We start from the raw sequence: 114513 nt of genomic DNA on the forward strand, positions 1-114513 counted from the left end.
GTCGGGCTCGACGCGCTCTCGGTCGGCGTCGCCGCCTGGCGGCTCGGCGCCGGGCGGGCCCGGAAGGAGGACGCCGTCCAGGCCGGAGCCGGCGTGCGCCTGCACGCGAAGCCCGGCGCCACGGTCCGCGCCGGCGAACCGCTCATGACGCTCCTGACCGATACCCCCGAACGCTTCGGCCGCGCGCACGAGGCGCTCGAGGGCGCGGTCACGATCGCGCCGGAAGGCTCCCGCCCGGCCCGGCCGCTCATCCTCGACCGCATCGCGTAGCCCCCCGGAAGCCGGCCCCGCTCCCGGGTGAGCGCCTGCGCCCGGGGGAGGGGGCGGCGTCGTCCGCGGGGAGGAGCGCCGACGCGGCGATTTAGGGCCTTTGGGCGGATGGTCGCCCGGCGCTGCGCATGGGACACTGGAGGAGGCCCAGTTTCCCAGAGGAGCACCACCGCATGTCGTTGACCGTCATCGATCACGCGATCCTCCATGCTGCCGGCCAATGGTGGATCTACCCGATCCTCCTTGTCTTCTTCTTCGTCGACGGCTTCGCGATGATCGCGCCGAGCGAGACGCTCATCGTGGCCCTCGCCGCCTACTGGCGCCACTCGGGCGAGCCGAACCTGTGGATCCTCGGCGCCACCGCGCTCATCGGGGCGATGGCGGGGGACAACGTGGCCTACCTCCTCGGGCGCAAGATCGGCACCGACCGCTGGAAGTGGATGCGACGCCCGCGCGTGCAGAAGGTCTTCGGCTGGGCACGGCACGAACTCGACAAGCGCGGCGCCGTGCTGATCTTCACCGCCCGGTACATCCCGTGGGGCCGCGTGGCGGTCAACTACGTCTCCGGCAGCACCGGGTTCCGGCACCGCACCTTCTTCTGGCTCGATGCGTTCGCGTGCCTCACCTGGGTGGGCTATTCGCTGGGCGTGGGCCTGCTCGCGAGCTCCTTCCCGTGGCTGCACCACAACCCGCTCCTGAGCGTCGTGGTCGCCGTCGGCTTCGCGCTCGTCCTCGGCGTGGTCCTCGACCACAGCATCACGGTCTTCCACCGGTGGCGCGACACGGTGGACGCCCGCCGGGCCGCCGCCGCGGCGAGGGCGGAGCACGAGCGCGAGCAGGGCCTGCGGCCGCACCCGCCCGCCGACGACTACGCCCCGCGCGAGCGCGAGGCCACGCCCACCCCGCGGGAGTGATCTCCGCGGTGGCCTGACGCCCCCGGCTTCAATAGAGTTGTGCCGTGACTGAGCCGAACATCGACGCCGCCCCGGACCTCTCCTTCGACCTCCGGGCGCTGCCCAAGGTCTCCCTCCACGACCACCTCGACGGCGGCCTGCGCCCCGCGACCATCATCGAGCTCGCCGCCGAGATCGGCCACGAGCTCCCGTCCACGGATCCCGTGGCGCTCGGGCAGTGGTTCCGCGACGCCGCGGACTCCGGCTCCCTGCCGCGGTACCTCGAGACGTTCGACCACACGATCGCCGTGATGCAGACCGCCCCGGCGCTGCGCCGGATCGCGAGGGAGTTCGTCGAGGACCTCGCGGACGACGGCGTGGTGTACGGCGAGGTGCGCTGGGCCCCCGAGCAGCACCTCACCGACGGGCTCACGCTCGACGAGGCCGTCGAGGCGGTCCAGGCCGGCCTCGAGGACGGCATGGCGGCCGTCGAGGAGTCCGGGCGGGTCATCGCCGTCGGCCAGCTCATCACGGCCATGCGCCACGCCGACAACTCCCAGGCGGTCGCCGAGCTCGCGGTGCGCCACCGGGACCGCGGCGCGGTCGGGTTCGACATCGCCGGGGCCGAGGACGGCTTCCCGCCCTCGCGCTTCGCCGAGGCCTTCACCTACCTCGCCCAGAACAACTTCCCGGCCACCGTCCACGCCGGAGAGGCCGCGGGCCTCGCGAGCATCCAGTCGGCCCTCGTCGACGGACGCGCCCTCCGCCTGGGGCACGGCGTGCGCATCGCCGAGGACATCACGGTCGAATCGACCGACGAGGTCGACGAGGACGGCGTGCCGATCCTGGACGTGACGCTCGGGGAGCTGGCGGCGTGGGTCCGCGACCGCGGCATCCCACTCGAGCTGTGCCCGTCGTCGAACCTCCAGACCGGCGCGATCGCCGCGTGGGGCGAGGACATCCTCGACCACCCGTTCGACATGCTCTACGAGCTCGGGTTCAACGTCACGGTGAACACCGACAACCGGCTCATGAGCGGCGTGACGCTCACGGACGAGTTCGAGCTCCTCGTCGAGGCGTTCGACTACGACCTCGACGACCTGCTCGAGATCACGCTCAACGCCGCCGAGGCCGCGTTCCTGCCCCTCGAGGACCGCGAGGACCTCGTCGAGTACATCAACGAGGCGTACGCGAACCTTGCCGAGTAGGCAGGGCAGCCGTCATGCCGCCGGTGCGGCGGGAGGCCTGAGGTGAGCGCCGCCGTCGACCGTCTCGTGGGGGTGGTGCGGCTCCTGCGGGAGCACTGCCTCTGGACGGCCGCGCTCACGCACTCCTCCCTCGTGACGTACCTGATCGAGGAGTCCTACGAGCTCGTCGAGGCGATCGAGGACGGCCAGCCGGAGGAGGAGCTGAGGGGCGAGCTCGCCGATGTGCTCCTGCAGGTGGTCCTGCACGCCGAGATAGCCCGGGAGCGCGGCGCGTTCGACCTCGACGGCGTCGCGGAGGCGCTCACGGCGAAGCTGGTCCGGCGCAACCGCCACGTCTTCACGCCCGACGGCGGGCTGCAGCCGAGCTTCCCGGCGACCGTCGCGGAGATCATCGCCTCGTGGGACGAGGCCAAGCGGCAGGAGAAGGCGTCCGCACAGGCCGCCGGCCAGGACCTGGCGCCCGAGCGCGACGGGTCACCGAGGCTCGTGGGCCCCGACGCGCTCGAGGGACTCCCGCGGCACCTGCCCGCACTCGCGCTCGCGCAGAAGGCGCTCGGGCGCGCCGAGCGGAGGCGGGCCCTGGATGCGGCCGGTCTGCCGGACGGGCCGACCGACGGGGTGACCTCGGCGTCCCCCGGGGTGACCTCGGCGGGGTTCGCGACGGAGGAGGAGCTGGGGGACTTCCTGCTCGACACGGTGCGCGCCGCCCGTGCCCGCGGCCTCGACGCCGAGCGCGCGCTCCGCGCCGCCGTCGGGCGCCTCTGAGCCCTTGCCCGAGATGGGCGTCACAGGTCGCGCCGCCGAGCGCGGGGCGGATAGTCTGGGGGCGACACCGCGCCTGCCCCGCGGACAGGCGCGGGCAGTGCCACCCACGTCAGAGCCGTTCCAGCCACCAAGGAGCACATCCATGGCCCTTATCGATGCCATCCACGCCCGCGAGATCCTCGACTCCCGGGGCAACCCGACGGTCGAGGTCGAGGTCCTGCTCAGCGACGGCTCGCTCGGCCGCGCCGCGGTCCCCTCGGGCGCCTCGACGGGCGAGTTCGAGGCCGTGGAGCGCCGTGACGGCGACAAGGGCCGCTACCAGGGCAAGGGCGTCCAGCAGGCCGTCGAGGCCGTCCTCGACCAGATCGCCCCGGCCCTGACCGGCTTCGACGCGACCGACCAGCGCGCGATCGACCAGGCCATGATCGACCTCGACGGCACCCCCAACAAGGGCAACCTCGGCGCGAACGCGATCCTCGGCGTCTCCCTCGCCGTGGCCAACGCCGCCGCCGACTCCGCGAACCTGCCGCTGTACAAGTACCTCGGCGGCCCCAACGCGCACGTCCTGCCCGTGCCGCTCATGAACATCCTCAACGGCGGCTCGCACGCCGACTCCGATGTGGACATCCAGGAGTTCATGATCGCCCCGATCGGCGCCGAGACGTTCTCGGAAGGCCTCCGCTGGGGCGTCGAGGTCTACCACAACCTCAAGAGCGTGCTCAAGGAGAAGGGCCTCTCCACGGGCCTCGGCGACGAGGGCGGCTTCGCCCCGAACCTGCCCTCCAACCGCGCCGCGCTCGAGCTCATCACCGAGGCCATCGGCAAGGCCGGCTACACCCCGGGCAAGGACATCGCGCTCGCGCTCGACGTCGCCTCGTCCGAGTTCTTCAAGGACGGCGCCTACCAGTTCGAGGGCAAGGCCCTCTCCGCGTCCGAGATGAGCGACTACTACGCCGGTCTCGTCAACGACTTCCCGCTCGTCTCGATCGAGGACCCGCTCGACGAGAACGACTGGGAGGGCTGGAAGATCCTCACCGAGCAGATCGGGGACAAGGTCCAGCTCGTGGGCGACGACCTCTTCGTGACCAACCCCGAGCGCCTCCAGCAGGGCATCGACGCCAAGACCGCCAACTCGCTGCTCGTGAAGGTCAACCAGATCGGCTCGCTCACCGAGACGCTCGACGCCGTCTCGCTCGCCCAGCGCAGCGGCTACACCACCATCACCTCCCACCGCTCCGGCGAGACCGAGGACACGACCATCGCGGACATCTGCGTCGCGACCAACGCCGGCCAGATCAAGACCGGTGCCCCGGCCCGCTCCGAGCGCGTCGCGAAGTACAACCAGCTCCTGCGCATCGAGGAGGAGCTCGACGACGCCGCGCGCTACGCCGGCCGCAGCGCCTTCCCGCGCTTCAAGGGCTGACACCCTCCTCGCCGCCCGCCGTGCCGCCCCTGGCACCGCGGGCGGCACCTGCGCGGAAACGCGCCCCGCGGCGGCTATCGTGGAATGACGATGGCCGCCGCGGCGCATCGGGCAGATGCCGATGCCAGCGGCCGGCCGCACACAGGAGACCAACGCAAGGAGCTTCCATGGCGACGCGTCGACCGGCCGTGCCCCGCACGCCGGCCACGAAGCGACCCTCGCCGGCCACGCCCGCCGCCCCGGCGGAGCCGGTCAGGGACGCCGCCCCGGCTCCCGCGGCGGCGAAGCATCCGAAGAAGTCCGCGGGCTCCGCGAAGCGCCGGACCCGGCCCAAGGTCCCGCTCAGGACGCCCATCTCCGAGGACAGCGGCCCCGTCCCCGCGCGGGCCTTCTCCGGCCGCATCATCGCCCTGGCCGTGGTGCTCGTCGCCATCACGATCATGCTCGCGCCGACCGTCCGCGTCTTCCTCGGCCAGCGGGCCGAGATCAGTTCCCTCCAGGCCGACATCGCCGCGAAGCACGCCGAGCAGGACTCGCTCAAGCAGTCCATCGCCCGGTGGGAGGACCCGAACTACGTCAAGCAGCAGGCGCGCGACCGCATTAACATGGTCATGCCCGGCGAGACCTCGTACTGGGTGTTCGGCGACGACGGCTCCCCGGCCGCCACGAGCAGCGGAACGCAGACCCAGGCGGGCGGCGACACCCCCTGGACCCAGGGCTTCTGGGACGCGTTCGTGCGGGCCGCGACGGACTGAGCCCGCCCCGGCGCCCCGGTGCCGCCCAGCGAGGAGGCGGCAGGGCGCCGTCGTGCGCCCACCGACCAGAGCAAGGACAGTGAGAGCCCCCGTGACCGAGACCCATCAGACGCCTGCCGACGCGCCGACGCCGGACGACCTCGAGACCCTGAGCCGCCAGCTCGGGCGCCCCGTGCGCGACGTGGTCGCCATCCCGGCACGGTGTGTGTGCGGGAACCCGCTCGTGGCGGCCACCGCGCCGCGCCTGGCCAACGGCACGCCGTTCCCGACGACGTTCTACCTCACCCACCCCGTGATCACCTCGGCGGTCTCCCGCCTCGAGGCGGCCGGGCTCATGGCCGAGATGAACGACAGGCTCGCCGCCGACCCCGCCCTGGCCGCCGCGTACCGCCGCGCCCACGAGGCCTACCTCGCGGCGCGCGAGGAGATCGGCCGGCGCGCGGGCACCGGGCCCGTCCCCGAGATCGACGGCGTCTCCGCCGGCGGAATGCCCACCCGGGTCAAGTGCCTCCACGTGCTCGTGGGGCAGTCGCTCGCGCTCGGCCCCGGGGTCAACCCTCTCGGCGACGAGGCGATCGAGGGGATCTCCGCGTGGTGGACGCCTGGAGCCTGCTACTGCGCGGGGGCGTGGGACACCGACGGGCAGGCCCCCGACCGGGACCTCTCCCGGCACGGCCCCCAGGGGCTGCCGGCGATGACGGGACGGCCGGCGCCCGTGCGGCGCTCGGAGGCCTCCGGGGACGCCGCCAGTGCCCCCGCCGTGGGGGAGGACGCGGCAGGGGAGAGCATGGCAGGGGAGGACCCGGCATGAGGGTCGCGGGCATCGACTGCGGCACGAACTCGATCCGCCTCCTGGTGGCGGACGCGGAGCCCGGCGACGACGGCGCACCGCGCCTGGCCGACGTCCACCGCGAAATGCGGGTCGTCCGCCTGGGCCAGGGCGTCGACGCCACCGGCATGCTCGCGCCCGAGGCACTCGGGCGCACCTTCGCCGCCGCCGACGACTACGCCGCCACGGTCAAGGACCTCGGCGCCGAGCGCGTCCGCTTCGTCGCCACCTCGGCCATGCGGGACGCGCGCAACCGCGACGAGTTCGTCGCCGGCATCCGGTCACGCTTCGGCGTCGTGCCCGAGATCGTGCCCGGCACCGAGGAGGCGGCACTGAGCTTCGCCGGCGCCGCGAGCGTCCTGCCGCTGGCCGCCGGCCGCCCTGTGCTCGTGGTGGACCTCGGCGGAGGCAGCACGGAGTTCGTCCTCGGCGACGCCGGCGGGGTCCGGGCCGCGCGCTCGATCGACATGGGCTGCGTCCGCCTCACCGAGCGGCACCTCCGCACGGACCCGCCCACCGCCGAGGAGATCGCCGCGGCGGAGCGCGACGTCGACGCGGGCATCGACGAGGCCCTTGCGGACGTGCCGCTCGGCGAGGCGACGGCCGTGATCGGGGTGGCCGGCTCGATCACCACCATCACCGCGCACGCCCTCGGCCTGCCCGCCTACCAGCCCGAGCGCATCCACGGCAGCGAGCTGCCCATCGCCCAGGTGGCCGCGGCCTGCACCTCGCTGCTGGGGCTGTCCCACGCGCAGCGGGCCGAGCTGCCCTACATGCACCCCGGGCGCGTCGACGTGATCGGCGCCGGGGCGCTCGTGTGGCGCCGCATCCTCGCACGGCTCTCCGGACTCACGGACGGCCGCGTCTCCACCGCCGTCACGAGCGAGCACGACATCCTCGACGGCATCGCCCTGAGCACCCTGACGAAGAAGACCACGTGATCCGACGCGCCACCGCACTGACCCTCTCCCTCGTCACCGCCCTCGCAGCGGCGATCCTCGGCCTCCTGCCGGCGGCGCCCGCCGCGCTGGCGGACAGCATCCGCGACCGCGAGTACTGGCTCGGCGAGTACGGAATCGAGAAGGCCTGGGAGGTGTCCAAGGGCGCCGGCGTCAAGGTCGCCGTGATCGACAGCGGGATCGACGGCACCCACCCGGACCTGCAGGGCGCGGTCATAGGGGGCCACGACTCCTCCGGCGCCGGCTCTCCGGACGGGCAGAAGCCGATCGGCGCGAAGCCGGAGCACGGCACGCTCGTGGCGACCATGCTCGCTGGCCGCGGCCATGGCAAGGATGGCAAGGACAGCAAGGACCCCGTGGGACCGGACGGGATCGTCGGGGTGGCGCCCGAGGCCCAGCTCCTCTCGGCCTCGACCTGGCTTGGCTCGCCCAACCCCGCGGGCATCTCCGACCAGGCCCAGATTCCGGATGCCGTGCGCTGGGCCGTGGACCAGGGTGCGAAGGTCATCAACATCTCCCTCGGCAGCTCCTCGCCCGTCTGGCCGGAGAGCTGGGACTCCGCGTTCCTCTACGCCGAGCAGCACGACGTGGTGATCGTCGCCGCCGCCGGCAACAGGGTGGGCGGCAACCTGCAGGTCGGAGCGCCCGCCACCATCCCCGGAGTCCTCACCGTCGCGGGCCTGGACCGGCAGCGGAAGGCGAGCGTCGACTCCTCGTCCCAGGGCATCAGCATCGGCGTGGCAGCCCCGGCAGAGGAGCTCGCCGGCGGCCTGCCGGGGGGCCAGTACGCGGAATGGGCCGGCACCTCGGGGGCCGCGCCGATCGTGTCGGGGGTCGCGGCGCTCATCCGCTCGAAGTGGCCCGACATGAGCGCGGCCCAGGTCATCAACCGGATCGTCTCGACGGCCAAGGACGCAGGCGCCCCCGGCGCGGACCCGCTCTACGGCCGCGGCATCCTCGACGCCGAGGCTGCGCTGAAGGCGGACGTGCCGGTCACCGCGGTCAACCCGCTCGGATCGATCGCCGACTGGATCCGGGTGCACCGCAAGGGAGGGGCCACCGTGCCCGCGGCACCGCAGGAGACGGCCGCCCCGACGGCCCCCGCCAAAGCCGTGCCCGAGCCGGCGGCGCCCACGCCGCGCCTCAATCCGGTGGAGAGCCCATGGCCTGCCCTGACCGTGATCCTGTCGGCCATCGCGGTGCTGGGCATCGCCGCCGGCGGCAGCCTCCACGTCTGGCGCCGCTCGGTCCGCATCCGCGCCGGCGGAGCGCTCCTCCCGCCCGGAGCTGCGCCCTCCGGGGAGCCCGAGGAGTCACACCCGGCGAGCTAGTGAATATTTTCACAAACTGCGCTACGCTTGTTCCATGCCTTCCTCCCTGCAGCTTGTCGATCGCCCCCGCGTCCTCGTCGTCGGCGGCGGCTACGTCGGCCTCTACGTGGCCCTGAACCTCCAGAAGAAGATCGCCTCGGCCGGCGGCATCGTCACGGTCGTGGACCCGAACCCGTACATGACGTACCAGCCGTTCCTGCCCGAGGTGGCCGGCGGCAACATCGAGGCGCGCCACGCCGTCGTCTCCCTCCGCGAGCACCTCAAGGACAGCGAGGTCATCCAGGGCTCGGTCACGAGCATCGACCACGCGGACCGCAAGGCTGTCGTGCAGCTCCCGGGCGACCAGGGCACGGTCGAGGTCCCCTACGTCGACGTGGTCCTCGGCGCGGGCGCCATCACGCGGACGTTCCCGATCCCCGGCCTCGCCGAGGCCGGCATCGGCAACAAGACCATCGAGGAGGCCATCGCCCTCCGCAACCAGGTGATCGAGCGCATCGAGTTCGCCTCGACCGCCACGGACCCGGCCGAGCGCCGGCGCGCCCTGACCTTCGTGGTCGTCGGCGGCGGCTTCGCCGGCATCGAGACGATCGCCGAGATGGAGGACCTCGCCCGCGAGGCCGTCCGCAACAACGGCCGCCTGAGCCAGGACGAGGTGCGCTTCGTGCTCGTCGAGGCGATGGGCCGCATCATGCCCGAGGTCACGGCCGAGCAGGCCGAGTGGGTCGTGGGCCACCTCAAGAGCCGCGGCATCGAGGTGCTCCTGAACACCTCCCTCGCCAGCGCCGAGGGCTCCCTCAAGCTCATCAACATGCCCGACAAGACCCCGGCGGACGAGTTCGAGGCGGACACCCTCGTGTGGACCGCCGGCGTGCAGGCCAACCCGATGGTCCGTGCCACCGGCTTCCCGCTCGAGCCGCGCGGCCGCGTCCGCGTCCTGCCGGACCTCCGCATCGCCGGCGACGAGGGCATCATCGAGAACGCGTGGGCCGCTGGCGACATCGCCGCCGTGCCCGACCTGACCGGCAAGGGCCTCCCGGACGGCACCTGCGTTCCGAACGCCCAGCACGCCCTGCGCCAGGCCAAGGTCCTCGCCAACAACCTGTGGGCCAACCGCTGGGACAAGCCGCTGACGGACTACAAGCACAAGAACCTCGGCGCCGTGGCCGGCTTCGGCCCGTGGAAGGGCGTCGCGAACATCAACCTGTTCGGGCGGATCGGCCTCAAGGGCCCGCTCGCCTGGCTCGCACACCGCGGCTACCACGGCCTCGCGATCCCCACGGCCGAGCGCAAGTTCCGCGTGCTCCTCGACTGGTTCTCCTCGCTCTTCGCCGGCCGCGACACGACCCCGCTGCAGGGCCTCGAGAACCCGCGGGCCGCGTTCGAGAACGCCGCCCGTCCCGCCCCGAAGCCCGCGGCTGCCCCGGCGCCGAAGGCCCAGGACGCCGGCGAGAAGGTTCCGGCCGGGGCCAAGTAGCCCCAGCGCCCCGGCCCGCGCCGGGTAGACCACGACGACGGCGGCCGCCTCCCGCGAAGGAGGCGGCCGCCGTCGTGCTTCCGGCAGGCGCCCGCGTCCGGGCGCCCAGGCGAGCCAGTAGGCTGGTGAGCACGCCCCAGTAGCCCAATCGGCAGAGGCAGCGGACTTAAAATCCGCTCAGTCAGGGTTCGAGTCCCTGCTGGGGCACCACCAGTGCGGATGCAGCTTTCGAGGCGTTACAAGGCTGTGACCACAATCACTGTAACGAGCGTTAACCGTTGAATTAGCCTGTCTTCTAATCAGGAACACCTGATTGTTCGCATCAGGGGCTCTCCGCGCCCTTCGATGGAGGAGATTACGCATGATTCAACGTCACCAGGCTGCGCCTCGGGCGGCGAAGCTTGCTGCACTCGGCATCGGCGTCGCCATCCTGGCGACCGCGTGCAGCGGTTCCTCGGGCACACCGTCGAGCTCGGGCTCCGCTTCGGGCAGCGCTGCAGCATCCGGCACGATTTCCTGCCCCGCGCCGAGCTCGTCCGCGGGTGCAGGCAGCGCCTCGGCCGGGGCCACGGTCGCCCCCGGGGACGTGCCCAAGTCCACGACCACGTCCCCGACCCCGCTCAAGCTCGGCTCGCTCCTCCCGCAGACGGGCGCGCTCGCGTTCCTCGGCCCGCCCGAGATCGCCGGCGTGAACCTCGCCGTCAAGCAGATCAACGAGGCCGGCGGCGTCCTCGGCCAGAAGGTGGAGGTCACCCACCGCGACTCCGGCGACACCACCACGGACATCGCGACCCAGTCGGTGACCAACCTCCTCGGGCAGGGCGTGTCCGCGATCATCGGCGCGGCATCCTCCGGGGTGTCCAAGACCGTGATCAACCAGATCACGGGCGCCGGGACGGTCATGTTCTCGCCGGCCAACACCTCGCCGGACTTCAGCACGTGGAACGCCAAGGGCCTCTACTGGCGCACCGCGCCGTCGGACGTGCTCCAGGGCCGCGTGCTCGGCAACTACATGGCCTCCTGCGGCGCCCAGACCCTCGGCATGATCGTCCTGAACGACGCCTACGGCACCGGCCTGCGCGACAACGTCCAGAAGGCCTTCGAGGCCGCCGGCGGCAAGGTCGTGGACCAGGAGCTGTTCAACGAGGGCGACTCGCAGTTCAGCTCGCAGGTGGACAAGGTCGTGGCGGCCAAGCCGGACGCGATCGCGGTGATCTCCTTCGACCAGGCCAAGCAGATCATCCCGCTGCTGACGGCCAAGGGGGTCAAGCCGACGCAGATGTTCTTCGTCGACGGCAACACCTCGGACTACAGCAAGGACCTCAAGCCGGGCACGCTCAAGGGCGCCCAGGGCACGACCCCGGGAACGTTCGCGAAGGACGACTTCAAGAAGCAGCTCGCCACGGTGGACTCCGGCCTGAAGGACTACAACTACGCCGGTGAGTCCTGGGACGCCGTGAACCTGATCGCGCTCGCGGCCGAGGAGGCCAAGAGCACCAAGGGCACGGACATCGCCGCTCACCTCCAGGACGTCTCGGAGGGCGGCGAGAAGTGCAGCGACTTCGCCAGCTGCGTGACGCTCCTGCGCCAGGGCAAGGACATCGACTACGACGGCAAGTCGGGCCCGGTCTCCTTCGCCAAGAACGGTGACCCCCAGGAGGCCTACATCGGCATCTACCAGTTCGACGACAACAACAAGCCGCAGCCGGTCCGCGAGGAGTTCGGCAAGCTGAGCTGACCGAGGCCACTCGGAAGGCCGGCCCAGGGCCCCGGCCCCCGCGAGGGGGCCGGGGCCCTGGCATGTCAGCGATTCCTTCTGGGCGGCTCCGGAGAGGCTGCCACCACAGATGACGGCGGTGCTGCCGCCGCGCACGACGGCGCCGCCCCACCCGCGGAGGGTGGGGCGGCGCCGTCGTGCGCCAGGGGCTAGTGGGTCTGGTCCGCGGCCTTCCCCTGGTCCTCCGCCGCCTTCCCTTCGCCCTCGACCGTGTCGGCGAGGGTGCCGAGGTAGAGCTGGATGACCTTCGGATCCTTGAGCAGCTCCCGGCCGGTCCCCGTGTAGGCGTCGCGGCCCTGGTCCAGGACGTAGCCCCGGTCGCAGATCTGCAGGCAGCGCCGGGCGTTCTGCTCGACCATGATGACGGACACGCCGGCGCGGTTGATCTCGTGCACGCGCAGGAACGTCTCGTCCTGCTTGACGGGGGAGAGGCCGGCCGAGGGCTCGTCGAGGAGGAGCACTGCGGGGTCCATCATGAGGGCCCGGCCCATGGCCACCATCTGCCGCTCGCCGCCCGAGAGCGAACCGGCCCGCTGCGCCCGGCGCCTGCCGAGCTCGGGGAACAGCTCCGTGACGAAGTCCCAGCGCTCCTTGAAGGCCTTGGGCCGCTGGAACATGCCCATCTGCATGTTCTCCTCGATCGTGAGCGTCGTGAAGACGTTGTTGTTCTGCGGCACGAATCCCAGGCCGCGGCTCACGAGCTTGTTCGCCTTGAGCCCGGTCAGGTCCTGCCCGCGCACCACGACCGAGCCCGAATGGACCTTTACGAGGCCGAACATGGCCTTCAGCAGCGTGGACTTCCCGGCCCCGTTGGGGCCGATGATGCCGATCAGCTCGCCCTTGCGGGCCTCGATGCTGCAGCCGTTGAGGATGTTGACCCCGGGCAGGTAGCCGGCCACGAGCTTCGTGACGGTGACGACGGCCTCGCCGTCCGGCGCGGGGGCCGCCGCGGTTGCGCTGTGCTCGCTCACTTCTGCTCCTCCTTGCCGGTGTCCAGGTCCGCCTCGGTCGCGCCGTGCGGCGCCTCGTCGGCGGCCTCGTCCGGTGCCTCGCCGGGCGCGGCCAGATGCTTGGCGGGGCGGCTGACGGTGATCGTCTCGGCCTCGGAGAGTACCGTCTCCTCGGAAATGATCCCGGCGTCCGCGGTCCCCACCACCGACTCCTCATCGGCGGCCAGCTCCTCCTCGAGCTCCCGGAGGCCGCCGGCCGCCCCGAGGTCCACGTCGTGGTGGGCGCCCAGATAGGCGTCGATCACGGCCTGGTCCTTCATGACGTCGGCGGGCGGGCCCTCGGCCACGACCTTCCCCTCGGCCATGACCACGACCCAGTCGGCGATGTGGCGGACCATGTGCATGTCGTGCTCGACGAACAGCACGGTCATGCCCTCCGCCTTGAGGTTCTTGATGTGGTCGAGGAGGCTCTGGGTCAGGGCGGGGTTGACGCCGGCCATCGGCTCGTCGAGCATGACGAGCTTCGGATTGACCATGAGCGCCCGGGCCATCTCGAGGAGCTTGCGCTGGCCGCCGGAGAGGGATGCGGCGTAGTCGTCGCGCTTCGTGTCGAGCTTGAACTTGGCCAGCAGCTCCTCGGCCTTGGCGGTGATGTCCTTCTCGCGGCCGCCCCAGATGCCGCGGAACAGGGCGTTGCGGAGCTTCTCGCCCGGCTGCTCCGAGGCGCCGAGGCGCATGTTCTCGATGACCGTCAGCTTGCCCATCACCTTGGTGAGCTGGAAGGTGCGCACCATCCCGAGCCGGGCCACCTTGTAGGATGCCATGCCCGCAAGGTCGCGCCCCTCGAACTGCCAGGTGCCCGACTGGGGGGTGTCGAAGCCCGTGAGGAGGTTGAAGAGGGTCGTCTTGCCCGCGCCGTTGGGCCCGATCAGGGCGGTGATCTTGTGCCGGGGGATTTCGAGGTGCTCGACGTCCACGGCGTTGATGCCGCCGAAGCGCCTGCTCACGTTGTCGGCGACGACGATCGGGTCGCGTTTGCGGCACCCGGGGGCCGCTGGCCCCTCGCTGATGGGGCGGGTGTCCGTCATGTGGTCGACGGCGCCGCCGGACGTGGTGTGTGCCTCGCTCATGAGAATGCGAGCTCCTTCTTGTTGCCGAACACGCCCTGCGGCCGGAAGATCATCAACAGCATGAGGGCGACGCCCACGAGGATGTAGCGCAGCTGGCCTGCCTGGGTGGGGCTGAGGAACGGCAGGACGCCGATCTGGATCAGCCCGAAGAGCACGTTCTGGGTCAGGGAGAGCACGACCCAGAAGATCATGGCCCCCACGATCGGCCCGAGGACCGTCGACATGCCGCCGAGGAGGAGGCACGTCCACAGGAAGAACGTGAACTCGGTGCCGTAGTTCGCGGGCTGGACCACGTCGCGGGGGAGGGTGAACACGAGCCCGGCGAGCGCGCCGAGGATGCCGCCGATCACGAGCGCCTGCATCTTGTACGAGTAGACGTTCTTGCCCAGCGAGCGCACGGCCATCTCGTCCTCGCGGATGCCCTTGAGGACGCGGCCCCAGGGGCTGCGCATGAGCAGCCAGACCCCGATGCCGAAGATGATGACGAGGCCCCAGCCGAAGACCCGGTAAAAGAAGTCAGGGCTGCTGTACCCGAGGTAGGTGCCCGGGGGGAAGGGGTTGAGCCTCAGGAAGTCCTGCCGGAAGCCGGCCAGGCCGTTCGCGGAGCCGGTGACGTCCGTGAGGGTGTTGGTCGTGACGATGTAGCGGATGATCTCCGCGGCGGCGATCGTCACGATGGCGAGGTAGTCAGCCCGCAGCCGCAGGGTCGGGATGCCCAGGATGAGTGCGAACACGACTGAGGCCACGACCGCGACGATGAGGGAGAGCCAGAACGGGAACTGCAGGTGGATGGTGGTCATGGCGAACGCGTACGCGCCGACGGCGATGAAGCCCGCCTGTCCGAAGTTGAGCAGCCCCGCGTAGCCGAAGTGCACGGCGAGGCCGAGTGCGGCCAGCGCGTAGGCCGCCGTCGTGGGGCTGACGAGCTCGCCGAGAGCCTCGAGAAGAATCTGTCCGAAATCCATGGTGGCCTCCTCAGCCCACTCGCTCACGCCGGCCCAGGATGCCCTGGGGCCGGAACAGGAGGACGAGGATCATGACGACCAGCGCCCCGACGTACTTCAGGTCCGAGGTGAGGCCGAAGACAGTGGTGAGCTCCACGAAGATGCCCACCACGATGGACCCCACGAGCGCGCCGAACACCGTCCCGAGCCCACCGAGGGTCACGCCCGCGAAGATCATGAGCAGGAGCTGCTGGCCCATGTTGAAGGAGACCCCGGGACGGTAGTACGCCCACAGGATCCCGCCGAGCGCCGCGAGGAAGCCGCCGGTCACCCAGACGAGCCGGATGACGCGGTCCACGTCGATCCCGCTCGCCGCCGCGAGGGCGGGGTTGTCGGCGACGGCGCGGGTTGCCTTGCCGAGGCGGGTCCGCAGCAGGGCGAAGGCGATCAGGAGGATCACGACGACGGAGATCAGCAGGGACCACAGGTTGTTGGGCGAGATCGAGACCACGCCCAGGTCGATGTCCGTGGACTGGGAGTACGGGAGCTGCTGGGTCGCGCCCCCGAAGAAGAAGAGGATCACGTAGCGGGAGGCCAGGGCGAGGCCGATGCTGACGATCATCATGGGGACGAGGCCGGTGCCGCGCCGCCGCAGGGGCTTCCACAGGAACGCGTCCTGGGCGTAGCCGAAGGCGATCCCGGCGGCGAGCCCGGCGAGGATCGCAAGCCAGAACGGCGCGCCCACAGCGCTCGTCGAGAAGACGACCACGGCGCCGAGCGTGACCATCTCTCCGTGGGCGAAGTTCGTCAGGCCCGTCGTGCCGAAGATGAGCGAGAGGCCCACGGCCGAGAGCGCGAGGAGCAGGCCGAAGCTCAGGCCCGCGACGAGCCGGTTCGCCAGATTCGTGAAGAAGCTCTCCTGGTGTACCTGGATGCCCGCGCCGAACGCGAAGATCGTGCTCGCGTTGGAGGTCTGGCTGAACGTCACCGTCCGCGGGTTCTCCTGCCCCTCAGCGAGCTTGATGCCCTGGGGCAGTGTCGACTCGTCGAGGGTGACCTTGTAGCTGCCCTGGGTCGGTACCGAGATGCTCCACGCCCCGGAGGCCGAGGACGTGGTGCTGCCGGTGAAGCCGTTGCCCTCGGCCGTGATCTTGACGCCTTGGAGCGGCTGGCCGGCGTTGCGCAGGAAGCCCGAGATGCTGTTCTGGAACTGGGACTGGCTGGGGCCCGGGCTGGGCGACGTCGTCGCCTCGGCGGCCGGGGCCACGGCCAGGAGCACTGCGAGGATGGTGCCGATCAGGGCGCCTGCCGCCGCCAGTACGCGCCGCGCGCGTCGCCGGGGGACGGCCGAGGCTGTGCGTCTCACGTAGGGCCTCCGTCTGTACGGGTGCGGCTGGGGCTGCCAGCCGGTGGTCGGTGCAGCGGGCACGGCCCATCGCGCCGAGCGCAAGGCCCGGAATGTGACGAACCTCACCCGCTGGACGTCATGTTACCCGCGGGACTGGCGGCGATCGGCTGCGCAAGGGGGCGCCACAGGTCGCGATCCGGTAACAACTATGAAGATTTGCCCCAGTTCTTCTTTAGGGCAGCTTTGGGGTCGTCGCGGGAGCGCTTTGCGGCGCCCGCAGGGGCCCGCTCAGAGGTACAGGCCGAGGTCCCGTGCGGGTTCATCGCTCTCGGCGACAGCATGGAGGTCGCGCTCGCGCAGCAGCACGTAGTCCTTGGCGCCGACCTCGACCTCGGACCGGTCCTCGGGGTCGAAGAGCACGTGGTCGCCGACGGCGACCTGCCGGACACTGGGGCCGGCGGCGACCACCTCGGCCCAGGCGAGCCGCTTGCCGAGCACCGCCGTCGCCGGGATCACGATGCCGGAGGCCGAGCGCCGCTCGCTCGCCTCCTTGTCCAGTTCGACCAGGATGCGGTCGTGGAGCATGCGCAGGGGGAGGCGGGGCTGCGGGGCAGAAGTCGCGTCATTCGGCACCGCAACAGTGTAGCCGCGGGAACTTCCGCGGCCTCCCGGGCGTGCTCTCCAGTAGCGCCCCTGCAGCACCCGCGGGGCCGCACCACGAGCATGGACAAGGAGCCGACATGGCATTTGGGGGCAACCCGGTCTTCCGGGGGAAGAACTACAGGGGCGCCATTGCCACCGCCGCGCCCGCCCCGACTCAGGGCCACAGCCCGTACGGCCACAGCCCGTACGGCCAGGACACCTACGGCCAGGCGGGGTACCCGCAGCAGCCGATGACCCCCGAGCAGCTCGACAAGCTGTACCGCGCGCCGTCCGCGGGGCCGGCGCAGACGGGGCGCATGACGTACGACGACGTCATCGTCCGCACGCTCGCCTGCCTGGGTTTCGTCGTGGTCGGGGCAGCGGTGACCCTGGCCGTCCCGGCGAACGCGGCGCTGGGCCTCATGGTCCTCGGCGCGATCGGCGGCTTCGTCCTCGCGCTCGTCAACTCCTTCAAGCGGGAGCCGGTGGCCGGGCTGATCCTGGCGTATGCCGGCCTCGAGGGGCTCTTCCTCGGCGGCATCACCCGCGTGATCGACGCCTTCGCGCCCGGCGTGGGGCTGCAGGCGGTCATCGGCACCATCGTCGTGGCCGGCGTGACCCTCGCCCTGTACAAGAGCGGCAAGGTGCGGGCCACCCCGCGTCTGGCGAAGTTCCTCCTGATCGCCCTCGTGAGCTACCTCGCGTTCAGCCTCGTCAACGTGGTCATCATGCTCGTCAACCCGGGCCTCGGCGCGTGGGGGCTCCGCAGCAGCGTGCACATCTTCGGCATCCCGCTGGGCGTGTTCGTGGGCCTGTTCGCGATCGTGCTCGCGGCGATCTCGCTCATCTTCGACTTCAACAGCATCGAGCAGGGGGTCCGTGCCGGCGCCCCGCGTCGGTTCGCCTGGACCGCCGCGTTCGGGCTGACCGTCACCCTCGTGTGGCTCTACACCGAGCTGCTCAGGCTCCTGGCGATCCTCAACAGCAACGACTGAGGCGCTGAGAAGCACGGAGCCCCCCGGACCGATGGTCCGGGGGGCTCCGTGCTGCCGGGGGCAGTGCCGGGGCCCGGAATCAGAGGACCCGCCGCGCGCCGCCGGCCGGGACCACCGTGAAGAGGTCCGGGGCGCCGAACCCCGCCCGGCCGAACGCGGCGGAGACCGCATCGCGGACGGCGGCCTCGGCCGCGCGCGGGATCAGGGCGATCGCAGAGCCGCCGAAGCCGCCGCCGGTCATGCGGGCCCCGAGGGCGCCGGCCGAGCGCGCGGCCTCCACGGCCAGGTCGAGCTCGGGGCAGGAGATCTCGAAGTCGTCCCGCATCGAGGCATGGCTCGCGTCCAGCAGGGGCCCGATCGCAGCCGGACCCTCGGAGCGCAGCACGTCGACGGTCGCCAGGACGCGCTCGTCCTCGGTCACCACGTGCCGCACGCGCCGGAAGGTCACCGGATCGAGGAGGGCGCGCGCTTCGGCGAGGTCGTCGGAGGAGACGTCCCGCAGCGCCGCGACGCCGAGGACCTCGGCCCCGAGCTCGCAGGCGGCCCGGCGCTCGGCGTAGCCGCCCCCGGCGTGCGAGTGCGCCACCTTGGTGTCGACGACGAGGACCGCCAGGCCCGCGGCGTCGGCGTCGAACGGGATGAGCTCGATCCTCTGGTCGCGGCAGTCGAGGAACACGGCGTGCCCCGCAGTCCCGCGCAGCGAGGCCGACTGGTCGAGGATGCCCGTGGGCGCGCCGACGAACGCGTTCTCCGCGCGCTGGGTGACGAGCACGAGGTCCTCGGGCCCCAAGTCCGCCGCGGCGAGCTCGGACAGCGCAGTGGCGACCGCGCACTCGATGGCGTGCGAGGAGGACAGGCCCGAGCCGACGGGGACGGTCGAGTCCAGTGCGAGGTCGAACCCGGGCAGGTCGGCCCCGCGCTCGGCGACGGCCCACGCGACCCCGGCCGGATACACGGCCCAGCCGGGGGCCCCGTCGGGGGAGAGCGAGTCCAGGTCGAGTTCGACCACCCCGCCGCCGTGGGTGGACAGGAGTCGGACGCACCGATCCGCGCGTGCCCGGACGGCCACGTGCGCGGCGAGGTCGATCGCGAACGGCAGCGCGAAGCCCTCGTTGTAGTCGGTGTGCTCCCCGATGAGGTTGACCCTCCCCGGCGCCCGCCACACGCCGTCGGGCGTTCCGCCGAAGGCCTCCGAGAAGGCACGCAGGGCGGCCGCGGCGGCGTCCCGCGGGGGAGGGGGAGCGCTCATGCGGGGGCCTCTCCGGTGGTTGCGCGGGCGGCGGCGCCGGAGACGGCGTCCCGCATCCGGGCAGCGACCTGCTCGGGGGTGGTGTCATTGATGAAGGCGCCCATCGCCGCCTCGGACCCGGCCAGGAACTTCAGCTTGTCCGCCGCACGGCGCGGGGAGGTGAGCTGGAGGTGGAACCGCGCCGCGGGGCGGAGCGCGGCCTCGAGCGGCGCCTGGTGCCAGGCGGCGATGTAGGGGGTCGGGGTCGGATACAGCGCGTCCATGCCGCGCAGGAGGGCGAGGTAGGCGTGGGCGAGCTCGTCCTTCTCCTCGCCGGCGAGGGCAGCGAAGTCGGCGACGTGGCGGTGCGGGACCAAGTGGACCTCGAGGGGCCAGCGCGCCGCGAACGGCACGTAGGCGGTGAAGTGCTCGCCTTCGAGGACCAGGCGCTCGCCGGCTGAGCGCTCGCGGTCCAGGAGGGTGCCCAGCAGGGTGGCCCGGCCGCCGGCGTCGTCGTAGAAGCGGCGCGCGGCGGCGCCGAGCTGCAGGGCCCGGGGGGTGACGTAGGGGTAGGCGTAGATCTGGCCGTGGGGGTGGTGCAGGGTCACACCGATTTCGGCCCCCCGGTTCTCGAACGGGAAGACCTGGCGGACGCCGGGGAGCGCGCTCAGGGCCGCGGTCCGGTGTGCCCAGGCCTCGACGACGGTGCGGGCCCTCTCGTAGGGCAGCTCGCCGAAGGACCCGGTGTGGCTCGAGGTGAAGGAGACGACCTCGCAGCGGCCGACGGCGGGCACGGTGCGGCCCCACGGCAGCGCCGGGGGAACCACGGCCGTGTCCGGTCCGAGCGACGGGAAGCGGTTCTCGAAGACCGCCACGTCGTAGTCCGGGTCGGGGATCTCGGAGGCGTTGGACGGGGTGCTGGGGCACAGCGGGCAGGCCTCGGCAGGCGGCAGGTGGGTCCGGGACTGGCGGTGCGCCGCGATGGCGACCCAGTCGCCGGAGAGCTCGTCGTAGCGCAGCTCACCCGGGGCGGCGCGCTGCGTGAGGCCGCGCGGATCGGCGGACGGCGCGCGCGGCGGAGTCCCCGGGTCGTCGAAATAGAGCAGCTCGCGGCCGTCGGACAGCCGCGTGGGGGTGATCCTCGGGGCATGGGGTGCAGTCACTGTGCCTCCTTCGTGGGCCGGGCGTCCTCGACGGCCGCGACGATGAGGTCGGGGACGTGCTGGCGGAGTTCGTCGAGCGCCGCCGCGGAGAGCCCGTCGTCCGTGATGAGGGTGTCGACCGCGCTCAGGGGCAGGATCCGCGCGAGCCCCACGAGGCCGTACTTGCTGTGGTCGGCGAGGACCACGAGCCGGGCGGCGGCCTCCGCGGCGGCGCGGTTCGCCTCCGCCTCGAGGATGTTCGGGGTGGTCAGGCCGGCGCGGGGATGCAGTCCGTGCACGCCCATGAAGCAGACCTCGACATGGAGCTGGCGCAGGGTCGAGGTCGTGAGGGGTCCCACGAGGGCCTCCGAGGGCGTCCGCTCCCCGCCGGTGAGAATGGTCCGGACCCCGCCGGCGGCGCCCAGGGCCTCGACGACCTTGATCGAGTTCGTCGCGACCGTGAGGTCCTCGATGCCCGCCAGGAGGCGCGCGAAGGCGAAGGTCGTGGTGCCCGCGGTGACGAAGATGGTTGCGCCCGGCCGGACGAGCTCGACGGCCCGCTGGGCGATGGCGCTCTTGGCGTCGGGGCGGTGCTCGCTCTTGACCTCGAAACCGAGTTCGGAGAAGCCCACCTCCGTGGGCCGGGCGGCACCGCCGTGGACGCGCCGGGCGAGCCCCTGCTGCTCGAGGTGCTCGATGTCCCGCCGGATCGTCATCTCGGAGACGCCCAGCGCCGCCGCAAGTTCGGTGACCCGGACGGCCTCGCGCCGCTCGAGTTCCGCAATGATGTACGCGTGGCGTTCCGCAGCCAGCATGGGTCCCCCCGCCTCGACGCCCGGGGAGGGGAGTCGACTAACAGAAACAACAGCTTTCTAACAAAAGATAACATTCTGACGGCCGGCTGGGAAGACCCTGCGGAGGCGGAACCGTCGCCGGTTCCCGGCGGGACTAGCGTGGTCCCATGACTCCTTCACCGACCGCCCGCCGTGCCGCCACCGGCCGGCAGCACGAACTGCGGCGCGGGGGCGCCGTCGCCGTCGTCACCGAGCTCGCCGCCGGCCTGCGGTCCTACGCGCGCCATGGAGTGGCCCTCACAGAGACCTATGGCGACGGGCAGATCCCGCCGGGGGCGACCGGCATCACCCTCGCCCCGTGGGCCAACCGGATCGAGGACGGCCGGTGGGCCCTCGACGGGAAGGTCCAGCAGCTCGACATCACCGAGCCCAAGTTCGGGCACGCGAGCCACGGGCTCCTCCGCAACACCGGCTACAGCCTCCTCGAGCAGACGGAGTCCGCGGTGGCGCTCGAGGCCGTCATCTTCCCGCAGCACGGGTACCCGTTCCTCCTGCGCCACCGGGTCGACTACGCGCTCGACGCCGACGGCGGACTCACCGTCACCCAGACCCTCGCGAACGACTCGGCCGCGCCCGCACCCTACGTGCTCGGCGCGCACCCCTACCTGCGGATCGGTGAGCTCCCCGCCGAGGACCTCACCCTCACCGTCTCAGGAGGGACGCGGCTCATCGCGGACCAGCGCCTCATTCCCCGTTCCTCCGAGCCCGTGTCCGGGCTCGCGGACCTCCGCGGCGGCCAGCCGGTCTCCTCCCTCGCGCTGGACGCCGGCTACACCGACCTCGCCTTCGAGGAGGCGACGGACGACGGCGCGGGCGCACCACGGGTGGCCCGCGCGACGCTCGCTGCAGCCGACGGGCGCAGAGTGTGGATGTGGCAGGAGGAGACCTGCCCCTACACCCACGTCTTCGTCACCGACACCTTCCCGGGACGGTCCAAGGCGGTGGCCCTCGAGCCCATGAGCGGGGCCGCGAACGCGTTCAACAGCGGAGCGGGACTGGGCTGGCTCGAGCCGGGTGCGTCCGCAGCCATCCGCTGGGGGATCGGCTCCGAGCTCTAGACGTACTCGGGGGCGCCGGGACGCCTCTGGGAGGCCGGGGCGCCTCTGGCAGGATGGGGCCATGGAGCCCACACCCCCAGGACCCCGCCCCGCGCCCGCCCGGCCAACCCGCCCCGTGAGCGATGCCGACCTCCCGTTCGCGCTGCGGGTCGCCGCCGCCTGGTCCTGGCGCACCGCGATCATCCTCGTGGTCGCCTGGGCCATCGCCTGGGCGCTCGCGCAGCTGAGCTTCCTCGTGATCCCCGTGCTCGTCGCGGCCCTCCTCGCGGGCCTGCTGAGCCCCGTCGTCGGCTGGCTCCGGCGCGCCCGCGTCCCCAAGGGCCTCGCCGTGGCGATCACCGAGGTGGGCTTCATCGCGGTGGTCGCGGGCCTGCTGACCCTCGTGGGCCGCCAGATCTCCATCGGGTTCGCGCAGCTGTGGGACGAGGCCCTCGCCGGACTGGCCGAGGTCCAGAAGTGGCTCTCGGACGGGCCGCTGCAGCTCACCTCCGCCCAGCTCGACGCCTACATCAACGATGCCCAGCACCTGCTCCAGTCGAACCAGGGCACCCTCGTCAGCGGCGTGCTGAGCGTGGGGTCCTCGGCCGGCCACTTCCTCGCGGGACTGCTGATCACCCTGTTCGTCCTCGTCTTCTTCCTGCTCGAGGGGGAGCGCATCTGGCGCTTCCTCGTGGGGCTCCTGCCGCGGCAGGCGCGCCCGGCCGCCGACGGTGCGGGCCGCCGGGGCTGGACCTCCCTCGTGAGCTACGTGCGCGTGCAGGTGCTCGTCGCCGCGGTCGATGCGGTGGGCATCGGAGCCGGCGCGGCGATCCTGGGCGTGCCCCTCGCGCTGCCCCTCGGGATCCTCGTCTTCGTCGCGTCGTTCATCCCGGTGGTCGGGGCGCTCGTGAGCGGCGTGGTGGCCGTGCTCCTTGCGCTCGTCGCGAACGGGCTGGTCAACGCCGTCATCATGCTCGTCATCGTCGTGGTGGTCCAGCAGATCGAGTCGCACGTGCTCCAGCCCCTCATCATGGGCCGCGCCGTGTCCCTCCATCCCGTCGCGGTGATCCTCGCCGTGGCGGCCGGCTCGTACATCGCCGGCATCCCCGGCGCGCTCTTCGCGGTGCCCACGCTCGCCGTCACGAATTCCGCCGTGCGCTACATCGCGGCCCGAGGGTGGGAGAACTCGTGGGAAACTGGAGATGCGCCGGTCCCCTCGGAAGACGCCGGACACGTTCCGCCATCCCGTGAAGCCCCCTAGGAGCACTGAGCATGAAGGCCCTCTCGACTCTCGCTGTGACGCTCGACGACGTTGTTGCCGCACAGGAGCTGCTCGAGGGCATCATTGCCAAAACCCCGATTGAGCAGTCCAGGGCGCTGGGGACGCAGATCGGCGGCGAGGTCTTCTTCAAGTGCGAGAACCTCCAGCGTGCGGGATCCTTCAAGGTCCGCGGGGCCTACGTGCGCATGGCCAGGCTCAGCGAGTCGGAGAAGCGCCGCGGCGTCGTCGCGGCCTCGGCCGGGAACCATGCCCAGGGCGTCGCCTCCGCAGCCAAGCGGCTCGGCATCCGCGCGCGCATCTACATGCCCCTCGGCGTCGCCCTGCCCAAGCTGCAGGCGACCCGCAGCCACGGCGCCGAGGTGGTCCTGCACGGCCACAACGTCGACGAGGCGCTCGCCGAGGCGAAGCGGTTCGCGGACGAGACGGGCGCCGTGTTCGTCCACCCCTTCGACAACGCAGACGTCGTCTCCGGCCAGGGCACGATCGGCCTCGAGATCCTCGAGCAGGTCCCGGACGTGGACACCGTCCTGATGGGCGTCGGCGGCGGAGGACTCCTGGCCGGCGTGACCGTGGCGCTGAAGGCCAAGGCCGCCGAACTCGGACGCGAGATCCGCGTGATCGGCGTCCAGGCCGAGAACGCGGCCGCCTACCCGCCCTCGCTCGCCGCGGACGCCGTCGTGCCGCTGCCGAAGGTCGCGACCATGGCGGACGGCATCGCCGTGGGCCTCCCGGGACAGATCCCGTTCAGCATCATCCGGGAGCTCGTCGACGACGTCGTGACGGTGAGCGAGGACTCGCTGGCCCGCGCCCTGATCTTCCTGCTCGAGCGGGCCAAGCTCGTCGTCGAGCCCGCCGGGGCCGTGGGCGTGGCCGCCCTCATGGACGGCAAGCTCGCCGAACTCGGCATCGACGCGAAGAAGACGGTCGTGATCCTCTCGGGCGGGAACATCGACCCGATGCTCATGCTCAAGGTCATCCAGCGCGGCCTCTCCGCCGCGGGGCGCTTCCTCACCGTCCGCATGATGCTCGACGACCGGCCGGGATCGCTCGCCACCATCTCGCGCATCATCGCCGAGAACGATGCGAACGTCACCGGCGTGGACCACACCCGAGTCGGCGGCTCGATCGCCATGGGGGACGTGGCCATCACCATCGACATGGAGACCAAGGGCCACGAGCACTCCGACCAGGTGCTGCGTGCGCTGCGCGCCGAAGGGTTCCAGCCGATCGTCATGCACGTCTGAGCCACGCGGACGTGGCGGGAGGGAGGACGGGGTGGACACACGCCTCGCGGTGAGGGCCCGGGCCGGACTCGCGACCATGACCGCCGTGACCGCCCTCCTCTACGCGATCCAGTGCGTCAACATGGCCACGCTGGGCCTGCTCACCCGCTGGTTCGGCATCCGGCCGCGGGACGTGAGCAGCCTGCCGGACATCGTCACCTCGCCCCTCGTGCACGACTCGGCGGGCTGGGGGCACCTGGCAGCCAACACCCTGCCGCTGTTCGTCTTCGGGTTCCTCGCCTTCCTCGCCGGGGCCAGGCAGTTCTTCACCGCGATCGGCCTGTCCTGGCTCGCCTCCGGAACCGGGGTGTGGGTGTTCGGGGGGAGCCTCTTCGGGTCCCCGTCCATCACCGTCGGGGCCTCCGGGGTGATCTTCGGCCTGTTCGGGTTCCTGCTCGTGCGCGGGTTCTTCAACCGCAGCTGGTGGCAGATCCTGCTCGCGCTCGTGCTGTTCACCGCCTACGGCAGCGTGCTCCTGGGCATCCTGCCGACCGTGCGCAGCGGCATCTCCTGGCAGGCACACCTGTTCGGCCTCGCCGGCGGCGTGGCCGCTGCCGTCGTCCTGCGGCCGCGCGGCCGCGTGGCCTTCTGAGCGCTGCGGTTCCCACATGCCGACGGCGCCGCCCCCTCGGAAGGGGAGCGGCGCCGTCGTGCGTCTGCCGGTGCTGCGGCGGGATCAGCCGTTGTACGGCGTGGCCGAGATGATCTCGACCGTGATCTCCTTGCCGTTCGGGGCGGTGTAGGAGAGCTTGTCGCCCTGCTTGTGGCCGACGATCGCGGCGCCGAGCGGGGACTTCTCGCTGAACACGTCCATGTCCGTGCCGCCGTCGGCGATCTCGCGCGAGCCGAGGAGGAAGCGCTCTTCTTCGCCGGCGATCTTCGCGACGACGAGCATGCCGGGCTCGACGACGCCGTCGTCCGCGGGCTTCTCGCCCACGTGGGCGTTGCGCAGCAGGTCGGTCAGCTGGCGGATGCGGGCCTCGATCTTGCCCTGCTCCTCCTTGGCCGCGTGGTAGCCGCCGTTCTCCTTGAGGTCGCCCTCCTGACGGGCGGCCTCGATCCTCTCGACGATCTCATGACGGCCGGGCCCCGAGAGGTGGTCCAGCTCGGCCTTGAGACGGTCGTACGCCTCCTGGGTGAGCCAGGCGCCGCCCTGATGGGTCGTGGTGGACATGTCGTCTCCTTGTAGCGTCTTGCCAAAGCAAATACCCCGCCGCGGCTCAACGAACCCTCTCAAGGAACGATGCCTCGGGAGCGCTGTCTCGACCACCGGCGGGGCAATGGGTATTAGACCAGTCTAGTGATACGGGGTCCCAATCCCAAGCTGGCCTGCGGGGCGTGTCCTGCTAGGCACCCTTGAGCCAGCAGGAATCGACGACGCCGGACACCGCCGCGGTCTCGGTCCGCAGCGGGACGCGCTGCAGGCTCGTGGTGGTCCCTGACCGGCCCGCGTCCGGGCCGATCTCGACCTCCTTGAAGCCCACCACCGCGTACGTGTCGGAGAGGGCCTGGACGGCGCAGACCGCCGTGGCTGAGGCGTCCTTGCTCACCTGGAAGTCGATCTCCGCGTGCCACGGGTCGGGGGTCGAGAAGCCGATGTCGTTCGAACTCACCCCGGCGCGCATGCTCGAGGTGTAGGTGAGCCACGCGGCCGCCGCGATGCCCACCACGAGGGCCACTGCGGTGACCCACCGGGCCCTCTGCTTCGTCAACCGGCGCCTGGTGGCGCCATAGCGGGCAGCGAGAGCGGGGGAGTCGGTCACCTGACTATTCTAGGAGACGTGTCAGAGACCGATAGCGCCCTGCGCCTCCTCGCCGTGCATGCCCACCCCGACGACGAGTCGAGCAAGGGCGCCCCGATGATGGCGAAGTACCTCGCCGAGGGACACGAGGTCATGGTCGTCTCCTGCACGGACGGCTCCCGGGGGGACATCCAGAACCCGCACATCCTCGACGCCCCGCACCCGCGGCGGGACATGGCCGGGGCGCGGCGCCTCGAGATGGCCGCCGCGCGCGAGATCCTCGGGGTCGACCACCGTTGGCTCGGGTTCATCGACTCGGGCCTGCCGGAGGGCGACCCGCTGCCGCCGCTGCCCTGGGGCTCCTTCGCGACGCTGCCGATCGAGCAGGCCTCCGCGCCCCTCGTGCGGCTCATGCGCGAATTCCGCCCGCACGTGGTCGTGGCCTACGACGAGAACGGCGGCTACCCCCACCCGGACCACATCATGGCCCACCGCGTGGCCGTGGAGGCGTTCCGCGCGGCGGGACAGGAGGGCGCCTACCCCGACGCCGGGGAACCCTGGGCCCCCTCGAAGCTCTACTACGACGTCTCCTTCAACCCGGACAAGGTCCGCCGCATCCATGACGCGCTCGTCGCCGCCGGGCTCACCTCGCCGTACGCCGACTGGATGGCCCGCGCCACCGAGAACGACGCCGAGGGGCACCGGCCCTGGACCTCCCGCCACCGCGTGACCACCCACGTCGAGTGCGCCGAGTACTTCGAGGTCCGCGACCGTGCGCTCCTCGCCCACGCAACGCAGATCGACCCCGACGGCTGGTTCTTCGCGGTCCCGCTCGAGCTGCGGCAGCACGAGTGGCCCTGGGAGGACTACGCCCTCATCGAGTCCGCAGTGGGCTTCCCCGACGAGGGGACGACCGAGGGGGACCTCTTCGCCGGGCTACGATAGATCGGTGCAGAATCTCCTCGTCGCCCTCACCCAGACACCGGCTCCGTCGCCTTCGGGCTCGCTGCGGCCGGGGCTGAGCGAGGACATGATCACCCCCGGGAACTGGGGTTTCGCGGCCACCGCCTTCGTGGTGCTCCTCACCATCTTCCTCATCATCGACATGGTCCGGCGCCTCCGCCGGATGCGCTACCGCGCCCAGGTGGAGGAGTCCCGCGGCGGCGCCGAGGAGACCGGAGCCGGCGAGCGCAGCGAGCCCTCACCGGAGGACTCCGACCCCCAGGCGCCGGGACGCGGCCGCGCCAACGGCCGCCCCTGACCGCGCGACACCAGTGGCAACGCGTGGCAACGTGTTGCCGGCGGACTCCCTGAGCCTTAGTCTCGCTGTGGCCTCGGCGCGAAGGTGACCGGGGCCACAGGCCACGGAGTCCGGCGCCCCCGGTGCGGGATTCCCGACAGGGGAGGCACCGATGGACCAGACGACAATCCGCAGGCTGTCCGATGAGGCGACGCAGCTGCTGATGAACAAGGCGGGCACGTCATCCAGCCGCCGGGGCGGCTGGATGATGATCGCGACCATCCTCATCGAGGCATGGGACCTCTACGCGCTCTCGTTCGTGCTCGTCTTCATCAAGACCGAGTACAGCCCCACGGCGTTCGAGCTCGGCTGGCTCACGGCCGGCGTGCAGGGTGGCGCGCTGATCGGCGCGGTGCTCGGCGGCGTCGTGGCCGACCGCCTGGGCCGCAAGCGGGTCTTCATCATCACGATGGTGCTCTTCATCGTGCTCGCGATCGCCCAGGGCTTCTCGCAGAACGTGTGGGACCTGATCATCCTGCGCATCCTCATCGGGATCCCGCTCGGCTCCGACATCTCCAACGGCTACGCGTACATCATGGAGTCGATGTCCAAGGGCGCCCGCGACCGCATGGGCAGCCGCTGGCAGGGGATGTTCGGCCTCGGCGAGGTGCTCTCCATCGTGGTCATCACCATCATGTACGTCACCGGGATCGACCACGCCATCCTGTGGCGGGTGGCCCTCGCGATCGGCGCGGTCCCCGCGTTCATCCTCCTGCTGGCCCGGCTCGACCTCCCCGAGACCCCCCTCTCGCTCATCCACCAGGGCAGGTTCACCAAGGCCAAGGAAGTCTCGCTGCGCCTCTTCGACGAGCCGCTCGACATGCTCCCGAACGAGGACGTGAAGCTCCTCAAGCCCAAGGTCGGCGACTTCCTGCAGGTCATCTGGGCCGACCGCACCAAGCGGCGCGCCACGATCTTCGCCTGGATCTCCAACGCCTGCCAGGGCGCGGAGTTCACCGCGTTCGGCTTCTACCTGCCCGTCATCCTCGTCACAGCCGGCGTCGGCGTCGCCTCCAACGCCAACATCACGGGCACCAACATCGTCACCGCGGCCATCTACGTCCTGGCCACTATCTCGGGCTTCCTCGCCCCGGTGATGATCGAGCGAACGGGCCACCGCGGGGTGGCGATGTGGGGCTTCGGCCTCGCATTCATCGGCCTCGTGGTGGGGGCCTTCGCGCTGGGCGCCAAGGTCGAATGGCTGATCGTCCTGGGCGCGGCGGTGCTCATGTGGGGGCATTACTGGGATGCCTCCAACGGCATGACGATCGCCTCCATGGTGGCTCCGGCCCGGTTCAAGGCCACCGCGTCCGGGTTCGGCTACGTCTTCGTGAAGGCGGCCTCGTTCTTCGGGGCGTTCGTGTTCCCCTTCATGACCAGCGCGTGGGGCCCGGTCGGGGCGACCCTGGCCGTCTCCGTCCTGTCCCTCATCGGGTTCCTGTCCGCGAAGTTCATCCTCCCGGAGGTCTACAACTACGTCGAGTCCGAGGAGGTCCGCATGGGGGTCACCGAGTGAGGGACCCCTCCGTCGCGGGCGGGACGTTCAGGCTCCCGTAGCGTTCCATGCGGTGCCACTTCAGGTGCAGGCCGGCGAGCGCCGTGAATACCGACTGGATGACCACGAGGTACATGAGCTGGCGGTACACGACCTGCTGCAGGGGCAGCGTCCACAGCGGGCCCAGCTTCTCTCGGTCCAGGCGGAACGCGTACGCGGCCATGGCCAGCTGGGCGCCCATGAAGGCCAGCCACAGCACTCCGATCCGCACGGGGTCAAGGAACACCAGGCCATACAGGGCGAACACGTCCACGATCGGCGCGAAGAGGGGCAGGAGGACCTGCAGCACGAGCAGGTATCCGAGTCCGCGGCGCCCCAGCTTGCCGGCCGCACCGCCCTGGAGCACTGCTCCGCGGTGCTTCCACATCGCCTGAAGGGTCCCGTAGCACCAGCGGTACCGCTGCTTCCAGAGCGCGCCGAGGGTCGCCGGCGCCTCCGTCCAGGCCCGAGCGTTGTCCTTGTACACGACCCGCCAGCCATCGCGGCACAGGGCCATGGTCAGGTCCGTGTCCTCGGCGAGCGTGTCGCTGCTGACGCCGCCGAGGCGCAGGAGCACGTCGCGCCGGAAGGCGCCGATCGCCCCTGGGACGGTCGGCATGCACTCCGCGAGGTCGAAAAGCCGCCGGTCCAGGTTGAAGCCCACGACGTACTCGATGTGCTGCCAGGCTCCGAGCACGCCGCCGCGGTTCGCCACCTTCGTGTTGCCCGAGACGGCACCGACCCGGGGGTCGGCCAGCGGCTGCACGAGGGCATGGACCGTGCCCGGTTCGAAGACGGTGTCGCCGTCCACCATCACGACGATCTCGTGGGAGGCCGCGCGCAGGCCCGTGTTGAGCGCCGAGGGCTTGCCGCCGTTCTCCTGGCGCAGCACGGTCACTCCGGGGAGCGCGAGTGCTTGGACGATGTCCGCGGTGCCGTCGGTCGAGCCGTCGTCCACGACGATGATCTCCACCGGGTGCTCGGACGCGGCGATTGACCTGACGGCGGCCTCGATGCCCGCCGCCTCGTTGTAGGCGGGCACGATCACCGTGACCGGCTCGGTGACCTCGGGTCGCAGCGGGGCGTCCCGTCGGCGCTTCCCGCGGCGCGCGAGCCGGTGGTGGCGGGACGCCACGGCGACGACGAGGACGGCCCGGACCAGTGTGACGACTCCGCTTGCGGCGAGCAGCCACGAGATCACGGCCACGACGGTGCCGCTGGCCTGGACCCCGCCCACGAAGGCGGCCCCGATGAGCTGCTCGGAAGGAGGGGCGGTCCGCAGGGTCGGGATGCCGAGGGCCTCGCCCACGCTCGTCACCCGGTCCCCCTGCGCGGCAGCCCGGTCGAGCACCTGCTCGAGGGCGGCCACGGTCTGGCTGCGGTCGCCGCCGCCGTCGTGCATGAGCAGGACCTGCCCCTGGCTGCCCGTCGGGACGGCGTTCTTGACGATCTGCGGCACACCGGGCCGCGACCAGTCCTCGCTGTCGAGCGTGCTGAGCACGGTGAGGTAGCCGTCAGAGGCGCTCGAGCGCATGGCAGACCACGTCTGCGTGGTGACGGCATCGTTCTCGGAGCTGTACGGGGGGCGCAGGAGCGTGGCTGTCCTGCCCGTGATCCCGGCGACGGCACGCTGGGCGCCCTGCACCTCGAGCTGGCGCCGCCACTCGGGGACCTTCCCCAGGTCCGCGTGGGTGAGGGTGTGGATCCCGACCTCGTGGCCCTCGGCGACCATGCGGCGGACGAGGTCGGGGTGGTCGATCGCCGCCGTGCCCACCACGAAGAAGGTCGCGTGGACGTGGTGGGCCTTCAGGACATCCAGGATCCGCGGGGTCCACGTCGGGTCGGGGCCGTCGTCGAAGGTGAGGGCCAGCGTGCGCTCCGGCGGGCGGGCGGTGCGGACCGTGGACGATCTCGCGTCGACCACCGGGCCGCCGTTGAGCACGGAGGCGGGCACGCCGTCGGAGCCGGTCGCGGCGGTCACGGAGTCGTCCCCGATCCCGGCCAGGTGCTGGGTGTACCCCTGGACGGCCAGGGCCAGCGCGAGTCCGATCAGGAGCGCCGCCAGCACGATCCAGTGGGTCCTGACCCGGCCCGGCTGCCGGCTGGCCGCCGCGCGGCCGCGCGGGGGCTTCCGGATCCCTCGCACGGGCGAGCGCATGCCGGTCACGGGTGCGCGGGCGGGGTAGCGCGGCGCGTCTGCCCGGGGGCGGCGGGGTTGCCGGGGCCCGGCTGCTGGGTCGCAACGGGTACCGGCGCCGGGGCCGGCGCCACCGGTGCGGCGGTCGGGGCCGGGGCCTGCTGGGCCGGCGCTGCGGGTGCGCCTGCGCCGCCCGGGGCGATCCTGGCCGCCGGAGCGGGCGCGACCTGTGCCGCCGGAACGGCCACGGGCGCAGCAGGGCGCGCACCGGCGGCCCCCGCGGCGCCCCCCGCGGCGCCCGCAGCGGCGCCCGGGGCCGGCCCGCCGGTCGCGGCGGGGGCACTGGGCGAAGCCGGCGCGGGAGCCGGGGGCGCCGCCGGAAGGGGCAGGAAGGGGGCTGCTGCGTTCGGGCTGCCGCCGAGGAGGGCGAGCCCGACGACGCCGAGATACGCCGCCACGAGCATCAGGGCCACGGCGCCCGCGGCCCGCATGAGCCGGAGCTTGCGGCCCGTCGAGTCCACGAAGATCGGACGGGCGGCCCGCTGTGCGGGCGCGCGGCTGCCGGGGATGCTGCTGGGGGGAGTGTCCATCGGTAGGACAGTGTAGGCGGTGGGCCGCCCGGATGGCACTCCGAGGACCATCCGTCGCCCCGGGTACCAGCGGCAGCCGGGGTCGGGCAGACTCGGACCATGACGAACCGCCTCGCCGGGCAGGCCTCGGCCTACCTGCGCCAGCACGCCGAGAATCCCGTCCACTGGCAGCCGTTCGGAGACGACGCCTTCGCGGAGGCCGCACGCCGGGACGTCCCGGTCTTCCTCTCGATCGGCTACGCCGCGTGCCACTGGTGCCACGTCATGGCCCATGAGTCCTTCGAGGACCCGGCCGCGGCCGAGCAGCTCAACGCCGGCTTCGTCTGCGTGAAGGTGGACCGCGAGGAGCGCCCCGACGTGGATTCGGTCTACATGGCCGCATGCCAGGCCATGACAGGCCAGGGCGGGTGGCCCCTGAGCGTCTTCACCCTCCCCGACGGGCGCGCCTTCTACGCAGGGACCTACTTCCCGCCGGCCCCCCGCCCGGGCCAGCCGAGCTTCCGGCAGGTCCTGGACGCGGTCTCGGAGGCCTGGCGGGACCGGCGCGAGGCCGTGGAGCGCCAGGCCGGCTCGCTCGCGGACGCCCTGGGCGGCCTGTTCTCCGACCAGCTGCTCGGCATCGGCGCGGACGCCCGGCACGACCGCGCGGCGCTGGCCTCCGCGCTGGGCGACGCCGTGGTGGCCCTGGCCCGGACGGAGGACCGCTCCCACGGCGGCTTCGGCACCGCGCCCAAGTTCCCGCCGTCCCCGGTGCTCGAATTCCTCCTCCGGCATGCCGCAGGCACTGCCCCCACCGCGGAGGATGCCCGGGGCCTTGCCGGGCGCACGCTGGCGGCGATGTGCCGCTCGGCGCTCTTCGACGTGCTCGGCGGCGGGTTCGCGCGCTACTCCGTGACCGCGGACTGGTCCCTGCCGCACTACGAGAAGATGCTCTACGACAACGCCCAGCTGCTGCGTCTCCTCGCGCACTGGGTGCGGCTCGGGGGCTCGGAGGAGTTTCCCGAGGAGGAGGCGCGGGAGGCTGCCTCGCTCACGGCGGACTGGATGGTCCGCGAGCTCGGGCTTCCCGGCGGCGGCTTCGCGTCCTCGCTCGATGCGGACTCCGAGCGGGATGGCCGCCGCGTCGAGGGCGGCTACTACGTCTGGACCCGGCGGGAGCTCGCCGACGCGGTGGCGGACGCGGACGACGCCGGGCGGCTGGCGAGCCTGTTCGGCCTGCCCCTCGGCGAGCACGCCTCCTCCGCGGCCCCGCTGCATGTGGGACGGGCCCTGACCGCGGAGGAGCACGGGCGCCTCGCACGCCACCGGGACGTCCTGCACGCGGCCCGGACGCTGCGGACGCCGCCGTCCCGGGACGAGAAGGCGGTGGCGGGCTGGAACGGCCTCGCGGTCGCGGCCCTCGCCGACGCGGCGTGGGCCCTGGACCGTCCCGGGCTCCTCGGCCCCGCGAGGGCAGCGGCGGCGCTCCTCAAGGACGTGCACTGGGACGGCGAGCGGCTCCTGCGCGTCTCGCACGGGGGCTCCGCGGCAGGCATCGAGGGGCTCCTCGCCGACTATGCCGGCTGCGCGGAGGGGGCCCTCGCGCTGTACGCCGCGACCGGGGACGAGCAGTGGTACGTCTGGGCCGAGGACCTCCTCGGGGTCGCGTCGCACCGGTTCATCGCCGAGGGCCTCCTCTCCGATGCCGCCGCCGACGGTCCAGCTGCGTCGCATGCCCGAGGCGTGCGGGCGGCCCTCGCTGGGGCCCGCAGCCTCGATCCCCACGACGCAGAGGCCCCCAGCGGTGCCTCGCTGCTGGCCGGGACGATGCTGGCCCACGCCGCGTACAGCGGATCGGCCGGCCACCGCGCGGCGGCAGAGTCGATCGTGGCCGGGCTGCCGCGCCTGCTCAGGGAGGGGCCCCGCTCGGCCGGGTGGCTCCTGGCCGTGGCCCAGGCCCTGCTCGCCGGCCCCGTCGAGGTGGCGATCGTCGGCGGCGCGGGGGAGGACCGCCGTCGTCTGCAGGCCGAGGCCCTCGCCTCGCCCGCGCCCGGCACCGTCGTCGCGGTGGGCGAGCCCGGCGCCCCCTCCCGGGTGCCTCTCCTCGCCGACCGCCCCGCGGCGCCCGACGGCGGCCCGCTCGCCTATGTCTGCGTGGACTTCGCGTGCCGGCTGCCGGTGGGCACGCCGCGCGAGCTCCGCCAGGAGCTGGCAGCGGTGCGCTGAGAGCCGAGGCCGGCCGCCGGCCGCGGCGCCCCGCGCTACGCGCCGGTGATGATCGGTGCGCCCAGCACGGCGAGCAGGATCGCCACGTAGTGGACCGCGAACGCGGCCACCGTGAACGCGTGGAAGAACTCGTGGAAGCCGAAGTGGTGATAGGAGAAGTTGGGGCGGCGGATCCCATAGAAGACCGCGCCGGCAATGTAGAGCGCGCCGCCGACGCAGATGAGGATCGCCGCGGGGACGCTCGCGGCGAAGAACTCGGGGAGGAACAGCAGGGCCGCGCAGCCGAGGGCCACGTAGATGGGCACGTACAGCCAGCGCGGGGCGCCCACCCACAGCGTGCGGAACGCGACGCCGGCGACGGCGCCCGCCCAGATGAGCGTCAGCAGCAGCACTGCCGTGGGGCGGGGGAGGAGGACCCACGAGAGCGGCGTGTAGGTGCCGGCGATGACGAGCATGATGTTCGTGTGGTCGAGCCGCTTGAGCAGGGCCTTGGTGCGCGGCGCCCAGTTGCCGAGGTGGTAGACGGCGCTCACCGCGAAGAGGAGGAGCCCGGTGACGGCGTAGACCGCCGAGGCGATCTTGCGGTCGGCGCCGGGGGCGAGCGACACCAGGACGATCCCCGCGGCGAGGGCCAGCGGGGCGGTCGCGGCATGGATCCAGCCGCGCCACGAGGGCTTGAGGGACAGGAGCTCTGCGCGGATCTCCGCAGGGTGCTGCATGGTCCGAGTCTAACTTACGGTCGGGTAGGTTACTGGTCGGTAGCTCCAGATGGTGCTGCGGTAGCCTAGAGGGGCAGCAGCGTGGGCGCCCGGAACCGGGCACGGATTCGACGGGCGGGAGGGCCATGGAACTGCCCGGCTTCCTCTACGGCTTCTACGAGCGCCGGCTCCAGCGCTCGCTGAGCCCCGACAGCGTTCCCGGGCACATCGGGGTCATGGTGGACGGCAACCGCCGCTGGGCCCGCCAGTTCAACGCCCCCACGAGCCAGGGCCACCGCGCCGGGGCTGACAAGATCCACGAGTTCCTCGGCTGGTGCCGCGAGCTCGGCGTGCGCGTCGTGACGCTCTACATGCTCTCGACCGACAACCTCGGCCGCTCGTCCGAGGAGCTCGCCGAGCTGGCGGACATCATCGCCGACACGCTGGACCGCCTCGACGAGGACCCGTCCGTGTCCGTGCACGCGATGGGCGCCCCCGAGATCCTGCCGGACCACCTCGCCGAGCGCCTCGCGCGCCTCACGGCCAAGCCGAGCCCCTCCGAGCCGCTGCACGTCAACGTCGCCGTCGGCTACGGCGGCCGGCGGGAGATCGTCGACGCCGTGCGCGACCTCCTGCGCGACGCCCTCGCCCGCGGGGAGGACATCGCCGCGCTCGCGGACCGCCTCGACGTCGACGACATCTCCCGCTTCCTGTACACCGCGGGCCAGCCGGATCCCGACCTCGTGATCCGCACCTCGGGCGAGCAGCGGCTCTCCGGCTTCCTCATGTGGCAGAGCGCGTACAGCGAGTTCTACTTCTGCGAGGCCCTCTGGCCGGCCTTCCGCAAGGTGGACTTCCTGCGGGCCCTGCGCGACTATGCGGGCCGCCAGCGCCGCTTCGGCGTGTAGCTAGGCAGCTAGGCCTCGGTCCGGGTGGTCCGCAGCCCCCGCGCGACGGCGAGCAACGAGGCGAGGCACACGCCCGCGACCCCGAGCAGGAGCATCGTGTAGGTCGCGACGCCGGCCAGGGCGGCGAGCAGGAGCGGCAGGAGGAACCCTGCATAGCTCACGCTGTAGTACACGCCGGTCAGCCCGGCGAGGTCGCGGGGCCCGGCGATGGCCTGGACCTCCTTGAGCCCCGAGACCAGGCACGTGCCGTAGGCCGCGCCGAGGACCGCGGCTGCCGCCGCGCCGAGCCACGGGGAGAGCGCCGCGGCGCTGGCGGCGGCAAGCAGGAGCCCCGCGAGCATCGCGCCCAGGCCGACGATCCCCGACCGCCCTCCGGTCGCCGCCTCCAGCCGCGGCACGAGCGGCTGCACGAGCGCGCCGATCCCGAGCGTGAGCACCGTCAGTCCCGTCGCATAGGCGAGGGCCCACGGGCCCATCGCCGGAGCCTCGAGGAGCGGGATGACGGCGTAGCCGATCCCGGCCGTGGCGAAGATCCAGGGCGCGGCAGGCAGCACGACGCGGACGAAGCGCGCGTGTCCCGCGAGCGGCACGCGCAGGTCCTCCCAGAGGCTGGCCGCCGCGCCCGCGGGCAGGGGCGGAGCCGTCTCCGGGACGCCGGCGAGCAGCCCGAGCGCCGCCGCCGAGACGACCAGGTGGACGGCGTAGGGCAGGAGCGAGGGAAGCGGGGCCCACTGCGCGAGCGAGCCTGCCACGCCTGCGCCGATCCCGAAGCCCAGGGTGAGCGCGAGCGCCGGGCGGCGGGCCCCCGCCGTCGTGCGCGCGGCGTCGCCGAGGAGGGGATCGAAGCGGGGCGAGGTGAGCTCCTTGACCCAGCTCGTGCCGACCGACATGGCGATGCCCACCGAGACGCCGGCGAGCAGGCGCCCGGCGCACATCACCGCGGGCACGGCCGCGCCGAGGGCGAGGACCACGCTCGCGAGCGCGCCGAAGACGACGCCCGCGCGGACAAGGGGGCGCCTGCCGCGGCGGTCGGACAGGGCGCCGCCGAGGAGGAGGCCGGGCACGAGCCCGGCCACGTAGGTGCCCAGGAACAGGTCCACCGTGACTGCCGCGTAGCCGAACCTGGCCTCGTACAGGTGCAGCAGGGGCGTGAAGTGGTTCCCTCCCCAGGCGATGGCGAACAGGGCGGTGGCGGCGCGGAGCCAGGGGCGGTGCATGGACAGCTTTCTTCTCAGGGGGATGCGGTGAGGGGAGCGGGGCGGATCAGGGGGGTGCGGACGGGGCGGCCGGGGCCCTCAGGAGCCGGAGGGGCGGGGGGCGTCGATGCCCACGTGGGTGCGCAGGAGGGTCGCATACCCGGCGGCGTCGCCTCGGTCGAGGAACGTGGTGAGCCGGCGGTGGTCGGACAGGAACCGGGCCAGGTTGGCCTCGCCCTGGCGGACGATCGCGTGGGTGAGCCGCTCGAGTCGGGGCCGGATCTGGCCGTAGAACGCGCCCGTGAGCGCGTTGCCGGAGGCGGCGGCGACGGCGGCGTGGAAGGCGTGGTCGGCACGGGCGAACGCGAGCGCGTCGCCGGCGTCGATCGCGCGCTGCTGGGCCTCGAGGAGGCGGGCGAGCGCCGGAGCGGTCGCCCCCTCGGTCCGCGGCCCGTGGGCGACGGCCCGCACGGACTCGGACTCGAGCATGACCCGGGCCTCGAGGAGCTGGCGGGTCGCGGCGTCATCCTCCGCGGTCACCACCGCGCCCTTCTTCGGGTACAGGCGCAGCAGCCCCTCGGAGGCGAGCCGCAGGAAGGCCTCCCGGACCGGCGTGCGGCTCATCCCGAGGACTGCGGACTGCTCGCCCTCCGTGATGAGCGCTCCCGGCGCGAGGGCTCCGGAGACGACGGCGTCCGCGAGCGCCGCATGCGCGCGCTCGGCGGCTGTCTGGGGCTGCTCGGTACCGGCCATGCCTCCAGCCTACTCTTGCATCTATTGATAGATGCATCAGATGGGGCGCTCCCAGGCGTGATTTGCCGGACACTCCCCGCGCGTTCATCCGCACGTCATGTGGCGCGGCGTACATTGTGGCCATCGGAGGTATCCGCCTCCGGTACGGGGAGGCCGAATGTGGGCGCTGCGCTGCAGCAGTCCAGGGAGGCCGGTTCCGGCCTCCGGGCCGAGCCGGACGGAACTGGAGAACGCCGGGGAGACCCGGGGGCTGGAGTCGACGTGACGACCACTGGAATGCTGCCCGAAGAGACCACCGCCGCAGGCGCCCCCGCCGGGGACCCGCGGAGGACCTACGTCCTGGACACGTCCGTGCTGCTGTCGGATCCGCGGGCGCTCCTGCGCTTCGCCGAGCACGAGGTGGTGATCCCCGTCGTCGTGATCACCGAGCTTGAGGGCAAGCGCCACGACCCCGAACTGGGCTACTTCGCCCGCAAGGCCCTGCGCCTGCTCGACGACCTGCGCATCCGGCACGGGAGCCTCAGCCGGCCCGTCCCGCTCGCGGCGGACGGCGCGGCCGAGGGCGGGACCCTCACGGTCGAGCTCAACCACATCTCCGCGGACGTGCTCCCTGCGGGCTTCCGCAGTGGCGAGAACGACTCCCGCATCCTCGCCGTCGCCAAGAACCTGGCCAACGAGGGGCGCTCGGTGACGCTCGTGTCCAAGGACCTCCCGATGCGGGTCAAGGCCTCCGCCATGGGCCTCGACGCGGACGAGTACCGCAACGAGCAGATCGTCGACTCCGGCTGGACCGGGGTGGCCGAGGTCGACGCGGACGAGGAGCAGATCGGCGCGCTCTACGGGCACGAGCCGGTCTTCATCCCCGAGGCGGCCGAGATGCCGGTCAACACCGGCCTCGTGGTGCTCTCGCACCGCGGCTCCGCCCTCGGGCGCGTGGGGGCCGACAAGCAGGTGCGGCTCGTGCGCGGCGACCGCGAGGTGTTCGGGCTCCACGGGCGCTCGGCCGAGCAGCGGCTCGCGATCGACCTGCTCATGGACCCCGGCGTGGGCATCGTCTCGCTCGGCGGCAAGGCCGGCACCGGCAAGTCCGCGCTCGCCCTGTGTGCGGGCCTCGAGGCCGTGATGGAGCGTGGCGAGCACAAGAAGGTCGTCGTGTTCCGCCCGCTCTTCGCCGTGGGCGGCCAGGAGCTCGGCTACCTGCCCGGCACCGAGGCCGAGAAGATGAACCCGTGGGGCCAGGCCGTCTTCGATACCCTGGGCGCGCTCGTGGGCAAGGACGTCCTCGACCACGTCATGGATGCCGGCCTGATCGAGGTCCTCCCGCTCACCCACATCCGCGGCCGGTCGCTGCACGACTCGTTCGTGATCGTGGACGAGGCCCAGTCACTCGAGAAGAACGTGCTCCTGACCGTCATGAGCCGCATCGGGCAGAATTCCAAGATCGTGCTCACGCACGACGTCGCCCAGCGGGACAACCTACGGGTCGGCCGGCACGACGGGATCGCCGCCGTGGTCGAGACCCTCAAGGGCCACCCCCTGTTCGGCCACGTGACGCTCACCCGCTCCGAGCGCTCGCCCATCGCCGCGCTCGTCACCGAGCTGCTCGAGGGGGCAGAGATCTAGTCCCCGCGCCCTGCCGGGCCGCCAGCGCCCGGCGACCGGCCGCCGTCGTCCTTCAGTCCCGCTCCGGGACGCCGAGGAAGGCGGCGGCCGGCGCGTGCCCGCTCACCTCGAGCTGCCACCGGGGGCGCCGGAACGCCTCCTTCGCGAGGCGGAAGCGGAGTTCGCGTTCGACGACGCCGGGGGCGCCCCCGCAGCGCGCCTCGCCGTTGGGCTCGTACCCGAGGGAGCGGCTGACGCCGATCGAGGGCGCGTTCCAGTCGTAGGCGCTGGTCTGGGCGACCTCGGCGTCGAGGTGGTCGAAGGCCCACAGCAGCACGGCCGCGCGCATCTCGGTGCCGAGCCCCAGACCGCGCGCCGAGCGGCGCAGCCACGAGCCGGTGCCCACCGTGCGCAGCGCGGCGAAGTCGGTGGCCCCGACGTCCTGGGCGCCGAGGAACTCGCCCTCCCGCGACCAGAGGCCGAACATGATGGTCCACGCCTCGGGGCTGGATCGGAGGCGCGACTCCCAGATCCACCGTGCGCTGTTGGCCGCGATGTTCTCGGACTCGTCCCATGCGTTGGCCAGGGCGGAGCGCCCGGGCGGGGCGAGGGCGCGGTCGGTGAGGCCGCCGCGGGCTGCCTCGACGTAGCGCGGGATGTCCTCGTCACGGAGGGGCCGGAGCTCGAGCCGAGGGGTGCGCAGGCAGAGGCCGAAGAGGGGCCAGGCGTCCTCGAGCGTCATCATCCCGCCACGCTAGCCCAGCTCCGGCCGAGGTGAGGCCCGTGGCGCTAGTGTCCACAGTGTGACCGACCGACTTCCCGAGCTGTGGCAGGCCAGCCCCGTCGCGTTCTGGCTCGTCGTCGCGTGCCTGGCCTACTACCTCTGGATGGCCGCGCGGCTCGCCGTGATCGACATCCGCAGCCATCTGCTCCCGAACCGGATCGTCCTGCCGAGCTACTGGGCGGCGGTCCCGCTCACCGTCGCCGCGGTGGTGGCGGCCGGGGGCTTCGATGCCGGGGCGGCCGTGCGGGTCCTCGGCGGCGGCGCCGTGCTGTGGCTCGTCTACTTCGTGCTGCGGGTGGTCTACCCGGCCGGGATGGGGTTCGGGGACGTCAAGCTCGCCGGCGTGCTCGGCCTGTACCTGGGCTTCCTGAGCTGGCAGCACCTGTTCTGGGGCACCGCGGTGGCGTTCCTGCTCGGAGGCCTGTACGGCCTGGGGCTCATCGTCACGCGCCGGGGCACCGCCAAGTCCGCCATCCCCTTCGGCCCGTTCATGCTCGCGGGGACCGCGATCGCGCTCGTGCTGCCCGCCTGAGCCGCCTCAGCCGACGAAGTGGGCGCGGCGCTCCGGGTCGAGGGCCCATTCGATGGCGCGGCCGTGCAGCGGCGGCACCTCGGGCAGGCCGTCGCGGGAGAACCAGCCGACCTCGAGGTTCTCGTCGTCGTTCACCCGTGCCTCGCCGCCCGTGTACGAGCAGGCCATCACGACGTCGAGGTACTGGGCGTGGTCGCCGTTGGGGTACACCACCGGGGCCGTGATGCCGACGCCGGCGAGGTGGGTGACCGCCACGTGGACACCGGTCTCCTCGAGCACCTCGCGCACCGCCGTCGCCGCGGGCTCCTCGCCCGGCTCGACGATGCCCGCGGGGACTGTCCAGCGCCCGTTGTCGGCGCGCCGGACGAGGAGGAGGCGGCCGGCGTCGTCCGTCACGACGGCCTTGACCCCCGGGAGCCAGAGCGGGTGGTCGCCGACCATGTCGCGCAGGGTGAGGATGAAGTCAGGCGTGGGCACGGCACTCAGACTACCCGGGGCAGCCGCGGCGTCCCGCAGCCGGCCCCGCTCCAGACGCCCTGAAGGCCACCCCCTGGACGTCGATGTCAGGACAAAGACTCCCAGGAGGTGACCTTCAGGAGGTGACTCTCGTCAGGGGCGGCGGACTACTTGTTGGTGCCCGTCATGGTGGTGACGTCGAGGGCCTTGTCGAGGTCGGCCTCGGAGACCTTGCCGTCGCCTTCGCCCACGTAGCCGAGCGCGACCGTCGCCTCGCGGATCGTCAGGCCCTCCTTGACGGCCTTCTTGGCGATCGCCGCGGCGTTCTCGTAGCCGATGAACTTGTTCAGCGGCGTGACGATCGAGGGCGAGGCCTCGGCGAGGAAGCGTGCGCGCTCGACGTTGGCCTGGATGCCGTCCACCATCTTGTCCGCCATGACACGGGCCGTGTTGGCGAGCAGACGGATGGACTCGAGCAGGTTCGCGGCCATGACCGGGATGCCGACGTTGAGCTCGAAGGCGCCGTTGGTCGAGGACAGGGCGATCGTCGTGTCGTTGCCGATCACCTGCGCGGCCACCATGATCGCGGCCTCGCAGATGACGGGGTTGACCTTGCCCGGCATGATCGAGGAGCCCGGCTGGAGGTCGGGGATCGCGATCTCGCCGAGGCCGGTGTTCGGGCCCGAGCCCATCCAGCGCAGGTCGTTGGCGATCTTCATGATCGAGTACGCGATGTTGCGCAGCTGGCCCGAGGCCTCGATGAGGCCGTCGCGGTTCGCCTGGGCCTCGAAGTGGTTGCGCGCCTCGGTGATGGGCAGCGCCGTGTCGGCCGCGAGGAGCTCGATGACGCGCTGCGGGAAGCCCGCGGGGGTGTTGATGCCCGTGCCGACAGCGGTGCCGCCGAGGGGCACCTCGGCGACGCGGGGGAGCGAGGACTCGATGCGCTCGATCCCGTAGCGCACCTGCGCCTCGTAGCCGCCGAACTCCTGGCCGAGGGTCACCGGCGTGGCGTCCATGAGGTGCGTGCGGCCGGACTTCACGATGTCCTTGAACTCCTCGGCCTTGCGGCTCAACGACGCCGCCAGGTGCGTGAGCGCGGGCACGAGGTCGTTCAGGAGGGCGTTGGTCGCGGCGACGTGCACCGAGGTGGGGAAGACGTCGTTGGAAGACTGGGAGGCGTTGACGTGGTCGTTCGGGTGGACGACCTTGTCGCTGCCCGCCTCCTTGAGCGCGCGCGTGGCGAGCTCGGCGAGGACCTCGTTCATGTTCATGTTGCTGGACGTGCCCGATCCGGTCTGGAACACGTCGATGGGGAAGTGCGCGTCGAATTCGCCGGCGGCAACGCGGTCGGCGGCAGCGGCGATCGCGTCGGCGAGCTCGGCGTCGATCACGCCGAGGTCCTCGTTGGCGCGCGCGGCGGCCTTCTTCACCCGCGCGAGCGCCTCGATGTGCTTGCGCTCGAGGGTCTTGCCCGAGATCGGGAAGTTCTCGACGGCGCGCTGCGTCTGGGCGCGGTAGAGGGCCGAGGCGGGCACGCGCACCTCGCCCATCGTGTCGTGCTCGATCCGGTATTCCGTGGCAGGGGCCTGCACTGCAGAGTCAGTCATGGCTCCCAGATTAGCCCCGGACGCAGGGCACTCCCGAACCGGGAGCGCCCTGCGGCGGACGCGGACCGGGGAGGGGGACTAGACGTCCCCGAAGCCGGAGACGAGCTCGGCCTTGCCCTCGGCCAGGTGGTAGCAGACGCCGAGGACGGCGGTGCGCCCCTCCTCGACGGCGGTCGCGATGGTCTGGGACGTGTCGAGGAGCCGCTTGCCGGTCTGGCGGACGTGCTCGACGACGGTGCTGTCGACGTCGGTGATCCCGTTGCGCTGGGCCGTGAGGACCGAGGGCATGATGCGCTCGACGAGGTCGCGGACGAACCCGCCCGGCATCGTGCCGGTCTCGTACGCCTGGACACTCGCCGTGACGGCGCCGCAGGAGTCGTGGCCGAGGACCACGATGAGCGGGACGTTGAGCGGCTCGACCGCGTACTCGAGCGAGCCGAGCACGGCCTCGTCGATGACGTGGCCTGCGGAGCGGACCACGAACGCGTCCCCGAGGCCGAGGTCGAAGATGATCTCCGCGGCGAGGCGCGAGTCCGAGCAGCCGAAGATCACGCACACGGGGTTCTGCGACGCCACGAGCTCGTGGCGGCGGGCCGAGTCCTGGTTCGGGTGGAGGCTCGCGCCATCCACGAAGCGCTGGTTTCCGTCGCGCAGCATCTGCCACGCCTGGGCGGGAGAAAGAGTCTGGGTCACGGGCCCTACTCTACGGGAGCTAGGAGCGTGCCGACGCGGCGGCGGCCGCCGCCACGGCGTCGAACTCGTCGAACCCCGCCGAGCCGCTCACGATCACCGTGGTGCCGGCGATGGTCGCGACATAGCTCTTCTCGGTGCCCGGCTTGTCGTAGAGGGTCCACTCGACCCCTCCGGCGTCCCGCGTCCCGGTGGTCGGGGCCTTGTGCACCTGGTCCGCGAGCCACGTCGGGTTCGCGGACGCGGTCTGCTCGACCGAGACGAACTGCTGGGTGGGGGTGAGGTAGCCGAGGTCCCAGTGCGAGACGCCGTCCGAGGTCCCCGAGACCCAGCGGGCGTAGTTGGGGGAGTAGCCGGCCGGCAGCTGGGGGACGACCGGGCTGAAGCCGGCCACCGGCTTGGCGTTCGCCGCGACCGCCGCGACATCGACGGCCGGCCGGTACGTGTCCGTCTTCTGCCCCGCGTTCAGCAGCACCACGGGGACGATCGCCAGCAAGCTCACCAGCAGCGCCATGATCATGCCGATCACCGAGGCGTTGGCCCGCTTGGCCGCGGCAGGGGTCAGGACGGGCTTGACGGCGGGCGCGTCGTCGGGGCCTGCGGTGGCCTGGGCGTCGTGCGTCTCGGGGGCGTGGTCGGTGCTGCTCACCCCTCCATGGTCCCGCATGCGGCGCGGTGTTCGCGAATGCGAATGCGTCGGGGGCAGCCGACATCCTTTCGGGGCGGCGGGGCCGGGACGACTAGGATGAAGGCACACGCCCGCTCGAAGAAGAGGTCCTCAGTGTCCACTGCGTCCCAAGACACCCAGTACTCGACCCTTTCCAGCTCGCTCCACGTGGGAGCCGACGAGCCGGACCGCAACCTCGCGCTAGAGCTCGTCCGGGTGACCGAGGCCGCCGCGATCGCCGGCGGCCACTGGGTCGGCTTCGGCGACAAGAACAAGGCCGACGGCGCGGCCGTCGACGCGATGCGCTCGTTCCTGCAGACCGTGCACTTCAACGGTGTCGTCGTGATCGGCGAGGGCGAGAAGGACGAGGCCCCGATGCTGTTCAACGGCGAGCGCGTCGGCGACGGCACAGGGCCGGAGGTGGACGTCGCCGTCGACCCCATCGATGGCACGCGCCTCACCGCCCTCGGCATCAACAACGCCCTCGCGGTCCTCGCCGTGGCCGAGCGCGGCACGATGTTCGACCCCTCCGCGGTCTTCTACATGGAGAAGCTCGTCACGGGCCCCGAGGCCGCGGACCTCGTGGACCTGCGCCTGCCGGTGAAGCAGAACCTGCACCTCATCGCCAAGGCCAAGGGCGTCAAGGTCAACCAGATCAACGTGTGCGTCCTGGACCGCGACCGCCACAAGCCCCTCGTCGAGGAGATCCGGGCTGCCGGGGCGCGGACCAAGTTCATCATGGACGGCGACGTGGCCGGCGCCATCGCCGCTGCCCGCGAGGGCACCGGGGTGGACGCCCTCATGGGCATCGGCGGCACGCCCGAGGGCATCGTCGCGGCCTGCGCCATCAAGGCCCTCGGCGGCGTGATCCAGGGCCGTCTCTGGCCCACGAGCGACGAGGAGAAGCAGAAGGCGCTCGACGCCGGGCACGACCTCGACCGCGTCCTCACCACGAACGACCTCGTCACGAGCGACAACTGCTACTTCGCCGCGACGGGCATCACGGACGGCGACCTGCTCCGCGGCGTGCGCTACCGCAAGGACCGGGTCAAGACGCAGTCGATCGTGATGCGCTCCAAGTCCGGGACCGTCCGCTTCGTGGACGCCGAGCACCACGCGAGCAAGTGGGAGAACTGGGCTCGCCGGGCCTGAGCCGCGGCTAGACTGGGGCGCGGCCGCGCCCCAGTCGGGCGTCGCCGGCACCCCGACGCCCGACCCAGGAGGATCATGAGCCCCGAGAGCCAGCAGGCCGCCCCCGAGCTGACCGTCAGTCCCTGCAGGGACCGCGCCGCGTGGGACACCCTGGTGAACGGCCACGGAGGGCACCCCCTGCAGCTGTGGGGCTGGGGCGAGGTCAAGGCGGCCCACCACTGGCGCACCGAGCGCCTCATCGTGACCGACGGCGGGACGGTGGTCGGCGGCGCCCAGGTGCTCTACCGGACCCTGCCGTGGCCCCTCAAGTCCTTGGCCTACCTCTCCCGCGGCCCCGTGTGCGCGCCCGAGGACGCCGAGCGCGTGCTGGCCGCCGTCGCGGCCGCGGTCCGCGCGGCGCACGGCCCGGTGGCGCTCGTCGCCGAACCGGACTGGGACGCCGGTTCGGCGGGGGAGCGCGGGCTCGAGGCGGCCGGCTTCCGCCGCACCGACAGCACGATCCTCATCCCGCGCACCCTCATCCTCGACCTCGGCCGCAGCGAGGACGAGCTCATGGCGGACATGTCCCGCACCACGCGCGCCAACGTCCGCAAGAACCTGCGCGGCGACCTGGAGTTCCGCAAGGTCGCGACCGAGGATGAGCTCGGGCAGGTGCTCGCCATCTACCGCGAGACCGCGGAGCGAGCCGGGTTCGGCATCCACGAGGACGCGTACTACCGGGACATCTGGCGCTTCCTCGGCGATGACTCGCCGATCGTCGCCGCGTTCGACGGCGACCGCGTGGTCGCCTTCGTCTGGATCGCGCGCAGCGCCGGGACCGCCTTCGAGCTCTACGGCGGGGTGAACGCCGCCGGGCAGAAGGCCCGCGCGAACTACGGCGTGAAGTGGGCCGCCTTCATGGCGATGAAGGCCGATGGCTGCACCCGCTACGACCTCAACGGGCTCCTGAACGACGGCATCTCCGACTTCAAGAAGCAGTTCGCCCAGCACGAGAACCTGCTCGCCGGGACGTGGGAGCTGCCGCTCTCTCCGCTCTACCCCGTCTACGCGACCGGCATGCCGCTCGCCCGCAGGACGCTCGCGCAGGGCCGCCGGGCGGCGAAGACGGCCGTCCGGCGGGTCAGGGGCGCCGCGGGCAGGGCGCGTCAGCTCGTCCGGCGCTGACTCGCGCTGACCGGCGCCGCCGCCGCCCGCCGTCGTGCGCCCTAGGCCAGGCCCGAGGCGGGGCCGAGCCCCGTCGTCACGGCGAAGGCGAGGACGCCGTCCGAGCCCGCGTGCGCGAGGGCCGGCGACTCCGAGTCCGGGATGAAGGCGCTGTCGCCGCGGGAGAGCACCAGATCGCCCTTCGGGGTGTCCAGGGTGAGCGAGCCCCGCACCACGAGCACGACAGCGGCGCCCGTCTGGGCCACCGGAACCGGCTCCGGCGCCGCCCCCGCGCCCGGCGCGCCAGGCACGTCGATGCGCTGGAGCTGGAACTCCTCGAACGGCGGCCGGTACAGCTCCTGTCCGAGCGCGGACTCCTGCGCGGCGAGCCGGGGGATGCCCGGTGCCTCGAACACCACGGTGCGCAGCAGCTCGGGGATGTCGACGTGCTTGGGGGTCAGGCCGCCGCGCAGCACGTTGTCCGAGGCCGCCATGACCTCGATGCCCAGGCCCCGCAGGTACGCGTGCACGTTGCCCGCCGGCAGGTAGAGCGCCTCGCCCGGCGCCAGGCTCACGCGGTTGAGCATGAGCGACAGGAGCACTCCGGGGTCCGAGGGGTAGGCGGCAGCGAGGTCCGCGACGGTGGCCAGGGCCGCGTCGTCGCGCGCCGCGCCCCCGGCGGCGGCGATCGCCGCGGCGGCCGCGTCGACGCACGAGCGCACGTCCGGGCCGCCGTTGATGAGCCGGGCGAAGGCGGCGCTGAGGGCCTCGGCCTCGTCCGGGGTGCGCAGGAGCTCGGCGACCTGCTCGGTCACCTCGGCGGCCTCTGACCCGGCGAGCAGCCCCGTGAGCCGCTCGAACAGCGCGGCGGACTCGGCCGGCGCACGGAATCCCGTGAGCGCGTCGAACGGGGTGAGGGCGAACACCATCTCGGGCTTGTGGTTGTCGTCCTTGTAGTTCCGGTGCGGGGCGGTGCGGGAGACGCCGGCCGCCTCCTCGGCGGCGAAGCCCGCCTTCGCCTGGTCCAGCCTCGGGTGGACCTGCAGGGACAGGGGGGACTCTGCCGCGAGGACCTTGAGCAGGAACGGCAGGCGGGGGCCGAAGGCCTCGATGCTCGCAGCCCCGAGGGCCCCGGCCGGGTCGGCGTCGATGAGCTCGGTCAGGCTCGAGCCGTCCGGGTCGTCGAGGGGCCGCGAGGGGGCGTCGGGGTGCGCCCCGATCCAGAGTTCGGCCTCGGGCCGCCCGCTGGGATCGCGGCCCAGCAGCTCGGCGATCGCCGTCGTCGAGCCCCAGGCGTAGTCGCGGACGGTGTTGCTCAGCAGGTGCATGGGGTCCTCACAGGGGCGGGCTGACGGGGGTGCGGGCGGGTCGATCAGGGGAGCGGCCGGTCACAGGGGACCTCAGACGGGATCGCCCGTCACTGCGGCGTGCACTCCCCGTTGCCGGACATGATGGCATCGAGCAGGTCGTTCCGGCCCGCGTTGAACAGGTCGTTGAGGTGCTGCGGGGTGACCTTGACCCCGTCCGGGCCCACGTCGTTGTACTGGTTGGCCGGGGCCTCCCCGGGCGCGTACCCGCCGGCCGGGATTGCCCCCGGGACGGCGAGGGCGGCACCGCCGCCGAGCGCCGGCGTCGTGCCTCCCAGCGCCTTCGGGGACGATGACGCGGATCCGCTCGCCTGCTTGAGGAAGTCCTGCACCTTCGCGTGGATCGCCGAGAAGTCCGGGTAGGTGGGGAACGAGGCGTCGAAGTCCGGCGGCCCGATGACGAGTCTGCTCGTGGGCTGGCTCTTGCCCTTGATGGCAAGGTCGACGAAGCTGCCGAGCTGCTCCGAGGAGATGTTCGATTCCACGACCTTGGTCCCGGCCCCTGCGATGTCCTGGAACTTGCTCAGGAGGGTCGCAGGATTGAGCTGGTTGATCATGGCCTGCTCGATGCACTGCTGCCGGGCGACCCGGTCGTAGTCGCTCGCGAACTCGCGGCTGCGCCCGTACCAGAGCGCGTGGAAGCCGTCGAGCTTCTGCTCCCCGGGGGCGATCCAGCCGACGGGCAGCGCGTGCGTCCCGCTGTTGTCGAGGGAGGCGCCGCTCATCGGCACCCAGCCGCCGGCCTTGATGCGGATCCCGCCCATCGCGTCGATGAGCTGCTGGAAGCCCGCCATGTCCACCACCACATAGGCCTGGACCTTGATGCCGAGCGTGCCGGAGGCCGCCTCGAGCGTGGCCTGCGCGCCTGGGTCGTCGACGCCGGGGTAGAGGTCCTTGTACTTCTGGTTGACCTCGGTGTTGATGGCGTTGATGAGGCAGTCGTTGCCGCAGTTGTAGCCATCCGGGTAGATCTTGTGCATCGGCGAATCGGCGGGGAACTGCGCGTTCTGCAGGTTGCGCGGGATCGAGATGAGGGCGGTGCGGCCGGTGTTGGCGTCCACGCTGATGATCGAGAGGCTGTCCGGGCGGCGGCCCACGCGGTCGGCGCCGGCGTCGCCGCCCATCACCATGAAGTTGTAGCGGCCGTCCACGGGGCTGATGGCCGGGCCGCCGAAGATCGTCCCGATCGCTCCCCGGCCCACCCCGATGAGGTAGGCCGCGTACGCGAGGCTGCCGCTCGAGAGGACCATCGCGACCACGAGCGCCAGGACCACGAGCGGGCGCATCCGCTGGGTGAGGAGCGGGACGCGGATGAGCCGCAGCGTGTTCAGGAACAGGCCGGCCCAGCAGACGGCCAGCACGAGCAGGACCACGATCAGCACGAGCGAGAGCACCGGGTGCGTGAACAGTGTGAGGACCGCACCGCGGTTGATGAGGCCGACGACGAGGAGGACCAGCGCGAGGGCCCACACCGTCGCCGTGACGGCCAGGGCGCGGCGGGCGAGGCGGCGGCTCCCCGCGATCAGCTGGGCGGTGCCCGGGACCAGGAGGGTCAGGACCAGGAGCGTGAAGGCCCGCCGCGTGCGCACGTGGGGCGAGGCGCCCTCGGGATGGCGGATCGGATCGGTCTGGTGGCTTCGCGCGGGGATGTGCAGGGCCATGGTCCTCCTGTCGGTGCGCGCGTCAGGCGCCGGGTCGGTCGGCGTCGTCCGCGAAGACCCGCGCGGCCTTCTCGCGCAGTGCCTCGCCCTTGCGGGCGGCGGCGGCGTTGAGCCCGACGGCGAACTCCGCGAGCCGTGCGGCGAGCTGTTCTCCGAGCTCGTCCTGGGCCGAGGCGAGCATCCGCACGGCGAGCAGGCCGGCGTTGCGGGCGCCGCCGATCGAGACGGTGGCGACGGGGACGCCTGCCGGCATCTGCACGATCGAGAGGAGCGAGTCCATCCCGTCGAGGGTCTTCAGCGGCACCGGCACGCCGATCACGGGCAGCGTCGTCACCGAGGCGAGCATCCCGGGAAGGTGGGCCGCGCCCCCGGCACCCGCGATGATGGCCCGCAGGCCGCGCTCGCGTGCCGACTTCCCGTAGGCGATCATCTCCTCCGGCATCCGGTGGGCCGAGACGACGTCCGCCTCGAAGGGGACGCCGAACTCGGCGAGGGCGTCGGCGGCGGCCTCCATGACGGGCCAGTCGGAGTCGGAGCCCATGACGAGGCCGACGAGGGGCTGCTGGTGCGATGCCGGGGTGCTCACGGGTTCTCCTGCCGGTCGGATGGCGTCTGGTCCGCCGGCGTGCCGGGGGCGCCGTCGCGGACGATCGCGGCGACGCGCGAGGCCCGCTCGCGCAGGGCGGCCGGATCCGATCCGGGGCCGCCGACGAGGTTGACGTGGCCGATCTTCCGACCGGGCCGGACGGACTTGCCGTAGGCGTGGACCTTGGCGGCGGGGTCCGCAGCGAGCGCGGCCGGGAAGGCGCTGTAGAGGTCCTGGTTGGCGCCGCCCAGGTAGTTCTTCATGATGGCCCAGTCGCCGAGCACCTCCGTGGCCCCCAGGGGAAGGTCGAGGACGGCACGCAGGTGCTGTTCGAACTGGCTCGTCACCGAGCCGTCCTGCGTCCAGTGCCCGGTGTTGTGCGGGCGCATCGCGAGCTCGTTGACGAGGAAGCCGGGGCCGCGGCCCGGCGTCTCGAACAGCTCCGCGGCCATCACGCCCGTCACCCCGAGGCTCTCGGCCACCGTCAGCGCCGCCTGCTGGGCGGCGAGGGCGACGGCGGGGTCCAGCTCGGGCGCCGGGGCGATGACCTCGTCGCACACCCCGTTGACCTGGATGGTGTGCACGACCGGCCAGGCGCGGGACTCTCCGCTGGGGGTGCGGGCCACCAGCGCGGACAGCTCTCGGGAGAAGCCGACCATCTCTTCGGCCAGGAGCGGCGACATGGTGCCGAACCAGTCGTCCGACTCCTCGGCGTCCGCGGCCGAGCGGAGCACCCGGACGCCCTTGCCGTCGTACCCGCCGCGCGGCGTCTTCAGCACCACGGGCCAGCCGATCTCGTCGCCGAACGCGACGAGCTCGCTGACGTGGTGCACGGCACGCCAGCGCGGGTTCGGCAGTCCGAGCTCGTCGATCGCCTCGCGCATGCGCAGCTTGTCCTGGGCGTGGACGAGGGCGTCGGGACCCGGCTGGACGTTGACGCCCTCCGCCATGAGGGCCAGGAGGTGCTCGGTGGGCACATGCTCGTGGTCGAACGTCAGGACGTCTACCTCGCGGGCGAACGCCCGCAGGTCCTCGAGGCTGCGGTAGTCGCCGACGGGCGCGAACGGGACGGCGGGGACGGCGGAGACGTCCTCCGCCTCCGCGAGGACGCGCAGTTCAAGGCCGAGGGCAGTCGCAGCAGGGGCCATCATGCGCGCCAGCTGGCCGCCTCCGACCACTCCGATCACAGGAAAACTCACTCCCACAGACTACAGAACGAGCGCCCGCGGGCGGCGGACGCAGGTCCGGGGGCGCCGCGCTCACAGGGGCCGCCCAGACTCCGCCTCGCGTGGCGGCGGTAGAATGTCCTGTGCGCTCTCCCCGTTCTGGGCCCTCGGCCCGAGGCGGGGCGCCGGATGCGGTGCGTCCCCAGGCGATGCGCCGCCCCAATGCCGTCCGTGGAGGATCATGATCTCGACAATCTCCGACCGCCTGCGTGGTCTCGTCTCGCTCTTCTGGCGCGAGGTCGCGAAGTTCGGCACGGTCGGCGGTGTGGCCTTCGTCATCGACAACGGCCTGACCTACCTGTTCATGCACACCGTCATGTCCGACTCGGAGGCCAAGGCGCGCTTCGTCGGAGCCACGGTGGCCACCATCTTCTCGTGGGTCGCCAACCGGTACTGGACCTTCCGGCACCGCAAGCAGGCCAACATCGCCCGCGAGTTCGTCATGTTCGCCGTCATCAACGGCCTCGGCATCGGCATCTCGACCGGGTTCACCGCCATCGCCAAGTACTGGATGGACATCCAGGACAAGAACCTGCTCTTCCTCGCCGGCGTCGTCGGTATCGTCGTCGCCACGGTGGTGCGGTTCTTCGCCTACCGCTTCTGGGTCTTCAACCAGGAGCTCGACACCGAGCCCGGGTACGAGGGCGACCACGAGATCTTCGAGCACGAGCACGAACACGGGCACGGGCACCAGGAGCACGCCTCCGCGGCCGGGCCCGGGGAACCTGGCCGGACGGCCGCGGGCCCCGGTGACCTGGGTGCTGCCGGGGACCGCTGAGGGAAGGCCCGCTCAGGGCCCGGTGACCTTCTCGGCCTCCCGGATGCGCTCGAGCACGCGCCCGTCCTCCGCCTCCTCGGGCTGCGGGTGGACGAGCACTGCCGACCCGTCCGTGGCCCAGGCCCCGAGGAGCCGCCCGAGCGAGGCGTGCAGGCCCTCTCTGGCCGGGACGAGGACGCGCGCGCCGGCGGCCGTCGGGGCAGCGAACCCGGCGATCAGCTCTGACTGCGAGAAGGACTCGCCCCCCGACTCGTACGCCGCGTCGTCCTCGGCCGGCGGGTCGAAGGGCTCGTAGGAGTCGGCGAACTGGCGCACGATGGCCGCGTAGTCGTACGCGCCGGCAGGCAGCTGGCCCGGGTAGCCCATCTCGAGCGCCCCGAGCGCGACGGCGACGAGGGCGCCGCTGGAGGGCGCGGCGTCGTCCGCTGCGGTGTCCGGCCCCACGAAGGTGATGTCGGCCGGAGCGCCTGGGCCGTCGACGACCACAGCGCCCACCTGCCACGCCGCGAGCGCGATCACAGCGGACTTCCAGTGGGCCGGCAGGGCGATCCGCACCCGCGTGCCGACCTCGGCGTCGAGCTCCTCCGAGAGGAAGTTGGACGTCTTCGCGACCCAGTTCTCCAGGACGCGGCCCGAGAGCTCGATGCGCTCCCCGCCGGGGCCGTACCAGGTCAGGCGGGGGGAGGAGGCGTGCTGGCCGGCGCGCAGCCGCTGCAGCAGGTGGGCGATCGTCGATGGCATGCGCCCATTGGACCACAGGGCCCCGTGGCGCGCCCGCGGGTTGGGGCCGGCGCCGCCCACCGCGCGTGTCGCACAGACAGCCCGCGGAATCCTCTGGCTAGAATCTGCCGCCACCGCTTGACTCCGACCGTCTTACACGCATGTAATTAGGACTGGACAGTAACTGCGCCGGCGGCACCGATGAACCGATCATCGCATGGCCGAGGGGGACCGGCACCGGGATTCTTCCTGGCGCTGGTCTGAAGCGGCTCGCCGCGCAGAACACGACCCGAGGAGGAGCACCGTGGGACAGGCGGAGCGTATCCAGTACGAGTCGGCCGTAGCTGCACAGGCATCGGCCAGGTACCGGTCGCGGGGGATTCCCGCGGACTGGTACGTCGACCCAGCAGATCCGGAGGCACAGGAGCGGTACGAGGCCCGCTCCGTGGAGACCCTCGAGGATGCCGCCACGGCATTCCTCGCGGCCCACGAGGTGGAGGACCCCGACGACGACGTCGAGGACGAGCCGGCGGACGAGGCCATCGAGCGGGCGCTCGCCCTGCTCGCCAACCCCCGGGAGCACTCGCCCAAGGCCGTGCTCATCGACCTCGTCCAGCCGGGCGAGCCCGAGGAGGGCGAGCTCGCGTGGCAGGCCGAGGCGCTGTGCGCGCAGACCGACCCCGAGGCATTCTTCCCCGAGAAGGGCGGCTCGACCCGGGACGCCAAGAAGGTCTGCGGATCCTGCACGGTGCGTGCCCAGTGCCTCGAGTACGCCCTCGCCAACGATGAGCGCTTCGGCATCTGGGGCGGCCTCTCCGAGCGCGAGCGTCGCCGGCTCCGGAAGCGGGCGGTCTGACCCTGGAGGCTCTACGCGTCACCGCTGTCGTCGTTGCGCACGACGGCGGTCCCTACCTTCCTGCGACCCTCGCCGGCCTCGCGTCCCAGACGCGACCCGTCGACGCCGCCATCGGCGTTGACACCGGCTCCCGCGATCACTCCGCCGAGCTGCTGTGCGACGCCCTCGGGGCCGAGAATGTCACCGCTGTGCGGACGCCCGGCGGCTTCGGCGGCGCCGTGGCCCGTGGGCTCGGTGGCCTGGCTGCGGGGTCGCAGCCTGTCCCCGCGGGCGCCGTGGAGTGGCTCTGGCTGCTGCACGACGATGCCGCCCCCGCGCCAGACGCGCTCGCTGCGCTGCTCGCCGCGGTGGAGGCTGCCCCGAGCGTCGCCGTGGCCGGCTGCAAGCAGCTCGACGCGGACGCGCCCGGCTGCCTCGTGGACGTCGGCCTGTCGGTGAGCCGCTGGGGCGAGCGGCTGACCCTCATCGACGTCGACGAGCAGGACCAGGGGCAGTACGACGCGCGCAGCGACGTCTTCGCCGTGAACTCGGCCGGGATGCTCGTGCGCCGGGACGTCTGGGAGGCCCTGCACGGCTTCGACGCGGCGCTGCCGGCCACCGGCGACGACGTCGACTTCTGCTGGCGTGCGCGCCTCGCCGGCCACCGCGTTGTCGTGGTCCCCCAGGCCCGCATGATGCACTCCGCCCGGCCCGGCGCAGCGGGAACGCCCTTCGCGGGCCGCCGGTCCGAGGTCTACTCCCGGCTCAAGCACGCGCCCCTGTGGCAGCTTCCCCTCCACGCTGCGGGCGCTCTCCTCGGCGGACTCTGGCAGTTCCTGGTCGCGATCATCCTCAAGGAGCCCGCGCTCGGCGCCGCCCGGCTCGGCGCCACCCTCGCGGCCCTGGGCATGCCGGTCCGGCTGGCCCGCGGCCGCCGGACGGCGCGCCGGAGCCGCACCGTCTCGCGCTCGGTGCTCCGCCCGCTCGTCACACCGCGCCGGGACATCTGGGCCCACCGCCGCGCACTGCTCGAATCCGCGGCCGCCGAGCCCGAGAGCGTGGTGGGTGACGGCTCCGGGATCGCGGAGGGCTCCAGCGAGCCGACGGGCGACTCCGAGGACGACTTCGCCGCCCTCGCGGTCGCCTCCCGCGGATGGGCCGGGACCGGCGCCGTCGTGGTCGCCGCGGCGGCCCTTGTCGCAGCGCTCGCGGCGTTCGCCCCGCTGCTGGGCGCCGAGGCCGCGGTCGGCGGCGCGCTCGTGCCCGTCTCCACGACCCTCTCGGCGGTCTTCGCCCACGCCACGAGCTGGTGGGCCGGGACCGGCCCGGGCCAGGCCGGGCACGGCGATCCGTTCGACCTCGTGCTCTGGCTCCTCGGGCTCCTCGCTGCCGGCGACCCGAACCGTGGCGTGACCGCCGCCCTCGTCGCTGCCGCGCCCCTGGCCGGTCTCGGGGCCTGGGCCCTCGCCGCCAACCTCACGGTCCACCGGGCCCCCCGCTGGCTCGCCGCCCTCGTCTGGGCCGCGGCGCCCTCCCTCCTGACCGCGCTTGCGCAGGGCCGCCTCGGCGCCGTCGTCGCCCATGCGGCGCTGCCCTGGGCCGTGCTCGGCATGGTCCGCGCGGTCGGCGGCGCCCGGGTCCGCGGCACGGTGGGCCCCCGCCACGAGCCGCGCAATGGGACCGGCGGCGTTCCGTCGTGGACCGCGGCCGCCGCCGGCGGCCTCGCGCTCGCTCTGGCGACGGCCGGCGCGCCCTCGCTCGTCCCGCTCGCCGCCGCGGTGGTCCTGCTCGCCTCGCTCGCCCTGCGTGGGCGCGCGAGGAGCCTGTGGATCGTGCTCGTGCCGACGGCCGCGCTCTTCGCGCCGCTCTGGGTGTCCGCGCCGTCGGACCTGCGCGCGTGGATCGCGGACCCCGGCGTGCCGCTCGCGGGCGCCCCCGCGCCGCCGTGGCAGCTGGTCCTCGGCCAGCCCGTGGCGTTCGACGCAGGCGCCGCGCTCACCGGAGTCCCGGCGCTTCCCGCAGGCGTGCCGTGGTCCCTCCTCGGGGCGCTGCTCCTCGGCGCCCCCGTCCTGGCCGCCGCCGTGGCCGGAGCCGTCCTGCTCACGGGCCGGCGCGGGGTCGCGGCGCGCCTGCTGTTCGCGGTGGGCGTCCTGGGCCTTGCCTATGCGTGGGCCGTGTCCCGCACCCCCACCGCCGTGGCCGGGGACTCGCTCGCGGCTCCCTTCGCCGGGCCGAGCCTCGGCGCCGCCTCGATCGCCTTCATCACGGTCGGCGTCCTCGCCCTCGACCGGCTCCTCGAGCACCGCAGGAACATCGCCCACCGCCCCCAGCCCGAGGGCTCCACGGCGTCCAGGGCGCCGCGACGCGCCGCCGCCGCGGCGATCGCGCTCGCCTACGTCATCGTCGCCGCCGGGCCCGCCGGAGCCCTGGCCCAGTGGGCCGCCACCGGACTTGGCCACGCCCCGTCCTCCGGCGGCCTCGGCGCCGAGGCGCTCGTCGGCCCGGGCCTGTCCCGGGTCCTTCCCGCGACCGCTGCGGACCTGGGCCAGGGGCCCCAGCAGACCCGCACCCTCGTCCTGCACGGCACCGATGCCGGAGGCTTCACCGCGAGCCTCATGCGCGGAGCCGGCACCACACTGGACTCGCTGTCCGCGGTCGCCGCGTCGAGCCGGGTGACCGGCGCCTGGGGCTCGGAGCGGATCGCCGACGACGACGCCGCGCTCACCGCGCTCCGGCACGCAGTCGCCACGGTGGGCGGCGGCGCGGCCGTGGACCCGCGCAGCGACCTCGAGCAGCTCGGCGTGGGCTTCGTGGTGCTCACCGACGACGGCGCGACGGACGAGGTGACCGCGGGCCGCATCGACGCCGTGCCCTCCCTCGTGGCCGTGGGCCGCACGGACGCCGGCTGGCTGTGGCGCGTCACTCCGCGCACGGCTGGCAAGGACGGCGCCTTCGCCATCGACCAGCGCGTGCGCATCGTTGCCGCGTCCGGCGCCACCCTCGCGGCGGTCCCCTCCGGCCCCGAGACCGTCTCCGCGGACATCCCGGCCGGTCCCCAGGGGCGCCGGCTCGTGCTGGCCGAGCGCAGCGACCCGCAGTGGTCGGCCTCGCTCGACGGCAGGCCGCTCACGCGGTCGGCCCAGGGCTGGGCCCAGGCCTTCGAGCTCCCGGCCCAGGGAGGCCGCCTGGACATCGCCTACCGCAACCCGGCGGCGTGGCCGCTCGGGTCCGCCGCCGTCGCCGCGTTCGCGTTGACCCTCCTGCTGGCCATCCCGGCCCGGGTCCGCCGCACCGGCCGCCGAGGCGCGGGATCCGCCCTGCTCGTCCCCGAGTCCCTGGGCCGCCAGCCCCACCGCCCCGCGGCGCGCACCGCCCCCCGACGCCGCCGGGACGACGAGGCCGCCGCACCGGCCCCCGTCCAGCCAAGCGGGGGCACGCCGCTCGACGACGGGCCGGACGACTGGCCGATCGACGAACCCGACGTGCAGCCCACAGAGGCGGCCCGCCCCGAGGAGGACCGGTCGCCGGCCGACCGGCCCGAGGGGCCGCGGCCGGCGCGCCGGCGCGCCGACGAGAGGGCTGGCAAGGCCGAGGACCGCGCCCCTGCGAGCAGTGAGGAAGCAGTGCATGACGACGCCCGCCTCTGACCGGACCCATAAGAGCCGCCCCGGCCGCCGGATGCGGGCCGTGGGCGCCGCCCTCGCAGGGACGGTCCTGGCCGGCCTGGCCGGCGGGCTCACGGTGTCCGCGTCCGCCGTGCCCGCTCCCGCGTCCCTCGGCGCGGGCAGCGCGCCCTCCGTGGATGTGCCCACGGCAGACGCCGTGCGCGCCTGCCCCGGCCCCGCCCGCCTGCTGTCCGGCACCCCGGTGCAGGGCGACCCCCAGTTCAGCCCGGCAAGCCGTACCGCGCGCACCCAGGTGAGCGGGATCGTCCTCTCCGACACCCAGGGCACCCTTCCGGACACCGCGCTCGCGCCGCAGGGGGCGAAGCCGCTGAAGTCCCTCTCCGGCCAGAAGGTGCCCGCGGGCACCGTGGCCCAGCCGCGCGCTGCGGCAATCGCAGCTCAAGGCGTGGATGCGCTGACCCTGCTGACGGCCAAGCCCCTCGCCGGCGCCCCTGCCTCGACGGGGGCGCTCACCCGGTTCGATGCCGGCGACGGCGACCTGCGCGGCCTCGCGACCGCGACCTGCACGGCACCCACGAACGACCAGTGGCTCCTCGGGGCGGAGACGACCGTGGGGCGGACGTCCATCCTCACCCTCACGAACCCGGGCTCCAGTCCGGCGACCGTGGACCTCGAGTTCTTCGGGGACAAGCCGCTGACCCAGGCGCCCCCGTCGAGCCGGGGGCTCCAGGTCAAGCCCGGCAGCTCCGCCTCCTATGTGCTCAGCGGCTACATGCCGGGACAGGCCAACGTCTCCGTGCACGTGCGCAGCACCGGTGCCCCCGTGGCCGCGGCCATCCAGCAGTCCACACTGCGCGGCCTGACCCCCGGCGGCGTCGAGCTCATCACCCCCGCGGCCGCTCCGTCGCCGCGGCAGACGGTGACGGGCATCGAGCTGCAGGACCCGGGCCGGTCCAAGGACCTCACGGCCAGGAGCGGGTACGAGGACGCCGGCGCCGCTGTGCAGATCACCGTCCCCGGCGCCGCGGACGCCGTCGTGCAGCTTCGCGTCTACGGCCGCAACGGCGCCGTGCAGCTGCCCGGCGGCGGGGTCGTGACAGCCAAGGCGGGAACAGTCACGGAGGTTCCCCTCGCAGGGCTCCCCGCCGGAACGTACAGCGTGTCTGCGACGGCCGACGTCTCCTTCACGGCCTCGGCCCGTGTGCCGCGCGGACTCTCGGCCGACGAGCCGCTCGACACGGCCGTCGCCACGGCGTCCCAGCGCATCGGCGACAGCCACGTGGTCACCGTGGGGCAGGGCGGCGGGTCCCGGCAGATCGTGTTCGGCGTCCCGGACGGGCGCGCACAGATCCGCGCGGTCCCGGTCACCGACGACGGCGCGTTCCACAGCCCAGTCTCGCTCGATGTCGCCGGCGGGACGACCGCGGTCCTCGACGCCCCCGAGAAGGTGGACGGCTCGGCGCTCACCGGGTACGTGCTCTCGGCCTCCGGAGACCCGGCCTACGGCTCGCTCCTGTTCAAGGGCGACGGGAACGCGATCTCGGCGGCCACCATCGTCACCTCCGCCGCGGGAGCACGCTCCCTGCCCGTGACGGTCGGCTACTAGGGCCGGCGCCCGGCGCTGGGCCTAGTAGCCGCGGTAGTACGGATCGAGGGTCTCGGGCGCGACGCCGAGCATGAGGGCCGTGTACTCCACCACGATGTCGTGCACGAGGTCCTGCAGCTCGGCGGGGGAGGAGGCGCCGGTCTCGACGACGCGGCGGTAGATGGTGATGCGGGGAGCGCGGCCGGCCGCCCCGGGCGTGTACTGCCCCTGCGGCGGGCGGCCCCCGTCCCGGAGCATCTGCTCGAGTCCGGGCGGGATCTCCTCGACCGCGTACTCGACCCCGTCCAGTTTCGGAGAGTTGAGCTCCTGGAGGCGGTCCGCGGCGTCGAAGACCCAGTCCTCGAAGCGCTCCGCGCGGGTCCGGCTCGCGGGGAGCACAGACGGCAGGATCTCCCCGCGCAGGCCGCGCCCATGGCGGTTCCTCCGGCGCTGGCGGAAGCCGCGCCGTCGTTCCGCCGCCAGCTCTCCCTCCGGCGGCACCGCCCGGATGCTGAGGGTAGGCCCGCCCGGGTCCGACGGGCCCCCGGAGAAGGAACGATCCTGCATACATCGACTCTAGTCGCCCCGTTCGTGCCGTGGCGAGTCGCCGCCGAGGCGCGCGGCGCGGGCCCCTGGAGACGAGGTCAATGCCCAGGTTCGAGCGGTCCCGGGAGTAGGGTTCTGTGCCGTGGGTCCACTACGCCATTGTTCTCGATCTGCCTGCCGCCAGGCGGCGGTGGCAACGCTCACGTATGTGTATGCCGATTCCACCGCGGTGCTCGGCCCGCTCGCCACGTTCGCCGAGCCGCACAGCTATGACCTCTGCGCGACCCACGCCGAACGGCTCACCGTGCCCCGCGGATGGGACGTGCTGCGCCTGGCCCTGCCGGCGGCCCCGCCCCGCAGCCCCGACGACATCCTCGCCCTCGCCGACGCGGTCCGCGAGGGGGAATCCCCCGGCGAGGACGGCAGCGATGCCGCGTCCTCGGGCCGGTCCGGCGCGCACCGGGCCGACCCCGACCAGGCAGCTGACCGGGCCCCCGGCGACCGGCCGGCCCGCGCACCCCTTGATGTCCCGCCGGGTGCGGACATCCCCCGACGGCATCTGAGGCTCCTGCGCGAGCCGTACTGACGCGGGCCGCCGGGACACGGCAGCGCGCCCCGAGGGCTCTGCCGGACTCGGTAGGCTAGAGGGCATGCCGAATCTCAGCCCCTCGCTGCTGGACATCCTCCGGTGCCCCGTGACGGGATCCGCACTCGTCCAGGACGGCGACAGCCTCGTGGCGACCGTGCCGGGCCCCGACGGGACGACGCCGCGCTACGCGATCGAGGACGGCATCCCCGTCCTCCTCGCGCCCACTACCACCTCCGCGAACCAGGAGCACGCATGACCCCCGACTTCAAGGTGAAGGACCTGTCCCTCCACGAGGCAGGGCGGCACCAGATCCGCCTCGCCGAGCACGAGATGCCCGGCCTCATGGCGCTGCGGGAGGAGTACGGCGAGTCGCAGCCGCTGAAGGGGGCACGGATCGCCGGGTCGCTGCACATGACGGTCCAGACCGCCGTGCTCATCGAGACGCTCGTGGCGCTCGGCGCCGAGGTCCGCTGGGCCTCCTGCAACATCTTCTCGACGCAGGACGAGGCCGCTGCCGCCGTCGTCGTCGGCCCCGGCACTCCGGAGGACCCGCAGGGCGTCTCGGTGTTCGCCTGGAAGGGCGAGTCGCTCGAGGAGTACTGGTGGACCGCCGAGCAGATCCTGACGTGGCCCGGCGCCGACACGAACCCCGAACTCGGACCCAACCTGATCCTCGACGACGGCGGGGACGCGACCCTCCTCGTCCACAAGGGCGTCGAGTTCGAGGCCGCCGGGGCCGTGCCCGAGGCGACGGACGAGGACCCAGAGGAGTACCGGATCATCCTCGACGTCCTGCGCGCCGGCCAGGCCAGCGACCCCCAGAAGTGGACCCGCATCGCGGCCGGCATCAAGGGCGTGAGCGAGGAGACCACCACCGGCGTCCACCGCCTCTACCAGCTCGCCGAGCAGGGCGCCCTGCTCTTCCCGGCGATCAACGTCAACGACGCGGTCACGAAGAGCAAGTTCGACAACCGCTACGGCATCCGGCACTCCCTCCCGGACGGCCTCAACCGGGCAACCGACGTGCTCATCGGCGGGAAGGTCGCCGTGGTCTGCGGGTACGGCGACGTGGGCAAGGGCGCCGCCGAGGCCCTCCGCGGCCAGGGCGCCCGCGTGATCGTGACCGAGATCGACCCGATCTGCGCCCTGCAGGCGGCGATGGACGGCTACCAGGTGGCCCGGCTCGAGTCGGTCGTGGACCAGGGCGACATCTTCATCACCACCACCGGCGGCAAGGACATCATCCTCGCCGAGCACATGGAGGCCATGAAGGACAAGGCCATCGTGGGCAACGTGGGCCACTTCGACAACGAGATCGACATGGCCGGCCTCGCGAGGATTCCGGGGATCCGCAAGGTCGAGATCAAGCCGCAGGTGCACGAGTGGGTCTTCCCCGCCTCGAGCGGCCTGAACGGCGCCACGGCCGAGCACTCGGTGATCGTGCTCTCGGAGGGCCGGCTGCTCAACCTCGGCAACGCCACTGGGCACCCGTCCTTCGTGATGAGCAACTCGTTCGCCAACCAGACCATCGCCCAGATCGAGCTCTGGACGAAGCGCCCTCAGGGCGATGACCAGGGCGACCAGCGCGAGTACGAGAACCGGGTCTACGTCCTGCCCAAGGTGCTCGACGAGAAGGTCGCGCGCCTGCACCTCGCGGCACTCGGCGTCGAGCTCACCGAGCTGACCAAGGAGCAGGCCGAGTACCTCGGCCTCGATGTCGCCGGGCCCTACAAGGCGGACCACTACCGCTACTGACGCCTCTGCGCGCCCTGCCCGTCTCGGGCTCTGCCGGCCGCCCCGATCGTGTCCCGACCGTAGCCGGGGTGTGACAGGGGCGGCCGTGCGCTGCCGGTAGGCTTGCTCGAGGGGATGTGCGGCAGAAAGTGGGGACCCCGATCATGTCTGAGCGGAAGCGGCTCGCCAGGGGCCCGAAGATCGCCATTCTGGCCGGCATTCTCGTGCTGGCGGGGATCGGGGGTGTGTTCGCGGCCGTCGGCCCGCTCCAGGCCGCCCCCATCACCTCCGAGCAGTCCTCGCCGATCCGCAGCCAGCCGGGCTCCGCCTTCCCCGTCGTGAAGCAGGCGACCGCCGCGACAGTGCCCGCCCGCGGCGCCAAGGAGGTCAACCCGGCGGCGCCCGTGACGGTGACCGTGACCAACGGCACCCTGGACAACGTCAGCCTCCGCTCCGACTCCGGCCAGGACGTCGACGGCGCGCTGAGCTCCTCGCGTGCGGGCTGGACCTCGAAGGGCCAGCTTGCCTTCGACGCGACCTACACGCTCAGCTACACCACGATCGACGCCGCGGGCCGGACCGAGTCGGCGACGACGACGTTCGCCACCGTCGCCACCAAGAACGAGGCCGATGCGGCGATGTACCCCCTCGACGGGATGAGTGTCGGAGTGGCCCAGCCGATCCAGCTGACCTTCAGCGAGCCGGTGAAGAACAAGAAGGCCGTCGAGAAGGCCATCACGATCACGTCGACCTCGGGCCAGCCCGGCGCCTTCCACTGGTACAGCGACACGATGGTCCGCTATCGGCCGGAGACCTTCTGGGCGGCGCACAGCACCATCACGGTCAAGATGGACCTCTTCGGCGTGGACCTAGGCAACGGCCAGATCGGCAACTTCTCCAAGACGAACACGGTGCACATCGGCGACAAGCGCACCGCCGTCGCGGACGCGACCGCCCACACCTTCACGGCGTACATCAATGACAAGCCCGTGCACACCTGGCCGGCCACCCTGGGCGACACCCGGTTCCCGTCGGCCCGCGGCTACCTCGTGCTCATGGAGAAGCAGCGCAAGGCACACTTCGTCGCCGCCTCGATCGGGCTCAAGCCCGGCGACCCCGCCAACTACGGCGAACTCGACGTCGAGTACGCGACGCGGCTCACCCCGAGCGGCGAATTCATCCACCAGGCGACCGACACCGCCCTGCCGTACCTCGGGCAGACCAACGTCTCCCATGGGTGTATCGGCCTGGGCCCCGACGGCGCGTCGTGGGTCTTCGACAACATGACGACGGGCGATGTCGTCCAGATCATCAACACCCAGGGCGACTACGCGAACTTCGACGACGGATTCGGAGACTGGAACATCCCCTGGGCCCAGTACGCGAACAGCTGAGGCGCCGGCCGCGATAACGCTTCGGCCACACGTGGGTGCCGCTACGCGGGAGCGGGCGCCAGCACCGGTACGGTGGAATGAGAACCATGCAGACTCCAGGCCCGCGGGCCTCTACTGGACGGTGACATGTTGACCGACAAGAGTTCCGGATCCGAGCCGGGGGCGGACTTCGACGAGTCCGGGGACAGCGACGAGCCGGCCTTCGGCTGGATGAGGCCCGCCGGTGCGGGCCGCCGCGTGTCCGAGCCCACTGCGGGGCAGCACGCCGCCACCACCACCGAGGCCACGGCCGCCGGAGCACCAGGACCTGAGGCAGCGCCAGCGGCCCCGCGGGCCACCCCGGCGGAGACCGCCGCCGTCCCCGCGCAGACCCGAGCAGAAGCCAAGCGCTCCCGCGAGCGCGCCGCCGGCGAGCAGGACGCAGCCGTCCCGGGGGCCGGGGCCCAGGACACCCCGGACCACTCCGCCCCTGTGCACCGCGAGCCGTCCCCGACGAGCGCCATCAACGTCCGCCCGCCCGAGGACGAGGTCCAGCGGCGGCGGAACGAGCGCGACGCCGTCGCGCGGTCCCGGCCCGTCGGCCGGCGCATCGTCCAGGTGCTGATGGCGTTCTTCCTTCCCTTCCTGCTGCTCATCGCCGCGGTGCGCGTCGTGGCCACGCCGCTGTTCCTGTGGATCGAGTACTACCGGCCCGGGTTCCCGGGCGACGGCTACGGCTTCACGACCGACGACCGCCTCACCTACGGCTCGTACGCGGTCGACTACCTCGCGAACCTCGCCGGGCCCCGGTACCTCGGCGACTTGGTCCTGCCCTCGGGCGACCATCTGTTCACCGCCGGCGAGGTCAGCCACATGGCGGACGTCAAGACGGTGGTCCTCTCCTCGTACGGGGCGGGGATCGTCCTGCTGCTGTTCTTCATCTTCGCGGCCATCGGGCTGCGGAAGACGAAGGGCGCGTTCGGGCGCGGACTCTTCGCGGGCTCCTTCGTGACCATCGCGATCATCGCAGCCCTCGCCGTCCTCGCGGCGCTGGGGTGGGAACAGTTCTTCACTGACTTCCACCGGATCTTCTTCGCGAACGGCACGTGGACCTTCAGGCTCGAGGACTCCCTCATCCGGCTCTTCCCCGGCCAGTTCTGGGTGGATTCCGCGCTCGTGGTGGGCGTGCTCGTGCTGCTCGCGGCGAGCCTGATGGTGATCTTCTGCTGGCCGACGCCCAAGCGCCGCGCAGCCCGCGGGGCCGCGGGGGAGCCGGAGGCCGCGCAGGCCTCCCGGGCCGAGGCCGAAGAGGCCGAGGCTCAGGCGGAGTAGAGGTCCTCAAGCTCCTGCGGGAAGGACTCGACGAGGCGCTGCCGGCGCAGCTTGAGGGACGGGGTCAGGTCGCCGTCCTCGAGCGTGAGCTCCCTCGGCAGGACCACGAACCGGCGGATCGACTCCGCGCGGGACACGGCCGCGTTCGCGGCATCGACCGCCTGCTGGAGCTCCGCCAGGACCTCCGGGTCAGCGGCCGCCTCGGCGATGCCCAGCGTCCGCCCGCGGCGGCGTGCCCACGCGCCCAGCTGGTCGCCGTCGAGCGCGATGAGGGCGCCCACGAACGGCCGGCCCTCTCCCACGACGACGGCATGCGCGACGAGTTCGGATTCGCGCAGCGCCTCCTCGAGCGGACCGGGCGCCACATTCTTGCCGCCCGCCGTCACGAGCACGTCCTTGAGCCGACCGGTGATGGTGAGGAAGCCGTCGGAGTCGAGCGAGCCGAGGTCGCCGGTGGCGAAGAACCCGTCCTCCCGGAAGGCCGACGCCGGCCCCTCGCCGCCGGGGGCAGCGGCACCGCCGCCGCGGTACCCGCGGATGACGCCGATGCCCTTCACGAGCACCTCGCCGGTGGGGTCGATGCGCACGGTCGTGCCCGGGACCGGACGCCCCACCGTGCCGATCCGGGTCGCCTGCGGCGTGTTCACGGTGCACGGCGCCGTGGTCTCGGTCAGGCCGTAGCCCTCGAGGACCGTCAGGCCCGCGCCGCGGAAGAAGTGCGCGAGGGACGGGCTCAGGGCGCTGCCGCCCGAGACGATCGTGGAGACCCTGCCCCCGAACGCTGCGCGCAGCCGGCCGTAGACGAGCCGGTCGAACACGGCGTGCCGCAGCCGCAGACGCCGCCCCGGGCCCTCGCCGCGCCCGGCGGCCTCCTCGTCGAGCGCGCGGGAGAACTCGCGCGCCGTCGCCGCGGCGCGCTCGAAGAGCGAGCCCCGCACCCCCTCGGCGGCCCGCTCCTCGGCGGCGGCATAGACCTTCTCGAACACGCGCGGGACAGCGAGGAGGAACGTGGGCCGGAAGGTCGCCAGGTCATCGAGCAGGGTCGACTGGCGCGAGTGCCCCACCACGACGCCCGCCGCGACGCAGGTGATCTGGACGGCGCGGGCAAGGACGTGGGCCAGCGGCAGGAACATGAGCGTCCGCGCCCCCGGGCCGACCACGTCGGGCAGGTGGGCCTGGAGGTTGACCGCGAGCAGGGCGAGGTTGCGGTGGGTGATCTCGCAGCCCTTGGGGCGCCCGGTCGTGCCGGACGTGTACACGAGGGTCGCGAGTGAGTCGAGGTCTGCCGCGGTGCGGTGGCGTTCGAGCTCCTGGGCCGGGACCCCGAACCCGGGGCCCGCGAGGCTCCTCAGGTTCGAGCCGCCGCCGTCCTCGGTCATGAGCGTGATGGGCAGCCACGCGCTGCCGAGCTCGGGCGAGGAGCTGATGGCGTCCTGGACGGTCAGGGCGAGGTGGCTGTTCTCCACGAACACGCGGCGCGCGCCCGAGTCGGCGAGGATGTAGGCGATCTGCGAGGGCGAGGACGTCTCGTAGATGGGCACGGGCACGCCGCCGGCGTACCAGACGGCGAAGTCGACGAGCGCCCACCCGTAGCTCGAGGCCGAGACGATGGCCACGCGGTCGCCCACGTCCAGTCCGCTGGCGATGAGGCCCTGCGCGAGGGCCACCACGTCCGCACGGAACTCCGCGGCGCTGACGGGCTCCCAGCCCGCCTCGGTGCGGCGCGAGAACAGCTCGGCGTCCGGGGTGGCCGCCACCCGGTCCTCGAGGAGCGAGGTAACGTTCGCCTCGGTCGGCAGGCTCGCCAGCAGGGGAGCCGCCGCCTCCGCCCGCTGTTCCTGCGCTCCTGCTCCGGCTTCCGCTCCGCCTGCCACGTGCCCGTCCTCTCCGCGCTCCCGCTCGTCTCCAGTGGCCCCCCGTGCCGTGCTCAATGCCTAGGCCCATCCTGCCATCCCCGGGCCGCTCCCGGCCCGGGCGACGCGGGCCGGGCCGCTACGTCCAGCTCGGCATCCACAGCCGCAGCCGCCACTCGATGTAGGGAATGGGCTCGGCGGTCCACAGGGGCATGAGGTACGCCGAGACCGCGAGGGCTGCGAGGACGAACACCCCGACGGCGAGGAGCCCTGCCTGCCGGCGCCCGGGCGGGTCTGTGGGCCTGCCGAGCATGAGGCCCAGGACCATGGCCAGGGCCAGGACGAGGAACGGCTCGAAGGAGACCGCGTAGAACGCGAACATGGTCCGGTTCGGGTACATGAACCACGGCAGGTACCCGGCGGCAAGGCCCGAGAGGATGGCTCCGGCCCGCCAGTCGCGCCGTCCCGCCCAGAGCAGCACGAGGACGCCGAGGGCTACCGTGCCGCCCCACCAGATCAGCGGGTTCCCCACCGACAGCACGGCCGAGGAGCAGTGGTCGGCCCCGCACGTGCCCGCCGGCTCGGTGTAGTAGAAGGAGACCGGCCGGCCCTGCAGGAGCCAGCTCCACGGGCTCGACGCGTACGGGTGGGGTGTGGAGAGGCCGTTGTGGAAGGCGTAGGCCTCCTGGTGGTAGTGCCACAGCGAGCGCAGCGGGGCCGGCACCCAGCCCCAGGCAGGGTCCGGGTGCTCCTCGGCCCAGTGCCGGTAGAACCCGTTGTCCGAGAGGAACCAGCCGGTCCACGAGGCGAGGTAGACCGCGGCCCCGGTGACGAGGAGGCTCGCCGCCGCGAGCGGGGCGTCGCGGAGGGCGGCGCCCGGGAGCCAGGCGCGCACCCCGGCCTCGCGCCGCGCACCCGCGTCCCACAGGACGGTCATGATCCCGAACACCGCCACGAAGGCGAGGCCGGACCACTTCACGCCGACGGCGAGCCCCAGGCAGACCCCTGCGGCGATCCGCCACCACCGCACGCCGAGCCACGGGCCCGTCACGAGCGCCGTCGGCCGTATCCGTCCGTCTGGTCCGGCGAGGGCCCCGAGGCGTGCGGCGAGGCGCCGCCTGCCGTCGTCCCGGTCGAGCAGGAGGAGGCAGAACGCGGCGAGGAGCCAGAAGGACAGGAAGATGTCCAGGATCCCGGTGCGGGAGAGGACCAGGTGGTGGCCGTCGATCGCGAGGAGCAGGCCCGCGGCCGCGGCGAGCGTGTGCGAGCGGAACAGCCGTCGGGCGGCCCACGCCGTCATCATCACGGACAGCGTGCCCACGAGTGCCGCGGAGAAGCGCCAGCCGAACGAGCTGCCCGGTCCGAAGAGCGCCATCCCGGCCGCGATCATCCACTTGCCCACGGGCGGGTGCACCACGTACTCGGGGGAGGAGAGCAGCCCGGACATGTCTCCGTTGACGAAGAGGTCGTTGGCGTTCTGGGTCCAGCTCCGCTCCACGCCTGCGACGAGGTAGGAGTACGCGTCCTTGACGTAGTAGGTCTCGTCGAAGATGAGGGAGTGCGGCCGGTCGAGCTGCCAGAAGCGTAGGAGCCCGGCGACCAGCCCCACGGCCACGGGCACGAGCCAGGCGAGCCGGCGGTCCCACGTCCCGGGCCCCGGCGCGGCCCAGAGCCCGAGGAGGCGCTCCCGCAAGGCCGCGGCCGGCCCGCGCGAGGCATACTGCGCGGGATCGACGATCCGGGGGCGCGGGGAGTTCCAGCTGCGCACCGGCGGGCGGGTGGGGGTCTGGGTGGCCATCCCGGCCCATGCTACCGGGGCGAAGCGGCCCGGGGCGGGCAGGCTGCGCTGGCGTAGGCTGGGGCCCGTGCAGCCTCGCGAGACCCCCCAGGGACCCAGCCCATTGCCGGACGCGGAGCCGGAGGAGGGCCAGGCGCACGACGGCGGCACCCACCCCGCGCGGCCGGCCGGCGGGGCCGTGGTGCTCGCTGCCACGCCGATCGGCAATCTGGGCGATGCGAGCCGGCGGCTCGTCGAGCTGCTCGGCGAGGCGGATGTCATCGCCGCCGAGGACACGCGGCGCCTCCAGCGGCTCGTGCGCGGGCTCGGCGTGCACCCGCGGGGGCGGGTGGTCAGCTACCACGAGCACAACGAGGCCGCCAAGACGCCCGAGCTGCTGGATGCCGTCGCCGCCGGCGGCACGGTCCTCCTCGTCACCGACGCCGGCATGCCGGCCGTGTCCGACCCGGGCTACCGGCTCGTCGAGGCAGCCGTCGCGCAGGGGCTCACCGTGACGGCGGTCCCGGGCCCCTCCGCCGTCCTCACCGCCCTGGCGCTGTCCGGGCTGCCCACGGACCGCTTCTGCTTCGAGGGCTTCCTGCCGCGCAAGGCCGGGGAGCGCGCGTCCCGGCTCGCCGAGCTGCGGACCGAGGGCCGCACCATGGTGTTCTTCGAGGCGCCGCACCGGCTCGCCCCGATGCTCCGCGCGGTCGCCGAGGCGTTCGGGCCCGAGCGCCGCATCGCGGTCTGCCGGGAGCTCACCAAGACCTACGAGGAGGTCCTGCGGGGCACGGCGGGCGAGCTCGCCGCGTGGGCCGAGGCGGGCGAGGTCCGCGGCGAGATCGCGGTGGTGGCCGAGGGCGCGCCCGCCGCTGCCCCGGCCCGGCCCGAGGACCTCGTGGGCGCGGTGCAGGCCCTCGTCGCGGGCGGGGCGCGGCTCAAGGACGCCGTCGCGGTCGTCGCGGGGGAGGCCGGCACGAGCAAACGCGAGCTGTACGCCGCCGCGCTGGCCGCGAAGTAAAAAGCCCGGAATCCCGCGGAAGTCGTTTGTGCATCTGCACAGGTGAAGTCGGTCACGCTCGTCCTCGGATGCATGGACACCCGCGGCCGCCGAGGCCTAGCGTGGAAGGAGTCCACCCACGCCCGATGTCGAGCGTGCCCACGAAGGAGTCGACGTGCCCGAGAACACCGCTGTCACCCCCGAGCGCGAGCAGGAGCTGCTCGCGAAAGTCCCCACCGGCCTGCTGGTCAACGGCGAGTGGCGCGAGGCCACCGGCGGGAAGAAGTTCGCGGTCGAGGATCCTGCGACGGGCAGGACCCTGCTGGAGATCGCGGACGGCACGAGCGAGGACGCGGTCGCTGCCCTCGACGCCGCCGACGCCGTCCAGGCTTCCTGGGCCCGCACGGCGCCCCGCGAGCGCGCCGAGATCCTGCGCCGCGCCTTCGAGCTCGTAACCGAGCGCGCGGAGGACTTCGCCCTCCTCATGACCCTCGAGATGGGCAAGCCGCTGGCCGAGTCCCGCGGCGAGGTGACCTACGGCGCCGAGTTCCTGCGCTGGTTCTCCGAGGAGGCCGTGCGCGACTACGGCCGCTACCTCACCACCCCCGAGGGCAAGAACAAGATCCTGGTCCACCGCAAGCCGGTGGGCCCCTGCCTGCTCATCACGCCGTGGAACTTCCCGCTGGCGATGGCGACCCGCAAGATCGCCCCCGCGGTCGCCGCGGGCTGCACCATGGTGGTCAAGCCGGCGAAGTTCACCCCCCTCACCACCCAGCTGTTCGCCGCGGTCATGCAGGAGGCCGGGCTGCCCGCCGGCGTGCTCAACGTCGTCTCCTCCTCGTCCGCCTCGAGCATCTCGGGCCCGCTCATGAAGGACTCGCGCCTGCGGAAGGTCTCGTTCACGGGCTCGACGCCGGTGGGTCGCCGCCTGCTCGCGGATGCGTCCGAGAACGTGCTGCGCACCTCCATGGAGCTCGGCGGCAACGCGCCGTTCATCGTCTTCGAGGACGCCGACCTGGACAAGGCCGTGGCGGGCGCCATGGCCGCGAAGATGCGCAACATGGGTGAGGCCTGCACGGCCGCCAACCGCTTCCTGGTGCAGGAGTCCGTGGCCGAGGAGTTCACCGCCAAGTTCGCCGCGGCGATGGCGGAGCTCACGCCCGGCCGCGGGACCGAGCCGTCCACGACCGTGGGCCCCCTCATCGACGGCGGCGCCCGCAAGGACGTCCACGCCCTCGTGACCGAGGCCGTCCAGTCCGGCGCCCGCGTCGCCACCGGCGGCGCACCGCTCGAGGGCGAGGGCTACTTCTACGCCCCGACCGTCCTCGCCGACGTCCCGAACGACGCCGAGATCCTCCGCAACGAGATCTTCGGCCCGGTCGCCCCGGTCACGACGTTCAAGACCGAGGAGGACGCCATCCGCCTCGCCAACGCGACCGAGTACGGCCTCGCCTCCTACCTGTTCACCCGGGACTACGCGCGCATGTTCCGCGTGGCCGAGCAGATCGAGTACGGCATGGTCGGGTTCAACGCCGGCGTCATCTCCAACGCGGCCGCCCCGTTCGGCGGCGTCAAGCAGTCCGGCCTGGGCCGCGAGGGCGGCGCCGAGGGCATCGCGGAGTACACGACGACGCAGTACATCGGCATCGCGGACCCCTACGCGGGCTGACAACCCCGCCCCCCCAATTGAGGGGTCATCTCCCTGCGCTGAGGGGTCATGTCCCTGCGTTGACTGGCCAATGGCCCGGCATCGGACCGCGGGACATGACCCCTCAACCGTGGGACATGACCCCTCAACCGTGGGACATGACCCCTCAACCGCGGTGGGGCGGGGGCTCAGTCCTTCGGCCGCCGCACGCGGCGCAGGGCCCGCCCCAGGGCCGCGCGCATCCTGGCCCCCGCAGCCCCGGCTGCGGGGGCCAGCCGCGTCCGGGCACGCGTGAGCCAGGCGAAGGACGAGGGCGGCAGCGCCGCGATCCGCGCCCGCCGCACCGGATGCTGCGTGCGGCGCCCGGCCTCGTGCACCACGGCGACTGCGTGCCGCGCGGCATCCTCGTCGGCCTCGTAGCCGGGGCGCCCGAATTCGTGCCGCTCGTACGCGGTGGTGAGCGTGTCGAGCGCGCGGTGGAGGCCGCCGTCGTCCGCGTCCCACGCCCCGAGCCGCTGCGCGTACGAGCGCGGGGTGTCGGCGGGGCCGGGCGGGAGCCCGTGGTCGACCCCTACTGCCTCGAGCTCCTCCCAGATCCCTCGGAGTCCGCGCCGGAGCCGTCGCCGCCGCTGCGCCGCCCGGAGGGCGGCGGGAAGGGCGACGACGACGGCGAGCGCGAGGAGCCCGAGCGCCACGAGGACGGCGGGAATCCACGGGGCGGGCTCCTGTGCGGTGGCCGGGGCCGACGCCGGGCGGCTGGGCGCTGGGGTCGCGGAGGCGCCGTTGGGGCTCGCCCGCAGGCCGTCGTTGAGGTTGTCCAGGTTGCTGCTGCCGCCCGGGCCCGCGATGTCGGTGAAGGCATAGGAGGGCAGCACCCCGCGCGTGGGCGTCGGCTCGAACGGCACCCAGCCGAGCCCCTGGAAGTACAGCTCCGGCCACGCGTGGGCGTCCCTGCCGTCGACCTGGAACTCGGGCAGGGGCTGCGAGGCCGGGACCGCGACGGTCTGGCCGGTGGGGTGCCCGGGCGCGAAGCCCACGGCGATGCGGCTGGGGATGCCGACCACCCTGGCCATGACGGCCATCGCGGCGGCGAAGTGGATGCAGTAGCCCGACTTCTTCGTCAGGAAGGTGCTCAGCACGTCCATGCCCGTGCCGTCGTAGCCGTCCTCGACCGGCGTCTTCTCCGAGTACTGGAACGTGCGCAGCCACGCCTGGATCTTCAGCGCGCGGGCGTACGGGGTCGCGGCGCCCTGGGTGACCTGCTCGGCCGCGCTGCGCACGTTGGCCGGCACGCCCCTGGGGACCTGCGCGGCGACGAGGTCGATCCCGCGCGGCGCGGTCACCGCGGCGGAGAGCGCCTGGGGCGTGAGCTGCGGCATCGTGGAGTGCACCACGTACAGCTGGTTCTGGCTCGACGCCGGCGCGCCCTTGATGCTCAGGTCGCTCGGGTCCCAGCCGAAGTCGCCCCGCACGCCCTCGAGCGACTGGGGCGCGTACGGTGCCGGCAGGTAGGGGCTCGTGAAGCCGCCGGTGGTGACGACCGTGGTCGTGGCGGTCGTGGGACCGATGGCCGCCGCGGGGCCGGCGATCTGGGTGATGGGGTGCTGGAGCTGGTCGTCGTGGTTCTCCGGCCCCCAGGCGGCCCCGTTGAAGTCCTCGACCGTCACGGTGCGCAGGTAGACAGGTGACGTCGAGTCGGTCGCGTAGGTGAGGACGCCGACGGCGCTCGAGCTCCTCAGATCATTGCCGAGGCTGATGAGCGGGTTGAGGCCCACATTCTGCCCCAGGCTCTGCAGCCGGGAGCCCTCGGGGAAGGTTCCGGCGTCGAACCCGGGGATGATCTGGGGGATCGCGAGGGCGCCGGCGACCACGGTCGCCACGAGCACGGCGAAGCGTCCGGGGGACAGCGCGGCGGCGAGGCGTTCGGCGGCGCTGCCGGAGGCGTAGGCGGAGCCTGCGGTGGCGAGGAGCCCGAGGTAGCCCGCCGCGGCGGTCGCGAAGCCCGTTGCGCCCACGCTCTCCGGCTTGAGCACGGCGGGGACGACGAGGACCGCGAGGACGGCGACGCCCGAGACTGCCGGCATGCGGCACGAGAGGGCGATGGTCTCGGTGACGAGCGCGATGAGTCCGATCGCCCCGGCGTTCAGGGCCGCGATGCCGACGTTGGGCGCTGCCGGGACCGCGTCATAGGCGACCGTGTGCCAGGCCTGATCCAGCGCCTCGTGCGCGGCGCCGAGCGTGCCCGCGGTCGGGACGAGGCCGAGCAGGCTCGCGCCGCGGAAGAACATCGAGTCCATCGCGGCCGTCCAGGCCGCCAGCCCGGCGACGGCGACGGCGACGGGGTGCCAGCGGAACGCCCGGGCGAGGGAGGTCCCGGCAACCGTGGCGAGGAGCACCACGAGGACCGGGTACAGCCAGGACCAACCCCGCAGCACCCCTCCGTACGCGAGCGACCCGCCGCCGACGGCGAGGGCCAGGAACAGTTCGGCTGGCACATGGCGCCAGCCGGGCCGCCGGAGCGAGGGGCCCTTCACGCGGAGCTCCTCTCCCCGCCGCCCGGGCCCGCGCGGCGCTCCCCGCGGTCCAAGGAGGTGTCCTCGGCGGTCAGCGCAGCCCACACCCGCTGCATCGACGAGCGCGGCGTTGCCTCCGCGGCCCTCCAGCCAGCCTCCCGCAGGGCGTCGACGGCGGCGCGCGAGGATCCGGCCCGAGGGGCGACGACCACGGCGAGCGCGCGTTCGGCGAATCCGGACGCCGAGGCCAGCTCGCGGGCCTGCTCCGCCGTGGTGCGGCCGAGGACGGCGACGATCGGGCCCCGGTGGCGGTGGCCCTCGAGCCTGTCGAGGAGGGGGTCGCTGAAGCCGGCGGGATTCTGGGTCGGCTCCGCCGGGGCAATCGCGGCGAGGCCCTCGGCGATCAGGGCGAGGCCGTCTCGGCCCGTGTACTCGACGGCGTCGGGCTCCGGCGCCGAGGAGGAGCGTGCGAGGGCGAGGCCCCCGCCGGGCTCGAGCAGCCGCAGTGAATAGCCGAGCTCGCTCAGGTGGGCGGCGACGGACATGACGGCGCTGACCGCCCATTCGAACGCGGCCGACTCGCTGCCCTCGGCGCCCTCCTGCCCCGCGTCCGGGAACGCGGTGCCCCGCAGGTCCATCACGATCGTGGCCTCGGGCGAGACGGCGGACTCCTCCTGCCGCACCATGAGTTCGCCATGCCGTGCCGTCGCCGCCCAGTGGACGCGGCGCATGGGGTCCCCGTGGCGGTACTCGCGGGTCATGACATCGTCCTCGCTCGGCACCGACTGGATGCGGGCCGCAATGATGCCCTCGGCCCCCCGCAGCCCGGACAGCGCGGCTGCGGGGAGGGCGATCGCCGCCGGGGTCACGGTGAGCCTCGTGGTGGCACCCACCCTGCTGCGCCGCTCGGCCAGCCCGAACGGGTCCGAGTGCAGGGCCTCGACGGGGCCGATCCAGTAGAGCCCGCGCCGGGGGCAGCCGAGCTCGTACCGGTAGTTGCTCGCCCCGTCCCGGCCGATCGACGCACCGGGGTAGACGAAGGTGGGGCCCGTGCCGAGCGAGGCGGGAAGCTGCTCCGTCATGGCCATCCGCCCCGAGAGCAGGCCGCTGTGGCGCAGGCTCAGCGCGACCTCGGTGCTCTGACCGGCCTCGACGACCTCCGGGCGCGGCCTGCGCACCACGGTCATCGACGGGCGGACGAGAAGGCTGGCCACGAGGGCTCCTGCCGGGACGAGCGCGAGGAACACCGCAAGGTGCAGGAGGTCGCGCCGGCCCATGACCTGGGCGGCCATGAGCGCCACCGCGGCGGCGACCACGAAGCCCCAGCCGCGAGGTGTGAGGGTGCCCCGCCAGTCCGTCCGGGGCAGCCGCTCCACGCCGGACCGCCTATCCGTGGCGCCGGGCGCCGGACTGGGCGGCGACGGGGACCGGGACAGAGTCCACGACTGCCCGCAGCACGGCGGCCGCGGTGAGCCCGCTGCCCGATGCCCGGCGCTCGAGGACGAGACGGTGCGTGAGGACCGCCGGCGCCATCGCGGCGACGTCGTCGGGCAGCACGAAGTCGCGTCCGGCAAGGGCCGCGCGGGCCTTCGCCGCGCGCAGGAGCGCGAGGACGGCACGGGGGCTCGCGCCCAGGCGGATCCGCTCGCTCGCCCGGGTCGCGCGGCCGAGCTGCACCGTGTAGTCCCGCACCGGAGCTGAGACGAAGACGTCCTTGACGGTGGCGATCATCGCCCGGATCTCGGCCGCGTCCACCACCGGCTCGACCCGCAGCAGAGGGGAGTCCGACTGGTGGCTCTCGAGCATCTCCGCCTCGGCGGCGGCGTCCGGGTACCCCATCGAGATGCGCGCCATGAAGCGGTCCCGCTGGGCCTCGGGGAGGGGATAGGTGCCCTCCATCTCGATCGGGTTCTGCGTCGCGACGACCATGAACGGCTCGCTGAGCACGTAGGAGGTCCCGTCCACGGTGACCTGGTGCTCCTCCATGCACTCGAGCAGCGCGGACTGGGTCTTGGCCGAGGCACGGTTGATCTCGTCGCCGATCACGATGTTCGCGAACACGGCGCCGGGGCGGAACTCGAACTGCCGGGTGGCCTGGTTGTAGATGGAGACGCCGGTCACGTCGCTGGGTAGGAGGTCAGGGGTGAACTGGATGCGGCTGACCGAGCAGTCGATGGACCGGGCCAGGGTCTTGGCCAGCATCGTCTTGCCGACGCCGGGAACGTCCTCGACGAGCAGGTGGCCCTGGGCGAGCAGGACGGTGAGGGCCAGGCGCGCGGCCTCCGCCTGGCCGTCGACCACCTGGCCGATGGAGGCGAGGATCCGCTCGCACGCGGCCTTGAAGCGCGCCGCCTCCATGGGCTCGGGCGCCTCGACGTGGTGGAGCGCACGCAGGGGGCTCACCGAGCCCCCCGCCTGATCGACCCCGCCCTGATGACCGTCCATGTGCGCCCTCCCGGCCGGCCGCCCGCATGCGTGCGGCCCTGGTGCTGTGGCGTGCGCCACACCTAGCTCCACGTTACCCGCAGCGGCCGCATCGCGCTCGGCCCAGCGAGCGCCCAGCGGGCGCCCGGCCCGCGCCCGGCCGGCGCCCGGCCCGCGCCCGGCCCGCGCCCGGCCCGCGGCGGCGCGGGGCGGGCTCGGGCGGGCGCGGGCCGGTCCGCGAACTACAGTGGAGGCCATGTGCTCAGCCCACCCGCCCGCCGCCTACCGCCCCACTGACGCCGCCGAGGCGGAGGAGACGGCCACGCCGACGGGCGGCCGCCGCGCCGCCACGGACGAGTCGGGCCGCTCACGCCGCCTCGAGTACCCGCCGGCGCCGGAGCCGCTGCCCGTGCCGGTGGCGGACAACCACACCCACCTGAACTTCCGGGACGGGCTCGTGGAGGTCGGCGTCAAGGAGGCGCTCGACGCCGCGGCCGGGGTGGGCGTGGACCGCGCCGTCCAGGTGGGCTGCGACCTGCCCTCCTCCCGCTTCACGGTGCAGGCGCTCGACGCCGACTCCCGCCTGCTCGGCGCCGTCGCCCTGCACCCGAACGACGCCCCCCGCTACGCCGCGCGCGGCGAGCTCGAGGCCGCCTACGCCGAGATCGAGCAGCTCGCCGCGCACCCGCGGGTGCGCGCCATCGGGGAGACGGGGCTGGACTACTTCCGCTCGAAGGGCGATGCCCTGGCCATCCAGCACGACTCCTTCCGCTGGCACATCGACCTCGCCAAGCGCCTCGGCAAGACCCTGCAGATCCACGACCGCGACGCCCACGAGGACGTGGTCCGCCTCCTCTCCGAGGAGGGCGCCCCCGAGACGGTCGTGTTCCACTGCTTCTCGGGCGACGAGGACCTCGCCAGGACCTGCAACGAGCATGGCTGGTTCATGTCCTTCGCCGGGACGATGACGTTCAAGAACGCGGACAGCCTGCGCCGTGCCCTCGCCATCGCGGAGCCGGACAGGATCCTCGTGGAGACCGACTCGCCGTACCTCACGCCGCACCCGTACCGCGGGCGCCCCAACGCGAGCTACATGGTGCCGTACACCGTGCGCTCCATGGCCGAGGTCCTCGGCGCCGACCTCGCCGAGCTCTGCTCGCGGCTCTCGGCCAACACCGAGCAGGCCTACGGGTCCTGGGACTGAGCTGACAAGGCCGCGCGCCGTCCTCGTAGCCGTTCCGTGATCTGACTGGCCTCTGTGTAACGTTTCGGTTACTGTGAACCTCAACAGCCGGGGTCGCCGCAGACGCCGGGCACTTGCCCCCTCGGGGTGAGGCAGGAGCAGTGCCGCGGGCGCCCGCCGTCCATCTTCCGGTCCTCCCTGCCCCGTGCCCGGGGCCGCCGTGCCCGGATGGACCGACGATTGGACCCCTGTGAGCAAACACGGCCGCCGAGCAGCACGACCGGTCCGTCCCCGCCGTTCCCCCGTCCGCGCCGCGGGCCAGGCCGCCGTCGTGGCCGCGCTGGCCCTCGGGACCACGGCCTTCGTGGTGAACGGCAAGACCGTGACCCTCTCCGTCGACGGGCAGGCCAGCACCGTCACGACGTTCGCCTCCACCGTCGACGACGTGGTCCGCAGCGCGTCCGTGCAGCTCGGCTCGGCGGACCGCGTCTCGCCCGCCCTCGGCACGACGGTCACCGACGGCTCCGTGGTCACGGTCAGCCGCGCCAAGCGCGTCACGGTCGACCTCGACGGGGCCGAGCGCACCGTGGACACGACCGCGCCCGACGTCGCCGCGCTCGTGAGCCAGCTCGGGGTCGCCTCGGCCTCACTCGTCTCGCTCGACCGCTCCACCCACCTCGACGCCGGCATCGCCCCGATCAGGATCAGCACGCCGAAGGACGTCACAATCGTCGTCGACGGCACCCCCGTGACGCGCACGACGACGGCCGCCACCGTCGCGGACCTGCTCACCGAGCTGGGGATCACCCCCGGTGCGGCCGACCACGTCTCGGCCCCCCGCAATGCGCCCATCGTGGCGAACATGGCCCTCAAGGTCACCCGCGTGGACACCTCCGCCGCGAGCACCGTCACCGAGACGCTCCCGTACAGCACGGAGAAGACCGAGAGCGCTGACCTGCCCGAGGGCGAGACGAAGGTGGTCCAGCAGGGCGTGGACGGCACCGTCGAGAAGCACTACAGCAGCGTCACCGTGGACGGCCGCGTGGCGCAGCGCTCGTTCGTGTCCCAGAGCGTGACCCGGGCCGCGGTGACGGAGAAGATCCTCGTCGGCACGAAGCCGAAGGCGGACCCGGCCGCCCAGGATGCCGGCAAGAACACCGGCGCCGCCGCCCCCGCCGTCATGAACGCCGCGATGTGGGACAAGATCGCCCAGTGCGAGTCCAGCGGCAACTGGGCCGCGAACACCGGCAACGGCTACTACGGCGGCCTCCAGTTCGACATCTCGTCCTGGATCGCCAACGGCGGCGGCAATTACGCCCCCAACGCGGCCCTCGCCACCCGCGAGCAGCAGATCGCCGTCGCCAACACGTATTACGCAAAGGCCGGCCTCGGACCTTGGGGCTGCGCGGGCGCGGCGGGCTGAGAGGCCCGGCGGCTGAGGCGGCCCTCTGCCCCCGGTAGGATGCTCGGGTGACTGACGCCCCCGGCACCCGCCCGCTCCTCGGCGCCGCCGACATCCGTGCCCTCGCGGGCGAGCTGGGGATCCGGCCCACCAAGACCCTCGGGCAGAACTTCGTGATCGACGGCAACACCATCCGCCGCATCGTCATCTCGGCCCGACTCGACCCGTCCGAGACGGTCCTCGAGGTCGGCCCCGGCCTCGGCTCGCTCACCCTCGGCCTGCTCGACGCGGCGGCGAACGTCGTGGCGGTCGAGATCGACCCCGTCCTCGCCGGCCGGCTCCCGGCGACGGTCGAGCGGTGGCGGCCCGACGCCGTCGGCCGCTTCGCCCTCGTGCTCTCCGACGCCCTGAAGGTCACCGAGCTCCCGGCGGGGCCGTTCGCCCAGCCCAGCGCGGTCGTGGCGAACCTGCCCTACAACGTCGCCGTCCCCGTGGTCCTCCACCTCCTCGAGCACTTCCCGTCGCTGCGCCACGGCCTCGTCATGGTCCAGGACGAGGTGGCAGACCGCCTCGCCGCCGAGCCCGGCTCCAAGGTCTACGGCGTCCCCAGCGTCAAGGCCGCGTGGTACGGGACCATGCGCAAGGCCGGCGTGATCGGCATGAACGTCTTCTGGCCCGCGCCCAAGATCCACTCCGGCCTCGTGGCGTTCACGCGCACCGAGCCGCCGGCCACCTCCGCGACCCGCCGCGAGGTCTTCGCGGTCATCGACGCCGCCTTCGCCCAGCGCCGCAAGACCCTGCGGGCCGCGCTCTCCGGCTGGGCGGGCTCGGGTGCCGAGGCCGAGCGGGCGCTCCGGGCCGCCGGCGTGGACCCGCAGGCCCGCGGCGAGGTCCTCGGCGTCGCCGACTTCGCCCGCATCGCCGAGCAGCACCGCCCGGCCGACGCGGGTGCGCCCGCGACCGACGCCGTCCGATAGCGTGGGGGCATGCGCACCAGCCCCTCCGGACCCGACGCCCGCCCGAGGTCCGTGAAGGTCCGCGCTCCGGGCAAGGTCAACGTCTCCCTCCGGGTCGGCCCCCGCCGCCCCGACGGCTACCACTCGGTGGCCAGCATCTACCTCGCCGTCTCGCTGTTCGAGGAGGTCACCGCGACCACCTCGCCCGAGCCGGGCGTGACGGTGAGCCTGAGCCCCGAGAGCGCCCTCGACCTCGACGAGCTGGACATCCCCCTCGACGAGCGCAACCTCGCCGTGCGCGCCGCGCGCCTCATGGCGGAGATGACCGAGAACCCCACCGGCGTGCACCTGACCATCACCAAACGCGTTCCCGTGGCCGGCGGCATGGGCGGGGGATCCGCCGACGCCGCCGCCGCCCTCCTCGCCTGCGACGCCCTCTGGGGCTCGGGCCTGTCGAAGGAGGAGCTCGCGCACGTCGCCGCCGAGCTCGGAGCCGACGTGCCCTTCGCGCTCCTCGGCGGCGCCGCCGTGGGACTGGGGGTCGGGGACCAGCTCTCCCCGGCACTGGCCACCACGCGGTTCGACTGGGTCCTCGTCCCGGCTCCGTTCGGCCTCAGCACGCCCGCGGTGTTCGCCGAGCTGGACCGCCTGCGCGACGCGGAGGGCCTCAGCGTCCCCGAGCCCACGCACGTCGAGCCCGCCGTCCTGGCCGCCCTGAGGGCCGGGGACGCCGGCGGCCTGTCCCACCTGCTGGTCAACGACCTGCAGCGCGCCGCGGTGGGCCTCGCCCCGCAGCTGCGCGACACGCTCGGCTGGGCGGACTCGCACGGGGCGCTCGCCTCGATCGTCTCCGGCTCCGGGCCCACCGTCGCCCTCCTCGCCGCCGACGCCGGAGCTGCCGCCGACCTCGCGGAGGAGCTCGCGCACCACGGGATCGGGGCGCTCGCCGTCCACGGTCCCGTGCCCGGGGCGCGGATCGTCAGCGATACCCTTCTGTAGTCCCCTTCACCCGACTGGCAAGGATTCCTGTGGCACACCTCCTCGGCGGCGAGAGCCTGGCCATCTCCTTCGGCACGCGCACCGTGCTCGACGGCGTCACGGTCGGGCTCAACGAGGGCGACCGGATCGGGATCGTGGGCCGCAACGGCGACGGCAAGTCGACCCTCATGCGCCTCCTCGCCCAGCGGCTGACGCCCGACGCCGGCCGCGTCACCTGGCGCCGCGGCGTCAACGTCGGCTACCTCGACCAGGGCGACGTGCTCGACGGCGACCTCACGGTGGGCGCGGCGATCGTGGGGGACCGCGCCGACTACGAGTGGGCCTCGAACCCCACCATCCGCGACATCATGGGCGGCCTCGTGGCCGACGTCGACTGGCACGCGCAGGTGCACTCCCTCTCCGGCGGCCAGAAGCGGCGCGTCGCCCTGGCCAAGCTCCTCATCGAGCCGCACGACGTCATCATGCTCGACGAGCCCACCAACCACCTCGACGTGGAGGGCGTGGCATGGCTCGCGCGCCACCTCAAGACAAGGTGGCGGCCCACCGAGGGCGCCTTCCTCGTGGTCACCCACGACCGCTGGTTCCTCGACGAGGTCTGCAACGACACGTGGGAGGTCCACGACGGGATCGTCGAGCCCTTCGAGGGCGGCTACGCCGCCTACGTCCTGGCCCGCGCCGAACGCGACCGGATGGCCGCCGTCGTCGAGGGCAAGCGCGCGAACCTCGTGAAGAAGGAGCTCGCCTGGCTCCGCCGCGGCGCGCCCGCCCGCACCTCCAAGCCCAAGTTCCGCATCGAGGCCGCGAACGCCCTCATCTCCGACGTCCCCGAGCCGCGGGACACCGTGGCCCTGTCGAAGATGGCCACCGCGCGGCTCGGCAAGGACGTGATCGACCTCGAGGACGTGACCCTCGCCTACGACGGGGGCGACCCGCACGCGAAGCCGCTCCTGGACGGCATCACGCTGCGGCTGGCCCCCGGCGAGCGGGTGGGACTCGTCGGCGTCAACGGCGCCGGGAAGTCCACGCTCCTGCGGCTGCTCTCGGGGGACATCGCCCCGACCTCGGGCCGGGTCAAGCGCGGCAAGACCGTGGTCCCCGCCGTGCTCAGCCAGGACGTCCGCGAGCTCGACGACGTGGCCGACCTGCGCGTCATCGAGGTCATCCAGCGCGAGAAGCAGACGTTCACCGTGGGCTCGAAGGAGCTCACGGCCGGCCAGCTCGTCGAGCAGCTGGGCTTCACCAACGAGAAGCAGTGGACCCGCGTGTCAGAGCTCTCCGGCGGCGAACGGCGCCGGCTCCAGCTCCTGCGCCTCCTCGTCGGCGAGCCCAACGTGCTCATGCTCGACGAGCCCACGAACGACCTCGACACCGACACCCTCGCCGCCGTCGAGGACGTCCTCGACGGATGGCCCGGCACCCTCGTCGTCGTCAGCCACGACCGGTACCTGCTCGAGCGCGTCACCGACCACCAGCTCGCCCTCCTCGGCGACGGGAAGCTGCGCGACCTGCCCGGCGGCGTCGAGCAGTACCTCGCCCTGCGCGAGGCCGCGCTCGCGGCCGCCGAGGCGCTGCCCGGCCAGTCGCCCCAGGACGCCGAGGCCGCACCGGCCGCGCCCGGCCGCTCCGAGGCCGAGAAGCGGGAGGCCCGCAAGGAGCTCTCCCGCATCGAGCGCCAGCTCGGCAAGCTCGCCGCCCAGGAGGAGAAGCTGCACGCCCAGATGGCCGCTTCCGCCGAGGACTTCGTCCGCCTCGGAGACCTCAACGCCCAGCTGAACGAGCTGCACGGACAGAAGGACGAGCTCGAGCTCGCATGGCTCGAAGCCTCCGAGGTCCTCGAGTAGCGCCGAGCGTTCACACTCCCGCCACCACGTGGCCACCGGCCCCGCCTACGCTGGGCGCAGCAGGCCATGGGGGCTCGCGGAAGGGACACGCATGGGCGCTCGGAGCGACGACTTCACCTCGGTGGTGCCGGGGGACCTGGTCACCGTCGTCGAGCCCGGCCGGCTCTCGGTCTCGGGCATCGTCGACGCGGTGGCGCCGGACGGATCGGTGCTGTGGGTCATCGAGCACGGCGGCCAGGGCCGCCACATGGTGCACAGCTCGGACGCCGCCGACGTCCAGCGCCGGCGCAGCTGACCGGCCCGCGCGGGGCCGGACTCTGGCCGCTCCCAGCCTCGCCCCCTAGCATCGGCTAGATGGGCTCCTTCGTCGCAGCGATCCTGGCGGTGCCGCCGCTCGTGGCGTACCTGGCCGTGTTCGCCCTCGTCTTCGCCGAGGACGCGATCTTCATCGGCTTCGTGATCCCAGGCGAGACCGCCGCCGTGCTGGGCGGGGTGCTCGCCAACCAGGGCAAGGCGGACCTGTGGATCATGGCGCCCCTGATCGTGCTCGCCGCGATCCTCGGCGACACCGTCGGGTATGAGATCGGCCGGCATCTGGGCCCCCGCCTGCTCGGCTTCCGGGTCTTCGACCGGCACCGGCGGCGCCTCGACGACGCCCAGGAATTCCTGCGCCGGCGCGGCGGATCCGCCGTGTTCCTGGGCCGGTTCGTCGCCTTCTTCCGAGCCATGATGCCCGCCCTCGCCGGCGCGTCCCGCATGCCGTACCCGAGGTTCCTCGCCTTCAACGCCCTGGGCGGGGCGGTGTGGGGGACAGGGTTCGCCGTGCTCGGCTACGTCGCCGGGGCGTCCTACGAGGTGGTCGCCAAGGCTGCGGGCCGGGACATCGCCGCGGTGGTGGGCGTCGTCGCCGTCATCGCCATCGTCGTCTGGCGCGTGCGCAGGGGGCGCGCGGACCGTCGCGACGAGCGGGCGTTCAGGAGTCGACCAGCCCCGGATCCCTCTGAAGGCCAGTGAGCCCGTTCCACGCGAGGTTGACCAGGTGCGCGGCCACGGCGTGCTTGTCGGGGGAGCGGGCGTCCAGCCACCACTGCCCCGTCATCGCCACCATGCCCACGAGCATCTGGGCGTACATCGCGCCGTCGCCCGTGCTGAACCCGCGGGCGGAGAACTCGTCTCCGAGGATGTGCTCGACCCGCGCGGCCACGCGCGAGAGGATGCTCGACAGCGCGCCCTCCCGCTGCCCGGGCGGCGCGTCGCGGACCACGATCCGGAAACCGTCCGTGTTCTCCTCGATGTACCCGAGCAGCGCGAGCGCGGCGCGCTCCACGAGCACCCGCGGCCGGGCCTTTCCGCCCAGCGAGGAGCGGATCGCCTCGAGCAGGCTCTCCGACTCGTGCTCGACGACCTGCCGGTACAGGCCCTCCTTCGACCCGAAGTGCTCGTAGACCACGGGCTTGCTCACGCCCGCGGCGGCCGCGATCTCCTCGATCGTGGCCCCGTCGAGGCCCTTGGCCGCGAACACCGACCGGCCCACGTCGACCAGCTGGAGGCGGCGCTGGGGCCCGCTCATCCGCACTCGCGCCGCGGCGGGGTCCCGTCCGGGCGCCGCCGCGGGGGCGGCGGCGCGCTCGGGCTCGGACGGCAACACGATGGCCATCCTAGTGCGGGCGGCCTGCGCGGCCTTCCAGCGCGCCCATCCATGGCAGAATTGACCACTGTGCCGCGCCCGTTCCGGCGGCAGCGTGCACTCCGCCCTGGTGTAACGGCAGCACGCCGGCCTTTGGAGCCGTGCAGTCTAGGTTCGAATCCTAGGGGCGGAACGCAATGGCCAGCCGACGGCACTGGCTAGAATTGCCGACAGCCCCACTCGCCAGCCGATCGACCAGGAGAGCCAGCGACAGTGAATGCGGAGACCCCCGGACAGAGCGCAACAGCACAGGACCTGGGGCGGCCGCATCCCGCCGGCGCCCCGAGCGCGGCCCACGGACAGCACGGCCCCGCCGCCGTGATCGTCCTCGCCGCCGGGGCGGGGACGCGCATGAAGTCGCGCACCCCCAAGATCCTCCACCCGCTCGGCGGCCGCTCGATGGTCGCCCACGCGCTCGACGCCGCCCGCGGCCTCGCGCCGGGCCGGCTCGCCGCCGTCGTGCGGCACGAGCGGGACCTCGTCGCCGCGCACATCGCCGAGCACGACCCGGCCGCCGTCATCGTCGACCAGGACGAGGTCCCCGGGACCGGGCGCGCGGTCGAGGTGGCCCTCGAGGCGCTCGACGCCGAGGCCGAGGGCGGCCAGCTAGCGGGCACCGTCGTGGTGACCTACGGCGACGTGCCGCTGCTGACCACCGCGCTGCTGGCCGAGCTCGTCGCCGAGCATGAGGGCGCCGGCAACGCCGTCACCGTCCTCACCGCCGTGCTCGAGGACGCGACCGGCTACGGCCGCATCCTGCGCGAGGACGACGGCACGGTCGCCGGGATCCGCGAGCACAAGGACGCCTCGGCCGCCGAGCGCGCCATCCGCGAGGTCAACTCGGGCATCTACGCCTTCGAGGCCGCCGTGCTGCGCGAGGCGCTCCGGCAGGTCACCACCGAGAACGCGCAGGGCGAGAAGTACCTCACCGACGTCCTCGCGATCGCCCGCGCCGCCGGCGGCCGCGTCTCCGCGCTCGCCACCACGGACCGCTGGCAGGTCGAGGGCGCCAACGACCGCGTCCAGCTGCAGGCCCTCGCCGCCGAGCACAACCGGCGCATCCTCGACGCCTGGATGCGCGCCGGCGTGACGGTGGTGGACCCCGCCACCACGTGGGTCGACGCAACGGTGCAGCTCGCCGAGGACGTCACCCTCAAGCCCAACACCCAGCTGCACGGCGCCACGGTCGTGGAGCGCGAGGCAGTGATCGGACCCGACACGACCCTCACCGACTGCGTGGTCCGCGAGGGCGCGACCGTGAAGCGCACCGACGGGACCGGATCCGAGATCGGCGCCGGCGCCACCGTGGGCCCCTTCACCTACCTCCGTGCCGGCACCCGGCTCGGGCCCGACGGCAAGATCGGCGCGTTCTACGAGACGAAGAACGCCCAGATCGGCCGCGGCGCCAAGCTCTCGCACCTCGGCTACGTGGGGGACGCCGAGGTCGGCGAGGGCGCGAACATCGGCTGCGGCAACATCACCGCCAACTACGACGGCGTCCACAAGCACCGCACCGTGATCGGTGCCCAGGTGCGCACCGGCTCGAACACGGTCTTCGTGGCCCCCGTCACCGTCGGCGACGGCGCCTACACGGCCGCCGGCGCGATCGTGCGCAAGGACGTGCCCGCCGGGGCCCTGGCCCTCTCCGTCGCCCCGCAGCGCAACGCCGAGGGGTGGACCGAGGCGCACCGCGCCGGCTCGCCGTCCGCGGCCGCGGCTGCCGGAGCCCGGGCCGCGGCGGCCGGCGCCGCCGACGAGGCCCCCGAATCACCTTCCTCCGCCGCATCCCCCTCGAAGAAAGAAGAAGGCAAGTAGATGACCGAGATCACGGCCAATGGCGAGAAGCGCCTGGTGCTCGCCTCCGGGCGCGCCCACCCGGAGCTCGCGCAGGAGATCGCCAAGGAGCTCGGCACCGAGCTGCTGCCGACCTCGGCGTACGACTTCGCGAACGGGGAGACCTACGTCCGCTTCGAGGAGAGCGTCCGCGGCGCCGACGCGTTCGTGATCCAGGCGCACCCCGCGCCGATCAACAACTGGATCATGGAGCAGCTGATCATGATCGACTCGCTCAAGCGTGCCAGCGCCAAGCGGATCACGGTCGTCTCCCCGTTCTACCCCTACGCCCGGCAGGACAAGAAGCACCGCGGCCGCGAGCCCATCTCGGCGCGCCTCATGGCGGACCTCTACAAGACCGCCGGCGCGGACCGCCTCATGAGCGTGGACCTGCACACGGCGCAGATCCAGGGCTTCTTCGACGGACCCGTCGACCACCTCATGGCCATCCCGCTCCTGGCCGACTACGTGCGCACGCGCGTGGACCTGAACAAGGTCACGGTCGTCTCCCCGGACACCGGCCGCGTGCGCGTCGCCGAGCAGTGGGCCGAGCGCCTCGGCGGCGCCCCGCTCGCGTTCGTGCACAAGTCCCGCGACGTCAACGTGCCCAACTCCGCGGTCTCCAAGACCGTTGTCGGCCAGATCGAGGGCCGCGACTGCGTGCTCATCGACGACATGATCGACACCGGCGGCACGATCTCCGGCGCCGTCACGGTCCTGAAGAACGCCGGCGCCCGCTCCGTCATCATCGCCGCGACCCACGCCGTGTTCTCCGACCCGGCGGCGCAGCGCCTGGCCGAGTCCGGCGCCCGCGAGGTCGTGGTGACCAACACGCTGCCGATCCCCGCCGAGAAGCGCTTCGAGCAGCTCACCGTCCTCTCGATCGCCCCGCTCATCGCCCGCGCGATCCACGAGGTCTTCGACGACGGCTCGGTCACGTCCCTCTTCGACGGCCGCAGCTGACTGCAGCACCCCACGCACGACGGCGGTGTCCCCACCTGAGGCGGGGACGGCGCCGTCGTGCGTCGTTTTGGCGGGCGTCCCGCCGCCCGGTAGCATGGACGGCGAACCTTGGCGAGGGAGCGCCCGCTCCGTGATCGACTGGGTCTGGCAGTTCCTTCGCAGTGTCCCTCGGGGCCGGGCGGGGGTCGGCAGACCTCGCGCCAAACGAACCTCGAAGGAGACACCATGAGCGAGAAGCTCGCAGCCGAGAAGCGCGCCGAGTTCGGCAAGGGCTACGCCCGTCGCGCCCGCGCCGCCCACAAGATCCCCGCCGTCATCTACGGCCACGGCGCCGAGCCGATCCACGTCACCCTCCCGGGCCACGAGACCATGATCGCCGTCCGCGTCCCGAACGCCCTCCTCACGCTCGACATCGCGGGCGAGGAGCACCTCGCGATCGTCAAGGACATCCAGCGCAACGCCGTCCGCCAGACGATCGAGCACATCGACCTCCTCACGGTCCGCCGCGGTGAGAAGGTCACGGTCGACGTCCCCGTGCACGTCACCGGTGAGGTGGCCGCCGGGTTCGTCGCCAACCAGGAGGCCGTGACCGTCTCGGTCGAGGCCGAGGCGACCCACCTGCCGACCGCCCTCGAGGTCAGCGTCGAGGGCCGCGAGGCCGGCCAGCACGTCCACGCCGCCGACATCGCCCTGCCCCAGGGCGTGGCGCTCCTGACCGACGGCGAGACCCTCGTGGTCAACGTCTCCGAGGCCCTCGAGGTTGCCGCGGAGGAGGCCGGCGAGGCCGAGGCCGCCGCCGAGGCGCCGGAGGCCGAGGAGGCCGAGGAGGCCCCCGCCGAGTAGTCTCGCGACTGCTGAACTGCGTCAGGCGGCCCGTCCCACCCGGGGCGGGCCGCTTCGACGTGGCGGGCCCGCCCGCCGATCGCCCGCCCAGCCCCAAGGAGCGCACCCATGACCGACACCTGGCTCGTCGTAGGCCTCGGCAACCCCGGGCCCGAGTACAGCGGGAACCGGCACAACGTCGGGCAGATGGTCCTCGACGCCCTTGCCTCCCGCATGGGCGGGAGGTTCGCCGCGCACAAGGGGGCGCGCGCCGCCGTCCTCGAGGGCCGGCTCTGGGTGGGCGGCCCCCGCGCCGTCCTCGCCAAGCCGCTGACCTACATGAACGTCTCCGGCGGTCCGACCTCCTCCCTCGCCAAGTACTACGGGATCGAGCCCGGCCACGTCGTCGCGGTCCACGACGAGCTGGACATCCCGTTCAACACGGTCCGGCTCAAGCTCGGCGGCGGCGAGGGCGGCCACAACGGCCTGCGGGACATCTCCAAGGCCCTCGGCACGAAGGACTACCTCCGGGTGCGGGTCGGCGTGGGCCGGCCTCCCGGGCGCATGGACGCCGCCGACTTCGTGCTGCGGGACTTCGCCTCCACCGAGAAGAAGGAACTGCCGTTCCTCCTCGACGAGGCCGCGGACGCTGTCGAGATGCTCGCGCGGGACGGCCTCGCCGCCGCCCAGCAGAAGTTCCACCCGGCCAAGGCGTAGGCCTCGCGCAGGGCATGACATTCGGCCCTGCTCGCACCGCCGACCGCGGCGGTACGGTTGCCCCAGCCACGTCCTTGCGGGGGACGTGCCGACGCACGGGGGCGCAGGTCAGATGCGGACGCGGATCGAGGCAGAGGAGACGGGCCAGCTCCTGCGGGACGCGAAGGTCCGCGCGGGCGACAGGCTGGCGTGGGCGCGCGCCGTCAGATCCAGGGAGATCGCGGAGGCGGCGGCGGCGCTGGCCGCGCCCGGCTCCTACGGCGTGGTGCTGACCGGCGACACGAGCTCCGGCAAGTCCGCGGTGGCCTCGGCCCTGCTCACCGGCCTCGAGGCCTCCGCCCACACCATCCGCCTGCGCTCCACGACCATGGGGACCCGGACCCCGTATGGGGCGCTCGCGGTGCTGCTTGCGCGGCTGCCCGAGGACGCCCAGGCCGACCCGGGATCGATCATGCGGGGCATCCTGCAGCTCGTCGCCGCCGACGCCGGCGGCCGCACCGCGGTGATGTCGCTGGAGACCTCCAAGAACCTCGACGAACTCAGCACCGCCACCCTCGTGAACATCATGGTCACCGGCACCGCCAAGGTGGTCCTCGTCGCGGACCGGGCGAGCGAGCTGCCCGCAGACTTCCACTGGATGCTCTCCGAGGGGCGGCTGCGCGAGATCCCCCTGGCCGCGCTCTCGCCCGAGGAGACGCTCCAGGGACTGCGCCTGCTGCTCGGAGGGATCGTCCCCCAGACCGTCGGGTTCCAGCTGCAGGCGATGTCGCGGGGCAACCCGCAGGTGACGCTGCTCGTGGCAGCCGAACTCCTGCAGCGGGGGGCCCTCGCCGCCGCGGACGGCGTGTGGACCCTTGCCCCCGACGCCGAGATGGGCGGCATCCGCCAGATCGACGACCTCGTGCGGGCCCGGCTCGAACGGCAGCCCCCGCGCATCCAGACCATCGTCGAGGCCCTCGCCTGCGCACGCCGCATCCCGCTGCAGCGGCTCCTCTCCGTGTTCCGCCGGGAGGACCTCGCGCAGATGGAGGACGACGGCCTCATCACCGTCGACGACGGGGGGCGGCATACGGTGGCCCTCGCCGACCCCCTCGTGGGCGAGGTGGTCCGCGGGTGGCTCTCCGTGCCCCGCCGCCGCGAACTGCGCACGCTGCTGATGTCCGACGGCGAGCCCCCGGTCGAGGCCATTGCCGTCCTCGAACTCCTCGGCCTGGCGGCCTGGACGCGCGAGTGCCACACCCTGCTGCCGCCGCGGCACGCCCTCGCGGCCGCCTCCGCGTCCCTGCGGCTGTTCGCCCCGCGGTTCGCGCTCGACTGCCTCGAGGGGATCGACCGCGAGGCCACGACCTGGCCCACCGTCCAGCACCTGCGCGCCCGGGCCCTGCTCATGCTGCAGCTGCCCCAGCAGGCCCTCGCCTGCCTCGACCAGGTCGCCGAGGACGAGCTCGCCCTCCTGGCCCCCTCAGCGGTGGCCGAGCTCACGGCAACCCAGGCCGAGGCCATGCGCTGGATCCCGGACCGCGCCGGGCAGGTCGAGGGCCTCCTGGCCGATGCCCGCGCCAGGCTCCTGCTGGGCGCGGGGTCCGGCCCGCGCCCGGATGCCGAGGTCCGGCGGGCGGCCGCGGTGCTGGACCTCGCGGACTTCGAGCACAGGGCCTTCGTGGGCGACTACCGCCGCATCGAGGACCGACTCGAGGCCATGGTGGCGGACCCCGACCCTGCCGACGACGAGATCCGCCTGCGCGCAGCCTGCATCCTCATGGAGGCCAGGACCATGCTCGGCAGGGAGCAGGAAGGGCTCGCCCTGCTGCACGAGGTCGCGGCGCAGATGGGACAGAAGCAGGGTTCGGCGCCGCTGCGGCAGGCCTTCGCAGCCCGCGCCTTCACCGTCCTCCTGTTCAACGGGCACTGGCGGCAGGCGCTCGCCCTGCTCAGGAGCCCGTCCCAATGGTCGCTCGAGCGGCTCAGGGCGACCGGGGCCTCCCTCGAGCTTGGCGCGGGACTCGCGTACGTCTACGCGGGCCGCGGCCACGACGCGCTGGGCCCCCTCCTCTCCGCGCTCGCCCTCCTCGAGCGGGGGCCGTCGGCGGGCCTGCTCGGGCCCGCCTACGCCGCGACCGCCTTCGCCTACGCGCAGCTGGGCGATGCCCCGGCGTCCCGGAAGTGGCTCGAGAAGCTGGAGCGCTGGCGGCCGCAGGGCAGCTACCAGACCCGCTCGATCGTCGACTTCTGCTCCCAGATGGCACGCCGGTGGACCGGGGACCCGCAGGCGGCCTCCCGGCTCGTGGCCTCGGCGCGCGAGGACATCGCCTTGGGGCGGTGGAACCAGGCCGGCATCAAGCTCTTCGGGGCGACGGTGGGGGGCCACGCCGACGACCTGCGCCTGCTCGAGGAGGTCTGCGCGCACCGGCAGGGTCAGCTGGCCCAGCTCGCCCTCCTGCTGGCCCGCGGCACCCGGACCGGGCGGCTCGAAGACCTGACTGCGGCGGCGGACCTTGCGGCCGCGCTCGAACTCGACGCCGTCGAATCGCGGTGCGCGGCCGTGGCCCTCGACCGGGCGCGGGAGATGGACGACGCCGGGGCGGTGCGGCGCCTGCGCCCGCGCCTCGACGCCCTGGCGGGCCGGCTCGCCGTCCTTCCCGTGGAGCCCCGGCACGCGCCGGCAGTTCTCACCGACCGCGAACAGGAGGTCGCGGCCCTCGCAGCGTCCGGAACCTCCAACCGGCGCATCGCGGAGCTGCTCGGACTCTCGGTGCGCACCGTGGAAGGGCACCTCTACCAGATCTTCGCCAAGCTCTCCGTCTCGACCCGGGGCGAGCTGGCGGACCTGCTGTGACCTTGCCCAGCGGGGCGCCGCCATGAGCCCCGGGCCGCCGCACAGTGCACCGGCGCACGGGCTGCCCGCGGACACGGGCCGCGTCATCGAGCTCATCACCCGGCCGGCCACCGCCGCGGTGCTGGTCCTGGGCGAGATGGGCATGGGCAAGTCCGCGCTGCTCGATGGAGCGGCGCAGGCGCTCGGCGAACGGCTGGAGGTCCTCCGCCTCCACGGCAGCCCGGCCCTCGCGAAGGTCCCCTATGGCGTCCTCGCGCCCTTCCTCGGGGGTCTGCCCCCTGCCGGGGCGGCGTCGCGGGTCGAGGTCCTGCGGGCCTTCTGGCGCGCCGTCGAGGCCCTCCGGCAGGGGGCCAAGCCAGACCTGCTCCTCGTCATCGACGACGCGCACGAGCTGGACGCGGCCTCGAGCGAGGTCGTCGCCGAGCTCGTCTCGGCCCGCTGGACCAAGGCGGCCATGGCCGCGCCCAGCGGCGCTGCCCTGCCGAGGCCGCTCATGGAGCTGTGGCTCGACGACGGCGTCGAGCGGGTCGACCTCGCGCCCCTCACGGTCGAGCAGGTGCGCTCCTACCTCGAGGCCGCGCTCGGCGGTCCCGTGCTGCCCACCGTGCCGCAGCTGCTCTGGCAGGAGTCCGAGGGCAACCCGCTCCTGCTCGGGCGCCTCGTCGAGGAGGCCCGGCGGTCGGGAGCGCTGGGCCTGCACGGCCAGACCTGGCTCGTCACCGAGGACCTCCCGCACCGAGGGGAGGGGCTGCTCGCCCTCGCCCGGGCGCAGCTCGGGCGCCTCGGCCCCGGCGAGCGGGAGGCGCTGAGCCTCATCGTCGTGGCCGAGCCGGCCCCCTTCGCGCTCGTGGAACGGGAGTGCGGCGCCGAGGCCATCCGGCGGCTCGTCGCCATGAGGCTCGTGCGCCCGGCCGAGGGCCCCGACGGCGTGCTCCGCCTCCGGCACCAGGTGTACGGAGACGCGCTGCTGGCGCTGATCCCGCTCACCACCGCGCTGGCGCTGCGTGAACGGGTTGCCGGCCACCTCGCGCGGCAGGCGTCCACGGGACAGGGCCTCCTCCGCGCCGTCACCTGGGCGCTGCACTGCGGATTCCCGGTGGAAGACGAGGCGCTCCTGGCGGCCGCCCGGCTGGCCCTGGGGCTGCACGAGAACACGCTCGCCGCGCGGGCGGCCAGCGCCGTCCAGCGCCCGGGCGCGCGGGACGCCGCACGGGACGTGCTCGGACAGGTGGCCTACAGCCGCGGCAGGTACGCGGAGGCCGCCGCCCTGCTGCGCCCCGCCGCCTCTGGGCGCGGGAGCATCCGGCCGGGCCTGGCCGGCGGCCTCGCATGGATCGCGGCGCGCCGGGCCTTGGGCCATGCGGCGGAGGCGCTCCGCGCCGAGATCGAGCGGCTTCCCGGGGCCGGCGCGGGGGGCCTGCGCGATGTGCTCGCCCTCGTCGTCGCCTCGGACGCCGGCGACCGGGACTGGCTGGCTGACGGGCTGCGCCGCTGGCGCTCCGGGCATCGGCAGGGACGCGGGTCCCCGCACGGGGCCGCGGCCGAGGCCGTGGTCTGTGCCCTCGAGGCGGAGCTCCTGATGGCCTCGGGCAGGCCGCTCGGGGCCGCACGGCCGCTGCGCGCCGCGCTCGGGCGCGCCGCCGGGACGGCCGACGCGACCCCCTGCCTGCAGGCCTTCGGGGCAACGCGCCTGGTCCTCGCTGACCTCGCGGCCGGAGAGTGGGAGGCCGCGGAGGATGACCTGCAGCGCTTCCTGATCGCCTCCAGGGCCGGACTCGTCACCGACGGGCCTGCGGCGCAGATGGCCCGCGGAGTGGCTCTGGTCCGGCGCGGACGCTTCCGCGCGGCGTGGGAGGCGCTCGCGCCGGCGCTGGATGCCCTCCACGGCCGCGACCCCCAGCGCCTGCTCCCGCTCGCCGCCGCGGTGGCGGCCTACGCGGGCGCCCGCGCGGGGGAGCACGGCGCAGCGCGCACCCTCCTGGGCTCGGCGGAGGACCGGGCGGTCCCGGCCGTGGCGCTGGTGCGGCCCGTGGCCGGGCTCTTCACGGCCGCCGCGCGTCACGTCCTCGATGCGGCCGCAGGCTCCGCCGGCCCCGACTCTCCCGGCGCCGGGGAACGCCTCGAGGCCGCGGTCGACGGGGCCGCAGGAGAGGGCCGGCTCGACGTGGAGCTGCAGGGGGAGCTCCTCTGCTTCGAGGCGGGCCGCCGCGACCGGCTCGCCAGGCTGCTCGAGGTGGCGCACAGCACCGAGGGCCGCTGGGCCGAGGCGGCGGCCGTCCTCGCAGACGCCTTCGCCGCGAGGAGCCCGGGCGGGCTCCTCGAGGCGGGGGAGCGGCTCTCCGCGGGGGGGCTGGACCTCCTACGCGCGCGACTGCTTCGCCGAGGCATCGCGCGGCTTCGACCGCGCCCTCCAGCGCTCCGACGCCCGCGCCGCGTGGTCGAGGAAGGCCGAATGCGACGCGCTCCTGGGCGACGGGGTACCCCGGCCCGCCGCCGGATCGGCCCGGCTGACGCCCCGCGAGCGCGAGGTGGTCGCCTTCGCCGCGGCAGGGCTCAGCGACCGCGAGATCGCCGAACGGCTCACCGTCTCGGTCCGCACCATCGAGGGACACCTCTACCGGGCCTATGCCAAGCTCGAGGTCACGAGCCGAGAACAGCTCGGCGCAGCGTTCGGATCCGGCGGCGCGACACCGGCCGCGCCCGGGGGATCCGAGTACACACGGGCGGCGAGCAAGTAGTCCCGGTCCCGCGAGGGTCCAGAAGACAAGTAGTCACTACCCGTGCGCAGGCACGGTGCCTGGTGCGAAAGTGGGGATGTGGCCGGAAACCCCGAGTTCCCGGCCACTGTCCCCAAGGACTGGGCCGGCGGCGTCGGAACCTCCCCGAGACCAAGGTTCCTCCCCCCAGCCGCCGCCGGCCCCGCCTTGGGATCTCCTGCGTTGGACCCGACGCCCGCCGGGCGTGGGACAATGGATTCCGGCATGTTCGCATGCCCTAATTCATGCTGCCGCCCGGCAGCCTCGTTCCACCGAAGGAGTCCCGTCCCGTGGCCCTGGTCAAGACGCCGTCGACCCTCCTGCCTGCCCAGCCGGCGCTGGACGACGCCGAAGTCTCCCGCATCCGCGCCGATTTCCCAGTACTCGCGACGACGGTCCACGGCCAGCCGCTCGTGTACCTCGACTCGGGGGCGACCAGCCAGCATCCCCGCAGCGTCCTCGAGGCCGAGCAGGAGTTCTACGAGAAGCGCAACGCCGCCGTGCACCGCGGGGCCCACGAGCTCGCCGTGCGGGCGACGGACGCCTACGAGGACGCCCGCGTGGACGTCGCCCGGTTCGTGGGCGCCTCGCCGGACGAGCTCGTGTGGACCTCCAACGCGACCGAGGCCATCAACCTCGTCGCCAACGCCCTGGGCACAGCAGGCGTGTGGGCGGAACGGGGGCGAGGGGGAGAGGACATGCGCGCGCTCGCGGTCGGACCCGGCGACGAGATCGTGGTCACCGAGCTCGAGCACCACGCCAACCTCATCCCGTGGCAGGAACTCGCCTTCCGCACGGGGGCGACCCTGCGGTGGATTCCCGTCGACGATGCGGGGAAGCTGCGCATGGACGAGGCCGAGAGGATCATCGGCCCGCGCACCAAGGTGCTCGCGTTCGCGCACGCCTCCAACGTGCTCGGCTCCGTCGCGCCGGTCGAGGAACTCGTGGCCCTCGCCCGCCGCGCGGGAGCCCTGACCGTGCTCGACGCGTGCCAGTCGGCGCCCCACATGCCCCTGGACCTCGCCGCCCTCGGAGTGGACTTCGCCGCGTTCTCCGGGCACAAGATGCTCGCGCCCACCGGCATCGGCGCCCTGTACGGGCGCCGGGAGCTGCTCGATGCGCTCCCGCCGTTCCTCGTGGGCGGCTCCATGATCACGACCGTGACGATGGACCACGCCGAGTACCTGCCCGCACCGCAGCGGTTCGAGGCCGGGACCCAGCGGATCTCCCAGACGGTCGCCTTCGCCGCCGCGGTGGACTACCTGGGCCACGTGGGCATGGACCGGATCCACGCCCGCGAGGCGGAGCTCGGCCGCCGCCTCGCCGAGGGCGTCGCCGCGCTGGACGGGGTGCGGCTCCTCGGGCCGGCCCCCGGCGAGCAGTGGCACGGCTCAGACCGGATCGCGCTCGCAGCCTTCGACGTCGAGGGCGTCCACGCGCACGACGTCGGCCAGTACCTCGACAGCGCCGGCATCGCCGTCCGCGTGGGCCACCACTGCGCCCAGCCGCTCCATCGCCGCCTCGGCCTCACCGCGTCCGCCCGGGCGAGCGCCTACCTGTACACCACGAGCGAGGAGGTCGAGGCCTTCCTCGCGGCCCTCGGCGAGGTCCGCGGCTACTTCGGAGTGGCGCGATGAGCCTGGACTCCCTGTACCAGCAGATCATCCTGGACCATGCCAAGGCCCGCCACGGCTCCGGGCTGGTGGGCGAGCCGGGGCCCCACGAGGCCCAGTCCCACCAGCTCAACCCGGTCTGCGGCGACGAGGTGACCGTCAGGGTGAGGGTGGCCGACGGCGTGGTCCGCTCCCTGCAGTGGGACGGGGCGGGCTGCTCGATCTCCATGGCCTCGGCCTCGGTGCTCCACGACGAGGCCGAGGGCCTCACCCTCCCCGAGTTCGGCGCCCTCGTGGAGGCCTTCCGCGAGATGCTCCGCTCCCGCGGCACCGTGGCCGCGGACCCGGAGGTGCTCGGGGACGCCGCGGCCTTCGAGGGAGTCTCCCGCTACGCCGCCCGCGTCAAATGCGCCATGATCGCCTGGGTCGCCGCGGAGGACGCGGCCCGGCAGGCCGCCGCCGGCACACCCCAGTAACGCCGGTGCACCCCAGCCACGCGGGTGCGCCCCAGTAACACACCGGTGCCCTGCCGTATCCGGGGCGTTGGTCCCTTTGCAATGTCCGAGGGCGGCCGTAGGCTGTGCCTGTTCGGGCGGCTGGGGGCCAACGTCCGAGGTGGAGGCATAGATGGTCAACAACATACCGAGCCTGATGGACGCGCCCGGCCCGGCCGGCGCGCCGCCCGCGGCTCCGACGGAGCGGCAGGCGGACCGGAGGCACTGGGCCACGCTCGTGCGCCAGTCCGAACTCGACGCTGCCGTCGGAGCGCTCACCCAGGACTCCAGCCTCGGTGTGGTGATCACCGGTTCCCCCGGCGTGGGGAAGTCCTTCCTCGCGGGCGCCGTGCTCTCCTCCCTCGGTCCCGGCGTGCACACCATGCGGCTGCGGGCCTCGTCCGGGCCCTCCGGCCCGGGGGCGGCCCCGTCCACGTGCCTCGGCCCCCTCCTCGCCCGGCTCCCGAAGTCCGCCCCGTCCTCGGGCACGGGCCTGCTCCTGGCCCTCGAGCGCATGCTCGCCGACGACGCGGCCGGCCGCGACGTCGTGCTCACCCTCGACCTCGTGGGGCCCCTCGCGGAGGACTGCGTGGCCGTGCTCATGCACCTCGTCCTCAGCCGCGCGGCGCGGCTGATGGTCATCGCCCCCGCCGTCGCCGACCTTCCCCCCGACCTCGCCCGCCTCGTCCGCGGTGGCCGCCTCAGAGAGATCGCGCTCGGCAGGATCGGCGTGCCCGAGACGCGCCGGCTCGTCTCGGCGATCGTGGGCGGCAGGGTGGCGTCGTCGACCATCGGCGAGGTGCACTACGCCTGCGGCGGCAATCCCGCAGAGGTGTACGGGATCGTGCACCGCGAGCGTGCCCGCGGGAACCTGCACCAGCGGGGCGGGGTGTGGACCCTAGACCGCTCCGTCCGGCCCGAGCCGGTCCGGGGCGCGGACGACCTCATCCGTGCGCGCTGGGCCCGGGAGTCCCAGGACGTCAGGGAGGTCATCGAGCAGCTCGCAGTGGCCCGCAGGGTGCCGATCACGGCCCTTGCGGGCCTTTTCGGTTCTGAGGTCCTCGTCGACATGGAGGACCGCGGCCTCATCGCCGTCGACACGAGCCAGCACCGCTGCGCCTACCTCCGCGAGCCGCGCATGGCGGAGCTCGTGCGGGCCCGGCTCGGGCCGGACCGCCACCGCGAACTCGCCTCGCTCATGTCCCTCGGCGGCGCATCCGAGGAGGGCGGCCTGGACCGCGACGAGCTCATCTCCTACGTCGAGTGGACCCTCGAGGTCGGCACCGCCCCGGACCCAGGCCTCGTGCTGCAGTCCGCGGCAGCCGCGGTGGAGCTCTTCGAGCCGGACCGGGCGCTCGTGCTGCTGGACCGGCTCCCGTCGCTCGACGGCCCGCCTGCGTTCGAGGCCGCCTTCCGCCGCGCGGCGGCGCTCGCGATGCTCGAGCGCCGGGACGAGGCCCTCTCCGTCCTCGAGGCGCTGCCGGCGGCGGTCCTCGGCTCGCTCGAAGCGGTGGACGCCGCGAGGTACGCAGCGGCGAAGTCGGAGCTGCTGAGCTGGCTCCCTGCGGCAGGGGACGCGCGCGAGCCGCTGCGGTCGGCGTGGGACCGGCTCGCGGTCCGCGCCGAGGAGTCCGGGCTGGTCCGGGCGGCCGGCGAGGTGCTCGACCTTGCCGAGTTCAGGGCGCACGCCTTCACCGGGGACTTCATGCCCCTCCTCGCCCGCCTGGAGGCCGCCTCGCGGGACACGGACGCGAGCGAGGGCTTCCGTCGCGGCTCGTCCATCCTGCTCGCGCATGCCTGGGCCGCGTGCGGCCGGGAGGCGGACGCCGCGGCCCTGCTGGCCTCCATCGAGTTCTCCGCGCCACGGCGCATGGACGAGGGCGACTTCCTGGCGACGGCATTCTCCGTCTGGACAGCGATGGGCGACTGGAAGCGGTGCGTCGACCTGTTCGAGGCCTACATGGACAAGGGCGGCCGCAGGCTGACGCTCCGCGGCGGGATCGCCGAGCTGTACCTCGCCCTCGCGCACCTGGCCGCCGGGCACGGCGCCGCGGCGCTCGGTCCCGCCCTCAGCGCGGCCGCCCAGCTCGAGGAGTTCCCGGCGCTCAACGCCCAGCGCGCCGCCTATGCGGCGGCGGCCCTCGCCTACGCCCAGATCGGCGACTCGGGGGAGGCGGAGCGCTTCCTCTCCCTGGCCGCCAAGGCCCGGGGGCCGATGTTCTGGCAGCTCGCGACCTACGCCGACCAGTGCGAGGGCGCCGCCCGGACGTGGCTCGGCCAGGGCGACGGCGCGGCGGCGATGCTCGCCCGCGCCGCCCGGGACGAGGCCGCGGGGCGCATGGGCGCCGCCGGCACCGCCGTCTTCGAGGCAAGCCTGGTGGGCGGCGAGCGGGAGTTCCTGTGGATCGAGCGCCTCGCCCACCACCGGCAGGGCCCCCTCGCCCACCTCTACGCAGCGGTCGCCTCCGCGACGCGGCGCAGGGACGTGGCGGGCCTCCTCACCGCCGCCGAGGAGGCCTACGACCTCCGCCTCGACGCCGTCGAGGCCCGGTGTGCCGCGCTCGCCCTCGACTTCGCCCGGGGCGAGGGGAACTCGGTGGCGGCCGGCCTCGCCCAGACCCGGCTGGACCGGCTCGCGCGGGTGCTGCCGGTGCTCCCGCTCGTGCCCCAGACGCCCGCCCCGATGCTCACAGAGCGCGAGCGCCAGATCGCGGTCCTTGCCGCCTCCGGCTCCTCCAACCGGGACATCGCCGACGAGCTCGGCGTCTCGGTCCGCACCGTGGAGGGACATCTGTACCAGGTATTCATGAAGCTGGGGGTGAGTTCGCGTGCCGGACTGGCTGGCCTTGTCTGAGAGGGAAGCGCGCCCGGAACGGAGGACGATGGAGACGACCATGAATGCCTCACCGGGCTCCCGGGGAGACCGCCGCGACTACACGATGGCCCCCGACGGGCTGGCCCCGACGCAGCAGACGGTCATCGCCGCCACCGTCGAGGCCCTGCGCCGTGGGCTCCCCGGAGCGGTGATCGTCTCGGGAGAGCCCGGGACGGGGAAGACCCACCTCATCGACACGGTGACCGCCCAGCTCCGCGACGACGTCCGGTTCGTGGCAATCACGCCCGGGGAGAGCCTGAGGCACATTCCCTACGGGGCGCTCCTGCAGTGCCTGAGGCACCTCACCCCGGAGGAGGCCCAGGACCGCGTCGGCGTCCTGCGTGCCCTCTGGGCTGAGCTGCACGGCTCCGAGCCCGAGGACGGCTCTCGCCCCGAGCGGCCGATCGTGATCGTGCTCGACGACGCGCACCATCTCGACGACGACTCCGCCGGGGTCCTCGCCGAGGCGGTCGCGTCGTCATGGGTCAGGGTGCTCGCCACGGCGTCCAGCTCGGGCGGGCTCCCCGGCGACCTCCTGGACCTGTGGCGGGACGGGCTCGCAGAGCGGTTCGACCTCGGCCCGCTGTCCCTCGAGGAGAGCCGGGACGCGGCCGGGAAGCGGCTCGGCGGACGGCTCTCCATCACCGCCGCCGCGGTCCTGCATGCCCTGAGTGCGGGCAACCCGCTCCACCTCGTGCGGCTCACGGACGAGGCCATCGCGGGCGGAACCCTCGTCCAGCGGCGCGGGATCTGGCTGCTCACCGGGGACTTCGCGAGCAGGGGCCAGGCCCTCGGCGCGCCCGTGCGCAGCGCGATGGAGTCCCTCGCCCCGGCCGAGCGCGAGGCCCTCACGCTCATCGCGCTGACCGAGCCGCTGCCCCGCGCGGCAGCCCGGACGCTCATCGAGCGGGCCGTGTTCGACCGGCTCACCGACGCCGGATGGCTGGCGGACGCGGGCCATGCGAGCGTCCGGCTGCGCTACCCGCTCGTCGCGGACGCGATCCGCGCCATGACGACCTCCACCCGGCGCCTGCACCTCCTGCGGCGCGCCACGGCCATGGGCGGGGACGAACTGCGCCAGCCGGCGAACGAGCTCAGGCTGTTCGAGCTCGCCCTCGAAACCGGCACAATTCCGCCGTTCCACGAGCTTGCACGGGGCGCGGCCCACGCTGTCTCGCGCTTCCGCAACGATCTGGGCCTCAAGGCAGCGGCCCTCGTCGAGGGGGACGCCGAGCGCTCGCTCATGCGGGCCATCCCGGCCCGTGCCCACCTCAACCTCGGCAACCCGGCCGCGGCGCTCGCGGACCTCTCTCGCGGCCCCGTGGACCCGAACGACGTCGACGACGTCCTCGCCGGCACCCTGGTCGGCTTCGCCGCGAGGGCGGCCCGGGGCGAGACCGCCGCGATGGACGACGACGCAGCGAGGCTCGAGCGGGCAGCGGAGGCCGTGGAGCGGGCCACACCGACGGGCGACATCGTCTTCGGGCCCGGCCCCCGCGAGGCCGTCCTGCGCAGGGCCAGGCTCCTGCGGGCCCTCGCCGCCGACGAGCGCGGGGACATCGCCGCGGTCGAGGCTGCCGTGGCCGAGGAGCAGCGCGCCGTGCACGCCACGCCCTCGGCCCCGATCGAGCAGGCGCTGTGGACGCTGCTCGAGGGGTCGGTGCTGCTTGCACGGGGCCAGTACGCCACCTCCGCGCGCCTGGCCGGTTCCGTCCTGGCCCAGATCGAGATCGACGACGAGCACTTCCCGCTCGAGGAGTACGGGCTCGTCCGGTACCTCTCGGCCCTCGTCCTCGGCGGCGACTGGGGGTCTGTCGTCAAGGTGTCCGAGGGGTACACCGGCGTCCGTTCCCGTCCGATCGTCGCCTTCGGCCCCGGGCTCTACTGTGCGCGGGCCTTCGCGCTCCTCCACAGCGACCGCGGCGCGGAGGCCCTGCCGATGCTCGGCGACGTCGTCGAGAACCTCGAGCTCATGGACCCCCTGCGCCTCCTCGCCGTCGCGGCCTCGTTCGCCGCGTGGGCGGCCGCGGCAGCAGGGGACGAGGAGGGCGCACGCGAGTACCTCGCCCGCGCCGAGGGCTGCGCCGAGGTGGGCAACGCGGCCATGCGCGAGCTCGCGGCCATGCACCGCGCCGGGGCCGCCGAGATCCTCCAGCCCGGCAGCGGCCTGGCGGCACTTGAGGAGATCGCCGAGCGGAACCGCGCGGCGGGCCGGCCCGGCTGGGAGCTCATCGCGAGGGTCCTCTTCCTCGAGCTCGGCGGCAGGGACGAGGCCGGCCGGGCCGCGGAGGCCGCGGCGGCCGCGGAAGGATCCTGGGCCAACGGCTGGGGCGCCTGGGCACGCGCCGAGGCGGAGGAGCACGGCGACGGCTACCTGGCGGCAGCGGACCACTTCCGCGCCCTCGGGCTCAACCGGCGCGCCCGGGCCGCCTACGCGCGCGCCGCGGCCTGCTTCGACGCCGCGGGGGACAGGGTCGCCGCGCGCCGCGCGGGGGCGGCCGCCCGCGCCTGCGAGGGCCTGCCCGGCGCCGGCGAGGCGGGGGAGGCAGAGGAGGCCGTCCTCGCGTCGCTGCGCCTGAGCCCGCGCGAGCAGGATGTCGTGGACCTCGCCGTCGAGGGCCTCAGCGACCGCCAGATCGCCGACAGGCTGCACCTCTCCGTCCGCACCGTGGAGGGGCACCTGCACCGCAGCTACGCCAAGCTCGGCATCCGCAGCCGCGAGGACCTGCGCTCCGCCGTCGAAGACTGACCCCCCACGCCCCACCCCGTCGTTCCAGGCCTCCGGCCCGCCCCCGTGGCGGGCCGGGGGCCTGTGGCGGGCCTAAAGCCTCTGCCGCCGCGCGCCGTCGTGCGTCCCGTTTGCCCCCGGCACGTAGCCCTTGCCGGGCCCCGCGGAAAAGGCATGCGGCACCGGGTAGTGGCCGCCGAACCGGGTGCGTACCGGTCAAGGGGTGCACCCCCGGAACCCCCGCGAAGCTCGCGTACTCACTACTCGTGACCCTCCTCCGCCCGGCGCGTGTACTGGTGTGCAGAAGCTTTCCGTTCGAGGCGGTGCCCCAATGCCGGGCACCGCGGCAGGGGCAAGGAGCGGGTCATGTCCGTAGGAGCTCACCAGGGATCAGCAGGATTCGAGCAGGCCCGCGCGCGCGGGCTGGCAGACCGGTTCGGGGCGCTGGGTCTGCGGCTGCGCCGGGACCTGAACGCGGCGGAGGCCCGCATGGCCCGGTCCGCACGGGCCCAGGACTGGGCCCACCGCTACGCCCGGTTCCTGCGCATCACGGACACCCTCGTGGCGTTCGCCGCCGGGGCCCTGGGGCTCCTGGTCATGAAGCCGCCGCCTGGGCCGGCCGCCGCGCTCGGAGCGTTCATCCTCGTCTGGCCGTTCGCCCTCGGGCTCTCCGGCAGCCGGGACACCTCCGTGCTCGGCATCGGCGTGGACGAGTACCGGCGCGTGGTCAGCGCCACGATGCAGCTGTTCGCCTTCGTCGCGGTCGTGGTCGTCCTCACCGACGGGGCCCTGCCCGCGCGGCTCTGGGCCCTCGTCCTCGGCACCGGCTCGGCCGGTCTGCTGGCGACCCGCTCGCTGAGCCGCCGCTGGCTCCATCGCCAGCGGCAGAGCGGCATGTACCTCACCCCCGCCGTGGTCGTGGGGGAGCCGGAGGACGTCCGCTACGTGGTGCGGCGCATCGCCGCCGGCGAGGGCGCGCCGTACAACGTCCTCGGCGCGATCCTGCCCGGGGGCCGCCGGGGGCAGACCCTCACGGTCGACGGCGAGCGCCTGCCCGTGCTCAGCTCGACAGACGACGTGGTGCGCACCGTTGCGACGAAGAAGGCCGGCGCCGTGATCGTGGCCGGGCCCGTCCCCGGCGGCAACCAGTACGTCCGCGAGCTCGGCTGGAACCTCGAGGAGCACGACGCCGAACTCGTCCTCGCCTCGTCCCTGACCAACGTCGCCGGGCCCCGCATCCACTTCCGCCCCGTGCCGGGCCTGCCCCTCATGGAAGTCGACCTCCCGCGCTACTCAGGGACCAAGCACGTGGTGAAGCGCTGCGCGGACCTCGTGATCGGCACGGCAGCGGTGATCGTCCTGGCGCCGGTGCTCGCGGTCCTGGCGCTGATCGTCCGGCTCGACTCTCCAGGCCCGGTGCTGTTCCGGCAGGAGCGCGTGGGCAAGGACGGCAGGCCGTTCACGATGTACAAGTTCCGCTCGATGGTCCCGGACGCGGAGGCCCGCCTGGCCGCCCTCGCCGAGGCGAACGAGGGCGCCGGGGTGCTGTTCAAGATGAAGGAGGACCCGCGGGTGACGCGGTGCGGCGCCTGGATGCGCCGCTACTCGCTCGACGAGCTCCCGCAGTTCTTCAACGTCCTGCGCGGCGAGATGAGCCTCGTCGGCCCGCGGCCGCCGCTGGCCAGGGAGGTCGGCAGCTACGAGCGCTACACCCACCGGCGGATGCTCATCAAGCCCGGCATCACGGGCCTGTGGCAGATCAGCGGCCGCTCGGACCTCGAATGGGACGACGCCGTCCGCCTCGACCTGTACTACGTCGAGAACTGGTCCCTCACTGGTGACCTCATGATCCTGTGGCGCACGCTCCGCGCCGTGGTCGCACCGACGGGCGCCTACTGAGGCCCGCGCGGCCCGACTCCGCCCGATTCCTTCGACTTCTGTCAACTTCCGTCAACGCACATCATCTAGCAAGGGGAGACCATGGGAGATGTTCCACATCCGCTGGCCCAGCTGAGGGGGCTCGCCGAGGGCCGGCACGGCAGCACATTGCGCGTCGTCGTGGTCGGAGCCGGCTACTGGGGTCCCAACCTCGCCCGGAACTTCGGCCGCTCCCCGGACTGGGAGCTGGCCGCGGTCTGCGACCTGGACGTGGCGAAGGCCGCCGTGCTCGGCGCGCCCTTCGGTGCCCCGGCCTTCCCTTCGCTGGACGAGGCGCTCGACACGGTCGAGGCAGACGCCGTGGCCATCGCCACACCGGCGAGGACCCACCACGGCGTGGCGCTCACCGCGCTCGCGGCAGGCAAGCACGTGCTGATCGAGAAGCCGCTCGCAGACACTTGGGAGAAGGGCGCCGACCTCGTGCGGGAGGCCGAGGAGCACGGCCTCGTCCTCATGGCAGACCACACGTACTGCTACACCCCCGCGGTGCAGAAGATCCGCGAGATCATCCTCGACGGGGACCTCGGAGACCTGCTGTACATCGACTCAGTCCGCATCAATCTGGGCCTGGTCCAGCCGGACGTCAACGTGTTCTGGGACCTCGCCCCCCACGACCTCTCGATCCTCGACTACGTCCTGCCCGATGGCCTCGCCCCGGAGGCCGTCTCGGCGCACGGCGCCGACCCGCTCGGCACCGGCCGCGACTGCGTGGGCCACCTCACCTTCGACCTGCCCGACGGCGCCATGGCCCACATCCACGTCAACTGGCTCAGCCCGACCAAGATCCGCCAGATGGTGATCGGCGGCACGCGGCGCACCCTCGTGTGGGACGACCTCAATCCGCAGCAGCGGCTGAGCGTGTACGACCGCGGCGTCCAGCTTCCGCGCAAGGGCCCGCGGGGCGGGCTCGAGCGGCGTGACGCGGCGGTGTCCTACCGGCTCGGGGACACCTGGTCTCCGGCGCTGCCCGAGCGCGAGGCGCTGGGGGCGATGGTCGCCGAATTCGCCGGCGCCATCCGCTCGGGGCGCTCGCCCGCCACGAGCGGCGAGTCCGCGCTGCGCGTCCTCGGCATCCTCGAGGCCTCGAACCGCAGCGTCACCCACCACGGCGCGCAGGCGGCGGTCGCGGCGCTCGACGGCGTGCCCGGCGCCGCGGGCGCCAAGGACGCCAGCGTCGTCGACATCGCCGGCCACGCCCACCGGACCCCGCTCGTCGAGAGCGGCGCGGCCCAGGAGTCCGGGTCATGACCGTCCTGGCCGGGGCGCGGGTGCTCGTCACGGGCGGCGCCGGAACGATCGGCTCCACGATCGTGGACCAGCTGCTGGACGCGGGCGTGGAGCACATCGACGTCCTCGACAACCTGGTCCGCGGCCGGCTGGCGAACCTGGACCATGCGATCGCCACGGGACGCGTGCGGCTCGTCGAGGGCGACCTGCGGGACCGCGACCTGGTCCACGACCTCACGGTCGAGAAGGACGTGGTCTTCCACCAGGCTGCCATCCGCATCACCCAGTGCGCCGAGGAGCCGCGCCTCGCCCTCGAGGTCCTCGTGGACGGCACGTTCACGGTGCTCGAGGCCGCCGCCCAGCACAGCGTGGACAAGGTGGTGCTCGCCTCGAGCGCCTCGGTGTACGGGGCTGCGGAGCAGTTCCCCACGGGCGAGCGCCACCACCACCACAACAACGACACGTTCTACGGCGCTGCCAAGAGCTTCAACGAGGGCATGGCCAGGAGCTTCCGGGCCATGTACGGCCTCGACTACGTGGCCCTGCGCTACTTCAACGTGTACGGCCCGCGGATGGACGTCCACGGGCTCTACACCGAGGTGCTCGTGCGGTGGATGGAGCGGATCGCGGACGGCCGGCCGCCCCTCGTGTTCGGCAACGGCGAGCAGACCATGGACTTCGTCTACACGGAGGACGTCGCGAGGGCCAACATCACAGCCGCCGAGTCCTCCGTCTGTCAGGGCGTGTACAACGTGGCCAGCGGCACGGAGACGAGTCTGCTCGCGCTCGCCGTGGCGCTGCTCGCGGCCATGGACTCGGACCTCTCGGTCGAGTTCGGGCCCGCCCGCAGGGTCAACGGCGTCGCCCGCCGCCTCGCCGACATCGCGGCAGCCGAGCGGGACCTCGGGTTCCGCGCGCAGATGCCGCTCGAGGAGGGCCTGCGCCGCCTTGTGGCCTGGTGGCGCCCCCTTCGCGAGGAAATCGCCGCCGCCCGAGTCCTGGCGGCGTCATGAGCGGGCGCATCAACGTCATGCAGCCGTGGGTGGGCCCCGAGGAGGCCGCTGCGGTCGCCGAGGTGATCGCCTCCGGGTGGCTCGCGCAGGGGCCGCGCGTGGCCGAGTTCGAGTCGGCATTCGCCGCGGCGCAGGGCGCGGCGCACGGCGTCGCCACCTCCAGCTGCACGACGGCGCTGCACCTCGCCCTCGTCGTCGCCGGCCTCGGACCGGGGGACGAGGTGGTCGTGCCGTCGTTCTCCTTCATCGCGACCGCCAACGCGGCCCGGTACGTGGGGGCAGAGCCCGTGTTCGCCGACGTCGACCCCGTCACCGGGAATGTGACCGCCCAGACCGTCGAGGCGGTGCTGGGTCCCCGGACGGCCGCCGTCGTCGTCGTCGACCAGGGCGGGATGCCCGCCGACGTCGCCCCGATCGCACGGCTGTGCGCGGCCCGGGGCATTCCCCTCATCGAGGATGCCGCGTGCGCCGCGGGCTCCCTCTACCGGGGCCTGCCGGTGGGCGTGTTCGCGGACGCCGCCGCGTGGTCCTTCCACCCGCGCAAGCTGCTCACCACCGGCGAGGGCGGCATGCTCACCACCAGCCGGCCGGAGTGGGCCGAACGCGCGCGGCACCTGCGCCAGCATGCTGCGAGCCTGTCCGCCGCGGACCGGCACGGGTCCGTCCGGGCGCCGTCCGAGTCCTACACCGAGGTGGGCTTCAACTTCCGGATGACCGACCTGCAGGCCGCGGTGGGGCTGGTCCAGCTGGGCAGGCTCGAGGCCATGGTGGCGCGGCGGCGCGAACTCGCGGCGCTGTACCGGGCCGCGCTCGCGGACCTCCCGGGGCTGCGGCTCGTCGCAGACCCCGAGGAGGGCGAATCAAACTTCCAGTCGCTGTGGGCCGAGGTGGGCGAGGAGTTCCCGCTCACGCGGGACGGGCTCCTGGACGCCCTCGCCGAGCAGGGCATCTCCGCCCGCCCCGGCATCATGGCGGCCCACCTCGAGCCTGCCTACGCCGGGGCGCCCCTGCGCGTCCCGCTGCCCGCGACCGAGCGCCTCACCGCCCGGACCCTGATCCTGCCGCTGTACCACGAGCTCGGCGCCGACGGCGTCGGGCGGGTAGCCAACGCCGTGCGGGCGGCCGCGGCGGTGGCGCGGACATGACGGAGCTCCTCCTCGCCGCAGCCGGCGGCCTCGCCCGCGAGGTCATGGCAGCCGTCCGCGACGGCAGCAGGTACGACATCCTCGGGCTCGTCGACGACGACCCGGCCCGCACCGGGACCGTGTTGGACGGGGCCCACATCCTGGGCCGCCTCGAGGACGTGCGGGAGTACCCCTCGGTGCACCTCGTGGTCTGCGCCGGCAGCGGGACCGTGCGTGCCGACATCGTCCGGCGGCTCGGCGTGCTCGGGGTGGCCCAGAACCGGTACGCGACCATCATCCATCCGAGTGTGACGGTCCCTGAGGGGTGCTCCGTGGGAGAGGGGAGCATCCTGCTCGCGAACGTCGTGATGACGGCGGCCGTGCAGATCGGCAACCACGTCGTGGCCATGCCCCAGGTGACCTTCACCCACGAGGACGTGGTCGAGGACTTCGCCACGTTCGCTGCGGGTGCGACCCTCGGCGGGTCCGTCACGATCGGGCGCGCCGCGTACGTGGGCATGAACTGCAGCATCCGGCAGAACGTACGGATCGGCGCGCAGGCCGTCGTCGGGATGGGCGCGGCCGTCGTGGCCGACGTCCCGGACGGGCAGACCTGGGTGGGGGTGCCCGCGCGGCAGATCCCGCCCCCGCCGCGCCAGGGACCGGCGTCGGACGAGACCGCCGCTCCGGCGGGGGAGGGGGAGCGATGACAGCCGAAGCGAGAGCGGGTGCGCCCGCCGTGCCCTTCGTGGACCTCGCCGCGCAGCAGCAGGAGATCGCGGCCGACGTGGTGCCCGACGTGCTCGAGGTCCTCGCCACGGGAGCCTTCATCGGCGGCCCGCAGGTGGCAGCGTTCGAGCAGGAGTATGCGCGGTTCGCCGGGACGAGGGCGTGCGTGGGCGTGGCCAACGGCACCGACGCGCTCGAGCTCGCACTGCGCGCCGTCGGCGTCGGCGCCGACGGGGAAGTCATCCTGCCCGCGAACACGTTCGTGGCCACGGCGGAGGCCGTGGTGCGGGCGGGCGCGCGGCCGGTGCTGGTTGACGTCGACCCGGAGACGCTCCTGATCGACGCAGATTCGGTGGGCCGGGCGGTGGGTCCTAGGACGCAGGCCATCGTCCCGGTCCACCTGTTCGGGCAGGTGGCGCCCGTCGAGGAGCTGCTCCCGATCGCGGTGGCGTGCGGCGCCGCCGTGGTCGAGGACGCGGCGCAGTCCCAGGGCGCGCGGCGCTTCGGGCGCCCCGCGGGCTCCCTCGGAGACGTCGCGGCCACGAGCTTCTACCCGGGCAAGAACCTCGGCGCGGCCGGGGACGCGGGGGCCGTGACGACCGACGACGGCCTGCTCGCCGACCGCGTCCGGCTCCTCTCAGGGCACGGGAGCCGGGTGAAGTACGTCCACGAGGCGGTGGGCTGCAACTCGCGGCTCGACGCCGTCCAGGCCGTGGTGCTGCGCGCCAAGCTGCGCCGGCTCGAGGGCTGGAACGCACGACGCCGGGCGGCGGCTGAGCTGTACTCCTCGCTTCTCGAGGGGGCCGCCGAGGTGCGGGTGCCGCGGAGCCTGCCCGGCAACGAGGACGTGTGGCACCTGTACGTGGTGCGCGTCCTCGAGGGGCGGCGCGCGTCCGTGCAGGCGGCGCTGGCCGAGGCCGGGATCGCCACCGGCATCCACTACCCGGCCCCGGTGCACCTGACCGAGGCGTTCTCCTACCTGGGGTACGGGCCCGGCGACTTCCCCGTCGCCGAGGCCGCCGCGGAGCAGATCCTGTCCCTGCCGATGTTCCCGCACATCACGGACGGGCAGGTTGAGCGGGTGGCGGGGGCGGTGGCGGGATGCTGAGGAAGCGGGTGGTGCCGGGGCTCTTGCACAGCCGAGGAATGCCGCTCGCCGCCCGCGGGCAGGGCGAGTCGGCGTCCACACTGTCCGGCGCTGTCACCGTCGGGGCCTGGTGGGCTGCCGGAGGTTCCCTCGTTATGAGGATTGGGAACATCGCACTTACGGCTGTCGTCGCCCGCATCATGGCCCCTCACGAGGTGGGAATCTTCACGCTTGCGGTCACCCTGCACGCGTTCCTCACGAGTGTGGCCGAACTTGGAATCGCGTCGGCTGCCGCCCGAGCGGACCTCGACCAGAAGCAGATCGAACCTACAGTCGCGCATATATCCGTCATATCGTCGTTGACGATCGCAGCGGTGGTCGAGATCTTCGCTGCTCCGCTTGCGACCGCGCTGGGAAACGCCGAAAGTGAACCATCCGTCCGTATCCTCGCCATAGGTATAGCCCTCATCGGTCCCTTCGCGGTTCCGGGAGCCGTACTACAGCGCGACTTTCGTCAGGATGTTGTTTTCCGAGCCTCAGCCATCGCTTTCTTACCAGGCAGTCTCTTGCTCCTGGCCTTGGCATGGCTCGGTTTTGGTGCAACGGCCTTCGCGTGGTCCCGGATATTCGCTCAGCTGATCATCGGTCTTGTGATGATGAAGGCGACGGGATGGCCGGGCATGCGACTGCATCGTCAGTTGATCGTGCCTCTCCTCACTTTCGGAATTCCTCTTGCCTTAGCCAACCTCGTGAGCCAGGTCGTCCTGAACGCGGATTACATTGTCATAGCACACCTGCTCTCAGCCGAAGCCGTAGGTCTCTTCGGCATTGCATTTAACGTCGCCTCGTGGCCCAGCGCCGTGATTGGAACTGTGCTCAATGGGTTGGTGCTGCCGACTATCTCTCGGGTTGTGCGCGACGGGGGCGATACTGCAAAGTCACTGAGGCAAGCCGTGACCATGATCTCAACCGTTGCCTTTCCAGTTGCGGCTTTCACGGCATTCTTCGCACACCCGTTACTAGCGGTTCTATATGGCTCTCGCTGGGAAGAGGCGTCACCCTCGCTGACATTACTCGCGGCATACGGAGCCCTATTCGTCATTGGATTACTGCTGGCGAATGCCTTGGTTGCATTCGGGCGCACAGGCAGTCTGCTCGTCGTTCAGGTTCTGGCGCTCTTAGTATTGGCACCCAGCCTCATTTTCGGCGCGATGTGGGCTGGCTTGATCGGAGTTGCAGCCGCGCATGCCGTAGTGATTGTTGTCGTCGTGATACCGGCATATCTAGTAATCGCGAGGCGGCTTGCAGGTTTCGGTGCAAGTGATCTCATAGGGCCGATGATGCTGCCGGCTGTTAGAGCGTTAGCCTGCGTTTCAACCGCCTGGGTGGTCACCCAAGGCGCCAGCGAGCTGGTCAAACTATTGGCGGGAGGAATCCTTTTTGGCGCAATGTACGTATTTGTTGCGCGGACGACTCTACGGCAAATGGTCCCCGAGCGGGTTGCCTTCAATATTACGCGTACTTTACGATTGCGGCGGGAGCCCTAATGAGAATCGGAATACTCTATCCGGTGCCGGATCCCATTTCCCCCAAGAACTGGTCAGGCACGCCAGCAGGGCTGGCCAGCGGTTTTGCGGCCATTGGGCATGAGGTCGTCCCCCTCGGTGCGCGAATCATGCCCGGACTGCACCAGCTAGTGGCGGTACTGTCGCGATCCACCGGACGGCGGGGAGCAGTCGCTGACCGGCTTCAAGTCAGGCGCTGGGCCCGAACGAACGCATTGGCGCGCCGTCTGGATGTTGAAGGTCCTCTCGACGGACTCGTCGCCATGGGAACTGAGATGTATGACCTTGCGCGGGTCGTACGGGGCAGGGTCCCGGCCGTGACATATGACGATGCCACACTCCTTCAGATGTATCGGCACCCGAATTCCGATATCAGCCGGTCCAGGTTCCCTGATGCTCATGTGCAAAGGTGGGTGAGGCGCCAGCAGGAGTCCACGCGCTCGGCAGAGCTCTGCTGCGTTAGCACCGAATGGGCTGCACGGTCCTTTCGGGACGATTACGGCATTCCGCACAGTCGAATAGCAGTAGTTGGAATGGGTCACTTCAGCGCTGCGCGGCCTGACCTTCGCCGCGATTGGTCGTCGCCGAAGTTCCTGTTTGTGGGGGTCGACTGGCGACGTAAGAATGGGGACAGAGTGCTCGCGGCTTTCGAACGTCTACGTCGTGTTATCCCGAATGCGCATTTGGACCTCGTAGGACACCATCCTTCTCTCAACATGCCTGGAGTGCATGGACACGGATTCCTTCCACGTGAAGACCCTAGGGCGCAGGCCGTCCTCGCCCGATTGTTCGCGGAGGCCACATGCTTCGTCCTCCCAAGCGAGTTTGATCCGTCGCCTATCGCCTACCTGGAGGCTGCATCGGCCGGCCTACCCGTGATCGCAACCTCTGAAGGCGGGGCGGCCGAGTTGTTGGGACCTGGTGCTCTCGTCGTTGACCCAACCGATACGGACGCATTGGTCGCTGCGATGTTAGAACTCGCTAAGCCCGAGATTGCAGTGAGCGTTGGTCGTGCCGCATCTGAGAGTGCCTCCACATCGTCCTGGCCGCATGTCGCTGCCCGCATATCCAACGCACTAGCTGACCTGAGGGGAACCCTAGACACCGATGAGGTGACGACGTGGTGAGTCCGATTCGCTCCTGCCCTTCGGGGAGAATTCCCCATGTGGCCGTGGTCGTGCCGTGCTACAACTACGGTCGGTACCTCGGAGACTGCGTCTCCAGTGTTACAAGGCAACGTGGCGTATCCGCCACGGTTCACATTATCGACGATGCTTCGACGGACGGTAGCATCCGGATCGCCGAGGAGCTAGCAGATAGAAATCGAAATGTCAGTGTAACCGAGCACGACAAGAACATCGGCCACATCGAAACGTATAACGAGGGCCTTCGGCAGGTCGATTCGGACTACCTTGTCCTTCTATCAGCCGACGATATATTGCCCCCAGGATCACTTGCCCGAGCCACCTCGCTGATGGAACACCATCCCGCCGTCGGACTTACCTATGGCCATCCTCAGGCATTCACAGAACTACCCGCCCCGAGTCCAGCGCGCGCCCGAAGTTGGTCGGTCTGGCATGGCGGGAAGTGGATAGATATGCAGTTCCGTCGAGCTCTAGGGATAATCAGCTCGCCGGAAGCCGTTGTCAGGACTTCTGTCCAGCACCGTGTTGGCTACTACAATCCAGATCTACCCCACTCGGCGGACCTGGAAATGTGGCTCCGTATTGCAGACGTGGCGTCGGTGGGCAGGGTCAATGGGCCGGATCAAGCATATCGGCGCATCCACGACATGAGCATGATGACCACAAACTACGGAACTCTGCTCCGGGACCTAGTGGAGCGCAGAAAAGCCTACGACTCATTCCTTCAGCGCTCACTCCTACCGGAAGAAATAAGGTCCGAACTCAAACGTAAAGTCTATCTAAGAATGTCGGATGAGGCGTTTGAATGGGCGGCAGAGGTCGCATCGCGTGACCGTTCAACCACAGCGGATGTTGCTGAGGCAGTGGAACTTGCTCGACAATTGAACCCCGGTTACAGGTCATCATACGCGTATCGTGATTATGTCTGGACGTCAGCGGCACCGGAGGCTGGTAAGGACGTACGTGAAATTCCAGCGGTTATAGCTGGGAGGATAACCCGAACGCTAGGGCCGCGGGTGCGATGGAGGAGGTGGCGGAGGTTTGGATACTGACCGAATCGAAATCATAACCCCAAGCTACGCAGCGGATTTTGCCCTGTGTGCCGAATTGAGCCGCTCGATTCAGCGCTGGGCGGGTCCAGGCATCCAACATCGTATTATTACCCCCAAGTCCGACCTGACCTTGTTTTCCGCCTTGTCGAGTGAGAACACTTCGGTCCACGATGTGGCAGAGTACTTGTCGCCGGCACTGATCAAAATTCCTTACAGAAACGTTTGGATTAATCGGCGACGAGTTTGGCCGCCGGTGCGCGGCTGGATAGCGCAGCAATTGGTGAAGCTTGCTGCTGCTGCAGCATCTTCTGCACAGGCAGTGGTACTTGCAGACTCGGATCTCGTTTTCATTGCACCATTCGAGATTTCAGATTTACTGCCCAGGGGTGCGGCCGTACTGTATCGCCAGCCCGGCGCGGTCCACGCAGGGCTCCCAATCCACCGGAAATGGCACGAGTCTTCTTGTCGACTTTTGAATATGGAGCCGCCAGGCGAGGAGGCTCTGACAGACTTCGTTTGCTGGCCGTGTTTATGGATTCCAGATAACGTGCGGCAGCTTCTTTCAACAGTCGAGGCAGTGTCAGGAAGGCCGTGGCAAACAGCCATCGGAGGCGAACTCTTCTTTTCAGAGATGATGCTTTACGGAATCTTCATGGAAAGGCAGGGCGGTGTGGAGACAACAAGTCGAATGCTCGCGGCCACCTATTCTGAGGAGACACCGCTGGACCGACCGGCCCTTGACAGACTCTTACGGTCGGCTCGGGACGACGTCATCGCAGTCATGATCTCGGCGAAGTCCAGCACCGACATCGAGCTGAGGAACAGAGCAATCGACGACTTCTCGGCGTCCCGTTCCTCATATCGAAGGGAGCAGCGATGACGCCCGGCGCTGGACCGCTCCAGAGGGTCTGGAATGAGGCCCTATTACACGGGCCGTCTGCCGCTGGCGAGATGGTCGGTCGTCGCTTGAATCGATGGTTACTAGACCGACTGTCGACCTCGGACCTACCTTTGCGCCCGGAACATATCTATCACAGGGCCTCATCGGCTCCGATCTTTGCACCGAGCAGCGAAGGATCGCTGAAAATCGGATGGGTTTGCAGCCCGCCTGGGCCTGGATCAGGCGGGCACACCACGCTGTTTCGAATGGTAGCTGCAGCCGAAAAGGCTAATCACTTCTGCAAACTGTACCTATATGACAAGAACAGTGATGACGTCTCACGCCACGAGGCGTTGATTAGAAAATGGTGGCCTGATCTCGGCGCTCCGATTGGCAGCGCATCGGTAGATTCTTTCGGTGACGTCGATGTCCTCGTTGCCAGCTCCTGGGTGAGTGCCCACGTGATTGGTTCAAGAAGCACCACAGAAAGCCGAAGGTTCTATTTCATCCAAGATTATGAGCCGTATTTTTATCCCCGCGGCTCTCTGTACCAGTTGGCCGAGAGCACCTACCACTTTGGGTTCGTGAACATTTCATTGGGCGAGATGGTCGCGGAGGCCATGAAGCATGAGTTAGGGAAGTCGCCCGAATTTGTTGTTCCTTTCGGCTGCGATACTGGCGCATATCGCTACATACCTAGGGAGGAACTCGGCGCCTCAAGGCGTGGGGTAGCGTTCTATGCCAAGAAGAATGTGCCGAGACGTGGTTACGAACTCGGTAAGTTGGCGCTCGAAGAGTTTCATCGCAGGCATCCAGACCAACCGATTCATGTTTTCGGAGAAAAAGTAAGCGGATGGCGTGTGCCGATCATCAACCATGGCACAATCGTTCCTGCAGAACTCAACCTTTTGTACAACTCGGTTATTGCAGGACTCACTCTGTCCTTCACAAATGTCACATTGACAGCAGCTGAAATGATGGCTGCTGGAGCTGTGCCCGTAATGAACGAGTTTGCGGGTTCAAAGCAGGTGCTTGGAGAAGAGGTCGGGATTTGGTCGCAGCCTACGCCGGAGGCGCTCGCGTCAGCGTTGTCGGGCGCGGTGGAGGCCCCAGACACCGAAGGACGGGCCCTGAAGCTCGCGTCGCGTGCGTGGAGGGGCTGGGATGAGACATCAAGAGCGACGATTCGGGCGATAGAGGACGCGGTGCGATCTCCGTCCCGTGCTCTCGCCTGATCTGAAGGGGGACGATCTTGCTTCGTGAACGTCGGCCAAATAGACCATGGAGGACGTGGTCCGTGACTATCGGGGTCGTAACGAAGGCGCCAGTTCTGACACGGCTGTTCGCTGTGGTTCTATTCGTTCTGCCTTCCACGATGGTGATCAAGCCCATCGGCGCCTCTGGTACTGCACCGATGATCCTCGCCGTTGTCCTCGTGCTTGCCTGGTTGGGGTCAGTCGTCTTCGGCCGACGGGCGATCACCGGAACTCTTCATCCAGCTGTTGTGGGAGTCGCTTTCCTCGTCGTGGTCTCATGCACGTCCTACGCTGCCATGTTTCTGGGTGTAACCGGCGGTAGCACGGACGTGAGTCGCCTCGGCGCGGATCGATGGTTGCTTCTCATGCTGGTTTCGGCCGGTCTCATGATGGTGCTCGCGAAT

Annotated in this window: 98 protein-coding genes, 2 tRNA genes and 1 pseudogene (2 of these 101 only partly in view); 68 read left to right on the forward strand and 33 right to left on the reverse strand. The window is 72.3% G+C overall.

Going from position 1 to position 114513, the window contains the following annotated elements:
* From J2W21_RS03685 to J2W21_RS03735, 11 genes are all read left to right on the forward strand, one after another.
* On the forward strand, nt 1–270 hold the 3' portion of the coding sequence (locus J2W21_RS03685; RefSeq protein WP_307113165.1) for a thymidine phosphorylase. It extends 1059 nt beyond the left edge of the window; only the last 270 of its 1329 coding nucleotides appear in the window; its start codon lies off the left edge, out of view; it ends in the stop codon at nt 268–270.
* Nucleotides 271–443: 173 nt separating this feature from the next.
* Entirely contained in the window at nt 444–1184 is a 741-nt protein-coding gene (locus J2W21_RS03690) for a DedA family protein (RefSeq protein WP_373423058.1), read from the forward strand.
* A gap of 44 nt (nt 1185–1228) precedes the next feature.
* Nucleotides 1229–2371: an adenosine deaminase gene (locus tag J2W21_RS03695; RefSeq protein WP_307113166.1), complete on the forward strand. Its 1143-nt coding sequence runs from the start codon at nt 1229–1231 to the stop codon at nt 2369–2371.
* 42 nt (nt 2372–2413) lie between these two features.
* Nucleotides 2414–3136: a MazG nucleotide pyrophosphohydrolase domain-containing protein gene (locus tag J2W21_RS03700; RefSeq protein WP_307113167.1), complete on the forward strand. Its 723-nt coding sequence runs from the start codon at nt 2414–2416 to the stop codon at nt 3134–3136.
* Between the two features lie 142 nt (nt 3137–3278).
* Nucleotides 3279–4559, forward strand: a complete 1281-nt coding sequence (gene eno / locus J2W21_RS03705) for a phosphopyruvate hydratase (protein WP_307113168.1) — start codon at nt 3279–3281, stop codon at nt 4557–4559.
* A gap of 167 nt (nt 4560–4726) precedes the next feature.
* The gene (locus J2W21_RS03710) at nt 4727–5314 is read left to right on the forward strand and encodes an FtsB family cell division protein (protein WP_307113169.1); all 588 of its coding nucleotides are present in this window, start codon (nt 4727–4729) and stop codon (nt 5312–5314) included.
* A 91-nt stretch (nt 5315–5405) separates the two neighbouring features.
* Complete coding sequence (locus J2W21_RS03715; RefSeq protein WP_307113170.1) at nt 5406–6125, forward strand: DUF501 domain-containing protein; 720 nt, start codon at nt 5406–5408, stop codon at nt 6123–6125.
* Nucleotides 6122–7084, forward strand: a complete 963-nt coding sequence (locus J2W21_RS03720; RefSeq protein WP_307113171.1) for a Ppx/GppA phosphatase family protein — start codon at nt 6122–6124, stop codon at nt 7082–7084. The genes J2W21_RS03715 and J2W21_RS03720 overlap by 4 nt, the downstream gene beginning before the upstream one ends.
* On the forward strand, nt 7084–8433 hold the full coding sequence (locus J2W21_RS03725; protein ID WP_373423066.1) for a S8 family peptidase: 1350 nt from the start codon (nt 7084–7086) through the stop codon (nt 8431–8433). The genes J2W21_RS03720 and J2W21_RS03725 overlap by 1 nt, the downstream gene beginning before the upstream one ends.
* A 34-nt stretch (nt 8434–8467) precedes the next feature.
* Nucleotides 8468–9907 carry an NAD(P)/FAD-dependent oxidoreductase gene (locus J2W21_RS03730; RefSeq protein ID WP_307113172.1) on the forward strand — a complete coding sequence of 480 codons (1440 nt, stop codon included), beginning with the start codon at nt 8468–8470 and terminating at the stop codon, nt 9905–9907.
* Between the two features lie 133 nt (nt 9908–10040).
* Nucleotides 10041–10117 (forward strand) — tRNA-Leu (locus J2W21_RS03735).
* 162 nt (nt 10118–10279) lie between these two features.
* Here J2W21_RS03735 and J2W21_RS03740 read toward each other — a convergent pair.
* Nucleotides 10280–10507, reverse strand: a complete 228-nt coding sequence (locus J2W21_RS03740) for a hypothetical protein (protein WP_307113173.1) — start codon at nt 10505–10507, stop codon at nt 10280–10282.
* Here J2W21_RS03740 and J2W21_RS03745 point away from each other — a divergent pair.
* Entirely contained in the window at nt 10494–11645 is a 1152-nt protein-coding gene (locus J2W21_RS03745) for an ABC transporter substrate-binding protein (RefSeq protein WP_307113174.1), read from the forward strand. The two genes, J2W21_RS03740 and J2W21_RS03745, sit on opposite strands and share 14 nt — an antisense overlap.
* A 188-nt stretch (nt 11646–11833) precedes the next feature.
* Here J2W21_RS03745 and J2W21_RS03750 read toward each other — a convergent pair whose 3' ends face one another.
* From J2W21_RS03750 to J2W21_RS03770, 5 genes are all read right to left on the reverse strand, one after another.
* Complete coding sequence (locus J2W21_RS03750) at nt 11834–12655, reverse strand: ABC transporter ATP-binding protein (protein WP_307113175.1); 822 nt, start codon at nt 12653–12655, stop codon at nt 11834–11836.
* Entirely contained in the window at nt 12652–13764 is a 1113-nt protein-coding gene (locus J2W21_RS03755) for an ABC transporter ATP-binding protein (protein WP_307113176.1), read from the reverse strand. The genes J2W21_RS03750 and J2W21_RS03755 overlap by 4 nt, the downstream gene beginning before the upstream one ends.
* Entirely contained in the window at nt 13761–14729 is a 969-nt protein-coding gene (locus J2W21_RS03760; RefSeq protein WP_307113177.1) for a branched-chain amino acid ABC transporter permease, read from the reverse strand. The genes J2W21_RS03755 and J2W21_RS03760 overlap by 4 nt, the downstream gene beginning before the upstream one ends.
* 10 nt (nt 14730–14739) lie before the next feature.
* Entirely contained in the window at nt 14740–16026 is a 1287-nt protein-coding gene (locus J2W21_RS03765) for a branched-chain amino acid ABC transporter permease (RefSeq protein ID WP_373423067.1), read from the reverse strand.
* A gap of 318 nt (nt 16027–16344) precedes the next feature.
* Nucleotides 16345–16641, reverse strand: coding sequence for a GroES family chaperonin (locus tag J2W21_RS03770; RefSeq protein ID WP_307113485.1), 297 nt, complete (start codon nt 16639–16641; stop codon nt 16345–16347).
* Between the two features lie 155 nt (nt 16642–16796).
* Between J2W21_RS03770 and J2W21_RS03775 the strand changes: the two genes are divergently transcribed.
* Nucleotides 16797–17693: a Bax inhibitor-1/YccA family protein gene (locus J2W21_RS03775; protein WP_307113179.1), complete on the forward strand. Its 897-nt coding sequence runs from the start codon at nt 16797–16799 to the stop codon at nt 17691–17693.
* 79 nt (nt 17694–17772) lie between these two features.
* Here J2W21_RS03775 and galK read toward each other — a convergent pair whose 3' ends face one another.
* The 3 genes from galK to J2W21_RS03790 are packed head-to-tail and all read right to left on the reverse strand — an operon-like array spanning nt 17773 to nt 20878.
* The gene (gene galK / locus J2W21_RS03780) at nt 17773–18942 is read right to left on the reverse strand and encodes a galactokinase (RefSeq protein ID WP_307113180.1); all 1170 of its coding nucleotides are present in this window, start codon (nt 18940–18942) and stop codon (nt 17773–17775) included.
* The gene (galT, locus tag J2W21_RS03785; RefSeq protein WP_307113181.1) at nt 18939–20084 is read right to left on the reverse strand and encodes a galactose-1-phosphate uridylyltransferase; all 1146 of its coding nucleotides are present in this window, start codon (nt 20082–20084) and stop codon (nt 18939–18941) included. Before galT ends, galK begins: the two co-directional genes overlap by 4 nt.
* Nucleotides 20081–20878: a DeoR/GlpR family DNA-binding transcription regulator gene (locus tag J2W21_RS03790; RefSeq protein ID WP_307113182.1), complete on the reverse strand. Its 798-nt coding sequence runs from the start codon at nt 20876–20878 to the stop codon at nt 20081–20083. Before J2W21_RS03790 ends, galT begins: the two co-directional genes overlap by 4 nt.
* A gap of 146 nt (nt 20879–21024) precedes the next feature.
* Between J2W21_RS03790 and J2W21_RS03795 the strand changes: the two genes are divergently transcribed.
* The 4 genes from J2W21_RS03795 (at nt 21025) to J2W21_RS03810 (ending at nt 25111) form a co-directional block, all read left to right on the forward strand.
* Nucleotides 21025–21975 (forward strand): aldose 1-epimerase family protein, encoded by a 951-nt coding sequence (locus J2W21_RS03795; RefSeq protein WP_307113183.1) that lies wholly within the window; start codon nt 21025–21027, stop codon nt 21973–21975.
* Nucleotides 21976–22036: 61 nt separating this feature from the next.
* Nucleotides 22037–23215, forward strand: coding sequence for an AI-2E family transporter (locus J2W21_RS03800; RefSeq protein ID WP_307113184.1), 1179 nt, complete (start codon nt 22037–22039; stop codon nt 23213–23215).
* Nucleotides 23216–23226: 11 nt separating this feature from the next.
* Nucleotides 23227–24480: a threonine ammonia-lyase gene (gene ilvA, locus J2W21_RS03805; RefSeq protein ID WP_307113185.1), complete on the forward strand. Its 1254-nt coding sequence runs from the start codon at nt 23227–23229 to the stop codon at nt 24478–24480.
* Nucleotides 24481–24511: 31 nt separating this feature from the next.
* Nucleotides 24512–25111 (forward strand): rhomboid family intramembrane serine protease, encoded by a 600-nt coding sequence (locus J2W21_RS03810; protein ID WP_307113186.1) that lies wholly within the window; start codon nt 24512–24514, stop codon nt 25109–25111.
* 84 nt (nt 25112–25195) lie between these two features.
* On the opposite strand, the gene greA is transcribed toward J2W21_RS03810, so the two are convergent.
* On the reverse strand, nt 25196–25693 hold the full coding sequence (gene greA, locus J2W21_RS03815; RefSeq protein WP_307113187.1) for a transcription elongation factor GreA: 498 nt from the start codon (nt 25691–25693) through the stop codon (nt 25196–25198).
* Nucleotides 25694–25865: 172 nt separating this feature from the next.
* Nucleotides 25866–26282: a DUF4307 domain-containing protein gene (locus J2W21_RS03820; protein ID WP_307113188.1), complete on the reverse strand. Its 417-nt coding sequence runs from the start codon at nt 26280–26282 to the stop codon at nt 25866–25868.
* Nucleotides 26283–26300: 18 nt separating this feature from the next.
* On the opposite strand from J2W21_RS03820, the gene mca reads away from it, so the two are divergent.
* From mca to J2W21_RS03835, 3 genes are all read left to right on the forward strand, one after another.
* A complete protein-coding gene (gene mca, locus J2W21_RS03825) occupies nt 26301–27206 on the forward strand; it encodes a mycothiol conjugate amidase Mca (RefSeq protein WP_307113189.1) in 906 nt (301 codons plus the stop codon).
* A 4-nt stretch (nt 27207–27210) separates the two neighbouring features.
* Nucleotides 27211–27522: a hypothetical protein gene (locus J2W21_RS03830; RefSeq protein ID WP_307113190.1), complete on the forward strand. Its 312-nt coding sequence runs from the start codon at nt 27211–27213 to the stop codon at nt 27520–27522.
* 151 nt (nt 27523–27673) lie between these two features.
* A complete protein-coding gene (locus J2W21_RS03835; RefSeq protein WP_307113191.1) occupies nt 27674–29077 on the forward strand; it encodes an MFS transporter in 1404 nt (467 codons plus the stop codon).
* Here the strand turns inward: J2W21_RS03835 and J2W21_RS03840 are convergent.
* Nucleotides 29067–31253, reverse strand: coding sequence for a bifunctional polysaccharide deacetylase/glycosyltransferase family 2 protein (locus J2W21_RS03840; RefSeq protein ID WP_307113192.1), 2187 nt, complete (start codon nt 31251–31253; stop codon nt 29067–29069). The genes J2W21_RS03835 and J2W21_RS03840 overlap by 11 nt on opposite strands.
* Before the next feature lie 5 nt (nt 31254–31258).
* Nucleotides 31259–31822 carry a hypothetical protein gene (locus J2W21_RS03845; protein ID WP_307113193.1) on the reverse strand — a complete coding sequence of 188 codons (564 nt, stop codon included), beginning with the start codon at nt 31820–31822 and terminating at the stop codon, nt 31259–31261.
* A gap of 99 nt (nt 31823–31921) precedes the next feature.
* Between J2W21_RS03845 and J2W21_RS03850 the strand changes: the two genes are divergently transcribed.
* Nucleotides 31922–34027: a thioredoxin domain-containing protein gene (locus J2W21_RS03850; protein ID WP_307113194.1), complete on the forward strand. Its 2106-nt coding sequence runs from the start codon at nt 31922–31924 to the stop codon at nt 34025–34027.
* 35 nt (nt 34028–34062) lie between these two features.
* Here the strand turns inward: J2W21_RS03850 and trhA are convergent, their stop codons facing one another.
* Nucleotides 34063–34746 carry a PAQR family membrane homeostasis protein TrhA gene (trhA, locus tag J2W21_RS03855; RefSeq protein ID WP_307113195.1) on the reverse strand — a complete coding sequence of 228 codons (684 nt, stop codon included), beginning with the start codon at nt 34744–34746 and terminating at the stop codon, nt 34063–34065.
* A 125-nt stretch (nt 34747–34871) separates the two neighbouring features.
* Between trhA and J2W21_RS03860 the strand changes: the two genes are divergently transcribed.
* The gene (locus J2W21_RS03860; RefSeq protein ID WP_307113196.1) at nt 34872–35633 is read left to right on the forward strand and encodes an isoprenyl transferase; all 762 of its coding nucleotides are present in this window, start codon (nt 34872–34874) and stop codon (nt 35631–35633) included.
* Nucleotides 35634–35641: 8 nt separating this feature from the next.
* Here the strand turns inward: J2W21_RS03860 and J2W21_RS03865 are convergent, their stop codons facing one another.
* Together J2W21_RS03865 and J2W21_RS03870 are read right to left on the reverse strand one after the other, a co-directional pair.
* Entirely contained in the window at nt 35642–36850 is a 1209-nt protein-coding gene (locus tag J2W21_RS03865; protein ID WP_307113197.1) for an MFS transporter, read from the reverse strand.
* A gap of 78 nt (nt 36851–36928) precedes the next feature.
* Complete coding sequence (locus tag J2W21_RS03870) at nt 36929–37582, reverse strand: GntR family transcriptional regulator (protein ID WP_307113198.1); 654 nt, start codon at nt 37580–37582, stop codon at nt 36929–36931.
* 276 nt (nt 37583–37858) lie between these two features.
* Between J2W21_RS03870 and J2W21_RS03875 the strand changes: the two genes are divergently transcribed.
* Nucleotides 37859–39205 carry a PhoH family protein gene (locus tag J2W21_RS03875; RefSeq protein ID WP_307113486.1) on the forward strand — a complete coding sequence of 449 codons (1347 nt, stop codon included), beginning with the start codon at nt 37859–37861 and terminating at the stop codon, nt 39203–39205.
* Nucleotides 39206–39257: 52 nt separating this feature from the next.
* On the opposite strand, the gene J2W21_RS03880 is transcribed toward J2W21_RS03875, so the two are convergent.
* Nucleotides 39258–39929 carry a GNAT family N-acetyltransferase gene (locus J2W21_RS03880; protein ID WP_307113199.1) on the reverse strand — a complete coding sequence of 224 codons (672 nt, stop codon included), beginning with the start codon at nt 39927–39929 and terminating at the stop codon, nt 39258–39260.
* Between the two features lie 58 nt (nt 39930–39987).
* On the opposite strand from J2W21_RS03880, the gene J2W21_RS03885 reads away from it, so the two are divergent.
* A complete protein-coding gene (locus tag J2W21_RS03885) occupies nt 39988–40500 on the forward strand; it encodes a prepilin peptidase (protein ID WP_307113200.1) in 513 nt (170 codons plus the stop codon).
* Between the two features lie 6 nt (nt 40501–40506).
* On the opposite strand, the gene J2W21_RS03890 is transcribed toward J2W21_RS03885, so the two are convergent.
* From J2W21_RS03890 to J2W21_RS03905, 4 genes are all read right to left on the reverse strand, one after another.
* Nucleotides 40507–40977, reverse strand: coding sequence for an NUDIX hydrolase (locus tag J2W21_RS03890; protein WP_307113201.1), 471 nt, complete (start codon nt 40975–40977; stop codon nt 40507–40509).
* Between the two features lie 146 nt (nt 40978–41123).
* Entirely contained in the window at nt 41124–42563 is a 1440-nt protein-coding gene (locus J2W21_RS03895) for a class II fumarate hydratase (RefSeq protein ID WP_307113202.1), read from the reverse strand.
* A gap of 78 nt (nt 42564–42641) precedes the next feature.
* Entirely contained in the window at nt 42642–43220 is a 579-nt protein-coding gene (locus J2W21_RS03900; RefSeq protein WP_373423068.1) for a carbonic anhydrase, read from the reverse strand.
* A 55-nt stretch (nt 43221–43275) separates the two neighbouring features.
* The gene (locus J2W21_RS03905; RefSeq protein WP_307113204.1) at nt 43276–43902 is read right to left on the reverse strand and encodes a DUF4245 domain-containing protein; all 627 of its coding nucleotides are present in this window, start codon (nt 43900–43902) and stop codon (nt 43276–43278) included.
* A gap of 96 nt (nt 43903–43998) precedes the next feature.
* On the opposite strand from J2W21_RS03905, the gene glpX reads away from it, so the two are divergent.
* Nucleotides 43999–45072 (forward strand): class II fructose-bisphosphatase, encoded by a 1074-nt coding sequence (gene glpX / locus J2W21_RS03910; RefSeq protein WP_307113205.1) that lies wholly within the window; start codon nt 43999–44001, stop codon nt 45070–45072.
* Nucleotides 45073–45147: 75 nt separating this feature from the next.
* Complete coding sequence (locus J2W21_RS03915; protein WP_307113206.1) at nt 45148–46236, forward strand: lipid II:glycine glycyltransferase FemX; 1089 nt, start codon at nt 45148–45150, stop codon at nt 46234–46236.
* 41 nt (nt 46237–46277) lie between these two features.
* Here the strand turns inward: J2W21_RS03915 and manA are convergent, their stop codons facing one another.
* The 4 genes from manA to J2W21_RS03935 form a co-directional block, all read right to left on the reverse strand.
* A complete protein-coding gene (gene manA, locus J2W21_RS03920; RefSeq protein WP_307113207.1) occupies nt 46278–47543 on the reverse strand; it encodes a mannose-6-phosphate isomerase, class I in 1266 nt (421 codons plus the stop codon).
* An 89-nt stretch (nt 47544–47632) separates the two neighbouring features.
* Complete coding sequence (locus tag J2W21_RS03925) at nt 47633–49243, reverse strand: LCP family protein (RefSeq protein ID WP_307113208.1); 1611 nt, start codon at nt 49241–49243, stop codon at nt 47633–47635.
* Nucleotides 49244–49265: 22 nt separating this feature from the next.
* Nucleotides 49266–49784: a 5-(carboxyamino)imidazole ribonucleotide mutase gene (gene purE / locus J2W21_RS03930; RefSeq protein WP_307113487.1), complete on the reverse strand. Its 519-nt coding sequence runs from the start codon at nt 49782–49784 to the stop codon at nt 49266–49268.
* 41 nt (nt 49785–49825) lie between these two features.
* Nucleotides 49826–50980 carry a 5-(carboxyamino)imidazole ribonucleotide synthase gene (locus J2W21_RS03935; RefSeq protein WP_307113488.1) on the reverse strand — a complete coding sequence of 385 codons (1155 nt, stop codon included), beginning with the start codon at nt 50978–50980 and terminating at the stop codon, nt 49826–49828.
* Between the two features lie 256 nt (nt 50981–51236).
* Between J2W21_RS03935 and J2W21_RS03940 the strand changes: the two genes are divergently transcribed.
* Nucleotides 51237–51833, forward strand: coding sequence for a GtrA family protein (locus J2W21_RS03940; protein ID WP_307113209.1), 597 nt, complete (start codon nt 51237–51239; stop codon nt 51831–51833).
* Nucleotides 51834–51845: 12 nt separating this feature from the next.
* Here the strand turns inward: J2W21_RS03940 and J2W21_RS03945 are convergent, their stop codons facing one another.
* Complete coding sequence (locus J2W21_RS03945) at nt 51846–52574, reverse strand: TIGR03089 family protein (RefSeq protein WP_307113210.1); 729 nt, start codon at nt 52572–52574, stop codon at nt 51846–51848.
* 283 nt (nt 52575–52857) lie between these two features.
* On the opposite strand from J2W21_RS03945, the gene J2W21_RS03950 reads away from it, so the two are divergent.
* Genes J2W21_RS03950 through J2W21_RS03960 form a run of 3 tightly spaced genes read left to right on the forward strand, consistent with a single transcriptional unit; the run spans nt 52858 to nt 58620 of the window.
* Complete coding sequence (locus J2W21_RS03950) at nt 52858–53409, forward strand: WhiB family transcriptional regulator (RefSeq protein ID WP_307113211.1); 552 nt, start codon at nt 52858–52860, stop codon at nt 53407–53409.
* A gap of 2 nt (nt 53410–53411) precedes the next feature.
* Nucleotides 53412–57035: a glycosyltransferase family 2 protein gene (locus tag J2W21_RS03955; RefSeq protein WP_307113489.1), complete on the forward strand. Its 3624-nt coding sequence runs from the start codon at nt 53412–53414 to the stop codon at nt 57033–57035.
* A complete protein-coding gene (locus J2W21_RS03960; RefSeq protein ID WP_307113212.1) occupies nt 57016–58620 on the forward strand; it encodes a DUF5719 family protein in 1605 nt (534 codons plus the stop codon). The genes J2W21_RS03955 and J2W21_RS03960 overlap by 20 nt, the downstream gene beginning before the upstream one ends.
* Nucleotides 58621–58641: 21 nt before the next feature.
* On the opposite strand, the gene J2W21_RS03965 is transcribed toward J2W21_RS03960, so the two are convergent.
* Nucleotides 58642–59166: a metallopeptidase family protein gene (locus tag J2W21_RS03965; protein WP_307113213.1), complete on the reverse strand. Its 525-nt coding sequence runs from the start codon at nt 59164–59166 to the stop codon at nt 58642–58644.
* Nucleotides 59167–59287: 121 nt separating this feature from the next.
* Between J2W21_RS03965 and J2W21_RS03970 the strand changes: the two genes are divergently transcribed.
* The 5 genes from J2W21_RS03970 (at nt 59288) to J2W21_RS03990 (ending at nt 64173) form a co-directional block, all read left to right on the forward strand.
* On the forward strand, nt 59288–59731 hold the full coding sequence (locus tag J2W21_RS03970) for a DUF3499 domain-containing protein (RefSeq protein ID WP_307113214.1): 444 nt from the start codon (nt 59288–59290) through the stop codon (nt 59729–59731).
* A 64-nt stretch (nt 59732–59795) separates the two neighbouring features.
* Nucleotides 59796–59990 carry a Trm112 family protein gene (locus tag J2W21_RS03975; protein ID WP_307113215.1) on the forward strand — a complete coding sequence of 65 codons (195 nt, stop codon included), beginning with the start codon at nt 59796–59798 and terminating at the stop codon, nt 59988–59990.
* Nucleotides 59987–61489, forward strand: coding sequence for an adenosylhomocysteinase (gene ahcY / locus J2W21_RS03980; RefSeq protein WP_307113216.1), 1503 nt, complete (start codon nt 59987–59989; stop codon nt 61487–61489). The genes J2W21_RS03975 and ahcY overlap by 4 nt, the downstream gene beginning before the upstream one ends.
* A 143-nt stretch (nt 61490–61632) precedes the next feature.
* A complete protein-coding gene (locus J2W21_RS03985; RefSeq protein WP_307113217.1) occupies nt 61633–62862 on the forward strand; it encodes a L,D-transpeptidase in 1230 nt (409 codons plus the stop codon).
* A 126-nt stretch (nt 62863–62988) separates the two neighbouring features.
* Nucleotides 62989–64173 carry a TIGR01906 family membrane protein gene (locus J2W21_RS03990; protein ID WP_307113218.1) on the forward strand — a complete coding sequence of 395 codons (1185 nt, stop codon included), beginning with the start codon at nt 62989–62991 and terminating at the stop codon, nt 64171–64173.
* Here J2W21_RS03990 and J2W21_RS03995 read toward each other — a convergent pair.
* Together J2W21_RS03995 and J2W21_RS04000 are read right to left on the reverse strand one after the other, a co-directional pair.
* Entirely contained in the window at nt 64161–66047 is a 1887-nt protein-coding gene (locus tag J2W21_RS03995; RefSeq protein WP_307113219.1) for an AMP-dependent synthetase/ligase, read from the reverse strand. The two genes, J2W21_RS03990 and J2W21_RS03995, sit on opposite strands and share 13 nt — an antisense overlap.
* A gap of 118 nt (nt 66048–66165) precedes the next feature.
* Nucleotides 66166–67824 (reverse strand): dolichyl-phosphate-mannose--protein mannosyltransferase, encoded by a 1659-nt coding sequence (locus J2W21_RS04000; RefSeq protein ID WP_307113220.1) that lies wholly within the window; start codon nt 67822–67824, stop codon nt 66166–66168.
* A 103-nt stretch (nt 67825–67927) separates the two neighbouring features.
* Here J2W21_RS04000 and rsmI point away from each other — a divergent pair, with 103 nt between their 5' ends.
* Nucleotides 67928–68824 carry a 16S rRNA (cytidine(1402)-2'-O)-methyltransferase gene (rsmI, locus tag J2W21_RS04005; RefSeq protein ID WP_373423069.1) on the forward strand — a complete coding sequence of 299 codons (897 nt, stop codon included), beginning with the start codon at nt 67928–67930 and terminating at the stop codon, nt 68822–68824.
* 154 nt (nt 68825–68978) lie between these two features.
* Complete coding sequence (locus tag J2W21_RS04010; protein WP_307113221.1) at nt 68979–70472, forward strand: NAD-dependent succinate-semialdehyde dehydrogenase; 1494 nt, start codon at nt 68979–68981, stop codon at nt 70470–70472.
* Between the two features lie 167 nt (nt 70473–70639).
* Here the strand turns inward: J2W21_RS04010 and J2W21_RS04015 are convergent, their stop codons facing one another.
* Genes J2W21_RS04015 through J2W21_RS04025 form a run of 3 tightly spaced genes read right to left on the reverse strand, consistent with a single transcriptional unit; the run spans nt 70640 to nt 75409 of the window.
* On the reverse strand, nt 70640–72985 hold the full coding sequence (locus J2W21_RS04015) for a transglutaminase TgpA family protein (protein ID WP_307113222.1): 2346 nt from the start codon (nt 72983–72985) through the stop codon (nt 70640–70642).
* Nucleotides 72982–74340 (reverse strand): DUF58 domain-containing protein, encoded by a 1359-nt coding sequence (locus J2W21_RS04020; protein WP_307113223.1) that lies wholly within the window; start codon nt 74338–74340, stop codon nt 72982–72984. Before J2W21_RS04020 ends, J2W21_RS04015 begins: the two co-directional genes overlap by 4 nt.
* A 10-nt stretch (nt 74341–74350) precedes the next feature.
* Nucleotides 74351–75409, reverse strand: a complete 1059-nt coding sequence (locus tag J2W21_RS04025; RefSeq protein ID WP_307113224.1) for an AAA family ATPase — start codon at nt 75407–75409, stop codon at nt 74351–74353.
* 235 nt (nt 75410–75644) lie between these two features.
* Between J2W21_RS04025 and J2W21_RS04030 the strand changes: the two genes are divergently transcribed.
* The 7 genes from J2W21_RS04030 to J2W21_RS04060 all read left to right on the forward strand — a co-directional run bounded on the left by J2W21_RS04030 (nt 75645) and on the right by J2W21_RS04060 (nt 82783).
* Entirely contained in the window at nt 75645–76592 is a 948-nt protein-coding gene (locus tag J2W21_RS04030; protein WP_307113225.1) for a TatD family hydrolase, read from the forward strand.
* Between the two features lie 229 nt (nt 76593–76821).
* Nucleotides 76822–77994 (forward strand): resuscitation-promoting factor, encoded by a 1173-nt coding sequence (locus J2W21_RS04035; protein ID WP_307113226.1) that lies wholly within the window; start codon nt 76822–76824, stop codon nt 77992–77994.
* A gap of 47 nt (nt 77995–78041) precedes the next feature.
* Nucleotides 78042–78950 (forward strand): 16S rRNA (adenine(1518)-N(6)/adenine(1519)-N(6))-dimethyltransferase RsmA, encoded by a 909-nt coding sequence (rsmA, locus tag J2W21_RS04040; RefSeq protein ID WP_307113227.1) that lies wholly within the window; start codon nt 78042–78044, stop codon nt 78948–78950.
* 9 nt (nt 78951–78959) lie between these two features.
* Nucleotides 78960–79928: a 4-(cytidine 5'-diphospho)-2-C-methyl-D-erythritol kinase gene (locus J2W21_RS04045; RefSeq protein ID WP_307113228.1), complete on the forward strand. Its 969-nt coding sequence runs from the start codon at nt 78960–78962 to the stop codon at nt 79926–79928.
* Between the two features lie 29 nt (nt 79929–79957).
* Nucleotides 79958–81769, forward strand: a complete 1812-nt coding sequence (locus tag J2W21_RS04050) for an ABC-F family ATP-binding cassette domain-containing protein (RefSeq protein WP_307113229.1) — start codon at nt 79958–79960, stop codon at nt 81767–81769.
* 91 nt (nt 81770–81860) lie between these two features.
* Entirely contained in the window at nt 81861–82064 is a 204-nt protein-coding gene (locus tag J2W21_RS04055; protein WP_307113230.1) for a hypothetical protein, read from the forward strand.
* Between the two features lie 59 nt (nt 82065–82123).
* Nucleotides 82124–82783, forward strand: coding sequence for a DedA family protein (locus J2W21_RS04060; RefSeq protein ID WP_307113231.1), 660 nt, complete (start codon nt 82124–82126; stop codon nt 82781–82783).
* Here the strand turns inward: J2W21_RS04060 and J2W21_RS04065 are convergent.
* Nucleotides 82743–83339 carry a TetR/AcrR family transcriptional regulator gene (locus tag J2W21_RS04065; protein WP_307113491.1) on the reverse strand — a complete coding sequence of 199 codons (597 nt, stop codon included), beginning with the start codon at nt 83337–83339 and terminating at the stop codon, nt 82743–82745. The two genes, J2W21_RS04060 and J2W21_RS04065, sit on opposite strands and share 41 nt — an antisense overlap.
* Nucleotides 83340–83517: 178 nt before the next feature.
* On the opposite strand from J2W21_RS04065, the gene J2W21_RS04070 reads away from it, so the two are divergent.
* The 24 genes and pseudogenes from J2W21_RS04070 to J2W21_RS04175 all read left to right on the forward strand — a co-directional run.
* A tRNA-Gln gene (locus J2W21_RS04070) sits at nt 83518–83589 on the forward strand.
* Between the two features lie 122 nt (nt 83590–83711).
* Complete coding sequence (gene glmU / locus J2W21_RS04075; RefSeq protein WP_307113492.1) at nt 83712–85271, forward strand: bifunctional UDP-N-acetylglucosamine diphosphorylase/glucosamine-1-phosphate N-acetyltransferase GlmU; 1560 nt, start codon at nt 83712–83714, stop codon at nt 85269–85271.
* Complete coding sequence (locus J2W21_RS04080) at nt 85272–86252, forward strand: ribose-phosphate diphosphokinase (RefSeq protein ID WP_066496966.1); 981 nt, start codon at nt 85272–85274, stop codon at nt 86250–86252. It begins immediately after the preceding gene.
* Between the two features lie 225 nt (nt 86253–86477).
* A complete protein-coding gene (locus tag J2W21_RS04085) occupies nt 86478–87095 on the forward strand; it encodes a 50S ribosomal protein L25/general stress protein Ctc (protein ID WP_307113232.1) in 618 nt (205 codons plus the stop codon).
* A gap of 108 nt (nt 87096–87203) precedes the next feature.
* Nucleotides 87204–87791, forward strand: a complete 588-nt coding sequence (gene pth / locus J2W21_RS04090) for an aminoacyl-tRNA hydrolase (protein ID WP_307113233.1) — start codon at nt 87204–87206, stop codon at nt 87789–87791.
* A gap of 112 nt (nt 87792–87903) precedes the next feature.
* The gene (locus J2W21_RS04095) at nt 87904–90627 is read left to right on the forward strand and encodes a helix-turn-helix transcriptional regulator (RefSeq protein WP_307113234.1); all 2724 of its coding nucleotides are present in this window, start codon (nt 87904–87906) and stop codon (nt 90625–90627) included.
* A 22-nt stretch (nt 90628–90649) separates the two neighbouring features.
* A pseudogene (locus J2W21_RS19770) lies at nt 90650–91054 on the forward strand (ATP-binding protein); the annotation flags it as partial.
* A gap of 1642 nt (nt 91055–92696) precedes the next feature.
* Nucleotides 92697–93365 (forward strand): response regulator transcription factor, encoded by a 669-nt coding sequence (locus J2W21_RS19775; RefSeq protein ID WP_373423070.1) that lies wholly within the window; start codon nt 92697–92699, stop codon nt 93363–93365.
* Nucleotides 93366–93673: 308 nt separating this feature from the next.
* Nucleotides 93674–95020: an aminotransferase class V-fold PLP-dependent enzyme gene (locus J2W21_RS04105; protein WP_307113236.1), complete on the forward strand. Its 1347-nt coding sequence runs from the start codon at nt 93674–93676 to the stop codon at nt 95018–95020.
* Nucleotides 95017–95472: a Fe-S cluster assembly sulfur transfer protein SufU gene (sufU, locus tag J2W21_RS04110; RefSeq protein ID WP_307113237.1), complete on the forward strand. Its 456-nt coding sequence runs from the start codon at nt 95017–95019 to the stop codon at nt 95470–95472. Before J2W21_RS04105 ends, sufU begins: the two co-directional genes overlap by 4 nt.
* Before the next feature lie 151 nt (nt 95473–95623).
* Nucleotides 95624–98344, forward strand: a complete 2721-nt coding sequence (locus J2W21_RS04115; protein ID WP_307113238.1) for a LuxR C-terminal-related transcriptional regulator — start codon at nt 95624–95626, stop codon at nt 98342–98344.
* 40 nt (nt 98345–98384) lie between these two features.
* Complete coding sequence (locus J2W21_RS04120; RefSeq protein WP_307113239.1) at nt 98385–101114, forward strand: helix-turn-helix transcriptional regulator; 2730 nt, start codon at nt 98385–98387, stop codon at nt 101112–101114.
* A gap of 345 nt (nt 101115–101459) precedes the next feature.
* Nucleotides 101460–102992, forward strand: coding sequence for a sugar transferase (locus J2W21_RS04125; protein WP_307113240.1), 1533 nt, complete (start codon nt 101460–101462; stop codon nt 102990–102992).
* Nucleotides 102993–103073: 81 nt separating this feature from the next.
* Nucleotides 103074–104279 (forward strand): Gfo/Idh/MocA family protein, encoded by a 1206-nt coding sequence (locus J2W21_RS04130; RefSeq protein WP_307113241.1) that lies wholly within the window; start codon nt 103074–103076, stop codon nt 104277–104279.
* On the forward strand, nt 104276–105271 hold the full coding sequence (locus J2W21_RS04135) for an NAD-dependent epimerase/dehydratase family protein (protein ID WP_307113242.1): 996 nt from the start codon (nt 104276–104278) through the stop codon (nt 105269–105271). The genes J2W21_RS04130 and J2W21_RS04135 overlap by 4 nt, the downstream gene beginning before the upstream one ends.
* Nucleotides 105268–106416 (forward strand): DegT/DnrJ/EryC1/StrS family aminotransferase, encoded by a 1149-nt coding sequence (locus J2W21_RS04140; RefSeq protein ID WP_307113243.1) that lies wholly within the window; start codon nt 105268–105270, stop codon nt 106414–106416. The genes J2W21_RS04135 and J2W21_RS04140 overlap by 4 nt, the downstream gene beginning before the upstream one ends.
* On the forward strand, nt 106413–107105 hold the full coding sequence (locus tag J2W21_RS04145) for an acetyltransferase (RefSeq protein ID WP_307113244.1): 693 nt from the start codon (nt 106413–106415) through the stop codon (nt 107103–107105). The genes J2W21_RS04140 and J2W21_RS04145 overlap by 4 nt, the downstream gene beginning before the upstream one ends.
* A complete protein-coding gene (locus tag J2W21_RS04150; protein ID WP_307113245.1) occupies nt 107102–108232 on the forward strand; it encodes a DegT/DnrJ/EryC1/StrS family aminotransferase in 1131 nt (376 codons plus the stop codon). Before J2W21_RS04145 ends, J2W21_RS04150 begins: the two co-directional genes overlap by 4 nt.
* Before the next feature lie 134 nt (nt 108233–108366).
* Nucleotides 108367–109758: an oligosaccharide flippase family protein gene (locus J2W21_RS04155; RefSeq protein WP_307113246.1), complete on the forward strand. Its 1392-nt coding sequence runs from the start codon at nt 108367–108369 to the stop codon at nt 109756–109758.
* A gap of 551 nt (nt 109759–110309) precedes the next feature.
* A complete protein-coding gene (locus J2W21_RS19780; protein ID WP_373423059.1) occupies nt 110310–110903 on the forward strand; it encodes a glycosyltransferase family 4 protein in 594 nt (197 codons plus the stop codon).
* 38 nt (nt 110904–110941) lie between these two features.
* Nucleotides 110942–111973, forward strand: a complete 1032-nt coding sequence (locus J2W21_RS04160) for a glycosyltransferase family A protein (RefSeq protein WP_307113247.1) — start codon at nt 110942–110944, stop codon at nt 111971–111973.
* Nucleotides 111963–112853, forward strand: coding sequence for a DUF6492 family protein (locus tag J2W21_RS04165; RefSeq protein WP_307113248.1), 891 nt, complete (start codon nt 111963–111965; stop codon nt 112851–112853). Before J2W21_RS04160 ends, J2W21_RS04165 begins: the two co-directional genes overlap by 11 nt.
* A 266-nt stretch (nt 112854–113119) precedes the next feature.
* Nucleotides 113120–114088, forward strand: a complete 969-nt coding sequence (locus J2W21_RS04170) for a rhamnosyltransferase WsaF family glycosyltransferase (protein ID WP_307113249.1) — start codon at nt 113120–113122, stop codon at nt 114086–114088.
* 62 nt (nt 114089–114150) lie between these two features.
* On the forward strand, nt 114151–114513 hold the 5' portion of the coding sequence (locus tag J2W21_RS04175; protein ID WP_307113250.1) for an O-antigen ligase family protein. It continues 1002 nt past the right edge of the window; the window shows 363 of its 1365 coding nt (coding positions 1–363); it begins with the start codon at nt 114151–114153; its stop codon lies off the right edge, out of view.

The sequence above is a fragment of the Sinomonas atrocyanea genome (assembly GCF_030811715.1).
GTDB lineage: Bacteria > Actinomycetota > Actinomycetes > Actinomycetales > Micrococcaceae > Sinomonas > Sinomonas atrocyanea_A.

Excerpts from the sequence above, each read along its gene's own strand:
- J2W21_RS03690 (WP_373423058.1), top strand. The coding sequence starts at position 444 with ATGTCGTTGACCGTCATCGATCACGCGATCCTCCATGCTGCCGGCCAA.
- eno (WP_307113168.1), top strand. The coding sequence starts at position 3,279 with ATGGCCCTTATCGATGCCATCCACGCCCGCGAGATCCTCGACTCCCGG.
- J2W21_RS03710 (WP_307113169.1), top strand. The coding sequence starts at position 4,727 with ATGGCGACGCGTCGACCGGCCGTGCCCCGCACGCCGGCCACGAAGCGA.
- J2W21_RS03720 (WP_307113171.1), top strand. The coding sequence starts at position 6,122 with ATGAGGGTCGCGGGCATCGACTGCGGCACGAACTCGATCCGCCTCCTG.
- J2W21_RS03730 (WP_307113172.1), top strand. The coding sequence starts at position 8,468 with ATGCCTTCCTCCCTGCAGCTTGTCGATCGCCCCCGCGTCCTCGTCGTC.
- J2W21_RS03755 (WP_307113176.1), bottom strand. The coding sequence starts at position 13,764 with ATGAGCGAGGCACACACCACGTCCGGCGGCGCCGTCGACCACATGACG.
- J2W21_RS03760 (WP_307113177.1), bottom strand. The coding sequence starts at position 14,729 with ATGGATTTCGGACAGATTCTTCTCGAGGCTCTCGGCGAGCTCGTCAGC.
- J2W21_RS03770 (WP_307113485.1), bottom strand. The coding sequence starts at position 16,641 with ATGCTCCACGACCGCATCCTGGTCGAACTGGACAAGGAGGCGAGCGAG.
- J2W21_RS03775 (WP_307113179.1), top strand. The coding sequence starts at position 16,797 with ATGGCATTTGGGGGCAACCCGGTCTTCCGGGGGAAGAACTACAGGGGC.
- galK (WP_307113180.1), bottom strand. The coding sequence starts at position 18,942 with ATGAGCGCTCCCCCTCCCCCGCGGGACGCCGCCGCGGCCGCCCTGCGT.
- J2W21_RS03790 (WP_307113182.1), bottom strand. The coding sequence starts at position 20,878 with ATGCTGGCTGCGGAACGCCACGCGTACATCATTGCGGAACTCGAGCGG.
- J2W21_RS03795 (WP_307113183.1), top strand. The coding sequence starts at position 21,025 with ATGACTCCTTCACCGACCGCCCGCCGTGCCGCCACCGGCCGGCAGCAC.
- J2W21_RS03800 (WP_307113184.1), top strand. The coding sequence starts at position 22,037 with ATGGAGCCCACACCCCCAGGACCCCGCCCCGCGCCCGCCCGGCCAACC.
- ilvA (WP_307113185.1), top strand. The coding sequence starts at position 23,227 with ATGAAGGCCCTCTCGACTCTCGCTGTGACGCTCGACGACGTTGTTGCC.
- greA (WP_307113187.1), bottom strand. The coding sequence starts at position 25,693 with ATGTCCACCACGACCCATCAGGGCGGCGCCTGGCTCACCCAGGAGGCG.
- J2W21_RS03835 (WP_307113191.1), top strand. The coding sequence starts at position 27,674 with ATGGACCAGACGACAATCCGCAGGCTGTCCGATGAGGCGACGCAGCTG.
- J2W21_RS03840 (WP_307113192.1), bottom strand. The coding sequence starts at position 31,253 with ATGCGCTCGCCCGTGCGAGGGATCCGGAAGCCCCCGCGCGGCCGCGCG.
- J2W21_RS03845 (WP_307113193.1), bottom strand. The coding sequence starts at position 31,822 with ATGGACACTCCCCCCAGCAGCATCCCCGGCAGCCGCGCGCCCGCACAG.
- J2W21_RS03850 (WP_307113194.1), top strand. The coding sequence starts at position 31,922 with ATGACGAACCGCCTCGCCGGGCAGGCCTCGGCCTACCTGCGCCAGCAC.
- trhA (WP_307113195.1), bottom strand. The coding sequence starts at position 34,746 with ATGCAGCACCCTGCGGAGATCCGCGCAGAGCTCCTGTCCCTCAAGCCC.
- J2W21_RS03860 (WP_307113196.1), top strand. The coding sequence starts at position 34,872 with ATGGAACTGCCCGGCTTCCTCTACGGCTTCTACGAGCGCCGGCTCCAG.
- J2W21_RS03865 (WP_307113197.1), bottom strand. The coding sequence starts at position 36,850 with ATGCACCGCCCCTGGCTCCGCGCCGCCACCGCCCTGTTCGCCATCGCC.
- J2W21_RS03870 (WP_307113198.1), bottom strand. The coding sequence starts at position 37,582 with ATGGCCGGTACCGAGCAGCCCCAGACAGCCGCCGAGCGCGCGCATGCG.
- J2W21_RS03875 (WP_307113486.1), top strand. The coding sequence starts at position 37,859 with ATGCTGCCCGAAGAGACCACCGCCGCAGGCGCCCCCGCCGGGGACCCG.
- J2W21_RS03880 (WP_307113199.1), bottom strand. The coding sequence starts at position 39,929 with ATGATGACGCTCGAGGACGCCTGGCCCCTCTTCGGCCTCTGCCTGCGC.
- J2W21_RS03895 (WP_307113202.1), bottom strand. The coding sequence starts at position 42,563 with ATGACTGACTCTGCAGTGCAGGCCCCTGCCACGGAATACCGGATCGAG.
- J2W21_RS03900 (WP_373423068.1), bottom strand. The coding sequence starts at position 43,220 with ATGCTGCGCGACGGAAACCAGCGCTTCGTGGATGGCGCGAGCCTCCAC.
- glpX (WP_307113205.1), top strand. The coding sequence starts at position 43,999 with ATGAAGGCACACGCCCGCTCGAAGAAGAGGTCCTCAGTGTCCACTGCG.
- J2W21_RS03915 (WP_307113206.1), top strand. The coding sequence starts at position 45,148 with ATGAGCCCCGAGAGCCAGCAGGCCGCCCCCGAGCTGACCGTCAGTCCC.
- manA (WP_307113207.1), bottom strand. The coding sequence starts at position 47,543 with ATGCACCTGCTGAGCAACACCGTCCGCGACTACGCCTGGGGCTCGACG.
- J2W21_RS03925 (WP_307113208.1), bottom strand. The coding sequence starts at position 49,243 with ATGGCCCTGCACATCCCCGCGCGAAGCCACCAGACCGATCCGATCCGC.
- purE (WP_307113487.1), bottom strand. The coding sequence starts at position 49,784 with ATGGGCTCCGACTCCGACTGGCCCGTCATGGAGGCCGCCGCCGACGCC.
- J2W21_RS03935 (WP_307113488.1), bottom strand. The coding sequence starts at position 50,980 with ATGATGGCCCCTGCTGCGACTGCCCTCGGCCTTGAACTGCGCGTCCTC.
- J2W21_RS03940 (WP_307113209.1), top strand. The coding sequence starts at position 51,237 with ATGATCTCGACAATCTCCGACCGCCTGCGTGGTCTCGTCTCGCTCTTC.
- J2W21_RS03945 (WP_307113210.1), bottom strand. The coding sequence starts at position 52,574 with ATGCCATCGACGATCGCCCACCTGCTGCAGCGGCTGCGCGCCGGCCAG.
- J2W21_RS03960 (WP_307113212.1), top strand. The coding sequence starts at position 57,016 with ATGACGACGCCCGCCTCTGACCGGACCCATAAGAGCCGCCCCGGCCGC.
- J2W21_RS03965 (WP_307113213.1), bottom strand. The coding sequence starts at position 59,166 with ATGCAGGATCGTTCCTTCTCCGGGGGCCCGTCGGACCCGGGCGGGCCT.
- J2W21_RS03975 (WP_307113215.1), top strand. The coding sequence starts at position 59,796 with ATGCCGAATCTCAGCCCCTCGCTGCTGGACATCCTCCGGTGCCCCGTG.
- ahcY (WP_307113216.1), top strand. The coding sequence starts at position 59,987 with ATGACCCCCGACTTCAAGGTGAAGGACCTGTCCCTCCACGAGGCAGGG.
- J2W21_RS03985 (WP_307113217.1), top strand. The coding sequence starts at position 61,633 with ATGTCTGAGCGGAAGCGGCTCGCCAGGGGCCCGAAGATCGCCATTCTG.
- J2W21_RS03990 (WP_307113218.1), top strand. The coding sequence starts at position 62,989 with ATGTTGACCGACAAGAGTTCCGGATCCGAGCCGGGGGCGGACTTCGAC.
- J2W21_RS04000 (WP_307113220.1), bottom strand. The coding sequence starts at position 67,824 with ATGGCCACCCAGACCCCCACCCGCCCGCCGGTGCGCAGCTGGAACTCC.
- J2W21_RS04025 (WP_307113224.1), bottom strand. The coding sequence starts at position 75,409 with ATGGACGGTCATCAGGGCGGGGTCGATCAGGCGGGGGGCTCGGTGAGC.
- J2W21_RS04030 (WP_307113225.1), top strand. The coding sequence starts at position 75,645 with ATGTGCTCAGCCCACCCGCCCGCCGCCTACCGCCCCACTGACGCCGCC.
- J2W21_RS04045 (WP_307113228.1), top strand. The coding sequence starts at position 78,960 with ATGCGCACCAGCCCCTCCGGACCCGACGCCCGCCCGAGGTCCGTGAAG.
- J2W21_RS04055 (WP_307113230.1), top strand. The coding sequence starts at position 81,861 with ATGGGCGCTCGGAGCGACGACTTCACCTCGGTGGTGCCGGGGGACCTG.
- J2W21_RS04060 (WP_307113231.1), top strand. The coding sequence starts at position 82,124 with ATGGGCTCCTTCGTCGCAGCGATCCTGGCGGTGCCGCCGCTCGTGGCG.
- J2W21_RS04065 (WP_307113491.1), bottom strand. The coding sequence starts at position 83,339 with ATGAGCGGGCCCCAGCGCCGCCTCCAGCTGGTCGACGTGGGCCGGTCG.
- J2W21_RS04080 (WP_066496966.1), top strand. The coding sequence starts at position 85,272 with ATGACCGAGATCACGGCCAATGGCGAGAAGCGCCTGGTGCTCGCCTCC.
- J2W21_RS04085 (WP_307113232.1), top strand. The coding sequence starts at position 86,478 with ATGAGCGAGAAGCTCGCAGCCGAGAAGCGCGCCGAGTTCGGCAAGGGC.
- pth (WP_307113233.1), top strand. The coding sequence starts at position 87,204 with ATGACCGACACCTGGCTCGTCGTAGGCCTCGGCAACCCCGGGCCCGAG.
- J2W21_RS04095 (WP_307113234.1), top strand. The coding sequence starts at position 87,904 with ATGCGGACGCGGATCGAGGCAGAGGAGACGGGCCAGCTCCTGCGGGAC.
- J2W21_RS19775 (WP_373423070.1), top strand. The coding sequence starts at position 92,697 with ATGCGGCCGCAGGCTCCGCCGGCCCCGACTCTCCCGGCGCCGGGGAAC.
- sufU (WP_307113237.1), top strand. The coding sequence starts at position 95,017 with ATGAGCCTGGACTCCCTGTACCAGCAGATCATCCTGGACCATGCCAAG.
- J2W21_RS04115 (WP_307113238.1), top strand. The coding sequence starts at position 95,624 with ATGGTCAACAACATACCGAGCCTGATGGACGCGCCCGGCCCGGCCGGC.
- J2W21_RS04120 (WP_307113239.1), top strand. The coding sequence starts at position 98,385 with ATGAATGCCTCACCGGGCTCCCGGGGAGACCGCCGCGACTACACGATG.
- J2W21_RS04125 (WP_307113240.1), top strand. The coding sequence starts at position 101,460 with ATGTCCGTAGGAGCTCACCAGGGATCAGCAGGATTCGAGCAGGCCCGC.
- J2W21_RS04130 (WP_307113241.1), top strand. The coding sequence starts at position 103,074 with ATGGGAGATGTTCCACATCCGCTGGCCCAGCTGAGGGGGCTCGCCGAG.
- J2W21_RS04135 (WP_307113242.1), top strand. The coding sequence starts at position 104,276 with ATGACCGTCCTGGCCGGGGCGCGGGTGCTCGTCACGGGCGGCGCCGGA.
- J2W21_RS04140 (WP_307113243.1), top strand. The coding sequence starts at position 105,268 with ATGAGCGGGCGCATCAACGTCATGCAGCCGTGGGTGGGCCCCGAGGAG.
- J2W21_RS04145 (WP_307113244.1), top strand. The coding sequence starts at position 106,413 with ATGACGGAGCTCCTCCTCGCCGCAGCCGGCGGCCTCGCCCGCGAGGTC.
- J2W21_RS04150 (WP_307113245.1), top strand. The coding sequence starts at position 107,102 with ATGACAGCCGAAGCGAGAGCGGGTGCGCCCGCCGTGCCCTTCGTGGAC.
- J2W21_RS04155 (WP_307113246.1), top strand. The coding sequence starts at position 108,367 with ATGAGGATTGGGAACATCGCACTTACGGCTGTCGTCGCCCGCATCATG.
- J2W21_RS19780 (WP_373423059.1), top strand. The coding sequence starts at position 110,310 with ATGGGTCACTTCAGCGCTGCGCGGCCTGACCTTCGCCGCGATTGGTCG.
- J2W21_RS04170 (WP_307113249.1), top strand. The coding sequence starts at position 113,120 with ATGGTAGCTGCAGCCGAAAAGGCTAATCACTTCTGCAAACTGTACCTA.